111 protein-coding genes and 1 pseudogene (1 of these 112 running past the window's edge) are annotated in these 115,343 nt (G+C 30.7%); 4 read left to right on the top strand and 108 right to left on the bottom strand.

The features are described 5' to 3' along the window. The 12 genes from RDK80_RS03785 to RDK80_RS03730 all read right to left on the bottom strand — a co-directional run. On the bottom strand, positions 1 to 268 hold the 5' portion of the coding sequence (locus tag RDK80_RS03785; RefSeq protein WP_216562821.1) for a EutP/PduV family microcompartment system protein. It extends 176 nt beyond the left edge of the window; 268 of the gene's 444 nt are visible here — the first part of the coding sequence; it begins with the start codon at positions 266 to 268; its stop codon lies beyond the left edge, outside the window. Positions 269 to 284: 16 nt separating this feature from the next. Further along, positions 285 to 629, bottom strand: a complete 345-nt coding sequence (locus RDK80_RS03780) for a BMC domain-containing protein (protein WP_308523521.1) — start codon at positions 627 to 629, stop codon at positions 285 to 287. Positions 630 to 1,214: 585 nt separating this feature from the next. Further along, positions 1,215 to 2,339 carry a radical SAM protein gene (locus RDK80_RS03775; RefSeq protein WP_308523520.1) on the bottom strand — a complete coding sequence of 375 codons (1,125 nt, stop codon included), beginning with the start codon at positions 2,337 to 2,339 and terminating at the stop codon, positions 1,215 to 1,217. A gap of 190 nt (positions 2,340 to 2,529) precedes the next feature. Then, on the bottom strand, positions 2,530 to 2,814 hold the full coding sequence (locus RDK80_RS03770; RefSeq protein ID WP_216562825.1) for a hypothetical protein: 285 nt from the start codon (positions 2,812 to 2,814) through the stop codon (positions 2,530 to 2,532). Positions 2,815 to 2,978: 164 nt separating this feature from the next. Further along, the gene (locus tag RDK80_RS03765; RefSeq protein WP_216562827.1) at positions 2,979 to 3,236 is read right to left on the bottom strand and encodes a hypothetical protein; all 258 of its coding nucleotides are present in this window, start codon (positions 3,234 to 3,236) and stop codon (positions 2,979 to 2,981) included. A 28-nt stretch (positions 3,237 to 3,264) separates the two neighbouring features. Further along, positions 3,265 to 3,939, bottom strand: a complete 675-nt coding sequence (locus RDK80_RS03760) for a hypothetical protein (RefSeq protein ID WP_308523519.1) — start codon at positions 3,937 to 3,939, stop codon at positions 3,265 to 3,267. A 97-nt stretch (positions 3,940 to 4,036) separates the two neighbouring features. Further along, positions 4,037 to 4,486 carry a hypothetical protein gene (locus RDK80_RS03755; protein WP_216562831.1) on the bottom strand — a complete coding sequence of 150 codons (450 nt, stop codon included), beginning with the start codon at positions 4,484 to 4,486 and terminating at the stop codon, positions 4,037 to 4,039. A 90-nt stretch (positions 4,487 to 4,576) separates the two neighbouring features. After that, entirely contained in the window at positions 4,577 to 5,263 is a 687-nt protein-coding gene (locus tag RDK80_RS03750) for a DUF4367 domain-containing protein (RefSeq protein ID WP_308523518.1), read from the bottom strand. A 103-nt stretch (positions 5,264 to 5,366) separates the two neighbouring features. Next, a complete protein-coding gene (locus RDK80_RS03745) occupies positions 5,367 to 5,795 on the bottom strand; it encodes a sigma-70 family RNA polymerase sigma factor (protein WP_308523517.1) in 429 nt (142 codons plus the stop codon). Between the two features lie 308 nt (positions 5,796 to 6,103). Continuing rightward, a complete protein-coding gene (locus tag RDK80_RS03740) occupies positions 6,104 to 6,352 on the bottom strand; it encodes a hypothetical protein (protein ID WP_246565959.1) in 249 nt (82 codons plus the stop codon). A gap of 186 nt (positions 6,353 to 6,538) precedes the next feature. Then, positions 6,539 to 6,904 (bottom strand): Bro-N domain-containing protein, encoded by a 366-nt coding sequence (locus tag RDK80_RS03735; RefSeq protein ID WP_308523516.1) that lies wholly within the window; start codon positions 6,902 to 6,904, stop codon positions 6,539 to 6,541. A 183-nt stretch (positions 6,905 to 7,087) separates the two neighbouring features. Further along, on the bottom strand, positions 7,088 to 7,360 hold the full coding sequence (locus RDK80_RS03730; protein WP_308523515.1) for a hypothetical protein: 273 nt from the start codon (positions 7,358 to 7,360) through the stop codon (positions 7,088 to 7,090). A gap of 244 nt (positions 7,361 to 7,604) precedes the next feature. On the opposite strand from RDK80_RS03730, the gene RDK80_RS03725 reads away from it, so the two are divergent. Beyond that, positions 7,605 to 8,045, top strand: a complete 441-nt coding sequence (locus tag RDK80_RS03725) for a GNAT family N-acetyltransferase (RefSeq protein ID WP_308523514.1) — start codon at positions 7,605 to 7,607, stop codon at positions 8,043 to 8,045. Between the two features lie 311 nt (positions 8,046 to 8,356). Here the strand turns inward: RDK80_RS03725 and RDK80_RS03720 are convergent. The 7 genes and pseudogenes from RDK80_RS03720 to RDK80_RS03690 form a co-directional block, all read right to left on the bottom strand. After that, positions 8,357 to 8,875, bottom strand: a pseudogene (locus RDK80_RS03720) (type IV secretory system conjugative DNA transfer family protein); the annotation flags it as partial. Beyond that, on the bottom strand, positions 8,835 to 8,963 hold the full coding sequence (locus tag RDK80_RS03715) for a hypothetical protein (protein ID WP_308523513.1): 129 nt from the start codon (positions 8,961 to 8,963) through the stop codon (positions 8,835 to 8,837). The gene RDK80_RS03715 and the pseudogene RDK80_RS03720, both read right to left, overlap by 41 nt. A 45-nt stretch (positions 8,964 to 9,008) precedes the next feature. Beyond that, a complete protein-coding gene (locus RDK80_RS03710; RefSeq protein ID WP_374041663.1) occupies positions 9,009 to 9,560 on the bottom strand; it encodes an NUDIX domain-containing protein in 552 nt (183 codons plus the stop codon). Between the two features lie 307 nt (positions 9,561 to 9,867). Next, a complete protein-coding gene (locus tag RDK80_RS03705) occupies positions 9,868 to 10,644 on the bottom strand; it encodes an aldolase/citrate lyase family protein (protein ID WP_308523511.1) in 777 nt (258 codons plus the stop codon). Positions 10,645 to 10,743: 99 nt separating this feature from the next. After that, complete coding sequence (locus RDK80_RS03700) at positions 10,744 to 11,124, bottom strand: cupin domain-containing protein (protein ID WP_216562966.1); 381 nt, start codon at positions 11,122 to 11,124, stop codon at positions 10,744 to 10,746. Between the two features lie 121 nt (positions 11,125 to 11,245). Further along, positions 11,246 to 12,121, bottom strand: a complete 876-nt coding sequence (locus RDK80_RS03695; protein ID WP_308523510.1) for a DUF6282 family protein — start codon at positions 12,119 to 12,121, stop codon at positions 11,246 to 11,248. A 26-nt stretch (positions 12,122 to 12,147) separates the two neighbouring features. Then, a complete protein-coding gene (locus RDK80_RS03690; RefSeq protein ID WP_216562970.1) occupies positions 12,148 to 13,422 on the bottom strand; it encodes an SLC13 family permease in 1,275 nt (424 codons plus the stop codon). A gap of 392 nt (positions 13,423 to 13,814) precedes the next feature. Between RDK80_RS03690 and RDK80_RS03685 the strand changes: the two genes are divergently transcribed. Next, positions 13,815 to 14,486 carry a Crp/Fnr family transcriptional regulator gene (locus RDK80_RS03685; RefSeq protein ID WP_308523509.1) on the top strand — a complete coding sequence of 224 codons (672 nt, stop codon included), beginning with the start codon at positions 13,815 to 13,817 and terminating at the stop codon, positions 14,484 to 14,486. 209 nt (positions 14,487 to 14,695) lie between these two features. Here RDK80_RS03685 and RDK80_RS03680 read toward each other — a convergent pair whose 3' ends face one another. The 49 genes from RDK80_RS03680 to RDK80_RS03440 form a co-directional block, all read right to left on the bottom strand. Continuing rightward, positions 14,696 to 15,079, bottom strand: coding sequence for a transposase (locus RDK80_RS03680; protein ID WP_308523508.1), 384 nt, complete (start codon positions 15,077 to 15,079; stop codon positions 14,696 to 14,698). Between the two features lie 470 nt (positions 15,080 to 15,549). Then, on the bottom strand, positions 15,550 to 16,602 hold the full coding sequence (locus tag RDK80_RS03675) for an acyltransferase family protein (protein ID WP_308523507.1): 1,053 nt from the start codon (positions 16,600 to 16,602) through the stop codon (positions 15,550 to 15,552). Positions 16,603 to 17,397: 795 nt separating this feature from the next. Beyond that, complete coding sequence (locus RDK80_RS03670) at positions 17,398 to 17,817, bottom strand: hypothetical protein (RefSeq protein WP_308523506.1); 420 nt, start codon at positions 17,815 to 17,817, stop codon at positions 17,398 to 17,400. A gap of 54 nt (positions 17,818 to 17,871) precedes the next feature. Beyond that, positions 17,872 to 18,042, bottom strand: coding sequence for a hypothetical protein (locus tag RDK80_RS03665; protein WP_216521735.1), 171 nt, complete (start codon positions 18,040 to 18,042; stop codon positions 17,872 to 17,874). Positions 18,043 to 18,538: 496 nt separating this feature from the next. Continuing rightward, the gene (locus RDK80_RS03660) at positions 18,539 to 19,387 is read right to left on the bottom strand and encodes a hypothetical protein (protein WP_308523505.1); all 849 of its coding nucleotides are present in this window, start codon (positions 19,385 to 19,387) and stop codon (positions 18,539 to 18,541) included. Between the two features lie 118 nt (positions 19,388 to 19,505). Beyond that, positions 19,506 to 20,141: an HNH endonuclease gene (locus RDK80_RS03655; RefSeq protein WP_308523504.1), complete on the bottom strand. Its 636-nt coding sequence runs from the start codon at positions 20,139 to 20,141 to the stop codon at positions 19,506 to 19,508. Continuing rightward, entirely contained in the window at positions 20,131 to 20,730 is a 600-nt protein-coding gene (locus tag RDK80_RS03650) for a hypothetical protein (protein ID WP_308523503.1), read from the bottom strand. Before RDK80_RS03650 ends, RDK80_RS03655 begins: the two co-directional genes overlap by 11 nt. Continuing rightward, positions 20,723 to 22,879: an ATP-binding protein gene (locus tag RDK80_RS03645; protein WP_308523502.1), complete on the bottom strand. Its 2,157-nt coding sequence runs from the start codon at positions 22,877 to 22,879 to the stop codon at positions 20,723 to 20,725. The genes RDK80_RS03650 and RDK80_RS03645 overlap by 8 nt, the downstream gene beginning before the upstream one ends. A gap of 368 nt (positions 22,880 to 23,247) precedes the next feature. Then, entirely contained in the window at positions 23,248 to 24,789 is a 1,542-nt protein-coding gene (locus tag RDK80_RS03640; protein ID WP_308523501.1) for an Eco57I restriction-modification methylase domain-containing protein, read from the bottom strand. Further along, positions 24,782 to 25,048: a single-stranded DNA-binding protein gene (locus tag RDK80_RS03635; protein ID WP_308523500.1), complete on the bottom strand. Its 267-nt coding sequence runs from the start codon at positions 25,046 to 25,048 to the stop codon at positions 24,782 to 24,784. The genes RDK80_RS03640 and RDK80_RS03635 overlap by 8 nt, the downstream gene beginning before the upstream one ends. A gap of 253 nt (positions 25,049 to 25,301) precedes the next feature. Further along, entirely contained in the window at positions 25,302 to 26,558 is a 1,257-nt protein-coding gene (locus tag RDK80_RS03630) for a recombinase family protein (RefSeq protein WP_308523499.1), read from the bottom strand. A 121-nt stretch (positions 26,559 to 26,679) separates the two neighbouring features. Next, a complete protein-coding gene (gene rlmD, locus RDK80_RS03625; RefSeq protein WP_308523498.1) occupies positions 26,680 to 28,035 on the bottom strand; it encodes a 23S rRNA (uracil(1939)-C(5))-methyltransferase RlmD in 1,356 nt (451 codons plus the stop codon). An 83-nt stretch (positions 28,036 to 28,118) separates the two neighbouring features. Next, the gene (locus RDK80_RS03620; RefSeq protein WP_216557012.1) at positions 28,119 to 28,439 is read right to left on the bottom strand and encodes a putative heavy metal-binding protein; all 321 of its coding nucleotides are present in this window, start codon (positions 28,437 to 28,439) and stop codon (positions 28,119 to 28,121) included. Positions 28,440 to 28,460: 21 nt separating this feature from the next. Beyond that, positions 28,461 to 28,991 carry a hypothetical protein gene (locus RDK80_RS03615; RefSeq protein ID WP_256310582.1) on the bottom strand — a complete coding sequence of 177 codons (531 nt, stop codon included), beginning with the start codon at positions 28,989 to 28,991 and terminating at the stop codon, positions 28,461 to 28,463. A gap of 23 nt (positions 28,992 to 29,014) precedes the next feature. Next, entirely contained in the window at positions 29,015 to 29,848 is an 834-nt protein-coding gene (locus RDK80_RS03610; RefSeq protein ID WP_256310583.1) for a S1 RNA-binding domain-containing protein, read from the bottom strand. 114 nt (positions 29,849 to 29,962) lie between these two features. Next, positions 29,963 to 31,618, bottom strand: a complete 1,656-nt coding sequence (locus tag RDK80_RS03605; protein WP_308523497.1) for a phosphoenolpyruvate carboxykinase (ATP) — start codon at positions 31,616 to 31,618, stop codon at positions 29,963 to 29,965. Positions 31,619 to 31,776: 158 nt separating this feature from the next. Then, on the bottom strand, positions 31,777 to 32,484 hold the full coding sequence (locus RDK80_RS03600) for an ABC transporter permease (protein WP_308523496.1): 708 nt from the start codon (positions 32,482 to 32,484) through the stop codon (positions 31,777 to 31,779). 8 nt (positions 32,485 to 32,492) lie between these two features. Continuing rightward, positions 32,493 to 33,182, bottom strand: coding sequence for a hypothetical protein (locus RDK80_RS03595; protein ID WP_308523495.1), 690 nt, complete (start codon positions 33,180 to 33,182; stop codon positions 32,493 to 32,495). Next, positions 33,179 to 34,033, bottom strand: a complete 855-nt coding sequence (locus RDK80_RS03590; RefSeq protein WP_308523494.1) for an ABC transporter ATP-binding protein — start codon at positions 34,031 to 34,033, stop codon at positions 33,179 to 33,181. The genes RDK80_RS03595 and RDK80_RS03590 overlap by 4 nt, the downstream gene beginning before the upstream one ends. Next, positions 34,030 to 34,626: a TetR/AcrR family transcriptional regulator gene (locus tag RDK80_RS03585; protein ID WP_094900984.1), complete on the bottom strand. Its 597-nt coding sequence runs from the start codon at positions 34,624 to 34,626 to the stop codon at positions 34,030 to 34,032. Before RDK80_RS03585 ends, RDK80_RS03590 begins: the two co-directional genes overlap by 4 nt. 171 nt (positions 34,627 to 34,797) lie before the next feature. Beyond that, positions 34,798 to 36,981, bottom strand: a complete 2,184-nt coding sequence (locus RDK80_RS03580) for a DNA topoisomerase III (RefSeq protein ID WP_308523493.1) — start codon at positions 36,979 to 36,981, stop codon at positions 34,798 to 34,800. 16 nt (positions 36,982 to 36,997) lie between these two features. Next, positions 36,998 to 38,884, bottom strand: a complete 1,887-nt coding sequence (locus RDK80_RS03575; RefSeq protein ID WP_308523492.1) for an ABC-F family ATP-binding cassette domain-containing protein — start codon at positions 38,882 to 38,884, stop codon at positions 36,998 to 37,000. Between the two features lie 244 nt (positions 38,885 to 39,128). Beyond that, positions 39,129 to 39,758, bottom strand: coding sequence for a helix-turn-helix domain-containing protein (locus RDK80_RS03570; protein ID WP_308523491.1), 630 nt, complete (start codon positions 39,756 to 39,758; stop codon positions 39,129 to 39,131). Positions 39,759 to 40,104: 346 nt separating this feature from the next. After that, the gene (locus RDK80_RS03565) at positions 40,105 to 40,320 is read right to left on the bottom strand and encodes a hypothetical protein (protein WP_308523490.1); all 216 of its coding nucleotides are present in this window, start codon (positions 40,318 to 40,320) and stop codon (positions 40,105 to 40,107) included. Continuing rightward, positions 40,320 to 40,886 (bottom strand): DUF1062 domain-containing protein, encoded by a 567-nt coding sequence (locus RDK80_RS03560; RefSeq protein WP_308523489.1) that lies wholly within the window; start codon positions 40,884 to 40,886, stop codon positions 40,320 to 40,322. Before RDK80_RS03560 ends, RDK80_RS03565 begins: the two co-directional genes overlap by 1 nt. 224 nt (positions 40,887 to 41,110) lie before the next feature. Beyond that, positions 41,111 to 41,392 carry a CD3324 family protein gene (locus RDK80_RS03555; RefSeq protein WP_094900972.1) on the bottom strand — a complete coding sequence of 94 codons (282 nt, stop codon included), beginning with the start codon at positions 41,390 to 41,392 and terminating at the stop codon, positions 41,111 to 41,113. Positions 41,393 to 41,647: 255 nt separating this feature from the next. Next, positions 41,648 to 42,505: an AraC family transcriptional regulator gene (locus RDK80_RS03550; protein WP_308523488.1), complete on the bottom strand. Its 858-nt coding sequence runs from the start codon at positions 42,503 to 42,505 to the stop codon at positions 41,648 to 41,650. A 113-nt stretch (positions 42,506 to 42,618) separates the two neighbouring features. Continuing rightward, the gene (pfkB, locus tag RDK80_RS03545) at positions 42,619 to 43,548 is read right to left on the bottom strand and encodes a 1-phosphofructokinase (RefSeq protein ID WP_308523487.1); all 930 of its coding nucleotides are present in this window, start codon (positions 43,546 to 43,548) and stop codon (positions 42,619 to 42,621) included. A gap of 22 nt (positions 43,549 to 43,570) precedes the next feature. Beyond that, a complete protein-coding gene (gene fba, locus RDK80_RS03540; RefSeq protein WP_308523486.1) occupies positions 43,571 to 44,425 on the bottom strand; it encodes a class II fructose-1,6-bisphosphate aldolase in 855 nt (284 codons plus the stop codon). Positions 44,426 to 44,507: 82 nt separating this feature from the next. Further along, positions 44,508 to 45,500, bottom strand: a complete 993-nt coding sequence (locus tag RDK80_RS03535; RefSeq protein ID WP_308523485.1) for a BadF/BadG/BcrA/BcrD ATPase family protein — start codon at positions 45,498 to 45,500, stop codon at positions 44,508 to 44,510. A 33-nt stretch (positions 45,501 to 45,533) separates the two neighbouring features. Next, complete coding sequence (locus RDK80_RS03530) at positions 45,534 to 46,781, bottom strand: Gfo/Idh/MocA family protein (protein ID WP_256310597.1); 1,248 nt, start codon at positions 46,779 to 46,781, stop codon at positions 45,534 to 45,536. A 103-nt stretch (positions 46,782 to 46,884) separates the two neighbouring features. Beyond that, complete coding sequence (locus RDK80_RS03525; protein ID WP_308523484.1) at positions 46,885 to 48,054, bottom strand: SIS domain-containing protein; 1,170 nt, start codon at positions 48,052 to 48,054, stop codon at positions 46,885 to 46,887. Positions 48,055 to 48,130: 76 nt separating this feature from the next. Beyond that, positions 48,131 to 48,859: a GntR family transcriptional regulator gene (locus RDK80_RS03520; RefSeq protein WP_256310599.1), complete on the bottom strand. Its 729-nt coding sequence runs from the start codon at positions 48,857 to 48,859 to the stop codon at positions 48,131 to 48,133. Positions 48,860 to 48,974: 115 nt separating this feature from the next. Further along, complete coding sequence (locus RDK80_RS03515) at positions 48,975 to 49,913, bottom strand: linear amide C-N hydrolase (protein WP_308523483.1); 939 nt, start codon at positions 49,911 to 49,913, stop codon at positions 48,975 to 48,977. Between the two features lie 135 nt (positions 49,914 to 50,048). Then, complete coding sequence (locus tag RDK80_RS03510) at positions 50,049 to 51,452, bottom strand: MATE family efflux transporter (RefSeq protein ID WP_256310601.1); 1,404 nt, start codon at positions 51,450 to 51,452, stop codon at positions 50,049 to 50,051. Between the two features lie 262 nt (positions 51,453 to 51,714). Continuing rightward, complete coding sequence (locus RDK80_RS03505) at positions 51,715 to 52,812, bottom strand: hypothetical protein (protein WP_256310602.1); 1,098 nt, start codon at positions 52,810 to 52,812, stop codon at positions 51,715 to 51,717. Positions 52,813 to 52,914: 102 nt separating this feature from the next. Further along, a complete protein-coding gene (gene grdB, locus RDK80_RS03500; protein ID WP_246565644.1) occupies positions 52,915 to 54,213 on the bottom strand; it encodes a glycine reductase complex selenoprotein B in 1,299 nt (432 codons plus the stop codon). A 24-nt stretch (positions 54,214 to 54,237) separates the two neighbouring features. Continuing rightward, positions 54,238 to 55,524, bottom strand: a complete 1,287-nt coding sequence (locus RDK80_RS03495) for a glycine/sarcosine/betaine reductase component B subunit (RefSeq protein WP_308523482.1) — start codon at positions 55,522 to 55,524, stop codon at positions 54,238 to 54,240. Between the two features lie 30 nt (positions 55,525 to 55,554). Then, a complete protein-coding gene (locus RDK80_RS03490) occupies positions 55,555 to 55,938 on the bottom strand; it encodes a GrdX family protein (RefSeq protein WP_308523481.1) in 384 nt (127 codons plus the stop codon). 55 nt (positions 55,939 to 55,993) lie between these two features. After that, entirely contained in the window at positions 55,994 to 56,467 is a 474-nt protein-coding gene (grdA, locus tag RDK80_RS03485; RefSeq protein ID WP_094900466.1) for a glycine/sarcosine/betaine reductase complex selenoprotein A, read from the bottom strand. 191 nt (positions 56,468 to 56,658) lie between these two features. Next, the gene (locus tag RDK80_RS03480; RefSeq protein ID WP_094900949.1) at positions 56,659 to 57,300 is read right to left on the bottom strand and encodes a GntR family transcriptional regulator; all 642 of its coding nucleotides are present in this window, start codon (positions 57,298 to 57,300) and stop codon (positions 56,659 to 56,661) included. 153 nt (positions 57,301 to 57,453) lie between these two features. Then, positions 57,454 to 58,464: an aldo/keto reductase gene (locus RDK80_RS03475; protein ID WP_308523480.1), complete on the bottom strand. Its 1,011-nt coding sequence runs from the start codon at positions 58,462 to 58,464 to the stop codon at positions 57,454 to 57,456. Positions 58,465 to 58,476: 12 nt separating this feature from the next. Further along, positions 58,477 to 60,234 (bottom strand): pyruvate kinase, encoded by a 1,758-nt coding sequence (pyk, locus tag RDK80_RS03470; protein WP_308523479.1) that lies wholly within the window; start codon positions 60,232 to 60,234, stop codon positions 58,477 to 58,479. A 47-nt stretch (positions 60,235 to 60,281) separates the two neighbouring features. Then, positions 60,282 to 61,241, bottom strand: coding sequence for a 6-phosphofructokinase (gene pfkA / locus RDK80_RS03465; protein WP_094900944.1), 960 nt, complete (start codon positions 61,239 to 61,241; stop codon positions 60,282 to 60,284). 22 nt (positions 61,242 to 61,263) lie between these two features. Next, the gene (locus RDK80_RS03460; protein WP_094900942.1) at positions 61,264 to 61,458 is read right to left on the bottom strand and encodes a hypothetical protein; all 195 of its coding nucleotides are present in this window, start codon (positions 61,456 to 61,458) and stop codon (positions 61,264 to 61,266) included. 78 nt (positions 61,459 to 61,536) lie between these two features. Next, on the bottom strand, positions 61,537 to 65,010 hold the full coding sequence (locus tag RDK80_RS03455) for a DNA polymerase III subunit alpha (RefSeq protein ID WP_308523478.1): 3,474 nt from the start codon (positions 65,008 to 65,010) through the stop codon (positions 61,537 to 61,539). 207 nt (positions 65,011 to 65,217) lie between these two features. Then, positions 65,218 to 65,604, bottom strand: a complete 387-nt coding sequence (locus RDK80_RS03450) for a GrdX family protein (RefSeq protein WP_216557077.1) — start codon at positions 65,602 to 65,604, stop codon at positions 65,218 to 65,220. Then, positions 65,597 to 66,556, bottom strand: a complete 960-nt coding sequence (gene whiA, locus RDK80_RS03445) for a DNA-binding protein WhiA (protein ID WP_094900938.1) — start codon at positions 66,554 to 66,556, stop codon at positions 65,597 to 65,599. The genes RDK80_RS03450 and whiA overlap by 8 nt, the downstream gene beginning before the upstream one ends. A 22-nt stretch (positions 66,557 to 66,578) precedes the next feature. Continuing rightward, positions 66,579 to 66,980, bottom strand: coding sequence for an NUDIX hydrolase (locus tag RDK80_RS03440; protein ID WP_216557079.1), 402 nt, complete (start codon positions 66,978 to 66,980; stop codon positions 66,579 to 66,581). 157 nt (positions 66,981 to 67,137) lie between these two features. On the opposite strand from RDK80_RS03440, the gene RDK80_RS03435 reads away from it, so the two are divergent. Beyond that, a complete protein-coding gene (locus RDK80_RS03435; protein ID WP_308523477.1) occupies positions 67,138 to 68,163 on the top strand; it encodes a M42 family metallopeptidase in 1,026 nt (341 codons plus the stop codon). An 86-nt stretch (positions 68,164 to 68,249) separates the two neighbouring features. Here RDK80_RS03435 and RDK80_RS03430 read toward each other — a convergent pair whose 3' ends face one another. The 20 genes from RDK80_RS03430 to RDK80_RS03335 form a co-directional block, all read right to left on the bottom strand. Continuing rightward, the gene (locus RDK80_RS03430; RefSeq protein ID WP_308523476.1) at positions 68,250 to 69,860 is read right to left on the bottom strand and encodes a hypothetical protein; all 1,611 of its coding nucleotides are present in this window, start codon (positions 69,858 to 69,860) and stop codon (positions 68,250 to 68,252) included. Between the two features lie 129 nt (positions 69,861 to 69,989). After that, positions 69,990 to 70,157, bottom strand: a complete 168-nt coding sequence (locus RDK80_RS03425) for a hypothetical protein (RefSeq protein WP_256310615.1) — start codon at positions 70,155 to 70,157, stop codon at positions 69,990 to 69,992. A 29-nt stretch (positions 70,158 to 70,186) separates the two neighbouring features. Further along, positions 70,187 to 71,803 carry a hypothetical protein gene (locus RDK80_RS03420; protein WP_308523475.1) on the bottom strand — a complete coding sequence of 539 codons (1,617 nt, stop codon included), beginning with the start codon at positions 71,801 to 71,803 and terminating at the stop codon, positions 70,187 to 70,189. Positions 71,804 to 71,932: 129 nt separating this feature from the next. After that, complete coding sequence (locus RDK80_RS03415) at positions 71,933 to 72,103, bottom strand: hypothetical protein (RefSeq protein WP_256310613.1); 171 nt, start codon at positions 72,101 to 72,103, stop codon at positions 71,933 to 71,935. 28 nt (positions 72,104 to 72,131) lie between these two features. Next, positions 72,132 to 73,751, bottom strand: coding sequence for a hypothetical protein (locus RDK80_RS03410; RefSeq protein ID WP_308523474.1), 1,620 nt, complete (start codon positions 73,749 to 73,751; stop codon positions 72,132 to 72,134). Positions 73,752 to 73,872: 121 nt separating this feature from the next. After that, the gene (locus tag RDK80_RS03405; protein WP_308523473.1) at positions 73,873 to 74,046 is read right to left on the bottom strand and encodes a hypothetical protein; all 174 of its coding nucleotides are present in this window, start codon (positions 74,044 to 74,046) and stop codon (positions 73,873 to 73,875) included. 29 nt (positions 74,047 to 74,075) lie between these two features. Further along, on the bottom strand, positions 74,076 to 75,707 hold the full coding sequence (locus tag RDK80_RS03400) for a hypothetical protein (protein WP_308523472.1): 1,632 nt from the start codon (positions 75,705 to 75,707) through the stop codon (positions 74,076 to 74,078). Positions 75,708 to 75,836: 129 nt separating this feature from the next. Then, complete coding sequence (locus RDK80_RS03395) at positions 75,837 to 76,007, bottom strand: hypothetical protein (RefSeq protein WP_256310613.1); 171 nt, start codon at positions 76,005 to 76,007, stop codon at positions 75,837 to 75,839. Between the two features lie 28 nt (positions 76,008 to 76,035). After that, complete coding sequence (locus RDK80_RS03390) at positions 76,036 to 77,649, bottom strand: hypothetical protein (protein ID WP_308523471.1); 1,614 nt, start codon at positions 77,647 to 77,649, stop codon at positions 76,036 to 76,038. 135 nt (positions 77,650 to 77,784) lie between these two features. Next, complete coding sequence (locus RDK80_RS03385) at positions 77,785 to 77,967, bottom strand: hypothetical protein (RefSeq protein ID WP_308523470.1); 183 nt, start codon at positions 77,965 to 77,967, stop codon at positions 77,785 to 77,787. A gap of 29 nt (positions 77,968 to 77,996) precedes the next feature. Then, the gene (locus RDK80_RS03380; protein WP_308523469.1) at positions 77,997 to 78,212 is read right to left on the bottom strand and encodes a hypothetical protein; all 216 of its coding nucleotides are present in this window, start codon (positions 78,210 to 78,212) and stop codon (positions 77,997 to 77,999) included. Between the two features lie 3 nt (positions 78,213 to 78,215). Then, complete coding sequence (locus tag RDK80_RS03375) at positions 78,216 to 78,536, bottom strand: hypothetical protein (RefSeq protein WP_308523468.1); 321 nt, start codon at positions 78,534 to 78,536, stop codon at positions 78,216 to 78,218. Between the two features lie 372 nt (positions 78,537 to 78,908). Further along, the gene (locus RDK80_RS03370) at positions 78,909 to 79,415 is read right to left on the bottom strand and encodes a hypothetical protein (protein ID WP_308523467.1); all 507 of its coding nucleotides are present in this window, start codon (positions 79,413 to 79,415) and stop codon (positions 78,909 to 78,911) included. Beyond that, positions 79,408 to 80,298 (bottom strand): M55 family metallopeptidase, encoded by an 891-nt coding sequence (locus tag RDK80_RS03365; protein ID WP_308523466.1) that lies wholly within the window; start codon positions 80,296 to 80,298, stop codon positions 79,408 to 79,410. The genes RDK80_RS03370 and RDK80_RS03365 overlap by 8 nt, the downstream gene beginning before the upstream one ends. Continuing rightward, positions 80,291 to 81,931 (bottom strand): ABC transporter ATP-binding protein, encoded by a 1,641-nt coding sequence (locus RDK80_RS03360; RefSeq protein WP_308523465.1) that lies wholly within the window; start codon positions 81,929 to 81,931, stop codon positions 80,291 to 80,293. The genes RDK80_RS03365 and RDK80_RS03360 overlap by 8 nt, the downstream gene beginning before the upstream one ends. 12 nt (positions 81,932 to 81,943) lie before the next feature. Further along, positions 81,944 to 83,224: a radical SAM/SPASM domain-containing protein gene (locus RDK80_RS03355; protein WP_308523464.1), complete on the bottom strand. Its 1,281-nt coding sequence runs from the start codon at positions 83,222 to 83,224 to the stop codon at positions 81,944 to 81,946. A 17-nt stretch (positions 83,225 to 83,241) separates the two neighbouring features. Then, entirely contained in the window at positions 83,242 to 84,561 is a 1,320-nt protein-coding gene (locus RDK80_RS03350; RefSeq protein ID WP_308523463.1) for a radical SAM/SPASM domain-containing protein, read from the bottom strand. Continuing rightward, complete coding sequence (locus RDK80_RS03345; protein WP_308523462.1) at positions 84,558 to 85,865, bottom strand: radical SAM/SPASM domain-containing protein; 1,308 nt, start codon at positions 85,863 to 85,865, stop codon at positions 84,558 to 84,560. Before RDK80_RS03345 ends, RDK80_RS03350 begins: the two co-directional genes overlap by 4 nt. Before the next feature lie 140 nt (positions 85,866 to 86,005). Continuing rightward, the gene (locus RDK80_RS03340) at positions 86,006 to 86,191 is read right to left on the bottom strand and encodes a hypothetical protein (protein WP_308523461.1); all 186 of its coding nucleotides are present in this window, start codon (positions 86,189 to 86,191) and stop codon (positions 86,006 to 86,008) included. A 29-nt stretch (positions 86,192 to 86,220) separates the two neighbouring features. Beyond that, entirely contained in the window at positions 86,221 to 87,846 is a 1,626-nt protein-coding gene (locus RDK80_RS03335) for a hypothetical protein (RefSeq protein WP_308523460.1), read from the bottom strand. 628 nt (positions 87,847 to 88,474) lie between these two features. On the opposite strand from RDK80_RS03335, the gene RDK80_RS03330 reads away from it, so the two are divergent. Continuing rightward, a complete protein-coding gene (locus tag RDK80_RS03330) occupies positions 88,475 to 88,996 on the top strand; it encodes a hypothetical protein (protein WP_308523459.1) in 522 nt (173 codons plus the stop codon). 157 nt (positions 88,997 to 89,153) lie between these two features. Here RDK80_RS03330 and RDK80_RS03325 read toward each other — a convergent pair whose 3' ends face one another. The 20 genes from RDK80_RS03325 to ppsA form a co-directional block, all read right to left on the bottom strand. After that, positions 89,154 to 89,945: an ABC transporter permease gene (locus tag RDK80_RS03325; protein WP_256310860.1), complete on the bottom strand. Its 792-nt coding sequence runs from the start codon at positions 89,943 to 89,945 to the stop codon at positions 89,154 to 89,156. Further along, a complete protein-coding gene (locus RDK80_RS03320) occupies positions 89,946 to 90,869 on the bottom strand; it encodes an ABC transporter ATP-binding protein (RefSeq protein WP_256310861.1) in 924 nt (307 codons plus the stop codon). It abuts the gene before it with no gap. Between the two features lie 247 nt (positions 90,870 to 91,116). Beyond that, complete coding sequence (yvcK, locus tag RDK80_RS03315; protein WP_094900922.1) at positions 91,117 to 92,121, bottom strand: YvcK family protein; 1,005 nt, start codon at positions 92,119 to 92,121, stop codon at positions 91,117 to 91,119. 12 nt (positions 92,122 to 92,133) lie between these two features. Beyond that, positions 92,134 to 92,991 carry an RNase adapter RapZ gene (gene rapZ, locus RDK80_RS03310; protein WP_308523458.1) on the bottom strand — a complete coding sequence of 286 codons (858 nt, stop codon included), beginning with the start codon at positions 92,989 to 92,991 and terminating at the stop codon, positions 92,134 to 92,136. Between the two features lie 12 nt (positions 92,992 to 93,003). After that, positions 93,004 to 93,771 (bottom strand): PHP domain-containing protein, encoded by a 768-nt coding sequence (locus tag RDK80_RS03305; RefSeq protein ID WP_256310862.1) that lies wholly within the window; start codon positions 93,769 to 93,771, stop codon positions 93,004 to 93,006. Continuing rightward, positions 93,772 to 94,683: a UDP-N-acetylmuramate dehydrogenase gene (murB, locus tag RDK80_RS03300; RefSeq protein WP_374041662.1), complete on the bottom strand. Its 912-nt coding sequence runs from the start codon at positions 94,681 to 94,683 to the stop codon at positions 93,772 to 93,774. Positions 94,684 to 94,858: 175 nt separating this feature from the next. Further along, positions 94,859 to 95,554, bottom strand: coding sequence for an ABC transporter permease (locus RDK80_RS03295; RefSeq protein WP_094900918.1), 696 nt, complete (start codon positions 95,552 to 95,554; stop codon positions 94,859 to 94,861). Further along, positions 95,551 to 96,495 (bottom strand): ABC transporter ATP-binding protein, encoded by a 945-nt coding sequence (locus RDK80_RS03290; protein ID WP_308523457.1) that lies wholly within the window; start codon positions 96,493 to 96,495, stop codon positions 95,551 to 95,553. The genes RDK80_RS03295 and RDK80_RS03290 overlap by 4 nt, the downstream gene beginning before the upstream one ends. 357 nt (positions 96,496 to 96,852) lie before the next feature. Beyond that, positions 96,853 to 100,374 (bottom strand): pyruvate:ferredoxin (flavodoxin) oxidoreductase, encoded by a 3,522-nt coding sequence (nifJ, locus tag RDK80_RS03285; protein ID WP_256310864.1) that lies wholly within the window; start codon positions 100,372 to 100,374, stop codon positions 96,853 to 96,855. Positions 100,375 to 100,586: 212 nt separating this feature from the next. Beyond that, positions 100,587 to 100,778 carry a PspC domain-containing protein gene (locus RDK80_RS03280; RefSeq protein ID WP_094900912.1) on the bottom strand — a complete coding sequence of 64 codons (192 nt, stop codon included), beginning with the start codon at positions 100,776 to 100,778 and terminating at the stop codon, positions 100,587 to 100,589. After that, a complete protein-coding gene (gene uvrC, locus RDK80_RS03275; protein WP_256310865.1) occupies positions 100,775 to 102,652 on the bottom strand; it encodes an excinuclease ABC subunit UvrC in 1,878 nt (625 codons plus the stop codon). Before uvrC ends, RDK80_RS03280 begins: the two co-directional genes overlap by 4 nt. 174 nt (positions 102,653 to 102,826) lie before the next feature. Then, positions 102,827 to 104,053 carry an FprA family A-type flavoprotein gene (locus RDK80_RS03270; RefSeq protein ID WP_256310866.1) on the bottom strand — a complete coding sequence of 409 codons (1,227 nt, stop codon included), beginning with the start codon at positions 104,051 to 104,053 and terminating at the stop codon, positions 102,827 to 102,829. A 170-nt stretch (positions 104,054 to 104,223) separates the two neighbouring features. After that, positions 104,224 to 106,002, bottom strand: a complete 1,779-nt coding sequence (locus tag RDK80_RS03265) for an aminopeptidase P family protein (protein WP_256310867.1) — start codon at positions 106,000 to 106,002, stop codon at positions 104,224 to 104,226. Further along, complete coding sequence (gene eutH / locus RDK80_RS03260) at positions 105,992 to 107,074, bottom strand: ethanolamine utilization protein EutH (RefSeq protein WP_256310868.1); 1,083 nt, start codon at positions 107,072 to 107,074, stop codon at positions 105,992 to 105,994. Before eutH ends, RDK80_RS03265 begins: the two co-directional genes overlap by 11 nt. A gap of 103 nt (positions 107,075 to 107,177) precedes the next feature. Continuing rightward, positions 107,178 to 108,143 carry an ABC transporter ATP-binding protein gene (locus RDK80_RS03255; protein WP_256310869.1) on the bottom strand — a complete coding sequence of 322 codons (966 nt, stop codon included), beginning with the start codon at positions 108,141 to 108,143 and terminating at the stop codon, positions 107,178 to 107,180. Continuing rightward, on the bottom strand, positions 108,144 to 109,133 hold the full coding sequence (locus RDK80_RS03250; protein WP_256310870.1) for an ABC transporter ATP-binding protein: 990 nt from the start codon (positions 109,131 to 109,133) through the stop codon (positions 108,144 to 108,146). 16 nt (positions 109,134 to 109,149) lie between these two features. Then, the gene (locus RDK80_RS03245) at positions 109,150 to 110,049 is read right to left on the bottom strand and encodes an ABC transporter permease (RefSeq protein WP_256310871.1); all 900 of its coding nucleotides are present in this window, start codon (positions 110,047 to 110,049) and stop codon (positions 109,150 to 109,152) included. A gap of 29 nt (positions 110,050 to 110,078) precedes the next feature. Further along, positions 110,079 to 111,005 (bottom strand): nickel ABC transporter permease, encoded by a 927-nt coding sequence (gene nikB / locus RDK80_RS03240; protein WP_256310872.1) that lies wholly within the window; start codon positions 111,003 to 111,005, stop codon positions 110,079 to 110,081. 107 nt (positions 111,006 to 111,112) lie between these two features. Next, complete coding sequence (locus tag RDK80_RS03235) at positions 111,113 to 112,663, bottom strand: glutathione ABC transporter substrate-binding protein (RefSeq protein WP_216557136.1); 1,551 nt, start codon at positions 112,661 to 112,663, stop codon at positions 111,113 to 111,115. 264 nt (positions 112,664 to 112,927) lie between these two features. Beyond that, complete coding sequence (ppsA, locus tag RDK80_RS03230; protein ID WP_256310874.1) at positions 112,928 to 115,279, bottom strand: phosphoenolpyruvate synthase; 2,352 nt, start codon at positions 115,277 to 115,279, stop codon at positions 112,928 to 112,930. Positions 115,280 to 115,343 lie beyond the last annotated feature (64 nt).

Here is a 115,343-nt window from a genome sequence, read left to right as displayed (position 1 = left end):
TCGTAAAATTTTGTGCAAAATAGGGTGAAAATGTCTGGCCTGATTCCGTCACGCTACAAACGAATCCAATGATATCTGAACTAGCGGCCATCATTTGTAGAGCACTATAGAATCTTCTATGCAAGACAAACTCACCTGGTGTATCAATCATCTGAGAATAGAACTCAACCGATTGTGTTTTTTTATATTTAATGCTCTCTCCTTGAATCCTTTGGCAAAGGGTGGTTTTTCCACTTCCAACTGATCCAATTAACATAATTTTTTTCATTTTCTATACCTACCTATTATGTTCTTGTTATTTGGGGGACAGAAAACTGCATAAGTTCCCTTAAAGAAATAACAACCTGTTCCATAGCAGATTGTACAGCTGCTACATCCCCTAAGATAAATACAGACCCACTGAACCTATCAACAAAGCCTATTTTAATAGGTGCAGTCTTTTTAGCTATATCCACAGCGATGATTGCAACCTCTGGGGGGGTTATGGTTAAAATACCAATTGCATGATACTTTTCATCATTCAAGCCTAATTTTTCAAAGATTCGATCATCTGGATTTGCTATAATATGTGCTAATGTCACTTGTTTTCCCGGTACTGATTCAAATATCTTTCTTTCTAATATATTCATTAATTCCCTCTTTTCATAATAAGAGCACTACACAGATTATTTATACTATATTCTTTGCTTTATAATGCAAATATAAGTATTCCCTTTATAAACAAATTCTAGTCACTTAGAATTTGTTTTAGTTTTTTATAGGCTATCTGCTTGTGCAATTCAAGTCCGACATAACAGTGGATGTGGACACATAAAAAAAGAACAAGGTACTCTACGAATTGGAACGTAGAGTGCCTTGTTCTATATCTTTTTTTCTACATCTTACCTGTTTTTCACATCTAACCTGCTCCGTCACATTACTACCATCCCAACATACCTTGCGTGCACAAAAAAGATATCAGGCCACTATGGTATCCCCTTGGTGACAAGGTATATTTCTATAACAGCCAATTTTTCTATCGATTGGTGCCTGCTTTTGCTTTACAATTCAAGTAAATCGCAAGCAATAAAACCTTCAAAAATGTGTTGATTTTTTGAAGGTTTTATTTGATACAAATTCCATCTATTTCAGAAATTCTGACGAATATGCCCTATGGTATATCAACAAAATAATATTTAATCATTCTTCCAGAGAAGACTCCGTTTCAAAACACTCTAAATATCTATCATCTCTGGTTTATAGTCGTCAGGCAACTCTTCTTCACTTAAAAATTTAAAATTGTCATCATTTAATATTGGTATAAATACTTCGTATGGAATCCTAGAAAACTCACAAGCATAATTACTGGCACCAAACCACATACCCTCTTTGCTGCTCAAATTTAAACCTCTGGCAAATTTTGTATAGTTTGAGCAATCATGAACTACTAAATCCCAATTTTCTTCATCGGCTATTTTCATGAATTTCAGAGTTAATTCCCTACTCCAAGTCGGAGATATATAGCCATGTCTGGAAATATACATGTTTTCCCCATAATAATTGTCTATGTTATTCTCATTTAAATGTAGTTCTGCACAATTGATAAAATCGAGTTTTGTCTCAAAGATTGCTTCCTTTTTCTTAAAAAATTCTTCGAAAAACTCAGGAGTCATTGGAGTTTCGATACCTACATATTTAATATATTTTTTGGCTATTCCAATATTTTCAATAACTTTGTCTGAACACTTAGAAGCCCCCAGGTTGAAACGTATCTCGTTAAGACCGGCTTCACCCAATGCTTTCAATGTCTCTTCAGTGGCTAAAGTGCCATTTGTGTATAGATGTTGATAAATTTGAGCATCATTAAACTTCTTTATAACTGAATAGTATTTTTCAATTTCCATGAACGGCTCTAAATAAACGTAGGAAATTCCAGTGGGTTTCTGGTGGATGGAAAGAAGCAAATCAATATCCTTCTCATAAAATTTAGTGCCCCCAATTTCCCACATATCTTCTCCAATTGGAGGAATATCTTCTAATTGCCCATAATTATAACAGAACTTACACTCTATGTTACATTTGTTTGTTTTCCTAATTGCACTCAAACCAGTACCCAACAGACAAGAACGACATCCTTTTGGAAATTTGATTTCATTTCCCACAAAAAAAGTTCTATTCTCCAAAGTTTTCAAGCTTCTAATTTTCGACATTAACGTATCATTTCTATGATCAATCGTTGCCTCAATTTGCGCAAAGGTAGAGTAGATGATTTCTTCATGTTTTGTGCTAATCTCCTCTTCCTCAGCCAATTGTGAAAAAAAATCAAACCATATCAATGCATCATTTTTTGAAATTTTCATAACGTATCCTCCCCTAATTAATCCTCTTGAAGACTCAATCCAAATCTTCTTGCTATGCTTTTTAATGAAAGTCCCGTCTTCATGTGCATTATTCAGAGCAAAATGAGAATTTCCTTGTATTATACCATATTTTAGGTGAAAAATGATAGGATGATTTTTCAAGTACTATATCATTATCTTTATTGCCATCTTAGGGAATTAATGATGTGTGCATATTATCCACTGCTATCTGCTCTTCTTTTAAAACCAACAACACATTTTTAATATCATTAATATCCACTTCTGGATTACCTCGTAAATCAATGATTAGATTTGTAGAAGCTCTTGCTGTATATTTCATATATGAAACTATTATAGGTATATTGCCAATTGGTTCTATTGGCATTAAAACATGTTCTGCAGCGAAAGCTGGCATTGAGATTTGCAATAAAATTACAGTTGATAATCCAATTTTAACTAGTTTGCTCTTAGTCATAAAAAGACCCCCTTCATTTGTTCTTACTATATCAGCGAATGAAATGGGCCTTTTTATGATACTTAATTTGATTTTTTTTATTTTTTATTTATTATACTTTCAACCATCATTAATAATTCATTTTTATCATAATTTACTACATAGGTAACAACGATATTTTAGAGCTAATACACATACCAGTTCTGATAAAGTCTTTTATCTATTATATCTATAATACTAAATCCTTCAATTCTAATAGATTCCAATAACTCTTCATAAGAGTTATACAAGGCATAGATTTGTTCTCTTACATCTGTAAACGCATATTTATCGTCACTTCTACTTAAAGTATATTCCTTACCATTAAAAGTGAATTCAATTTCTAATCCCATTTTTATATCTTTCATAAAACTTTCTAATTTATAAGTTTCATCTTTAGACATACTTTTAACCTCCTGATACTATTTCAGATTAATATCCTGGACCTGGCTTGCCATTTTTCCAATCATGTCTATGAGGTACCTTTGGATGTAGTTTGGGATTACCATGATCTGTATAATGTATATCCATATCTGGTTTTCCATCTTTGCCAAAGTACCGTCTTTCTTTTAATTTACCTTTTTCATCATAATTATCATTTGAGGAATAAGGTTCTCCCTTGTCTTTCTGTTTGTGTGATTTAGTTCGACTATGATTTTTGGTTGGTTTGCCATCTTTTTTTGCCTTTTCATAATCTTTTGCTTCTGCCCTTGCTTCAAACCATTCTGCTACAGCATTGTAAATCCATGTACCCGCCTTAATTACTGCACCACCAACAATAATTACACCTGCTGCTGTTATTACTACTTCTCCTATTCCAGGAATCCACCATGTTCCTGCTACTAATGCTGCAGCACTTTGTGTATTTATCCCACCTGTTGGATTTTCTATCTCAATTGCAGTATCGAGTAATTGAATGAATTGTTCTTGTGTATAGTAAGAACCATTAATGTATATACCCTCATCAGTTACAATAACATCACTATGTTTAGCATCTCTCTGTATGATATTTAATTCAACACCATTAGCAAATGTAGTTGTACCTATGCCTAATATCATTGATAATGTAAGTATAAAGCTAATAATTTTAGTAGTCAACTTTTTCATAATATAATCTCTCCTTTTGTTTTGACTTTTTAATCTTCAAGTACCTACAACCAAAAGTCACACCCTCATATTAAACACCACCTCCCATACATAGTAGTTAATATTTCTGTTCACTACTTGTAATGGTCTTTGTTTCTTTATCTCCATTGTGTATAGCAGTTACTTTTGTAACAACTCTATATTTATATCCCTTGGATACCTTTGCAGTTTCATATATTCTTATACGATGAGAATTATCTGAATCAGAGAAGGAAGTAACCTTTGTCCATCTCCCATTTTTATATTGCTGTAATTCAGCACTTATGCTTACTTTATCTGTAATCCCCTTATAGCCATCAATTGATGCTGTTACTGTGGCATTACCTCGTGAATCAATGATTAGGTTTGTAGAAGCTCTTGCTGTATATTTCATATATGGGACTATTATAGGTATATTGCCAATTGGTTCTATTGGCGTTAAAACATGTTCTGCAGCGAAAGCTGGCATTGAAATTTGCAATAAAATTACAGTTGATAATCCAATTTTAATTAGTTTTCTCTTAGTCATAAAAAGACCCCCTTCATTTGTTCTTACTATATCAACGAATGAAAAGGGCCTTTTGTGATACTTAATTTAAAAACATTTTTATTTTTATGTTTATCTTTTATCTATTATACTCTTAACCATCTTTAATAACTCATTTTTATCATATTCTGAAATGATTGTATATGTATAATTATCATCATTCCAATAAAATTGATTAACATTTTTATTAGTAAAACAAATAATTTTCTGCTCTCCTATTAAAAGTTCTTCTACATCTATCCCCTCTGTATCAGTTATAATTGAATTTGCTGTAATTTTAGCTTGCTCAAACATTATTTCAATACCATTATCATTCTGCCAATAGATAAATTGTTCATAAGAGTTAATTTCATGCTCTATAATTTTAAAATTATCTGGGATATAGATTGGATTAATCGGTATCAATTTATCTTCATTTATATTGTCTTTATTTTTGAAAACTACTGATGTAAACTCTTCCCATATTTCTGTGATTACTTCAAAAAACTTAATTCTATATGCTTCTACACTCATTGTTGTAGCAAATACTATAGATATAAATATTAAAAATATAATTGCAACTTTCTTACTATAGTTTATAAATGATTTCATAAATGGATATCTTTTTTCTTGTTGTATAAGTTTATTCATCTTTTTTTGAAATCTCTTTGAAAATTTATGAAATAATTCTTCTTCCTTAGGCCAATTTTCAAGCATTATATTTTCTGCACTTTTAACATATTTATATAATAAATCATCATCAATTGTATATTTACTCATGAGCCTTCTCACTCCCTTCAGATAAGATTTCTTCCAACTTATTCCTGCCTCTTACTAATCTTTGCCTTACATTTTCTTCAGACAATCTCAAAATCTCGGAAATTTATTTATTGGTATATCCTTGGGAATATTTTAGTCTCAACACAGTAGAATAGTTTATAGGCAATTTTAAGATAGCTTCTTCTATTTCATTCAGTATAAATTTACTGTTATTCCTTACATCTTCTATATAAATTCCCACTTCATCGAAGGATATACTATTTTCACGTTTTCTTTTGCGATAGAAATCAATTGCTATATTCTCTACTATTACAACGATAAATCCTTTGGTTTTGTGACAATCAATTTTATCTATTTTAGATAAGTTATCGATAATTCTTAAAAATGCTTGATGAACAACATCCTCTGATAAATATTCATCTTTGAGTATCCTATTGGCAACATAAAACATTGTTTGTTTATATGTAATATAAAGTTGTTCAAATTTACTTTTATCCTCTTCTGATTCAATCATTGCTAAATAAATTAGCATAAGATTCACCTCTCATTTTTAGCCTTACTTTTTCCAATTTTCTTCTGCCATCACTAAAATTACCCTATACATCTATATTCCGTCCTAAAACAGGGGGCAAAAAACGGTGTTTTTCAGCTCATTTCTGACCGAAAATTGCTCCAAAACCACCATATGTTGTAGTCGAACTCTACTTTTTACCCTTATCACCACAATACATCATCAGAATTATACTATCCACATGCCTTGAGAATACAATAAAGATGTCGTAGGGAGATAGTATCCCCTTGGTGGAATTATATATTTCTGATTACTTGCATTATTTGCTTTTATTTTTTATTGTCTTCCCTATCAATAATAATATCTGCAATAACTCTAGTAAAATCAACAGCACTTTTTTCTGTGAGAACAGGTTTACCAGTAGTGTTTTTAATTTCCTTCCGAGCATTTCCTGCAATACTTCCACCTTTTATTGCCACTCCTCTATTTTCATCAAAGTTTTTAGGTTCAGTGGTCTTTGATAATTCTGTAGTAGTTGCTTCAGCTAGCATATTTAGTACAAGCTCCAATGTAGACATATTATCTCTTAAGTTCTCCCTTTTTAATCCTTTAAGCTTCTTATATTGTCCTGTACTTAATCCTGCCCATGCTTTTGTAATTTCATCAGTATGTATTGCATATTCAATTCCTTGTTTTACACCTCAATTATTCCATTCATCAGTTAATTCTTTACGTACTTGAATGGCTTGTAATCTTTGATTTATCTATTCTTTTTTAAGATATGTTTCCAGTGCTCTGTCAATGGTAAGTTCAGGATCAATAGTCTCATCAATTCTTTCACTACCCACCCTAGCAAGCCACATTTTAAAAGACTCTGCTTTCGGGGATGAAATTGATTGTATGATTCGCAAAAGTTCTTCTGTATCAGCAACATCCGTCATTCTTTTTTTACCATCTGCTGCTGTCATTTTCAACTGTACGATTTTATCGTACAGTTCATTTCCTTCATTTTTTAACTTAATTTTCAAATCGCTCCAATATCTTCTAGGCTCATTGCTATCTGTTAATATTGATATAACATCCACTATAGAAAAGTACCAAGTTTCATTTTCTAGGCGAGATTTATTCAAATCTACTTCTCGAAGTTTTAGCTCATAATTTTTGATTCCCCTATCAATTGTTGCGGATTGACCCATTAATATTGGACAAAAACTGACGAATACTTTCTTTTTCTTAGATTATCTATATTTTAATGTTTCTCGCTTCTTTTATTATACATAAATATTTATCCTCTAGCAATCTATGGAAAGATTCTATACGGGCATTTTTATTTGGGGTTTTAAATGGTATTCTACTATGTTTCTATCATATACATCTAGAAAAGAGGCTATATAAAAAAATCTATCTTCACCATGGATGTAACCATATTTAATATCTACTTCCCAAAGGGAATTAGAGTTTGTAATGTCTCTATTTTGAACTATTTTCCTTGGATACTTAGGTTTAACAATCCTTTGGAGTCTTAGCACATTTAATTCTTTACATAATCTATGTACCTTCTTTTTATTGAAGCCGCACCAAACCATGTATCATATCTCTCATAAGTATAATATACTCGCGTAGGATGACCCGCGCGGATATATGATACTTATGATAAATAAACCTGATCGGCTCCGCAAATAAAAAGACATAGCAATTCGCATCGGGCTTTGCTATACTGTTTGTGAGCTATATTGTACCATTCTTTTATACGAACACGAAGGAAATAGGCGTAGTTCGGTATTATTTATATTAAACAACCTTGGCTATGTTTAAGAAAGGAGGATTCTTTTGGTAGAATTAAGAACGATTAACGAAGATAATTATGAAGAGTGTTTGAATCTGAGTACATCTGTTGCCAATGCAGACTTTGTAGACCCTGTCGCGTGGTCTTTGGCCGAGGCGTGGGTGTTTTATGATGATTCGCGCCCCTTTGCAATTTATGCCGATGATGTGATGGTGGGCTATGTTTTAATGTATATTGGCGAAGAGAACCATCAAATCATAAATTTCATGATAGATAGCCGTTTTCAGAAAAGAGGCTATGGAGTGGCAGCAGCTAGGCTTTGTGTTGAATATTTGTGTAAAGAGTACAACGCAAGTAAAATTTCTTTACCAGTTGAGCCGGAAAATATAGCAGCACAAAGGTTATGGAGTAGCATAGGATTTGAAATGACAGACGATATGGAGGACGGTTATCTTTTTATGCGGTTATACATACCAAAATATTAAGTTTGCAGTTAGGTGTCGTTCCTAATAAGCATAACACAACTCCCCCCCAAACTGCCATACCCCTTCATTATCGCCACTATCCAGCCCCCTTCACAAGCAGCGAAGAAAAATGCGGAGTCGCACCAAACCATGTATCATATCTCTCATATGTATCATATACCCGCGCAGGATGACCTATATATTTTGCCACGAACATGACACATATGATACTTATGATAGATAAATTCGGTCGGCTCCACAAATCTTAATCCAGCGGAAATTTCTCGCCGGTATCGTCCCCATGCGGATTTGCCTCACGCGACAGCGCATCCATCCTCGTTTCCAGCATCAGCCGATAACCCTCCATCAGCCAATTCAATATACCGCTCTTGTTCTTCCTTTGGAGCTTTATAGAAAATATATCCTATTAGGGCTTTGTAATATAGTTTTTCTGCCTTTACCCAAAAGTCTTCTCCTGCTTTTTCACCTTCTCCCTTGGTATTGGCAATTATAGTATTTACTAGCTTCAATATGTCTTTTTCGGAGTTAATATACCCAAAAGGGTTATAATGCATAGACTTTTTAAAGTTAATAGTATTTAATACTTTGATTCTATATGGCTCGTATATTCTCTTTCCTTTTTTATCTCTTTAATAAATAATTTTCCCTTTCCCATCTCGTATTTCCCTTCCATTCATCATTAATCTTTCAGTTTTCGTTAAGATAATGTTTTCTTCATAAATTGTATCTATATATGGTTTAATATCTTTTGAATTTCCCCATCTAGCTGAACCATAATCTTCTCCCTTTCTATATTTTTTTGCATTCTTTCCTTTGAAATAAACTACTATGAAGAATCAAACCTTCATTAGGTTTTTGAAGTTTATAGACATTATTTAAGTCCTTTATAGCTAATGTAGTATCTATATTTTTAGACATAGAGCATCCGACCATCTTCCTATAGCTGAATAAGATTAAATCAAATTAAATCTTTTCTTTAATCTTTTCGATTAACGTCTTATAAAATTTAATCTGGTAAGGTACAAACTTATTCTTTCCTACATTCTCATCAATTAAAACCTTTTCTCCATCTTTCTTTATTAGAAATCCTTTTATCTTAATTGTCTCTCTTTCATCCAGCCAAAGTTCAGCAAAATGTTTAAATTTTGTTTTGACAATTCCCGAAACTTCTTCTTCCTGAAGCGTAAAGTTATCAAAGGACTTTTCACTTTTATACAAAAATATGTTTGCTATTTCCTTATCTATAAGATCTTCGCTTACTATACAGTGGGCTATTATTCCCAAGGGTATTAATTCCTGAAAGGATATATCAATTCCAATCTCTTCCGTAATCTCTCTTACACCATCTTGAACTGTTTCATTCGCCAGTAAATGCCCAGCAACAGTAGTATCCAAAAGATTAGGATAATCCTTTTTTATATTACTACGGAGTTGCAAATAGAGATAATCCGTTTCATTTTCTTTACTAATAAACCAACAGTTAAATGTCTCGTGCCAATATCCAAATCTATGTATATCTTTACGGGTAGCAACACCTATTTGATTTCATACTCATCAAAAATTTTTGATTGTTCATTTTCCATACTTCCTTCCCCCTAATGTAATTTCACTTTAATCGTCTAACATTATACCTCATCATTTTTTATGATGTCAATCAACCTATCAAAATCTTATTGAAAAAGCTTATCCTAAATAATACTGAGGTAACTTATATACATTCAATAAAAGACACCTAACCATATTGTCAGATGTCCTTTATTAAAATTATTTAAACCTATTATCTATCTTCTACAAAATTATATTCATACTGCTTAAAATACGTTTATTCAGAAATACTTTTTCTAACATTATCAATTAGATTTTTACTTTGCGCTCTAAAAAACCCAAGATCATTCATAATAGTTACAAATTTAAATCCTTGTTTAATTCTCATTGTTGCTTCTTCTTGTGAACCTGTAACGATACCAGGGACAATATTGTGTTTTTCGCAACTTTTCAATACTCTATCTATAGCTTCTGTAAATTCAGGATTTTTCATATCTCCAAAACATCCCATATCCTGGGATAAGTCAGCTGTTCCTATAAATATACAGTCGAGACCCGGTGTTGCACATATTTCATCAATATTTTCAACACCTTTTCTTGTTTCACATTGCATTATAACATAAGTATTCTCATTACATTCTCCCTTGTTATAATCTTGGTACCATCCCCAACGAGGACCACGACCTACCCCTATGCCTCTTTTTCCAAGGGGTGCAATCTTAACATTATCTATAATATATTTTGCATGTTCTGGAGTTTCAACCATGGGAATCATTAAACCATGTACACCTACATCTAACATCCGTGCCATCATTGGTCCATCGGCTGGATCATAAACACGAACTAAAGGTGCCATTTCGTATAGTTCAGATGCTCTAATCATATCCACCATAGTTTCCATATTTGTTTGTGCGTGTTCCATATCAATTAAAATGAAATCAAAATTATTAATTCCTAGGATTTCTGCATTGGTAGGTGAACCAGATGCAACAAAGGCTCCTAGAACATATCCTTTATCTTCTAGTTTTTCCTTAACTAAGTTACGCATTTTCATAAAATAGCTCCTATCTCTTTATATAGTATATTATCTAAAGTCTGCTTATTATTAATATTGCTGAGCTAATTATAAAACCAGCTCAGCAACATTGAATTATTATTTATTTTCTTCTAAATATTTGCTATAAGATTCAATGTACTCTGGTCTTATTGGATAGAAAATATCCATTTGCATACATGGAACGGGGCTATCATACACATGAATGTAGTGTTCTACTCCCTTTGGAACAGTTACCCATGAACCAGGTGTTAATCTATATGCTACTCCATCAACATAGTAGTCACATTCTCCTTCTAAAAGTAATGCAACTTGTTCATTGTCTGGATGTGAATGTGGATTTACTTCATTTCCATTTTCAACTCTGTTAAGTGTGCAGTTAATATTGTCTGCACCCATACCAAAAACTACTCTTGTTATTCCTTCTCTTACCTCTTGCCAAGGTAAATTGTTCCAATTTCCTGATTCTACTCTTGCCATTTTCATTACCTCCATTAATTAAATGTATTTTATATTAAAAATAATGAATCTACATATCTAAAGCTTGTCGCCTGTACTACTAACTAATATCTATTTAAAAATAAAAGTCTCTATATTAATATTAAAGATTAAATAGTTTAACTGGATTAACCTTTGTCATTGTATTAATTTCTTCTTCTGTAACACCAAATTCTCTTTCTAATAGATTAATATAATTAAACATACCTTCTACTGGAGAACCATTGTTAACTTGTCCTAAATCTGTATCCATAATAATACGGTCAACGCCTACAGTATCCATAATTTTTTTAAAAACAGCATCCTCAACATTTCCAATCTTTGAACCACCAACAAAAACACATACGTTTAATTCAATATAAGCACCTAAATCTGTCCATCTCTTCATATCCTCATAGGATGCACCAACATTATAATGTGGATGATTTACTAAGATTCTCTTAACTCCTAATTCCATTGCTTTTTTAACTAAGTGGTCAACTTCCCAAAGTGTACCATGACCTGTTCCTAAAACCATATCATGTTCTGCCATATATTTTAAACATTCAATAGCAGCTGGATCCATATTTCCATTTTCATCAACGTAAGAAACTGGTTCTTCATCAATCTTTGATTTTCCACCACCTACAAATCCCTTACTTTGGTGGTCATCTATGTGTTTCTTTGTTGAAACCGTTGGGAAGTATACTATTTTTGCATCCATTTGTCTTGCAGTATCTAATGCCTTTAGGTTGAAAAGTCCTATGGAGTTATTTAAGCACATACTTCCATATACCTTACATGTTCCATTTCCTAAATGCTTTTCTACCATTTTAGTTCCAAGCATACTTGGAAAGTAATGATCCTTTACTAAAAATCCTGCATATCCTGCTGCTTCAGCTTCTTTTAGCATATCTGCTGCATCTAGCTCTCTATTAGCTATAGATGGTCCGCAGTGAACGTGCATATCAATGATTCCTTCTAAAATTTTTCTATCCATAATAAATTCCTCCTTTGATTCTAGTACTATTCGTTTATTAGAATTCTATATATACCTGTATTCGCTAATATTGCAGCGATAATTGAAATAGTAATAGCAGATAAAAGTAATGTTTTAAAGACTTTGTTTTTCTCTGAAACATCAGGCTTAAAAAGTTGGTCGTAAGCTGCTAAAATCATAGCTCCACCCATGGATAAAGGACTTATAGTAGCAGTATATCCACCATTTATAATTGCACTAATTAATTCTAATGGATGGAATACATTTCCGATACTTGCATTTACCTGAGCAACTGTAGGAATTAGTGTAGGTATAGGTCCCGCAATAGCTAAAGAGAAAAATGACATTACTGAAGACGTAAATCCTAAAATAGGTGCCGCAGTCCATCTTGTAGCGATCGATGCAAATAAGTCTGCCATTAATGTTAAGCCACCTAAAATATCAACTACATTCAGTAAACATCCGATACCAACACATAGGAATATCGCCTCCCAAGGTGTACCTGCAAAGGCTGCTTTTTCATCGGCACAGTTTGCTATAAGTAATGCTAAACTAAATACGAAGGCAGTAAGTCCTGCATGGGTTTTTAATAACATGATGCTTAATATCATACAAACAAGAACTACTAAGGTAATTTTTTGCTTAGTATTAAATGGCTTTATATCTTCAAAAACATTGTTAGTTGAAGTATTATTAAGTCCATTATCCTTGATTTTCCACCCTTTATATAATACATAAATCACTATAGATACAATGGTATGCATAATCATTCCATTAAATAATATAGGGAATGTATAATCTGGATATCCAGCATTTGAAACAATAATATTGGCAGTATTACCAAATACACCTACAGGTGTCATCATACCTGCATTTGCTCCAACGATTGCAAGGATACCAATCATAACAGGGTTATATCCCATATAAGATCCAATACTCATTGTGATTAAAGGCATAACTGTATAAACCGTCAGTCCACCTGGGTCAACTATGGTTATACACAAACACACTAAGAATACCATAAGAGGATAAAACTTTGCTAAAGATGAAATCTTTTGAAACATCTTTTTAGAAAATAATTCTAATGAACCATTACTTTGGGCAATTGAGAAAAAGAAAAACATTCCTGTTAAATTTAAAAATAGTCCTGTTGGAAAACCAGCAACAATTGCACTACCTGTAACTCCTCCAAAAAATCCTAATACCATGGCTGCTGCTAGAGAGATAATACCTATATTCTTTCCAAAAGCAACACCTAATGCTATAGCTCCCACTAATACTAATAACGAGATACCTGCCATTAAGAAAATCACTCCTTATAATTTGTTCCTCAGTTTAAACTCCTCTAAAATTAAAACTAAGTCCTTAATTTTTGCTTGCACCTGGTGCTAAAAGTTTCTTAAGCCTAAAAGAAATATCATAATTTTTCTCCTCAGCCTTACTGAGACTCTTATTTGTTGGATATAATAAAGTAACTTTATAGCTAAATTATATTGAATATTAAAAATGCTATCTATATCAAATGATACACAGTGTATAAAAATCTTATTTGACGAAAAAATCTTCTGATGATATTATAGGTCTCATAAATATAAGTATTGAAATCACCTAATTATTGGTATGTTTCATAAATATACATTGCTTTAAAACTTGCATTATTCCAATTATATAATCTAATCGGGAGGTTCCAAAGATGAGATTTCCACAATATTATTTTGAAAATCATTTCAGTAAATTTGAATCACTATTACGCAGCTTGGGCGAAAAATATAATTTAAAAAAAGGATATGAGATCACATCAATTAATCCAAACTTATATCTTTATTTTACGCTTAATGGTATTTTTAAGCTATCACTTACTCATGAGGAAGGGGCTATAAAAACCATTTGTTTTCATGGTAAGAATTCTATTCTTCCATATTCCTTATGTAGACCCACTGATAATGAGTATAAAATCGAATCTGATGCTTTGGTTCTAACTGCCATAACAGATGTACTAGCTATTAGAATAATTCCGAGAGTATTCCATAAAGCAATGTTAGAAAATCCTGATTTTCATATGGCTATGACTGACTACTGCATTCGTCACTCTAATCTTTTTATGTTTGAATCAATTAATCTATCCTACAATACGGCCTTTATTAAAACCTGTAATTTTCTTTATATTTATACTAGCTATTTGCAGGGAAAAGGAATCAGACTTACTCAATCTGAAATAGGTGAAATTATCGGAGAAACACGATTAGAAGTAGCTCGTGTATTGAAAAAATTACGCACTATGGGTATTGTAAGTACATCTAGGAATGGTATTGAAGTTTTAGATATGGATAATTTAATTAATCTATGTTCTTACGGATGCAATTGATCTGCCTAGAAACTGGAAATAATGGTTTTATAATATTTGATGTTGATGATAAAAAAATCAGCACCTTTTTTGCATGAAAACCTGCTAATAAAAATCAAGTATTTTTTAGCAGGTTTTCAAATTTTTTATCTATTTAATTTTTGAACATACAAAATAGACTAAACCGATCTCTCTGTTTAACCCGTTTCATACTTATATCTGTTAAAGATTTAAACAGTATAGACTTCTTTTATTCTTGCATAGTAAATTCGTAAAAGTTTATTAAGGGCTGCTATTTTTGCCACCTTTAATGGCTTGCCTTCCGCTTCTTCTTTCATCATAAATTGATACACCAAATCTTCACTTGCTTTGTTACTCTTGATGCATTTCATAACTTCATAGCCTATTTTTCTAAGAATAGCTGGTCCTCGTTTTGATATTTTTCTTTGTGTTCCTTTAAAGTTTCCTGATTCATACAGTGGAGCATCAATTCCTGCATAAGCTACTAATGATTTCCCGTTTTTAAATCGTCTTACATCTCCAATTTCTGCTAAAATAATATTTAGAGTTCTATCTATTTCTCTGAGAACTCGCACAGATTCTAGTACTAACATTTTTGATCGATGCAGTGATTGTATCTTCTTTAATACTTCTATGTTGTAACTTGCTAAATTCTATATATTTAGTCATTCAAAAATGCACCATAGTGGCTACTAAGGTACATACAATATAATATTTTTCCTATATCTATTTTTATCTTTTCTTAAATTATTTATTTTCTTGGTGTAGAAACTATGTGATATTTGCAGTTCCATTTTATATTTATTAAAATTTTACTAATGTATACCATAGATATTAGCTCCTTCGATACTATTTTAAAGTTTCCAGACCGTAAACTTATTATATCAAAGGAGGATTTTTTGTTAGATCACTAAAGCTTTTTTGAACCATCTGCATAGCAAGTGGTTTTATTTTGACAAAAAATATTGAAGGGAATTTATTCCTTCAACATTAATTATAGAACTTTGATTTTTATTCTTTTCTTTTAAATTAAATTCATTGAATATAGATATTTCCTATGCTTCTAAGTAGCTATCTGAGATGTCTTCAATAAAATTTTATTATAAAATTTTCTAGTTGCCATGTCAAAAACATGAGAAATTACTATAGTAACCAATAAACATAATACTAAATATAGATAAGTATTATTAGAGATTATATTGCTTTTTTTAAATATCATCATAGGAATTCTTTGCAGGATATATATACTAAATACATGCTTACCAGTCCAATTTAATATAAAATTATTAAACGAAACTTTCATAGTAACTAAAATAATTAAACAAACAAATAGTAATGACTTTATTTGATAAATTATTACTTTATTATTAAATAAATATGTAAATCCAAATAAAGTTAATGATATTGTTAACGATAGTAAATAACTAGTATTATTTGCTAATACTATATTTTCTATCTTCTCTCTATAAAGAGAAAACCACATCCCTGCTGCATAGCAGAAAATTGTATTATATGAGTAAGATGGCTTAAAATTACTCACAGCCAAAACATAAATACCAGAAAGAACAGTAACACAACTTATCGCCATAAAATATTTATTCTTAAATATTTTAAAAGAAATAAATGTAAATAAATAAGTTATTAATATTACAAGTATATACCAATTACTGTTGCCGACAGATGTCCAACCTATAAATGACAAAACAATAGTTTTAATATCATATTTATATCCAAGTATAAAACGTACAATTAAAAATAATAATATAGCTATATCAAAATCAAATAATACTCTTAAAATACGTTTCTTAGGAATCTCATTGACATATTTCATTTTTTTCTTTTTTATAGACTCTAATATTCCATAACCAGAATAAAAAAGAAACATAGTTACTACTAGTTGTCCTAAAAAACTACGTATTGTTAAATATGGCATATCAAAAGGACTATTCAATTCTACATACTGAACAAAATGACTTAAAAATACAAGTAAAACAAATATTCCTTTTATTGATGTAGTATTTTCAACTGACATATAATCTAAATGATAATTACCTTTTGTTGAATATTTCATTTTATAAGCACAAATACCTAGTATAATAAATAATAAAAATATCATAAAAAAATCCTCTCATATTATTGGAACATAAGAATAAGTATTTTATCTCGTTTTCCTTTTTGCTAAATTAATTTCTTATAATTGTTTTCTATATGTAAAAATTATTTTTAATAGTTATATCACTTCTGAAGTATATAGTAATCATAGAACATTTATTACATATATTTTAAAATTTAAAAACCAAAAACTTTTTTATTTTCTTGCATATTTCTAATTCCAGTTACAACTTTAAATTTTAATTATATAACCAATCTAAAATTAATATGCTTGTTTAGTGTGAATCAGTGTAATTATAGTACCAACTAAAAAACTAGAGAACATACTATATGAATAATAAGGCATAATGATGCCTATGTCAAGGCAGTTTTAAAAAATAGCACCAACATCTATAAAAATTAAACATATACTTTCTTCTTGAAATTATTCTCATCTTCTGCGAATACAAAATGGTCATAAAACTGCTTAAATCTTAGGATTTCTATATAGTTTTCTTTTTTATAAATGCAATACTCTCAGTAGTCGCTTTCTTGCAATCAGCCTTCGCTATGCTTGACTTCTGCCGTAGAATGTTCCCAATCGAATTTCGTTACACTTATTCTCTTGGACATTCATGACATGAGACGTACATCTACTTACTTTGTAAGTAGTGTTACGGCTTCAATGTGCCTTGTTGCTGTGATTCTGATGACCATAGGGGCTGGTAGCCCCTTGGCGGAAGGGTATATTTTCAATAATTATACCTTTCAAACCTTACTTTTATAAAACAACTTTATAGATTACATAATAAAAGACGATTTAATCCTTCTTATTAAGATTCATTTTAACTTGATTTTCTTGTTCCATTAGGTATTGCGTGAATAAATCAAAACTCCCAACAAACTTATTTACACTTTCTATATGATAAAAAGTGCTTGTTTTATCATATTCGTAGATTTCATTTGTTGGAGAATATATATATATTCGTTTTCTAAACCCAAGGGCTATTCCTAACTCAATATGACTTCCTTTACCTGCTGGCAATAGAATAACAAAGAAATCCGAATTCATCACTGCTTCTTTTTCTTTTACACCGATAGTAGCTAATTTTTCAAGGGAACTAGCTTTTTCGTTTTGGGTCCAATCATATGTGTGGATATAACCTTTTAACTTTAGCTCATTAGAAATCTCTCGTACCTGTTCAATATTCTTGAAACTCGATGCTATATAAAAATTCACAGAATACCCTCCCTCTATTAAAAATAATCTACTTCCCATTATTATAACATAAAATTATTTTTCATTTTCTTTACCTAACAACTTGATTTCCATATTTTCTAAAGCTTTTATATAATCTTTCTCTACTTTAGAAACATCATCTAAATGCAAATTCTTATATTTCTTGTATTCTTCCTTTGCGTTAAGCTCAGCTGTCTTAGTACTGATCTTCCTTTTTCTACTCATAGATATATTTTTCCAAACGTAAAAATAAACTTTAGGTCGAGTAGATAAGATCGATGTAATCCTGTAAACCCAATAAAATCAATATCTACATCCTTGACATCAATAACACGCACTCAACGTGCCTTGAGATGACAATAAAGATGTCGTAAGTTGATATTATCCCCTTGGTGGCAGGGTAGATTTTCAAATGATGCAACAGTATCATTTGAAAATCAATATAAATTTAATAATACTTATAGATTTTTAATATCATTTAACAACAGTATAATATTTACAATTGTTTTCAAATTGTAACCAGCAAAGCCTTCAAAAATTTTATTTGAAGGCTTTGCTTACTACAATTCCAAATCGGATAAATTCGTTTAATATTATATATACTCTTTTAAAATAACTTAACTTTAAAATTATATATTTAGATTCTTATTTACCGTAAAGAAAAGAAATATAATAGAAATAAACACTTTGGTTTTATTAACTTAGATATATATTTTGAGAACTAAGATATAAGCATAAAGCTATTGATAATACTATTTATTTCATCATCACTAGCATATTTAGCTGATGCTACTAATCGAACTTCATAGTAAAATCTTTTAGATTCAATAAAATATCTATAACAATTGTATTTCTTTTTCTTAATGAACAAAAAACAATTGACCCTTACACAACAACTATCCGTTTTAATCATTTGCTTATTTTCCATAGTTATACTCTTGTCTAGCAATAAGCTTTCTTCCTGAAATTCATAAAATTCTAAAAGATTTGTGCTATCATGAAAATTATTTTTCTCTTCAATAAAAATAAAACAACACATATCAGATATCTGATTTTCATAAACAATTAGACTATTGTTATCTGTTAACTCTTTATTAAAGTTCCAATTATTGGGTATGTCAATTATAAATCCAAATTTTTTATTCCTTATTGTATTATATTTACTACCAAGAATCATCCTAATACTAATAGATAAGCCTAATAGTATTACTGATAATCCTCCAACAAATATCGCTCCTTTATAGAATATCATTTTATTTGTTAATTCATATATATCAGTATATAGTGATAATAAGCTAAATCCTAAAAAATTTAAAATTAACATAAACATTATTTTCTTTGATATTTCCCATAACTGCCTTGCAAATGGATGTGCTTGTTGCGAAAGCTTGTTAAAGAAGTTCATACTATTTGAAAATTCTTTTTCTATAATCCATTCAATTATTAAATCTATCACAGCAAGTAATATTATAGGAATCAAAAAAATGAACTCTACATCTACTTTAGAAATTAACATAAATAAACTCATTACCGTTGCATAAAACAATAAAATCAGTTGAATAAACTTCATAAATACCCCCATTGGTATATTTTTCAAAATATAATTGATAGTCTTTAATTTATTTCAACTCTACTCTTAATATAACTAACTATTAGAAGAATAACATTTTATAGTATAGCATGTCCATTTATTCCTTGAAGCTTGTTAGGTTTCTTTTTTGTTGTAGTTTTCTTAGTATAACATTGATTTTTTCAGCATGTGGTTTTCCATCATGCTTTTCGCACAAGCCTCTCAAATTTATCAATAAAAAATCTAATCTCCTAGACTGATATCCTAATTTTAACTGCTCATAAAATGATTTTACAAACATATCATTATTATATTCTTCAGAAATTTGGATAGAGAACAATTCGTCTCTATAAAATACATCTTTAATTTTATCCAAATCTGGACTTAAAATATCTATGTATTCATCCTTAATTAAAAAATTACTTTTAGATCTATTACAATCATAACATGCTAAAACTAAATTTTCTATTTTACCTGCAATTTCTTTTGATTCAAATGATGATTCACATATATAATGATCTATCTCAAATAAGTTAGAGCTTATGTTGGCAATAGAGTTTCCACAATAACTGCACTTATAATTATATATTTCCATAAACTTATTGTTATAGCTACCATTTTTATCTTTTACTTGGTTATATATTATTTTGGCACGCGGGTGCTCATGACATATCTTTTCATTCAATATTTTCTTCTTTACCTCTAGGTCCTCCAGTGGAGAACAATATATTGTATTTCTATAATCATTCTTCATCTATATCCCTCTGTAGCTCCTTAAATGCTAATATAATGTTATCAATATCTCTAGTAGTTAACTCATCATACTGTGAGGCACCATCTAATGAATTCATAATTTTTTCAATTAAAACTTTATCAATACCTTCATTCTCTCTTAGTTTATTAGCTATATTTCGATAAATATTGATATTGGTAATTGCATTATCCAAAGAGCTTTTTAAATTTATAGCATAGTATTCTTGAGGAGTTAAATGTGTTCCTCCTCGATATTTTGAAATAATTCCATAATCAACTTCTATATCATTCTGAGTTATAACAATAACTTCAATAAAAGGAAATACCTTTTTTAGTATCATTTTAAATTCTTCACCAGAAAATTTTCCAGTAGTAACTCTGTCATTTTCAAATAACTTTGAGTCAATCAAAATAATATTAGCCTCTTTAATTAATTTATCATTAATAAGGCTATCATAGCCATCAGAACTATTAAAAGTAATCTCATTATATTCTTTTTTAAAATCTACATGTTGATAATCTCTCATAAGATATCGCGAGATATTAGTATCTAAGTCATCATCTACATAAACTATTTTTATACTATCCATTCATTTTGCCTCCCAAAGTAAATTGAATGCTAAATCCATCATCACCTTCTATTTTAGTTATTTCTCCACCAGCCATAACTACAGTATTGTTTACAATCCACATTCCAAGCCCATGACCACGTTTCCGAGATGTTTCATGCACTTCAAGTATTTTCATAGGATTGTCTAGATATTTTTTGCTTAATCCTTTTCCATCATCCTTGTATAAAAATTCTAAAGTTCCATCTTTTATAGATGATTGGATAAAAAGGTTTAAGTGACTTTTATCATCATTCTGTTGAATACTATTTAAAATCAAATTATCAAAAATTACTCTTAAAATATCTTCTGATAAAACATGGTAAATTAAAGGCGAAAGCTCTAGTTGCATATTTATCCACGAATAATCTCGTTCCCATATATTTTTAATTTCTTCTAGTAATTCTAATATATTATGTTCTTCTGCAAAAAATTGACTTTTCTCTACCTCCGTAAGCATTGTATCCATAAATGAAATCATTTTAGAATTTACTCGTCTATTCTTATCAAGTAGCTCTGGTATATTAGAAAATGCATATTTGGTTCGTTCACTTTCATTGACAAAATCCCAAATTCCATATTGTTTCATTGCTTCTATAATGTCATCACAATTTTGAGCAATACTATTTCTATCATTATGCATTTCATGAGCAATAGAAGTTGCCTTTAGTCCAGAAGTTGCTAAAACATTTAAAATTCTAACATCATATTTATAACGTTCTTCAGTATTAGATATTTCCTTTTTAAAATCTACATTTTCCTTTTTATACTCCTTAATTTCTGAAATCAATTTATTAACTTCATCTTTTGATAGGTCTTTAATTATTGTTGGTTTCATAATTAGTTTGTCAACTAGTTTTTTATCATCTTCTTTATTAGTAGTATTTTTTTTATTAATTTTACGAATTATTGATTGACGATATCTTTCAAACTCACTTAGACCAATATCTAATATTTTCACAAATATATCATAATATATATTTTCGTCTAGCCCTTGTCGATTCGATAAATCAGATAATAAGTAATTATTTCTTTTGTCAATTTCCACTTTACCAGCTAATTGATTTTCCCTAACTCTCCAAGAACCAGTTGGATGACTTGCTGCTGCTGGGGATAATCTAGAACGCCTACCTAACCCAAGCCAGTCTTTTGTTCCATCATAAGAAGATATACTAAATGAGTTTCTATAAAGAACGATCCCGTTATCGTATCTATCTAATAGAAATTTATATTTATATAGAAACTTTTCAATATCCTTTGTTGCCGGCTCTTTAAGACTAAAGTAGAATTCAGCAGAAAAATCGCCTAATCTTTCTAATGCTGTATCTAACTCCTCTCTTGATATAGAAAGATCATGATCTCCTTCCAGCTCTTCCAAAATATCTATGGTATTATTATAGTTATAAATATTTATATCCCCAGAGTATTTCTCAGCATCTTTTTTAAACTCATCTGACAAAACATTGCATATTAAGTTTCTGTTATTAGCTGAAAATCTAAGATTTATTTTATTTGTACAATTATATCCCAATTTAGGCTCAGCAAAATATCTTTCTACAAGGATTTTTTCTTTCTCAAAATATAATGATATCTTCATTAAGTTATCATTATATGTTCTAGATAGATATCCTGCCAATCTGTCAATACTAGTTTTATTCCATTTATCTCTCAAATCTTGAATCACAATTTTCGTTCCACAAGTAGTAAATGAATCGTTCTCTTGAAGTGTACTTCTATTCCAATCTGTAATCCAAAGGACTGATTTATTCTTTAAATCTTCTTTCTGTGAATATAGTTGAATATTTGAACCTAACCGTGATAAAGCGAATCTTCCAATACCTTTTGACCCGGCTAAAACTCTTCTTTTATTATTTTTATCTAATATATCATAGTCTTTATTACTTTTACCAATATGCATCCAATGACGTTTTATATCAGCAGCATTCATGCCATTTCCATTGTCTTCAATAATAAGTTCGTCCCTATTAAATATTATATTTAACTCTGTTGCCTGTGCATCAAAAGCATTCTTTACTAACTCAAGAACAGCTGATTCTTTATTTGTAAAATTCTGGACACCAAGTAATTCTGCAATTGTACTATCCTCAATTATATATTTAAGTTCTTCCATATAGTTATCTCCTAAATTTGATTTTTAATATTAAACTAATCTTTTTAGAGAAGTATTATTACTAAGCTAAAAATTTGTACTAATCATAAATATAAATTAAAAAGAAATATTTCTACTATAATGTTCAAAATTCACAGTCATTAATATACCAGTTAAATTCTTATGAGACTGACATTCAAATTAATCCCCATTCTTTTTACATATTGGATAAATTATGATCTTCTAAAATCCCCATAAAATGACATTCTAGGATTAATTCATTTGAAATGAATTGGAATTTAGATTACCACAAATAAGTTATCCAAGTCTAGCATTGAATTTGAAGCCTGCATCATGTAAACCTTCATATGTTTCCATATCATTTCCTCCTATTGCTTTAATCTACGTTTTAAATACCTATTTCTAATATTTTGTAAAAGTTCTTTTTGTTCTTTAGGTAGATTCAAAACAATTCCATCCACATAGTCTATAATATCTGTAAAATCTCTCTTTTCTCGAAACATTGTATCTAAAATATTAACTTGCTCTTTTTCTACTGGTTGGTATGGGATATGTAAATCTTTGAACTCGTTTGGGACTAATTCTCCAACACCACCACCATAAAATCGACCATTATATTCACATAATACTAATGTTAATGAATTATAAAAGCAAAATGCAAAAGAAAATTTATCAATATTTTCAGTCAGCCTTATATTATATGCTATATCCGTTGTATGAACTTGAATATCATTTACAATAATCCTTGGAATAATATTAAATCTTTTAAAAAAACTAACATCTCCATTTTTAACTATTGGAACGTCATACCATCGTTTCCGTATGGAGCATTTATAACGTTTATTTATTTTTTCTTCCTCTCCAGATTCTAAATACTTTTTTAACTCACATGTAAAAGTATTCTCCTCCATATCATTTAAATTCAGTAATATAACTCTTTTATCATCTTCCACCAGATGATTTAGGTCTTCATTAGTAAAAATTAGTTTATCAGATATATCAGCACTCTTAGATAAAATTTTAAGATAGCCTTCTTCCATTTCTAATCCTTTAGCAAATGTTTGGTTAATAATAAAAAATTTATTAGCTCCAGTCACTATCCCTGGTGAGATATCTCCAAATTCTTTTATCTTGGGATATTGTAATGAAATTGATTTTAAGGTTTCTGTTTCAAAATCATTTAAAATGCAATTTGACCATTTTTTCAAAGGTTTGTTTCTCATAATAACACTTTCAAAAGTTGGCTGTATTTGACTTATACTCTTTAATGTTGTATATCTAATAAATGGTTTTTCATCATTTTCATTTCTTAAATACACAAGACATACATCCTGTTCTATCTGCTCAAATACTTTTTCTTCAAATGTTATAATCTCGATAGTATTAAATTTTTTTTCTAAAAAATTTCTCAATTTTTCAGCATATTGGACTTGCAAAAATTCAAAGGGTAAAACAAAAAATATAGCCCCATTCGGAGAAAGTAATTTTATGGATCCTAAAATAAAAGAAACCCATAGATTTTGAAAAAGAGAGTGTGGCAAATTAAAATAATCTAATAGTTTAAAAGAGGCATTCCATTTATCTTCATTTAAATTTTTTTTGCTAATGTATGGAGGATTGCCTATTATTAGACTATATGTTTCTTCATGCTCCATTGCATAATCAATAAAATCAGCACAAGTAATCTTTAAGTTATTGTAGTTTTTCTTCTTTAGATACTCTGTTTTTTGATTATCAATCTCAATTCCATGGATTGTACAATCTAAACTGCTTAAAGTATCAATGAATCTTCCATCACCCGCTGCTGGCTCTAATACATCGTTTATATTAAATCTATTTCTAATGAACTCAGTCATATATTCTACTAATTTGAATGGCGTATAATATGATCCCGTAGCTTTATCACTCATCGTTTTGTTTTCCAACCTTATTTTTTATTTCAGCTCTATACTTTTGTTGTCCCGATGAAGTCTTTTCAATCGCCCTAATCTGACCTTCAGTATTGTTGACATAATTAAGAAATAATGTACCAAGTAATAGCCTTTCACTTCTAGATATCCTATTCCATTCATACCCTTTAAATAAATCTCTTACAAGAAAATTTTCGCCCTGATTTAAGTTTATAGTTTCTTCTATCGCAATAGCTAAAAGTTCATTCACATTAGGCATTCCAAAACCTCCAAAAATTCTATAATCATATAAACAACGTTGTTATTATCATTATAATTGATGGTATTCTTTTTTACAATTAAAATTAATTTATTTCAAGATTATAATAATCTATAGAGACTGCTTTGAGTTTATTAATCTTCCAACAACTATCCATATTAGCCTACCATCTGTTCCATCACTATCCCTGATTCAAATTGCATATTCATTCTTTCTCGACTATTTACCGTATTATCAAATTCACGATTTTATGTTATATATCAAATCTAATCCTAATTTCATCCCCATTTTTACAACATATATCCATATACCTACCAAAAACTAAAATTCTATCAACCCACTCCCTAAACATTCCCTCATCATAGTTTCCATTTCCACAAACAACTTCCCCCAAAATCCCCTTAATCCATTCTTCATTCAATGTGGGTGAATCAGCACAACTTTCTCTCCCTTCCTCCATCCTCGTTGCACATCTCCAAACAACCCTACCCCTTTCTGTTCTTCTCCTATAGGCTGCTCCACAATATCCACATTCCAATATGTTTCCCAATAAATATTTACTATTATATCTTTTACCTTTGGATTCTATTGTTCCATCTTCTTTATAAACCACCCTTGATCTTTTATCCATCTCCTCCTGAACCTTATCAAAAACTTCATCAGATACAATAGCTGGATGACTATTACTAATATAGTAACTATCAATTTGTCCGGTATTCCTCACTTTCTTTCCTGTCATGAAATCTTCTGTATATGTCTTTTGTAGCATAGTATCACCCTTATACTTTTCATTCCTCAACATTTTTTGAATGGTAGTTGTATCCCAATGTTTATTTCCTGTAACCGTCTTAATATCCATTGATTCCAGATACCCTTTTATCTGTCCAAATGATAGACCCTTTAGATATAGCTCAAATATCTTTCTAACCACTTCAGCTTGCTCAGGTACAATTACCAATTCTCCTTCTACACATGTATATCCCATAAAGTTCTTATATTTAGTAAAGATTTCTCCTCTTTCAAATTTACGCTGAAATCCCCATTTGATATTTTCACTAGTATTTTTACTCTCATCTTGGGCAATCATGCTTCTTAGTGTTATTTCAAATTCCTTATCTACTCTAATAGAGTCCAAATTTTCATTCTCAAAATGCATATTAATTCCCCTTTCCCTCAGATATCTGATGATTTTTAGAACTTCCACAGTATCTCTAGATAGTCTACTAATGGATTTTACTAAAATATAGTCAATTTTGCCTTTAGTTGCTTTCTTTAACATCTTATCAAGTCCTATTCTTCCTTTTCTTCTTAATCCACTTTTACCAACGTCATAAAATATACCCGCAAAAATCCAATCCGGATTATCTTGTATCATATTTGTGTAATATCCTATCTGCCATTGCAAGCTGTTTCTTTGAATTTTGTTTAAGGTACTCACTCGGCAATATGCTGCAACTCTTAGCTTTTTATATTCCAAAGATTTAGGCGGTATAAATATTATCTTTTTCATAATTAATTCACCGACTCCTATATGAAATGTTCGTCTTATATTTTTATATTAAAAAAGGACATGAAAGCTCTCACTCTCACATCCTTAATTCTACCTCATTTACTTTGACATCTCTTATAATTTAGCCATTTTTATGTTGCAACAGGATTAAGGATTCCACATGCGCCGTATGAGAAAACATATCCACAGGCTGTACTTCCTCTACCTTATATCCATTCTCCACTAAATACTTAGCATCCCTTGCCATAGTAGTGGAATTGCAAGATACATAAACTATTCTTTCTGGACACATATTTACTATTGCTTCTAAGACTTCCTTTTCGCAGCCTTTTCTTGGTGGATCTAAGACTATTTTATTTCCCTTAATTCCCTTCTTCATCAATCTAGGAAATATTTCTTCTGATTTACCTACTATAAATTCTGCATTGTCTATATTATTTAATATTGCATTTTCTTTAGCGTCTTCTATAGCTTCTTTTACTATTTCTATGCCATATACTTTTTTAGCATTGGAAGCTATATATAATGAAATAGTTCCTATTCCACAGTATAAATCATATATAATATCATCTTTATCTGGATTCAAATATTCTATAGCCTTATTATATAAAACTTCCGCTTGAGTTCTATTTACCTGAAAGAAGGAATTAGGTGACAGGTAAAATTTATAATCTCCAATATAGTCTAAAAGTCTGTCCTCTCCATAAAGCTTTTTATACTCTTTTCCATATGTAATGGATGAATTTAGTTTATTAACATTTTGATAGATACTAATTACATTTTCCTTAGTTAACATATCTATCAAGTCTTTTTCATTAGGTAATCTATCACTGCCAGTAACTAAAATTACCATAGCTTTGTTGTTTTTATTAATTCTTATACCAATATGACGAAGTACTCCTTTTTTAGTTTTTTTATCATAGGCCTTAATATTATATTGGTTCATCCAAGTTCTGAGTATCTTTAATATCCTATCTCCTATTTCAGGCTGTAAAATACTACCTTCCATATCCACTATGTCGTTGCTATTAGTTTCATAGAATCCAATAACAGTTTTTCCATCCTTCTCTCCAACTGGTATTTGCACATGATTTCTATATCTAAAGGGGTTATCCATACCGATAGTGTCTTTTACCCTTACATCCAATAATCCAGCTATTTTGGCAAGATCCATCTTCACCTTATTTCTTTTCCACTCTAGTTGCTTAGAATATCTATATTCAATAAGAGGTATTCCTCCCCTCGCCTCTTTTATATCAAAATCTAATACTACTCTATCCTTTGAAGGCTCAGTAATATTAACTACTGAGCCTATGGCAAAATTCTTTTTGATTTCATCTATCCTTACAACTACTTTATCACCTATCAAACCTCCAGCGACAAAGACAGTAAAGTTATCAATCTTTAGTACTCCATTACCTTCATGAGTAAAATCAATTATTTCTCCTTCAAATCTATCTCCTATGTTGATTTCCATATTTTCCTCCACCTTGTAATTACTTACTTAGTTATACCCCCATAAAATTAAATACCCTTCAAGAAAGGGTATTTTTTAGAAAATTATTCTACAATTACTGCTGTACCTGAGGCAGTGACCATTAGCATATTTCCACCTTGACCTAATACTTCATAGTCAATATCTACTCCCACTACTGCATTTGCACCCATTTGCCTTGCTCTAGATTCCATTTCTCTAAGAGCTTCCTCACGAGCTTGTATAAGTTCTCCTTCATAGCTTCCAGATCTTCCACCAAAGAAATTAGTCAGACTGGCTGCAAAATCCTTGATAAAGTCTACTCCCGCTATTACTTCCCCAAAAACTATACCCTTATACTCTGCTATTCTTCTTCCTTCAATAGTTGGCGTTGTAGTGGTTATCATCTTATATGCCTCCTTAAAATATTATTTTACGATCTCAAATAGCTTTTCTTCTACATATTCTTTAAATGGTTTCCCTGATATATTTACCTTAGTTTCATCCATGAAATCCACCATTAATCTAAAGAAGTTAATTACTAACTTATTATCATCTATAATGTATTCATCTTGATGTCCTGGTATGAAGATTACTTCTAATTCTTCAAATTTTGTTTCTCCGCTTAATTTCTCTTTTACATCATCTAAGTTTAATGTCTTCACAGGCTTAACCATATTGTTCATATTACCTAAGTCTTCTAACATCCACATGTTATTGTTCCAAAACTTTCTCTCTTGTTTAGTCGAATTGTTTAAAAGCTCTCTATTTGATATTGCTGATAATACTTTCCTTACAGATTCTTCATTGAAATCAGGACCATATAAATATTTCATTTCTTCCTTACTTGCTACTTCTCTCATAAAAGATTCTGCTACCTTATCTCTTTCTGCAATTGATTGCCAAAAATAAAGCATCATTTCTACTGTATCAAAATTAATTTTTATTGTCTTTACCACTTAGATCGTCTCCTGTTCTTTTGCTATTTTAGTTTGATTCCATTATCTTGTATCGTAATAATACCTTCTTTGTATAATCTGCCTACTGCTCTTTTAAATCCTGATTTGCTCATATTTAATTCTTTCTTTATAACTTCTGGCGGGCTATTATCACCTAGAGGTAAAAACCCATCCTTTTCCTTTAATTTTGATAGAATTACTTTTGCATCTTGATCCATTTGAACATGAACTCTATCTCTTAGGCTTAGATCTAATTTCCCATCTTCTTTTACCTTAGCGATTCTCACTTCTATAATATCGCCTACTTCATAGGCTCCAAATAATTCTTTTTTGGGAATTAATCCATCATATTTGTCATCCACCGCCACAAAGGCTCCAATATCTCTATTGATACTATAGATTGTTCCAGTTGCTTTATCATTTTCTTTATATGGTGAATCTGTACTCAGCATATCCTTAATTTTCATAGTAGCACATATTCTATTAGATTTATCTACATAGACACCAACTAAATATTCTTTACCCTTATCTATTGAGCCAACAGTCTCACTAAAAGGTAAAAATAGGTCTTTTTCTAATCCCCAGTCTAAGAATGAACCTATTTTAGTTTGGCTAACTACCATTAAATGTCCCAGTTCTCCAACTTGCAACTTTGCTCTATTAGTTGTAGCTATAATTCTATCCTTTGAATCATTGTACACCATTACCTCTATCTCATCTCCTACATTTAAACCCTTAGGTATTTGAGATTTAGGGAGTAGTATATCATCATCTGCATCATCACTTATGTTTAAATAAGCTCCGACAGAGGTAAATCTTTTAATTATTAGTTTTTGTACTTCCCCAAGCTTAATCATAATTCACTTCCTTCGTAATTCATTCTACTCTTATTTTATCACAATAACAATATTTTATCTCAATAATTTTGGAAAATTTTAAAGGGCGAACAAAGTTCGCCCCTACTTTAATCATTACTCGTAAATTTCTTTTTCTAATTTCTCTAATTGTTCTAATGCTTCTTTAGGCAATTTATCTCTTCCGCCCTTGAAGGTTTCCATATTTAATAAGAATTCTTTTCTATAATCAATACTGCTAAGCCACATTTTTTGATATTCAACACTATTCATATCTGGTATAAAACCTTCTATTTCCATAAATTCAATATCTGAAAAATTACCTAATTGTTTAAATTCAGCTTTTTTAGTTGCAATATCTTCAAGAATTTTTAAGGTAACTTCCTTTGGAATCTTTTTATCTAAGAAATGTCCTGTATTAAATATATAACATTCAACATTTCTATTTGCAAATAATTCCTTAAATTTTTCATAGTCGTTTTCAAGAGGATAAGTCCTAAATGGATTCGCATATGGCTCAATAACTAAAGCATTCATATCTACACCGCTAGCAAGTCTTTCAGCTGTAGATCTTTTAGTTGCAAGTGTAGCTCCCATTGTTGAAGCAAGTATAGGATTATTTATTTTAATTACTGGAGGAATAACAGCATCTTTCATCAACCATGATATTGCATCTACTGGCTCATCAATTTTATTTACTCTATTTTCAGCCCATAATTTAGATTTAACAGCTCTACCATTACCATTTCTTAAATCTTCCGTTACTATTACCTTGTTTCCTTCGTCATCCAAAGTTATACCACAGTTCTGTACTGTAATCAAATATTTATTTGATGGATGGTCTGTTGGATAATCTTGAGTCTTATCAAAGTAGGAAGGTTCTAATGCAACAGATGATCCGTCTTCAGTTGATATTACATAAGCATCATCATGAAGAATTGTTATATCGTATTTTCCATCATGTTTTTCATGAGTAATTGTGGATTTTCCTGAACCTGATAAACCAAAAACACCTATTGTATATTTTTCATTCCCTGGGAAATTATATCTCTTCATACCACCATGGCATGATGCAAATCCATTTCTATTTGCTATACCCCAAGCTAATGTCAATGTTCCTTTTTTATGTTCTCCAAAATATCTCATTCCACATAATAAAGCACAATTATGCATTGGATCAAATAATGCTAATCCATTTGGATGAGTTGGTGGATAGTATTCCGGATCGGATAATATATAGATATCTCCCTCTGGTAATTTAACTGAGTCTTTGTACATTTTAATGTACTCCTCTGTTATATATTGGAAGTTTAACATCCAGCTATACATTGTATTTTCATATCCTTCTGGTATTAATAAATGTGCTTTTACCATAAAGTCTTTGTCCAGTCCTATAACTACTTGGGCATGATATAATTTCTTATATCTTGTATGAAAAGCTGCCTCTCTTGCAATGCCAGCAAATTGTCCTTCGTCTACATTATTCTCTCCAATAATGACTCTTGCACCTGCAAATCGTCCTGTTATTTCACCATCATTAAATAAAAGTATTTTGGACTCTTCGTCTAATCCTAATTCTGTTGGCCTATGTACTGGCATATCCGTAACTATGGTACCTGGTGAATCCTTAGCTAATTTATATGCCTCTGATAATGAAGAAACCTTAACTACATTGTTGCCATAAAAAGTAGATTCAATTGTAGTACGTATAGGAGAAAAGATAGGATTGTTCTTAGTTATATCTTCTCTTCTATAGTTTGCTATTGTCGCCATTTTTGTCCCCCTCATAATATATTCACTGTTAGTATTTTTCAACCCTAATTATAACAGATATAATTATATTTTGGAAGAACAATATGACATGTTTTATAATTAATTATGTTATTCTACTTTGGTCTTTTTGTTTGATTAGTGTGTTATTATGTTAAAGTCTAAACTTTTCTTGAAAACCTTTTTGTAAATAACAAAATCCATAGTAAACAAATAGATATACCTATAATAATGGAAAATATATCTGCTTGATTATAGATTGCTTCTCCAATCCAAAAACTAGGCAAAATAACAGTACCATAACGATAAGGTACTGGAATAAATGGCTTTGCAAACAGTCCCAAAAGAGTGATTGCTGAAAGCTTGCTTATGGCCAGACCTTCTACTTTGTTATTTGAAAATGCAACAATCAATATAGAAATCACAGCCCCCATCCCCATTCCTATAAAACTTGAAATAAATATCTGGGTCCATGTTAAATTCGTTAAACGAAAAATAACCATTACAATAATAGTACAGCACAGTGACCAAAGCATTGGCAGCACGATTCTTGCCAAAAGGTAGGTTTTATGTTGTGCAGGTGTAATTCTATAATATGTTCCCGTTCCTTCGTCTTTTTCATCTAACATGATAAACGCACACGCTATTGCTAACATCATAGGTGTTAAAGCAGCAAGCATTGCATCTGCTAAGGAATACCATTCTTCTATGGAAAAATATAAGTGTTTTTCTAAAATCTGATTTAAAATTGGCAATCCGAATTTAAAAACTAAACCTATTAAAAATGGAGACGGCAATAATGCCAAAAGTATTCCATCACGTCCAGCTTGTATCAGTCCCATTTTAAAAACTCTATAAAGCTGTCTCATGCCTTATCTCACCTCCTGCACCCTTTAAAGATTAAATTTATTCTTGACAGTGTTATAAGCAGAAAAAAACATAACCAAATAATGAGTACTGTTAAATTATAAAACACTTTTCCTGTTCCACTAATACAGTAATGTATCAGATTCCATAAAGATGTACTTGGAATAAGATTAAATAGTGGATTCCCCAATCTAAATGCTGTCATAAAAGCAGGTAGCATCAATATAACTTGTGCTGGAACACATATTACCATATAATGATTCACCGTTTTTGCAAAAGAAGCAAAATATAAGCCTACAAGTGTAAAAATACAAGAACCTATAAATACACTGAATGTCATCAATAATATATTTGCTGCACTATTAACCCCAAAGAATATAATTGATAATGCTGCTAAAGTAGATATTACTCCTAATGAGATTATTTTTGAACTAATATATTCTATAGGCTGTAAAGGCGAAATACTCCAGAAACTATGCAATCCTTCTTCTTTTTCTAAAAGCCAAATACCGCCGATAAAAAAGAATCCTAGCATAGCGGGATCTGAAAGTATAATAATAGACGATACTGTATGCTTATATGTTGTGGGAATTGCTTTAAGTAAAATAATATATATAAATGTGATAAATGCATATAAAAAGTAAAATCCATACTTAGCTTGGTAACAGATATCATTCTTCAAAGCTTTTAAAACTCTCACAGTAAGCACCTACCTGTTAATTCAATAAATACATCCTCCAATGACTGTTCTTTAGAATGGATTTTTGTAATATTAGAGGATTTCAGAGCATACATAAAGTCCATATCATTATAAAGCTCTGAGAGTAATACATTTTTATTTTTATCAATACCATTCTTAATGTATGAAAACTCAACAGAGGTATTTTCTTTTGACTTGCGAAGTGTTTGGGGGGAATCTAATGCCTTTATAGCTCCATCGACTATAAAAGCAACTCGATCGCAAAGCTCTTCTGCATCATGCATATTATGTGTTGTAAGGATAATGGTTTTCCCCTGTTGTTTTTGTTCCAACACAATGTCTTTTAAAATTCTTGCATTAGCTGGATCAAGTCCACTGGTCGGCTCATCCAGAAACAATAGTTTCGGATTATGCAACAAGCACCTTATGAATCCTAATCGCATTTTCATTCCCTTTGAGTAACCCCCAACTTTTTTATTTGCATCTGAAAGCAAACCCATTCTTTCCAATAGAGGGATAGGGTCTAATGATTGTTTTTTGTAGAGAGAGGAAAAGTAATTGAGGTTTTCCATAGCAGTAAACTTATTGTAAAAATTCGGAAACTCAAAATCTACGCCTATTTCCTCATAGAAATCAGATGAGTGTTTATTTACTTCTGAGCCTAAAACCTTTACACTTCCTTGATAATTAGGTAAGACACCTGTTAATATTTTTTGTAAAGTACTTTTTCCTGCACCAGATGGTCCTAAAAATCCAAATATTTCACCCTCACCAACTTCGAAACTTACATCCTTAATTATATTGACAGAAGTACCGGGATATTTTGCAAATACATTTTCAACAGCAATCATTTTGTATCCACCTCCACAATCTCGGAAATCAATCCATTTACAAGTATATGCATAACAGATTCCTTTACATTTTCATCTTCTTTTTGCAGATACAATGATGACATAAATAATACCTGACATGCTTTTGCTGCTATAGTTAAATTACACTTAAATGTAACACCCATTTTCTCAAGCTTCTCAAATACTTCAACATCTTCTAGGGTATGCATCTCTATTAAATCTGGTGGAAGCTTTCGATATAAATATGCTATTGTCATTTCATCAGTCTTTTCAATTAGTGGATAATGCTGAGCACTTTCCAGCATCCAGAAAAATATTTTCTTAGTCAAGTCAGTGGGCATTTCCGATTTGTTTTCACTTAAAAATTGTTCCATATTTTCTCTCATTTCACGTTGACAATTATTTAAAATATCCATATATAGATGTTCTTTATTAGAGTAAAAACTGTAGAAAGAACCCTTAGCAATTCCCGCTGCCTTCACTAACTCATCAACAGTTACTTTTTTTAAACCATACTCAACAAAAAGTTTCTCACCTTCTCTAAGCAAAGTTTCCTGTATGGCTTGTTTTTCACTTTCGGTAAATTTAGGCATTTTAAACCTCCTTTCTATATGACTATTTATATTTTTTTAGTCATATAAATAGTAACATGATTTTGCTAATAATACAATAACTATTTTAAATTACATGATTTATATTGATGTGATGATATAGACTCTTGAATACAAAAAAATAACAGCAGAATTTAATCTGCTGTCTTAGGTTTAAAACTTTAATTTAGATAATGCATCTGCCAAATCCGTATTCAGTGGCTCATTTTTTTCCTTCTTCTGCTGTTTCATATAATTAGCTACTTCCTTTTTAGATACATTATTCTTTTCTTTTGCCTTTCTTTCATTAAATGACGATAGTTTTTCTCTGTATCCGCATTGACAAGCAAATATTTGTGCTTCCCCTTCTCCACGCAGTTCAAATTTTTTCTTGCAATTTGGACATCTTGCGTTTGTCTCTCTGGATATATTCTTCCTATAGCCACATTCTCTATCTTGACATACATACATTTTTCCTTTTTTTCCTTTGACCTCTAGCATAAATTTTCCACATTCAGGGCATTTATTTCTAGTCATGTTATCATGTCTAAATGTTTCATCACTGTTCTTTATCTCTTTAACTACAGTTTTAGAGTATTCTTTCATTTCCTTTATAAAACTATCTTTATTTAGCTTACCTTGAGAAATAAGCCCAAGTTTTTGCTCCCATTCTGCTGTTAATGCCGGAGACTTTAATTCTTCTGGTACTAGCTCTAATAGCTGTTTGCCCTTTGATGTAATAAATATATCCTTACCATTTTTCTCAATTAAAAATGTATTAAACAACTTTTCAATTATATCTGCTCTAGTGGCTACTGTACCAATGCCACCTGTTTCTCCTATTATTTTTTTCAAGGTTTTACTTTCATCACTCATATATTTTACTGGATTTTCCATTGCTTGAAGTAAGGTTCCTTCGTTAAATGGTGCTGGTGGCTTGGTCTTTCCTGTTGTTTGCACCAATGATATTACCTTTAGTGGATCTCCTTTATTGATTACTGGAAGATTTTGATCTTCATTTTCTTCTTCATCTTCATCATAATAATTATTTGAGTATACTTCCTTCCATCCTGCTGATATTACTCTTTTCCCTTTAGCTATAAAGTTTTCATCACCTATTTTAGCCTTAATAGTTGTTTGTTCATATTCAGAGGGAGGATAAAGTACTGCTAAAAATCTTTTAACTACTAAATCATATATTTTTCTTTCATTATCATTCAGCTCTGACAATAAAACTCTTTGCTCAGTAGGTATAATTGCATGGTGATCTGTTACCTTAGAGTTATCTACAAAGGACTTATTGGATTTTATTGGTGAGTTAAGTACCTTTGATGCAAGCTTTTGATATTGTCCTATACCACAAGCCCTTATTCTATCCTTTAATGTATCTACTAAATCATCGGATATATATCTAGAGTCTGTCCTTGGATAGGTTAATATCTTATGATTTTCATATAGTCTTTGCATTATAGATAGAGTTTCCTTTGCTGAAAATCCAAATATCCTATTTGCATCTCTTTGTAAATCAGTTAAATCATATAGCGTCGGTGCGTATGATTTTTTAAGAGTTTTCTCTACTTCTATTACCTTAGCATCTTTACCTTTTAGAGATTCTAATAATTTTTCAGCCTTAGCTTTATCAAAGGTCTTTATATCCTTAGTGCTATTATCTTGCCATGTTAATTTTAAATCCTTTGTATTGGCTGCAATTCCATAATACTCCTTGGGTACAAATCTCTTAATTTCTTCCTCTCTTTGTGCTATCATGGCTAAAGTAGGAGTTTGCACCCTTCCACAGGATAATTGCGCATTATATTTTACCGTAAGGGCACGAGTTCCGTTGATACCTACTATCCAATCAGCCTCAGCCCTTGCAATAGCTGAATTGTAAAGACTCTCATAGAATTTACCATCCTTTAGATTATTAAACCCTTCCTTTATAGCTTTATCTGTAACTGATGAAATCCATAATCTTTTAATTGGTTTCTTTACATTAGCCTTTTCTATAATCCACCTAGCTACAAGCTCACCTTCCCTTCCGGCATCTGTAGCTATTATTATTTCTTTTACATCCTTCCTATGCATTTGCTCCTTAACGGCATAGAACTGCTTACTGCTCTGTCTTATGACTTCCAGTTTCATCCTTTCTGGAAGCATTGGAAGGTCTTCCATACTCCAAGTCTTATATTTTTTATTGTATTCTTCGGGATCAGCTAATGTAACTAAATGACCTAATGCCCATGTTACAATATATTTATCTCCTTCTAAAAATCCATTTCCCTTCTTATTACACTTCAATACTCTGGCAATATCCCTGCCTACAGAAGGCTTTTCTGCTAAAATTAATATCTTATTCATATAAACATCCTTTCATTTAATCCCTTTTTTGTTCTTCTATCTTTTCCACCAATTCACTTAGATAAATCCATCTTTCCATCTTTTCCTCTAATTTATTTTCTATTATTTCTTTTTCCTTGAAAAGTTCTTGAAGTTTTGTATAGTCACTAGAAGCTTCTGCCATCTTAGTTTCTATATCCAATATATCATTTTCAAGTTTTGCAATGATCTCATCTATTTCGTCCCATTCTTTTTGCTCCTTAAATGATAATTTTAAGGGTTTATTATTTTCCTTTTGTCTTTCCTTTTTTTCTGGTTTCTTTTCTACCATATTATTTTCTTTTTCCATTTTAGATACTTCTTTAAAATATTCATAATTTCCAGTATATCCTATTATTTTTCCGTTTCCTTCAAATACAAATAGTTTCTCAACTACCTTATCCAGTAAATATCTATCATGAGATACTATAATTACTGCACCAGGAAACTCATCAATGTAGTCTTCTAATACAGTCAGCGTAGTTATGTCTAAGTCATTTGTCGGCTCATCTAGAAGAAGTACATTTGGTGCTTCCATTAACACCCTAAGTAAATGTAATCTTCTCTTTTCTCCTCCCGAAAGCTTACCTATTGGTGTCCATTGAAGTTCTTTAGGAAATAAAAATCTCTCCATCATCTGAGAAGCTGATATCTTTTCTCCATCAGATGTTTCAATATATTCTCCCCCTTCTTTTATAAATTCAATGGCTCTAAGATTATTATCCATATGAATATTTTCCTGAGCAAATACTCCAATTTTCACTGTTTCCCCTATATCTACTGTTCCTTTGTCTGGATTAAGTTTACCTGAGATAATATTCATTAAAGTTGATTTGCCACTTCCATTTGGTCCTAGGATACCTACTCTATCATCCCTTAGAACAATGTAGCTAAAATTATCTATAACCTTCTTTCCCTCAAAGGACTTCTCTATATTCTCTATTTCAATTATTTTTCTGCCTAATCTTGTTCCTCCTACAGATATATCAAGCTTTTCATGAGGAGAATCTATTTCCCTATCATTTAGTTCATTGAACCGCTCTATTCTAGCCTTCTGCTTTGTAGTCCTAGCCCTTGCTCCCCTCATCATCCATGCCAATTCATTTCTAAGCAAGGATTGTCTTTTTCTTTCACTGGCGACTTCCATTTCTTCTCGCTCCAGCTTTTTCTCTAGAAAATAGTTATAATTACCTTTATATGAATAGATATTTCCTTTATTTAATTCAATTATTTGATTAACTACTCTATCTAAGAAATATCTATCATGTGTAATCATAAGGAGTGCTCCCTTTCTTCTGCTTAGATATTCTTCAAGCCAGTCTATTGTAGTATTGTCTAAATGGTTTGTAGGCTCATCTAATATAAGTAGCTCGGCAGGATTTATTAAAGCGGATGCTAAGGCTACTCTTTTTCTTTGACCACCAGATAAATTTCCTATCTTCTCATTAAAATCTGTAATTCCAAGCTGAGTTAATACTGATTTTGCTTCAGATTCCAAATCCCATGCATTTGCTTCGTCCATTTCTCCAGTTAATCTTAGAATTTCTTCATTCTTTGTATTTGGATTCATAATAGCTTCTTCATATCTTCTGACTAACTGAATATTTTTAGAGTTACCTTTGAAAACCTGCTCTACTACAGTGGCATTAAGATCGAAGTCTATATCCTGTGGAAGGTATTCAACATTTACATTATTTCCTTTAATTACTCTTCCAGTATCAGACTCCTCTATACCTGCTATAATCTTTAGAAATGTGGTTTTACCAGTGCCATTTATACCTATTAAACCTATTTTATCACCATCATTTATTCCAAAATTTATATCTTTAAATAATTGTTTTTCGCTATATGCCTTTGATAAATTCTCTATAGATATTAGATTCATAATATTACCCTTTCATTTAAGTTTTCTAACTTAATATTATAACATATATTAGACATACAAAACAAAAAACGAAGAATTAATTCTCCGTTTTTGCTCTAATACTTCTAATTTGTTTATGATAATCTATAACTAGTTCTTCTTTAATTTTTAATATTAATCCTTGTTTTTCCTTTTTCAAGCTGCTTAATCTTATTTCCTAATCTTTTTAGATCTTAACCGCTTTAATAATTAATAATTCAACTACTTAATTAAATCGTTTTATTGTCAACCTATAACCCCAATTAGCTAGAGCACATAATGCCAATACAAGAATACCTCTTAAGGCCATTTCAAGCCATAATTTATTTATAATTAACCCTATTAAATGAAATGATAAAAATATACTCCCTATATAAAGTATGATAAATAGAGTTAGACATAAATTTTTCTTTTTCTTCTCTCTGTCTATATACTTTAATACTTTTATATAGCCGAAAAAATACCATAGGATCCCTATGAAGAACAAGAACATCACGAAGATATTTAACCATAAACCTCCAATCCTGGGAATTTTATAGAAGAAAGTATCCACAATCAAAAGACCAGCATAAAAGATAATCCAAAGAATCGTACCAATGGTCAAATTCTTATTGCTCTTGACTACATTTGTGCTATCTTCTAAATGTTTAATCATACCGGCATCTCCTTTCAGTAGTTCGTCTAAACTAACTTTATAAAGGTCATTTAAAATAATGACACTAACAATATCGGGATAGCTTTTTTCATTCTCCCAATTAGATATTGTTTGTCTTGAAACATGTATTTCATTTGCAACTGTTTCTTGAGTAAGTCCTGCTTTTGAACGAGCAGCTTTTAACTTCTTACCTATCTCCATTTGAATTTCCTCCTTACACCATTATTGTTTCATAATCTTGGGAATCCGTCTATCAAAATGCTTTTCCATTAGCTGTTTTTAGACTGTCAAAATTCTTTGACATATCTTAGAATCAAGCTTTTTCAGGTGTTACATTTCATGAAAGTTAATACAGTGTAAGTTAAAAATAGAGCGGTTTCACAGTTATTCTAATCATAAAATGTTACTGTTCACACTAAAAATATCACCAATACCATGCATAATCATTTCAAATGATGCTGCTGCATTCCATATATTGATCTACTAAATCACCTTCTAATTTACATTATACTTCATGGTGATAAATATTGGTAACACTTATACCATATTACAGTAATTTATCATTTCTATTACATCCATTATATTTTTTTATCAAAGGCAAATTTCCATAATATTCTTCTTTCTGACTATACTTTCTTTCTAATTCTATATCTATTATTTCACTATCATGAAAATAGCTAGTCCAGAGAAAATGTTTAATATACTTATTATTAGGGCAATTAATCTCGTCATTAATAATTACTCCATAGGCTGAGTTAAACACTATATCCCTATAAATTCTCCTTTAATTAATATTTCTATCATACCTTCAAAATAATTATATACTATCTCTATAGTTCCATCCTTCTCCAATGATTTAACTTTGCTTCTTGATATATGTAATATATTAGCGACTAATTTATCTATCCGAATTTTTAATTTCTGAGAATTACATACTGTAATATAATCTCCCTGTTTAAACTCCATATCATCTCCAATAATATAATAATCTACACTTTCCCAATCAATATCTGCTTTGTTCTTTAAAAATAATTGCTTATTCTTTCCACAGTCTAAAGCAAACTGTAAATCATTCATTAAAAATTTGTTATACTCAATCTTAGAAATGTCAGTCACTTTTATTCGTTCATAAATACTTAAATTATAAGTATGCTTACATTTTTCACATTGATAAATCAACCATATATCTAAATATTTTCCATTGGCATTTACTCTAAACTTCCTTGTATTTATATATGTTGCTTTACATCCACATCCAGAACAATTACGAATGATTTTATATGAATCCTTTTGTATAATCTTATATTCAATTTTTCTTAAATAGCCCATTTTGCACTCCTTTGTTTATGAGAGATATTCAAAAGGCTATTACATTATATTGTTTATTTGCAATAGCCTTAACTATGCAAAATAAAAAGGTGTACCCATACTTTTTCCTCCTTAAATTTTGTTCTATTTCCAAAATCTATTTTAATTCCTTTTATGCTACGTTTCTACCTTAAACTCTTTTCATAAAAAAGAATAAGCCAATACACTTAAAGTGCATTGACTTATTATTCTCTAATTGTTTTTTTCATTTTAAGGATAATACGCTGTATACTCTTTTCAGATAAAAAGTATTTCTTAGCTAATTCCATAATTTTATGTCCTTGCTGATAATCAGCATATATTTGTTGATTTCGTGCATCTAATTCCCTACGAATATTGGTTCTCTCTCCCCATTCTCGTCTATTATTATCTTTTCTAGGAATGTATATATATTCTCCATCAACGTAATTATGAATTAATTCAATAATTTCTGCTGGCAGAATATCTTCTGCTCTCTTATAGCTCATTTTGCCCTCCTAAAATAATATTCTTTTAGGAATAGCAATGGCTATATGGCAAATTAAATTTTTCAATTAAATTGCAATAGCCAATGCTATGCAAAAATAACATATCTTCTCATAAAGCAATCCCCCTTCTCAAATTAGTATACTTTATGTGAACTTAAGATGCAACTATCTACACTTTCATCTAATATAACTAAAATAAAAAAACGGCAAGCTTTTACTCTTACCGTCCTCCCATTTTCAATTTACTTATCTGTGTTAATTATGTTTTTTTATAACAGGTATCCATACCTCAAACTTTGCATCTTGTGGATCTGGTGATAGATATACTTCAATATCAGGTCCATTGGCATATTCATAGCCTGATGTAGGAAGCCATTCAGTTACAATTCTTTTTTCAAGTTCTTGTATAGAGTATGGCATAGTACCTTCTCCATAAAAAATTGCCCAAGTTAATGCAGGAACAATATATTCTTCAAATTCTTTATCAATAGGCTTATCACTTGCAACGGCAATATAATACTTCCAATTTTCTTCTTCGTTACATGCACTTACTCCAAGTACACCCATGGGCTCAGAATTCATCATGGAAACAAGCTTTTCCACAGTTCCGTTCTCTGCTACCCTTTGCCACATTTGTGGAACAATCTCAAAGTTTTTCTCAATCTCCTTATATAAAGGTTGTGCTACTCCAATGATTCTAAAACTATCTCTCTGTTCAATTCTATAGTTCATCTCCACATCTCCCTTAATTGTTATTTTGAAGCTAATTGGAGGGAATGCTTTGATCAATGCACCTTTTACTCTTGTCTGCGATGGTGTAATTCCATGTACGCTTTGAAAAGCACGGTTAAATGCTGTAGGAGAATTATATCCATATCTTAAAGCAATATCAATGACTTTCTCATTGCTATTTTGCAAATCAACAGCTGCCATTGTCATACGTCTACGACGAATATATTCTGCAAGAGGTACATTTGCTATATAGGAAAACATTCTTTGAAAATGAAATGTAGAACAACAAGCAATCTTTGCAATCTGTTCATAATTAATCTCATCTTCTAAATGTTCTTCAATGTAACTTATGGCGCTATTTAATCGTTCTATCCATTCCATCCTCTTCTCTCCTTTACAATCAAGTATAATATAAGTAAACTATTTTTTCCTCTCTATTAATGCACAAATAAGAGAGCTAGAAAAAACTTCACTTTGATAATCTTCATCTGATTTTACGTTAATTTTTCTATCAATATTTTCTCCATTATTCTATCTACATTATTTTTATTCACTTTACCAGTTTCACTTTCCATTGCATTTGCAGTACCGCAAGCTGCTCCAATTTTTAGCATGGTTTCAAGATCATAGTTTCTGTTTATAGCTACAGCAAATCCAGCAATCATAGAATCTCCTGAACCTATAGGATTTAATGCTCTAATATTAGGTATTATGACTTTATATACATCATCATTATGAGCTGCCATAGCCCCCTCTTCCCCTAATGATACAACTACTATTTCAATATCTTTTCTTGATAAATCTTTAACTGCTCTAATTAATTGCTCATTAGAATCAATCTTTATACCTGTTAAATCCTCCAGCTCTTTTTTATTAGGCTTTACTAAATAGGGCCCCGCATCAATACCAAATCTTAAAGCCTCTCCGCTAGTATCTAATATAAATTTTTTATCCTTTTTCTTTGCAAGATTAATCATATCTCTATATATTTCTAATGGCACACCATAGGGTATACTTCCTGAGGCACAAATAATATCTACTTTTTCTAATAATTCTTCATATAATTTTAGAAACTCGGAAATCTCGTCTTCTGATATAGATGGTCCTCTTTCTAATATTTCCATCTGGCTTCCATCACTGGAAATAACAGCTAAACAAGACCTGGTTTCTTCATCAATTTTTATAAACCTATGTGAAATATCTATATTATTCAAGCCTTTATCTATATAATCTCCACTGCTTCCCCCTAAGAATCCAGTTGCTATTACCGGCTCATCTAGAGTCTTTATTACCTTTGTCACATTCAAACCCTTTCCGCCAATTGTATATTGATAATTATCTGTTCTAAAAATCTTCCCTTTTTCAATCCTATCTATATTGTATCTTCTATCAATGGAAGGATTTAAAGTAATTGTTAATATCACATATATTCCTCCTATCAACTGCTTACACTCTATTTTCACTCCCACAAATCCTAATTTTATCCATAACTACCTTTTTTGCAGCACTTTTAGCGGGAGTTAAGTAATCTCGCGGATCGTTAGCAGTTGGATTTTGATTGAAATATCTCTTAATTTCTTCGGCAAAGGATATTTTAATTTCAGTAGCTATATTTACCTTACATATACCATTTTTAACCGCCTCAATTATATCTCCATCTCCTACTCCTGACGCTCCGTGAAGCACCAAGGGAATATCTATTATTTCATTAATTCTTTCTAATCTATCAAAATCTAATTTAGGCTCTAACTTATATACTCCGTGGGCAGTACCTATAGCCACAGCTAGAGAATCTATAGCAGTCTTATCTGCAAATTCTAAAGCCATATTAGGATCTGTAAGCAAAGCATCTTTATCATCTATAATTCTATTATCCTCCTGTCCTCCAACTCTTCCTAATTCAGCCTCCACAGTAACCCCTTGCTTATGAGCGAATTCTACTATTCTTCTTGTAATATGAATATTTCTTTCAAAGCTTTCCATGGATGCATCTATCATAACAGATTTATATCCTGCATTGATGCATTTTTTTATGAAATCCTCATCTGAACAATGGTCTAAATGTAGTACCACGGGAATATTCGTCTTTTTAGCCCCTGCTTTAAGTATTGACACCAGATATTCCAATCCGGCATAATTCACAGTTCCAGGAGTAGTCGCTATTATTACAGGTGATTTTAACTCCGTGGCTCCTTCTAATACAGCCTGTATAGTCTCTAAATTATGTATATTAAATGCTGGTACAGCATATTTATTTCTCTTTGCATCCAATAAGATTTCTTTAGTTGATATAATATCCATTGCTTCTTCCATCCTTTTAATAAGATTAATGACCTATTTTTTTACTTTAATAATGATAAAATCACAAAATATCGATTATACATCAATATCTTATTCTCCATTTTACTTCTTCTTCCAATAGAGTTTCAACAATTTTAAGATTGTCTTCCCGTGTGAAAATTTTATAAGCATATAATGCAGCACCAGCTACAGGTGTTAATATTGGGTTTATCAATTCTATATTTATATTCAAGTTATCTAAATATGATTTTAATGGCTCTAAGATATATCTTCCTGAATTGAAAACTCCTCCTGAATAGGATACCAATACCTTTTCTTCTGATAAGAAATCCAGTTTTTCTATTAAAGCTTTAATTGTAAGATAATGTTCATAGGCTGATTGGGAAAATGCATCTATTGCAAATTTATCTCCTACCTCAGCAGCTTCATGTAGTATTATAGCTAGTTCTGCAATCTTATCCCTTTTCATCTCATATGTAGTATAGATTAAATCTATTAAATCAAAATCATTTTGGATATTAAGTTTAGACTTAAATATATCATATAATTGTGTTTGTTCCAGTCTGCCATCAGCTTCCTTTGAGAATATCTCTATAGCCTTTTTTCCCAGCCAATATGCAGAACCCTCATCACCGCAGAAATATCCCCATCCTCCAGCTCTATGCAATTTACCGTTTTTATTCATACCAAATCCTATTGCACCAGTACCCGCTACTATATTTATGCCTAGTTTACAGGCTAATGACCCTGCCCATGCTGCTACAGCGTCATTAGCACATTCAAAAGAATTCTGCTTAAAAATATCATTTATAATTAAATCCATTTTTTCTACATCATCCAATATTTCTCCATAGCCCGGTATTCCTATAAACGAATAATCAATTTGTGATATTGTAGTATCTGCTTTCCTACATACTTCATTTACACCGTCAATTATAATTTCCTTAAAATTTTGTAAAGATGTCTGTTTATAATGACAAGTGGCCTTGGTAGTATGTCCCAAAATCTTTCCATTTTCATCTATAATTATAAATTCTGTGCTAGTTCCACCACCATCTATACCTAGAAATATCAAGAAAACTCCCCCTATCATCATAAATCTTGTCTATTAAAAATTGTTATAGTAATCTTTCATATCAACTACAGTTTTGTTTAATCTTGACTCCTCTGCTGCAAACGCCATTATATGACTCTCAACAGAAATCTTAGCAGAGGTTAGAGCTTTACCTTTATTTGATTTAATCAATGATAGAAAATCCCCCATTATACCTGTATCTCCACCTCCATGACCTCCAGCTACTATCTGTGGGTTGATAACTCTTTTTTCATTAGATGCAAATAGCTGCACTTCAATTTCGTTCATACTGTCATCACCACGAATTACACCTTTAGTACCCATTATTTTTATAGTTCTATGGACTTTATTGGTAAATGCTGATAAGTTAAAATTTACTGTCACTCCATTTTCAAATTCAAGTATAGTAGATTGATGATCCATAACATTATTGTCACATTCAAAAACACATCTGCCATAAGGGCCTTCCTCCAAAGCTTTATCAATTGATTCCACAGTTTGAGTCTCTGTAATTACAGTTGTAGGCCATCCTCCTATATTTTTATAATATAGTTTTTTTGCTGAATAAGGACATTCATTTTCAATTTTACAGCTAAGACATCTACTCCCAGCCTCTTTAGGTTTTCTTTCTGATTTAAAATAGCTTAACTCACCAAATGAAGTAATTCTTGTACAATTACTTCCAACTAACCACAATAAAATGTCTAAGTCATGGCAGGATTTTTGTAATATTAAGGGGCTGGATAGCTCCGAATTCCTCCAGTTTCCTCTTACAAAGCTATGAGCAAAATGGAAGTATCCAATATTTTCATTATGTTGAATAGTCATTATATCCCCTATTTCTCCTTCTTCTATAATTGCTTTTAAGGTAGAATAAAAGGGGGTATATCGCAGTACATGACATATCATAAATACTTTGTTATTTTTTTCTGCCAATCTTCCTAACTCAATACATTCTGTCGGATTATTAGACATAGGCTTTTCCAATAAAATATGATAACCCTTTCTTAATGCCTGTGATGCAGGCTGAAAATGAGTGTTATCAGGAGTTGCAATGATTACAGCATCACAAAATTTATCCTTTGCCAGCAGCTCTTCCCATGTTTTAAATTCATTCTCAGGAAGTATATTATGTTTCTCACAAAACTCCTTTCGTTTCAAATCATTAGGCTCTGCAACAGCTATGAATTCAATGTTTTGTGGATATTTCAACCCATAATTTCCATAAACATCCTTCCCACGTTGTCCAGCTCCTATTAAAGCAACTCTTATTCTATCCATATTGACCCTCCTCAAATATATTACAATTAACAATTAAGGAAGCGATCTGCAGTCGCTAAAAAGACCCCAAAGCCTGATCCTAACAAATGTTAATTGTTAATCGTTAATTATATTCATAGATATTTACACCCTTAACAACTCTATTAACTAATCCACTTGGACTAGGGTTATCAGGTTCTATCTTTGTTTTGATTGAAACCTTCAGAGCCAGTACCTGAGCAAATAATGCATACAGTAATGCTGCAAACCCATTATCATTAATATTGCTTTTTTCCTTACTTAAATAAATATAATGATCTGATAATTCCTCAACCTCTTTTAGATAATTGTTTGAAATCGCAATGACTTTATGATCTCCTAAATCATGATATATTTCATTCAATAGATCTAAATCATATTTTCTTGAATATTCATCAAGTGATAAAAAGATAAATACTAAGGTCTTATCATTTAAAATTGATTTAGGACCATGTCTAAATCCTAAAATCGTTTCACTAAATGATGTTATTTGACCTCTAGTCAGCTCTAAAAGCTTCAGAGAACTTTCCTTCGATAAGCCATAAAAACTTCCAGACCCTAGATATACTACTCTTTCAAAATCATAATCTATTAATTTATTCAGCTTACTAAATTGATTTTTTAGAACATCATCACCTATTTCTACCATTTCCATGACCTGTTTCTTTTTTTCCTCGAAAGCTTTAATATTAAAAGTCAATAACGCTGCAAGAGTCATACAAGAAAAACTGCTAGTCATTGCAAATCCCTTATCATTAGATTCTTCAGGCATCATGAGCAGTAGTACATTTTCTTTATTCTGAGCTATTTCAGCTAATTTTCCATCTTTGTTACAGGTAATGAAAACATGGCTGACATCATCTATTAATTTATTAGCTAAATCATATATTGCAATACTTTCAGGACTATTTCCAGATCTTGCAAAGGAGACCATTAAGGTAGGAATATTCTTCTTGAAATAGGTCTCTGGATTAACTACAATATCAGTACTGGGTATTGATTCAAAAATATAAGTTTTGCCTTTATTCAATTGAGACGAAACAATATCACCTATATAAGCAGAAGTACCTGCCCCTGTAAAAATAACTCTAATATTTTCCTTAATTAAATTTTCGGTAATGAATTTATCAATCTTTTCTCTCTGAAACTCAACAATCTTTAATGTCTCTAACCAAAGTTCTGGCTGCCTAAATATCTCTGTAGCTGTATTAATTCCCTTTAATTCTTTCCAATCATGGACGCTAGATCCAAACATTTTATCACCTTCCTAATCTTTTTTAATAGCGATATTGTAGTGTCATCATGTTGTCATTACCACTACTTTTAAAAATTTATTTTTCTAGCAATATAGAATATTTAAATTTATCTCCTCTTGCAATGCTTCTTGTATATTCAACTATATTTTCATTATCATAGGTTATCCTCTCTATCATCATACTAGGTAATCCAGAAGTATATCTAAGCAGTTCTGCTTCATCTGTTCTAGTAAGAACCGATCGAAAGACCTCTTCTGCTGATGTGATGGATATGTTATACATCTTTGCAAATATATCATACATAGGATTTTCTTCCAATAGTTCTTGAGTCAAGCCTAAAAATTTAGCATAAGGTACATAGCTGGTTTCTAACATCATTGGCTCATTATCTGCAAGTCTAAGTCTAGTGAATATATATATTTTTTCACCAATATTTAGATTCATTTTTTTACTTAGTTTCTCATTGCAACTAATAATCTGGAAATCTAGAACTTTAGATGATGGAATCTTACCAATTTTTTTCATCTCTTCTGTAAAACTATAAAACTTTAATAAATTTTGTTTAAACATCTTAGGTGAAACAAAAGTACCTTTACCATGAAGCTTGTAAATATAACCTTCTTTTTCTAACTCCTGAATAGCTTGTCTAACTGTAGAACGACTTATATCATAAATATCACATAGCTCTCTTTCAGATGGCAATTGATCATTTTCTCTAAGATTACCTTCTTCAATCATATTTATAATAATATCCATGAGCTGAAAATATAAGGGCATTTTATTTTGTTTATCTATAATTTTCATATATATATTACCACCCTATTTATAATAGTGGTTCGTACCACCTAAATTTAGTCTATATTATTTTGTAAAAATTGTCAATTACATAAATTATATATTACAGATTTCCCAATCTTTGCTATTTTAACTTTTCTACGATAAAATCTGTATCTAAAAAAAACGCTTGTCTTTTATCCTTATCTTCTATGTCTTCAAATCCTAACTGATAAACCGTTGGATTAGTGTTAGATTTTACAGTTAGTAGTTTATGTTTTGAATCATAGGAACAAATATATCTAGTATAAGTAGTATAATTATACTTTTCGTTTCTAACAAATCCATTTGGCATAGTCATTGCAGCCATTATATTATAAGAATATGCAAGTGCCTCTTTCGAACTATTGGGCTTAATATTCATTTTAGTTAGATAAAAGGCTTTAATAAATCTAGAAATAGGGTCATAACCTCCTGGCAAATTTTTAGCAGAGTTAAAATCTGCAAGATTATCTAAATCTAAAATTTGCTTCAGTCTTCTAACATGAGATTCAAAGCCTGGCGAATTGGTCATTACATCATATGGATTTTCATAATATATCAATTCTCCTTTTCTAGGTTCAATAATAATGCACCTTTTAGTAGAATCAGCAAACATAAAATGAAAATCTGGTGATATTACATTTTCCCCCATATGATCTTTAGTAGACATATGAATATTTGCTAAATCCTCAATTAATTCCTTTACAGATTTGTAGTTTGTAAGGGCATATGTCAAGTAATTCAGACTAGAAATATTAATCTTTTCTGATTTACTTTGATTAGCATAAAGATTGAATCCTGAAAAAGCATTGGTAATTCCCATTAATCCATGCTCATTTATACCGTCTTTCAATGGATCTCGATTTTCAAAACATATACCTAATGTCTTATATTTTGAATACAAAGGCTTTCCCATTAAATCATTACAAAACTCATACTTTTTTGGCAAATAGATTACATTGTAATTTAAAGGAACTTCATAATCCATTGTCCTACCCATAACACAACCATCTTCATAATTTATTTTTATACCTGTACACATATTATCCCTCTTTTATTATAATGTAAGTGAACTATTTCTTCCTCTATATTAACACGCAAATAAAAGAATTATTACAAAATTATCAATAACCTAATTACAAAAACGGAGAATTAATTCTCCGCTCTTATCATTATTTTATTCAACTATTCCAAGAGTTCCTTCACCTTGGCATTCATCATCTAATTTTATTACTCTTTTTTGCCACCCATTTCCTCTATATATCCAGTAACCATATAAGCAAACAATAAGGTTACTAAAGCTCATAGAGAACCATATACCTGAAGATCCCCAGTTTGTAAGATGTTTAAATATCAATATCATTGGAAGTCTCACAAACCAAAGTCTGCCTACTTCCATGGCCATGGAATATTTAGTATTTCCAGAACCTTGGAATAATCCTTGTAATACGCTAAATATTCCCATTAACGGCATAGATAATGATATATAAAATAAATAGGTCAAACTTAGTTCTATAACAGAAGGATCATCCTTTGACTGCATAAAGAAGTTAATAATGGGGTTATCAAATACTATTAACAGTATACATCCCACAGATCCTATGATGATAGTAAGTTTCAAAGCCTTGTGAAATGCTTCCTTTACTCTATCTATCTGATTTGCACCCATATTTTGCCCCACTATTGCAGTCAGTGCAGATCCTAATCCCATAGCTGGCTGCATTACTAATGAGGTTATTCTGTTAACCATAGCATATGCTGCTATAGTAGCTGTTCCATAGGAACCAATAAATCCATTTAGTACTATAAAGCCTAAGGATGCTCCTGATTGCCCAATTGTAGAAGGTAAACCTACTGTAACTATTTCTTTAATTATTTCTCCATTAAATTTAAATCCTCTAAAGTTTGGTCTAATTTTATTCTTCTCACTAAATAACATCATAAATCCAACTACAGCTAAAATGGCTCTAGATATTAATGTAGCCCATGCTGCTCCTGCTATACCCATATCAAAAGTAAAAATAAATATAGGGTCTAAGATTACATTTATAATTGCAGAAATACCACTAAGTACAGTAGGAGTTATTGTATCTCCCTGTGCATTCATCATGGAGTTGATATTAAAGAATAGAAACATAAAAGGCATATCTAGAAATGTAATTCTCAAGTAAATATTTCCTAGTTCAGCTAAATCACCAGTAGCACCCATTAATCTGATAATTGTTGGGCTTATGATATATCCCATAATTGTAAACACTATTGAAGACAATAATGTAACTGCCATTAGTTGGGTAGAATATTCTTTTGCTTCTTTTATTTTGTCTCCACCTATTAGCTGGGATAAAAGTGAAGTACCTGCTATAGATAAGCCAATTCCTAATGATATAAATAAGAAGTTTACTGGCCATACAAAAGCTGTAGCCGCAAAATGAACTGAAGATATCATGCTCACATATAATCCATCTACTAAATTGTATAATGTCTGGATAAGACTATTAATCATAATTGGTATAGAAAGTGTAATAAGTACTTTATATATACTTCCCTTTAATATCATTTCTGTTTTATTTTGTTTATTCATATTCTACCACCTTATTATATATTTCGGGTCACTAAACATAAATCTATTATATCATTTTATATGAAAAAGAGAAGTAGTAAAATTAAAATATGCAAAAATAATATAAGTTAGACGTCATCTGTCTAACTTATATTACCATGTGTCATAAAATTTTAAATACCTGAAACTTATAAAATATCTTACTAAAATATTTTAAGAGGAAGGAATCCTTATGGGGAAAGGATTTCCTTGTGAATCTATTGAGTACTCAAATTGAGTTTGCTCACTTAATTAATTGTTGTTTATAAGCTACCCTTATCCTTATAGTTTTCACTAACATGAATCCTAATAGGATAATACCTACATAGCCGTTTATTACATATATTATATTTACTAATCTATCAAATGGAACTTTTAAACCAATAAATACACCGATTGCAGCCAATACTACTGTTAGCATTCTAAATTTATTGGTCTTTTCTTCTGAAAATCTGGCAACAACTTGCCATAAAAGTGGAACTGCTGTTGTATATATACCAGCTACCACTATAAATGAAAATATTATAGCTAATGTTGAATTTATATTTCCAGCTAATATTAGTGATGGTACCATTGAGCCAGCTAATTGTTCAATATTTGCAAGGATACCTAGAGTAATGATTGTCAATGCCACACTAAATCCTACAGCACCAAAGGTCACTCCAAGAGCAGATTCTTTTCTGCTCTTGCTAGATGCACCCATGGATGTCATAAATCCAGCCAGCCATAGCATACAAAATCCTACATACGAAGCCGCCGCATAAAACCAATTAGAGGATGCCTTCAATAAATTGAGTTGTGGTATTATTTCATTTGCTGAAGCTAATCCCTGTGGATTTTTTACTATAGCAGATATTCCTAGAATAATTGTTAGGAAAATTATAGCTGGTCCTATTTTCCCTATTACATCTACTATCTTTCCTAAGCCAAATATTACTGTTCCTGCTGCTAATATTCCCATCATTATTCCTCCAACAAATGTTGGAAGTCCATATTGCTGATTTACAGTTGCACCTGCTCCTCCTATCATAACTATAAATGACATATAGATAAAAGCAATAGAAAAATAATCATAAAAACTTCCAATTATATTCCCACAATAATATTTATATACATCACTTCCCTTAGGAAACTTATGTTTTTGACCTACAGTTACAAAATCAATACCCACATAAAGGAATAATAAAAACACTACTACTACTCCTAATATTCCTAGATAACCATAGGAACTAAAATATTGTAGTACCTCTTGCCCTGTTGCAAATCCTGAGCCTATTAAAAATGCAATAAATGCACCTGCGTACGTCATAACTCTTCCCCAGCTTATTTGCTGTTTTTCCATAATTACCATCTCCTATCATTGTTAATAGTAACTTACTTGGTTTATCTTAGGAAAAAGGGGCTAAATACAGCCCCTTTATTAATTTAATAATGGAAATTCTCATCAAAACTGAGTTACTTCAGTTATTTCTGTACTTAGTGCTTTTAGAGCCCTTTCAACCATTTTCTTTCTTAATTTGTATTCTTCTTCCTTTGGAAGATTTGGATTTCCAACTGGATAAGGAATTGCAATGGTTGGAACAATTCTGTTAGCTCCGACCGATTCAGAGATTGTAGTTATAGTAGACATATGAACTATTGGTATACCATATCTTTCGATTTCTTTTACCATTGTTGCACCGCAACGTGTACAGGTGCCTCAGGTTGATGTTAGTATAACTCCATCTACTCCTGCTTCTTTTAACTCTTTTCCTATTTCAGTACCAAATTTTATAGCATTTCCAACAGATGTTCCTGTACCTGTAGTAGTATAGAAATACTGAAACACATTACCTATAATGCCTTCTTTTTGATATTCTTTTAGCATATCAAGTGGTGCTACTCTATCTGGAATCTCATTAGCATATACAGGATCAAATCCACCATGAATTGTACAATATTCTCCAGTTAATGCATCTCTTCCACTTACATCATATTTGCCCCATTTTTGAGCACTAGCTGATTGAATTCTATCTGGATTACCGTGTGGAACCATACCGCCACTAGTTACTAGAGCAATTGTTGCCTTACTTAAATCTTTAATAGCTGATGCTGGTTCTACCTTATCAAATACTGGCATTGGTAATTCTGTTTCAAAAGGTTCACTATTTAAACGAGCTAGCAGCATCTCTACTGCTCTTTGAGAACCTCTTTTATCTGAGAAAACAGTAAGTCTCTTACCTTGGGAGATATATCCTTCTTCCTCTGGAAGACCTATTTCTTCATTTTTCATTAATTTAGTTGTTAATTTAGCCATTACAGGTAGTGCACTACGCATACCAGCAGCTGAATCTGTTACATTTACTACTAAAGCCTTAGATCTACACACATCTAGACCTGGATTTTCTATATACATACCTGTAACTACAGGAATTCCTAACTCATCTATTACAGCATTAGCAACTCCAGCACAAGCCATTCCATATCTCCCTGCATTAAAGGCCGGTCCTGCCACAACCATATCTGGATTTTGTTCTTTTATTACTTTCATTATATATTCTAATGCTTCTTCTTTATTTTCATTAAAGTAGTTATCACCACAAATTAATGTTCCAATCACTTCTCCTTCTTCTCCAAGAAGACTATTAAATCCTAATGCTGGTCCAATATTTTCGTTCTTAAAAATCGGCGCCATTCCGGCCTTTTCTTCTCCACCTATTTGACCAAAGAATTGATTAACATAATATAATACCTTGAATTTCATATTTCCTCCTCCTTTCCAAGCTAATTAATATAATTTAACCGTGCAGTTGTGATATCCAATTTCTGAAGTTGCTCCTATTACTGCATTTAACTCACATTTCAAGCTTCCATCAGCCTCCAAACATCCTTCCCATCCTCCGGCTAAAGTTGCTATTGCCTTGTCACTTCCGATTACCTTATCTGCTGGTGGCAATGTAACTACATGGCTAACATTTCCTGTAGATACTACTGCTACTGCTTCTTTTGCTGTATCTGCTAATGGTTGACTCATTCCATCCCAGCCTGAGCATTCATCAGTTATTAGTACTGTCTTTATACCTACATCTTCTAATCTCTTACAAATCATTAATAAGTCAGAGTCTGGATTACCATAGCCTTCTTCAGATATAATAACTCCATCTGCTCCTAAGCTCTTACATAATTTTGCTGTGTAATCACAGGTTCTAAATTTACCTTCAAGTGTAGTCAATTCTGGTGTAAGTATTACACCTAGGAAGTTTATAGTTTTTCCATGCTGTGCATATAAATCAAGGATTGCTGAATTATTTTGATGTTGATAAGTAGTTATCTTATCACATGCTGCAACACAGTTACCACTAATTACTGCTCCATCTAATTCCTCGTTTGGATGTAGAAGGGTTGGTAATATCAATTGACTATTCACACCATAGATATATCCATCATGTAATAATCCTTGAGAGATAAGCATTTCTACATAAGCTACCTTTGGTAGGTCTGAATATTTTTTGGCTTCTTCAGCATGGCTTCCCATTTCATATACTAATACCTCATCTGGTTCTACATTTCTTCCAGCTTCTCCTACAAACTCAGCAGCTTTTAATCCTGCCAATCTAACAGTTGTTTCATGAACATGTGGAGCTAATCCTTCCACAGGTATAATATCAACTACTAGGTTGAAAGTCTGTGAAAATGAAGTCCACTTTGCTCCTTCACCCCACATATCAATTACCCCCTCTTGGAACCCTACAATATCACCAACTGTTACTATAGCTGCACCATAAAGTACATTTACTTTTCCATCACCTAATTGAGCCATTTTTGTAGATACTCCTGGGAAACCATTTCCATCTCCCTCGATTTTCACTCTAGGCTCAATAACGTCTTTTACTGGAATAATTCTTACCTTTTCTCCAGGTCTCGCCACATCAAGCTTAACATCTTTAATTCTGTCATCTTCTTTAAGCTTATTGATCAATTCCTCTTTGTTTACTGTTAGAACTCCATTTTTTACAGTTGTTTCATTTCCTAACTGGATGTCTTTAATATGGATTCTTCTAAGTTCAAGTTTCAAGGAAAGTCACCTCCATTTTATTTGTAATTTTTAATTATAAATCCTTTTAAATTCTTCTAATGATGACTTTAAAAGTTCACTGTCAATTAAAGCATAATCTTCACCATTTACCATATCTGGTTTCCTGATGTTCATATGTTTTTTATAGTTTTCTATGCTGTTTTCAATGGTTTCTATATAAATATCATTTATTTTTTGTGACTTCTCACCAATTATGATTGAACGATATGGAGAGAAAAACATTCTACTACTTGCTCCTAGAGGATGATTAATAAGTTCGAAACCTGTATGAACTAAATCTCTGACTTTAAATAACACATCTTCAAAGCTACCTTCAATAAATATTACTTCTTCATAATTGTTTTTTACAGTCGGATTATTAGTCACAATTTGATAATTTATCTTATTTGTCATAAGTTTCCCTCCTCTCATATCATCATAGAAATCTTATTATTTTCTAGATCCATTGTTAAAATTTTGTAAATTCATCTCTCATAGCTTTAACTTCTTCAATAATTGAATCAACATCTAGAACCATTTCCATCATACCAATTTGCTCATCATATACATCAGCATCTACTGATTCTTTGAATTCTGGTTCTACTGCATGATATACTTTAAGTCCCAACGGAACTCCTGCTAATGGACCTGCGAAAGTTGGGTCTCCTGCTGTAACTGTCTCAGCTGCTAATCCTGCTGATTCAGCTTCTGCACCACCGATTAATACGATCATATTTTCTGCACCGTATTTTTCAGTTAAATCTTTAACCCTTTTTTGATTCTCTAAGTCCATTGCACCTGCAGCCGTTCAGACAAAACATTCTGTTGCTGAAAATACTACTTCTGCAGGAGTGGTCTTTATACATTCTTCCATAGCTGGTCCTGGTATACCATCTCTGTCTCCAATAATGATAACTTTTGAGTTTTCATTAAAAATTGACATTTTTTCCACTTCCTTTCTTTGTTAGTTCAGTTTGTTAAATGTTTTTCATTTGTTTCTTAAATACATTCTATATGTTTTTGTCTTGTATTTCAAGTGTATTTTAATAAAATTATTAAAAAAGTTTCAAAAACATTAAAAGCCCTAATTTCAGATGACTCAAATCATCTAAAATTAGGGCTTTTAAAAATTTTCTATAACATTTCTTTTTTTATCTTAAGAACAAATTCATCTATATGTTCTCTCGCATATTTTTCTGCTTTGTCGGAATCCTTCTCCTTTATTCCCTCCAATACCTTTCCTAAAGTATGACTAAAAAGATCAATACTATCAAAATACTGCTCACAATAATGCCATAATCTTTCTGTATGATAATGCAAGGATGTCAATATGTCCTGTAACCATGGATTGCCACAGGATGAGAATATAATATTATGAAATCGCTCATCATCATTAATAGCATTTTGATAATCTTTGCTTATATCATAATTCTTAAGCCTAGATATTATTTCTTCCAACTCAATAAGTTTGTCATCACTTATTCTTTCAACAGCAAGTCTAGCCGCAAATGGATCTAACTCTCTTGTAACTTCAAAGATATATTTCATCTGCTTAAAATCAATAGGAGTAACTTGGGCACCGAATCTAGGAACAATATTTAGAAGTTTATCTCCATGTAATAGCTGAAATACCCTTCTAATAGGTGTTCTACTAATATTAAATTCCTCCGCTACATCTACCTCATTTAAAACTTGACCTGGTTCATACTCAAGATGTATAATTCTATTTTTTAATATTTCATATATATTATCTGTGTCTAATTTACTATCACTCATAGTCATACTCCTTACTTAAAGTTATTATTAAGTATTATTATATTTGTTATAGACAAAATAAGCAAATAAAAAAAATTAATAACTAAAAAGAGGGCTATTTGCCCTCTTTTTAGTTATTAATTAAGTCATACTATAGCAATAAGCATACTGTTCCTATCCTAACTTCTTCACTACATTTTTAAGCATCTTTCTTATTGGAAGATTATAAGGACATCTACCTTCACAAAGCCCACACTCTACACAATGTACTGCTCTTCTTTCCATTGCATCATATCTTGACTTCGCCCATTCTTTCAAATTATATCTAGTATAATAGCCTTCCATTAAAAATTGTACTGGTATATCTATATTTTGAGGGCAAGGCAAACAATATCCACATCTCCTACAAAACTGAGAACCTAATGAATTTGCTTCTTCAAATAATTTTTTCTCTTCTTCATCTGTTAATTTCCTTTTATCAATACCTACTAGTGCATTGGAACTTACTTGTTCTAATGTATCCATTCCAGGAATAGCAACAGATATATTAGGATTGTCCACTATAAATCTAAGGGACAATTCTCCATTGGTAATGGCACCTCCTGCCAATGGTTTCATAACTATTACTCCAATATTCATTTCCTTAGCTTTTTTAAATACTTCCTCCGCCTGACGTTCAACAGGATTATATGGACATTGTATAGTTGCAAATTCTCCTGTTTCTATAGCCTTATCTAAAATTTCTGGACTATGAGATGTTATACCTATCTCTTTTATTATACCTTTTTCCTTTGCTTCTTTTAGAGCCTTAAGGGCTCCATTTTCACTCAAAATAAAATCTAATTCTTCAAGACTCCTAACATTATGAAACTGATATAAATCTATATAATTAGTTCTAAGATCTTTTAAACTAATACTTAATTCTTGAAGCATTCCATCATAATCTCTTTTCATGGACTTTGTAGCTAGGACAAATTTATCTCTACCCACTTTTTCTAATGCTTCACCTATTAAACCTTCAGATTCATTATATCCCCTTGCGGTATCTATAAAATTTATACCTCTATTGCATGATTCTTCAATAAGTTTAACTGCCATTTCATTGTCTACTCTTTGTATTGGAATTCCTCCAAATCCAATTACAGATACTTCAAGATTAGTTCTTCCTAGTATTCTTCTTTCCACTACGGTACCTCCTTATAGAACCCTTGCTTCACCTTTATATATAAGACCTGTTGTACTGTCTACTGTAATTATTTCCCCGTCTTCTAATATAGTTGTGGCATCATGTGCACCTACTATAGTTGGTTTATTAAGATTCAATCCTACAATAGCAGCATGAGATGTAAGTCCTCCTTGTTCTGTTATAATAGCTGAAGCCTTTTCCATAAATTTTACCATTTCTCTATCAGTATCTTTACTAACTATAACATCCCCATCTCTAAATTTTTTCATCAGCTCTTCCCCATTATTTGCAATACAAACTCTACCTAATGTGGAATCTTTACCAATTCCCATTCCCTTCAATAGTACCTTACCTATGGTGTGTACCTTTATAAGATTAGTAGATCCAGAAGTACCTACAGGAATTCCTGCTGTTATAACAACTAAATCTCCTTCTTTTATATATCCTTTATCTACTGCTGATTGAATAGATAATTCTATTACATCATCTGTGGAATTGCTATAAGGTGATAGCACTGGGTAAACACCCCATACTAAAGATAATCTCCTCATAACAGATTCTGTGGTTGTTGCAGCTATTATAGGTGATTTTGGTCTAAATTTAGATATAGCTTTAGATGTATAACCTGATGACGTTGCTGTAATTATGGCAGATGCGCCTAAATCCATAGCTGTAGTACAGGTAGCCTTTCCTATAGCATTAGTTGTAGACACTTCCGTTATAGCAACCTTGGATTTTAATATCTCACCATAATCTAATGACTCCTCAGTTCTTATGGCAATATTATACATGGTCTTTACTGATTCAATAGGGTATTTGCCAGCTGCTGTTTCTCCAGATAACATAATAGCACTACTTCCATCAAGAATAGCATTTGCAACATCTGTTACTTCAGCTCTTGTAGGTCTTGGATTTCTCATCATGGAATCTAACATTTGAGTAGCCGTAATTACAGGTTTTCCTACTAGATTCGATTTCTTAATCAGTTCTTTTTGTACAAGAGGCATCTCTTCTGTTTGTATCTCTACACCCAAATCACCCCTAGCCACCATTATTCCATCAGATGCAGCAAGTATTTCATCAATATTATCTACACCTTCTTGGTTCTCTATCTTTGAAATTATTTCTATAAAATCCGCATTATTCTCTTCTAATATCTTTCTTATTTCTATAACATCAGATGCCTTTCTAACAAAGGAAGCAGCAATGAAATCAATTCCATTTTCAATACCAAATAATATATCATCTATATCCTTTTTAGTAATTGCCGGTAAATTGATTTTCACATTAGGTACATTTACACCTTTATGATTCTTTAATGTACCATTATTTAATGCTATACATTTTATATCCGTACCATCTATTATCTCTAATACTTTCAGTTCCACTAATCCATCATCTATTAAAATTCTGCTTTCTTTCTCGATATCATTAGGCAGTCCTACATAAGAAACAGACACAATACTTTTATCTCCTACTATATCTCTAGTAGTTAAAGTAAATATGTCTCCTTCTTCTATTTCTATAGTCCCTTCCTTAAAATCTCCTAGTCTTATTTCTGGTCCCTTTGTATCTAGCATGATCCCTATAGGCATATTCAGTTCTTCTCTAACTTTTTTTATGTTATCTATTCTTCTTTTATGTTCTTCGTGGCTCCCATGGGAAAAGTTAAGTCTACATACATTTAACCCATTTACAAATAACTCTTTAAGAACATTTTCAGACTCTGATGCTGGCCCTATAGTGCATACTATCTTTGTTTTTTTCATCTATTCTTCCTCCCTTAACCTAGTCTTTTATGTTTTAGTTTTAAATATTATATGGATAATATCTTTGCAGTATTATACATTTCAGTGTCAAATTCTTTCTTTATTTCCAAGGCCTCATTAATATCTATATCTATTATCTGATTACATTTGATACCCAACGCTCTCCCTGTTTTTCCTTCCTTTAGCAAATCTATTGCCTTAATCCCCATTTTACTAGCTACAATCCTATCATAGGAGGTAGGACTTCCACCTCTTTGAATATATCCTAGAATTGTAACTCGAGTATCTATTCCTGTTTTCTCTTCAATGGACTTAGATACATCATAGGCATTACCTACTCCTTCTGCTAGGACAATTATATGATGTAATTTCCCTCTATTTTTACCTTGAATTGCCTTTTTGCATACTTCATCTATATTAAACTCTACCTCTGGTACTATTATACTTTCAGCCCCACCTGCAAGACCTGCATATAATGCAATATCACCACAGTGTCTGCCCATTACTTCAATAACATTAGCCCTTCCATGGGATGTAGAGGTATCTCTAATTTTAGATATGGCATCTACTACAGTTTCTACAGCTGTAAAAAAGCCAATGGTGAAATCTGAAAATCCACAATCATTATCAATCGTACACGGTATACCAATAGTTGGTATACCTGCATTTGATAGTTCTTTAGCACCTTTAAGAGTTCCATCTCCACCTAATACTACCAGTCCATCTATACCAAATACTTTCAACACATTTAATGCCTTTTTAAAGCCTTCCTTAGTCTTAAATTCATCAGACCTAGCAGATCTAAGCATAGTTCCACCCCTATGTATTATATCTGCAACAGATGAGAGATTCATGTCATCTATATCACCATTTATCAAACCACTATATCCTTGTCTTATTCCCATCACTCTGAAATCATTAAATATTCCTGCTCTAACTACAGCTCTTATAGCAGCATTCATACCTGGGGCATCTCCGCCACTAGTTAATACTCCTATAGTCTTCATAAAATTCCCCCTTATTTAAAAACTAAATTATTCCCAATTCTATCATGGCTTCTTGAATATCTTCTGCCTCAAACTCTGGAGCTAATATTTCATAAAGTTCTTCCTCTCCTTCTTGAGCAAAGTATTTTATTTTCACAAGAAAACCTTCTGCCTTAAGTTTTCGTTCTACTTCATGTGCATTATTTAATCCTGTAGCCATATAAACAGCCGTCCACATATAAAAGCACTCCTTTATAAAATTCACAATTCACAGTTTATACCCAGTGGGCACTTACGCAGTTCACAATTAAAAAACTTAAGAAATTTTTACTGATTCTTCACCGAGTAATTTTTTCAGCTCGATTATTACGTTCTGTTCTCCTATATCAATCCATAGTGTTCTGTCTGCTACAACAGTTTTCTTCTCTTTTTCTAAATATAAATATACTGGTGTATCTCCACTATATTTTTTTAGAGTATCCTTAATTCTATTAAAAGTGTCAGTTGAGCTATTTGAAGATATCTTTAAGTATATCTTCCCCTTTTTATACATATTTAGCTCAGAAATTCTCTCAACTATTATTTTAGGTTCTTCTACTTCAGAAGTGCTAACTTTACCCTCTATAACAACTAATCCGTCTTCTTTTAAAAGTTTATTATATCTTTCAAAAGTAGTTGGAAATACTATACACTCAATGGTTCCATATAGATCTTCTAGTGTAATAAATGCCATCATATTATTGTTTTTAGTTATCATATTCTTCTTTTCAATAATTATACCACCAATGACGACCCTTTCTCCATCCCTTAGTCCATCTAAATCTCCACCCATTTCTTCTTCACTGTTTCTTAAATCAAAAGTAGTCATAGTAGAAACCCTTTCAATTTCAGATTTATAAGGTTCTAAAGGATGTCCTGATATATATATGCCTACCATTTCCTTTTCCATTGTAAGCAACATATTCTGTGGAAATTCTTTTAAATCAGGCAGATGATCTTTTGAAATATTTTCATCTATTGTATCAAATATTGAAAATTGTCCCTCTATATTTCTCTTTCTATCAGCGTGAATTCCATCTATTGTTTTTTCAAATATAGATAGTAATTGTGCTCTATTTGCTCCTAAACTGTCCATTGCCCCGCATTTAATTAGGGATTCAACTGCCCTTTTATTCATTACAGATGAATCTACCTTTTCTATCCTTTCAATAAAATCTGTAAATCCTTTAAATCTTCCTGATTCTCTAGCTTTGACGACCGCCTTTATAAAGTTCTCACCTACATTTTTTACTGCTGAAAGCCCAAATCTAATTTTACCTTCTGAAACAGTAAATTTACTATAGGATTCATTTACATCAGGAGATAGGATTTCTATTCCAAGCCTTTTACATTCTTGTATATAAAGGGACACGGAATTTGTACTACCCATAACCGAAGATATAAGTGCTGCCATAAATTCTACAGGGTAATAGTATTTAAGCCAAGCAGTTCTGTAAGCTACTATTGCATATGCAGCAGAATGGCTTTTATTAAAAGCATAGTTAGCAAAATCTATCATTAAATCATAAATCTTTGATGCGGTTTTTTCATCTACTCCGTTTCTTATGGCTCCAGATAAGGCAACATCTCCGTTTTCATCGACTTGACCATAGATGAAATTTCTTCTTTCTTCTTCCATTACATCCATTTTCTTTTTGCCCATAGCACGCCTTACTAAATCGGCTCTACCCATGGAATATCCACCAATATCCCTAACTATTTGCATTACCTGTTCTTGATATACTATACAACCATAGGTAACATCTAGAATATGCTCTAGTTTTGGATGAAGATATTCTATTTTTGATGAATCATGCTTACATGCAACAAATGTAGGTATCTGATTCATCGGTCCAGGTCTAAAAAGAGAGTTGGCAGCTATAAGGTTTTCAAACATATTAGGTTTTAACTCTTTTAAAAAGGCTCTCATGCCCGGAGACTCAAACTGAAATATGCCTAATGTCTCAGCCTTAGCAAACATTTCAAGTACCAACGAATCTTCATAATTTATTTCATTAAAATCAATTTTTACTTTATGATTTGCTTCTATTAGATTAACTGCATCTCTTATTACAGTTAAAGTTCTTAGCCCTAAAAAATCCATCTTTAATAGTCCTAATTCTTCTAATTCAATCATATTGAACTGTGTAGTTATTGCTTCTCCATTTCTCAATAAAGGTACATAATTTGTCACAGGTTCCTTGGATATAACTACTCCCGCTGCATGAGTAGATGTATGTCTAGGCAATCCTTCTACGGCTTTTGCTAGATCTATAAGGTTTTCGACTTCTTCATCATCATAATAAGTATCTCTTAAAACCTTATTTACTTCCAAGGCTTTAGATATGGTCATTCCTATTTCCATAGGTATCTGCTTTGCTATATAATCCACTTGTCCATAGGGCATGTTTATAGCTCTACCTACATCTCTTATGGCACCACGAGCTGCCATAGTACCAAAGGTAACTATTTGTGCCACATGATCTATTCCGTACTTATCAACTACATATTGGATAACTTCTTCACGTCTTTCATAGCAGAAGTCTATATCTATATCTGGCATAGATATTCTCTCAGGATTTAAAAATCTTTCAAATATTAGTCCATACTGTAAGGGATCTATATCTATAATGCCTAAAGCATATGATACAATACTACCGGCAGCAGAACCCCTACCTGGACCTACCATAATGCCATTATCTTTAGCAAATTTAATAAAATCCCATACTATAAGAAAATAATCAGTATATCCCATTTGAATAATAGTATTAAACTCATAATCAAATCGTTCTTCTATTTCCTCAGTTATTTCCTTATATCTTTCCTTCAATCCCTCTACAGTAAGATGCCTTAGATACTCCTCATTAGTGAATCCATCTGGCACCTTATATTCTGGTAAATGCAATGTATCAAAGTCTAGTTCTACATTACATCTATGGCTAATCTTTACAGTATTTTCTAAAGCCTCTAAATGATTACTGAAAATATTTTTCATTTCTTCTGGAGATTTAAGATAAAATTCATTTGTAGGGAATTTCATTCTATCTTCTTCATCTACTGTTCTAGCCGTTTGAATACATAGTAACACATCATGAACTACTGCGTCTTCCTTTTTTAGATAATGGACATCATTGGTAGCTACTAAAGGTATATCTGTTTCTTGAGATATCCTTATTAATTCTCTATTAACCATTCTTTGCTCTTCAAGTCCATAATCTTGAAGTTCTATGAAAAAATTATTTTCTCCAAATATATCCTTATATGTTAAAGCAATTTCCTTTGCTTTTTCTACATTATTATTGAGTATATGCTGTGATATTTCCCCACCTAAGCATGCAGATAGTGCTATGATTCCTTTACTATATTTCCTAAGAATACTATGATCTACCCTTGGTTTATAATAAAAACCATTCACATATCCCTCAGACACTATTTTCATCAAGTTTTGATATCCTTCATTAGTTTCTGCAAGAAGTACTAAATGATATTGATTTTTATCCTTTGGTTCTTTATCTGTATATTTATCCATCGCTATATAGACTTCAGAGCCTAAGATTGGTTTAATACCTTTCTTCTTAGCCTCTTTATAAAATTGAATAACACCGAACATAGAGCCGTGGTCAGTTATAGCAATGGACTCCATACCTAGTTCCTTTACTCTAGCCATTAAATTTTTTATTTTAATAGATCCATCTAACAGACTATATTCTGTATGGACGTGTAAGTGAACAAACTTATTTTCATAACTCATAAAATATCCCTCTCTATTGTCTATCTCATAGATATATTCTATCATAAAACAAAAGATTTCCCTATATATAAGGAAATCTTTTTTTATGACCTAACACAGCGAACGATAGTGAGTTGATGTAGGTCAAACGCAACGAGCACCAAATCTATAGGAGCATAGCGAGTAAATAGATTTGATGTTGCGAGACTGCGTAAAATGACCTATGAACTATCTATGTCCTAGCTTATCAATTACATTTTCTATTAAGGATAAATCTATGACTCTAAAATCATCTAATACTCTTTCAGTCCACTCTGGAGTAGGTTTATTTGACTGAAATTTCTTTGCTGTCTCTATACTTTCTTCAACTATTAATATGCCTTGTTGGTCTAGACTTCCTTTTTCCTTGGAAATCATAATAGTTTTATAAGGTGTTTCATTCGGTTTTATACTGCCTGATAATGGATGAGTAAGTAATTGATGCCCCTCATGGATTTTATCTCTTAAAAATTCTAGGATTTGTATGTAATTACAATCCTCTTTATAAAGCATCTCCATTTTATCCTTATATTTTTCATATACATATGGGTTATTTGTTACTATTATACTAGACATTTCTTCTATCTCCTCTCAATCTATCTGCAAGTTCTTCTATTTTTTTAAATCTATGATTTACTCCTGACTTTCCAACTGACGGATTAAGCATCATACCAAGTTCCTTTAAGCTTGCGTCGCTATATTCCAATCTAAGCTCTGCTACCTCTCTCAAATTATCAGGTAATCTTTCTAAACCAATGGTATTTTCAATATATTTAATATTTTCCACCTGTCTCATAGAAGCATCTATAGTTTTACTTAAATTTGCAGTTTCACAGTTTACTATTCTATTAATATTATTTCTTACATTTTTTAAAACTCGGATATCTTCAAGTTTTAAGAGTGCCTGATGCGCTCCTATAATATTTAATAGATCTACTATTTGCTCACCTTCTTTGATATATACTACATAATTTTCCTTCCTAGTTACTATTTTTGAATTTAATCCAAAGGAATTGATTACATTAGATAAGTCTACAGCATGTTCTTCGTTGCTCGTTACAAATTCTAAATGATAGGTTTTTTCTGGATTGCTAATAGAACCTCCGCCTAGAAAAGCTCCTCTAATATAAGCGCGCTTACAGCATCTATTTTTTATTAGTTCCTCTGGAATCATGAAATTGGGATTAAAAAAACTTGATTCTCCTCTAATAAATCCTACATCCTCTAATATCTTTTTTGATATATCCTTATTATTAATCACTATTAAGTAATTATTATTTTTTTTAAGTTGTTTATTTCTTCTGACCATAACTTCTACATCAGTATCGTAGATAGTTTTTAATAATGAAAATATCCTTCTAGCAATAGCTGCATTTTCAGTAGTGAATTTTAAGTTTATCTTCTTCATTCCTGATATTTGTATAGTTCCATTCATCCTAACAAGAGCTGCAAGTTCTGCTATAGAGCAACAACTATCAGCTAAAGGTATTCTTGACAATTCATTTTTAGTCGTTGCCGAAAATGACATCAAATCACCCCATTATCTCTATTTACAACATCTTTAATCCTTTGATAATCATATCTTTTTCATCCTGATATCTTACTAAATCTCTAGCCTTATCTATATGAACAAATAAAGCATCAATAAACCCTTCTTTTTTTTGAGGAGTACAATCCATACTGTTGGTTTTCATTAGATACCAATGAACGGTTTTATAAACCATTTCATCTTCCTTTAGATTTTTATATTTATAATGGACCATGCCTATATATCTAACTACCTCAGCCTTTACGCCAGATTCTTCTAATACTTCTCTTAAGGCAGCATCCTTTATACTCTCATTTTTTTCTACTCTACCTTTAGGTAATACCCAATCTCCATTAAATTTCTTTAATAGCAATATGGTATTGCCAAATATCACAACACCTCCAGAACTTACTTCTTCAATCATTGAAACCAACTCCCAATATATTAATTAGATTATTCCCTAAAAACATACTAATTTAATTATACTATATTATTCCTAGATTTGCTAAATGATTTTGACTTATAATTATAATGTCAATATAATATATACATAGATATATTAAAAAAGGGGGCATTATAATATGAAATATATAGTTAAAAATTTAGAAGAATTACTAAAAATTCCAAGTCCTACTGGAAACACAGAAAAAGCTGTATCATTTGTAGAAGAAAAATTCAAAGAACTGGGAATAGTAACAAAACGAACTACAAAAGGTGCTTTAATTGCCACTATACAAGGAAAGAACAAGGATAAAGAAGTAACATTATCTGGTCATGTGGATACTTTAGGCGGTATGGTAAAGGAAATAAAAGGAAATGGAAGACTTAAGATTACTCAATTAGGTGGCTATGTATGGAACACCATAGAGGGTGAACATGTAACTGTTGAAACCTTAGATGGAAAAACTTATACTGGCACTATAATGACCACTAAGGCTTCATCTCATGTCCATGGTGAAGGAACTAAAACCATAGAAAGAAATTCTGATAATATGGAAATAAGAATAGATGAAAAGGTTTTTTCTAAGGAGGATACTCTAAAGCTTGGCATAAATGTAGGAGATTTTGTATACTTTGACCCAAGAGTAGCCGTCACTGAATCAGGTTTTATAAAATCAAGACATCTAGATGATAAGGCTGGAGTTATATCTATACTTGGTATAGCTAAGCATTTAGTGGATAATAATATCACACCTAATTATACAACTAATTTCTTTATATCTACTTATGAGGAAGTTGGTCATGGTGCATCTGCTTCTATACCAGAAAAAACCTTTGAATTTATAGCAATAGACATGGCAGCTCCTGGAGAAGGTCAGACATCAGATGAATTCTCAGTTACAATTTGTGCTAAGGATAGCACTGGCCCATATGACCTTGAGCTTAGAAAGAGACTTATTGATTTAGCTAAAGAAGAAGAGATAAACTATAAAATAGATATCTATCCATTCTATGGGTCTGATGGTTCAGCAGCTCTTAGAGCAGGATATGATTTTAAAGTTGGTTTAATCGGCCCTGGAGTTGATGCTTCTCATAGTTTTGAAAGAACTCATATTGAAGCAATTGAAAATACAATAAAACTTGGAATAGCTTATTTAGCTAAATAAGCATAAGTAAAAAACAAACCCTAAATTAATTGGGGTTTGTTTTTTTGCTATGGTATAAGATTTATATAACTTTAATAATTTTCATATCAAAGTATCAATTCGATAGCTTTAATATTCTCTTTAAGATACTCTATCCAATCAACCTTAAGTTCTTCATAGCTTTTACCAAAATACTCTTCATAAGTCAATGTACTAAAATCTTCAACCATTAGATATAAAAGATTTTCTAATCCATATTCCTCGATTAAATAAGCTGTAAAACTAAAGTTAGCGTGATAATTAATATAATTTCCTCTGCCCATAGGCCATGAAGGGTTACTTGACTCTCCTAAAATAGAAACTGTATCTTTTATTGAAGGTTCAAAATAAACTTCTGAATGTTTTAAACCAGTAGAGAAGTATATATGGCATACCTTGATTCGTTCACTTTTATTTTTCATAATTTTCATGGGATTACTTATATCTATATTGTTAGCATGAAATATAGTATTAACATTATTTATTAGATTTTCATATTCAGTAAATTTTCCAGATATTGACTTATTTCTAATGATGTTATCATGCATACTTTCTAATCTAAGTTTAAAGCTGCCTGAATATGCAACATCCAAATAATTTACTATACCCTCATCTAACCATAGAGGTTTATCTATCTTTATATTATTCTTTAAAAAAGAATCTACTATTAATATATGTCCGTATTCATGTGCCTGGATATTTAGATCTGTAAGTTGTATTCTCCCGTTCCCTACTTCTGTACCATTTATCTCTAAATTATTATTAAAATAATAATGTATCTTAGGAACATTCTCTATTGCGTCACTATAGTCGTTATAAAAATTAGGTGCATCTTTCTGTAATCCCCCTCTTATGCTTTTTACATTTACATCCATCATCAGTATAAAATCTTCTATCTTTTTAGCAGTATCATATTGTTTATCTATAGTCTGTATATCTATGGTAAATCCATTAATATCTTCCTTTGTATTTAAAGTTAAAAATGTATTTGGCTTTAGTTTATTTACTTCCATCCTGTTCATTAGGCCCTCTATACTTCTTTGATAAGATAAATCTATATTTTTGTCCTTACCCCATTCTTCAATATCTGATATGTATACTTGATTTCTCAATAATTCCTCTTTCTTCCCCTTTTTTATTAGATACTCAACTAAATCAATTGATGCAGCTTGCACATTTTCTACTTCATCCTTAGATGCAAATGGTTCAAAAAATCTTGCTCCAAATAATGAGAACTCATGAGTTTCATAGTACTTGGAGAATTCTATTTCCTTTGTATCCACTTCAAATATCTTTACATAAAGTCCTTCTGAAATCCAATTATCGTATATATCATAGGATTTTTTTATAAGTTCTTTTTTAAATTCCTTTGTATCTATAAAGCTACTATTGCATTTAATACTATCTTCTATCTTAGGCATAATATATTTCTCGTCTATATCTATTCCCATATTATTTATTGGTGAAAACCCGTTGATTTTTTGTAAGTCTTCTAATATGGTATTATATATATTTTCCTTTTCCTTCACTGCATTATATATCTTTATGCTAATGTTATCATTTTCATAGGTTGTAAAATATTCTCCTTTAGTTTCTATTAAGCTTACTTCTTCAACACATCCATTAGTGAATAATATAAAAACAAATATTAACAGAATCAATGATGCCTTTTTTCTCATATTATATAACCCCTTAAAATTTAATATTATGACTATATAAAATGAACAAAAGGTTATAACTTAACCTTTTGTTCATTTTACAATTACAGCCTTTAATCTACATTATTTCGATTTTCTAGAATTTCTTTTCTAATCACAAAATTTAGTTGCACCTGATGCATATACTCCTGGCATAAACTTACATGCACAACTATCTGTCAACATAGGAGGTTCTCCCATTGGTTGATACTCGTTATTTTTCCCTTCTTCCCCTATTTCTCCATCTTTATTCCATAGTACATCATTCAAAGATTTCATCCTTGCACCCCCTTTCTGAAATTTTTATATCAAAGTATCAATTCGATAGCTTTAATATTCTCTTTCAGATACTTTATCCAATGAACCTTAAGTTCTTCATAGCTTTTACCAAAGTATTCTTCATAGGTCAGTGTAGTGAAATCTTCAACCATTAGATATAAAAGTTTTTCTAATCCATATTCCTGTATTAAATAATTTGTAAAGCTTTGATTGGCTCGATAATTAATATGATTTCCCGCCCCCATAGGCCATGCATTTTGAGAACTTATATCAAATCCAACTACATCTATTAGTATATCTTTTGGCATGATAAATTTTCCAAACTTTACCCCCATCGTGCTTATTATTGTAGTTGCATTTATTCTTCCATCCTTATCTTTCATTACTTTATTTAGATTATTTACTTCTATATTGTTTTCCTTAAGCACTTTAAACATAATTTCAATAAATTCTTTTGCTTCTTCATCTAATTTATTATCATTCTCTTTAGCATATAAAATTGTTTTAAGCATATCTTCTGTTATAAATTCAGCTGAATCTGTATATGCAACATCTAAGTAATTTGCTAGGCCTTCATTTAGCCACAAAAGTGGTCTTATCGAATTGTTATTCTTCTTAGATTTGAAATAATTTCCTATTAATATGTGATTATGTTCATGTATTTGTGCTAATAAACTTTTAAGAACTATATCTTTTTCAGTTTCTGCCGAATTAATCAATGCATCTATATCAAAATAATAGTGTATCTTAGGCATATTTTCTATTACATGGCTATAATCTCTATAAAAATTAGGTGCATCTCTTTTTATTCCTTCTCTAATTCGTACTATATCTGTATCAAATTTTAATATGGCATCTTCAATTTTCTTTGCAGCATCATATTGCTCATCCATAGTATTTATATCTATGGTAAATCCATTGATTTCTTCCCTTGTATTTAAAGTTAAATATATATTTGGTTTTAGTTTATTTACTTCCATTCTATTCATTAGACTATCTATACTTTGTTGGTAGGATACGTCTATATTCTTTTCCTCTGCCCATTCCTCTATATCTGATATATATATTTGATTCTTTAATAATTCTTCTTTCTTACCATTTTTTATCAGATACTCTACTAAATCTATTGATGCAGCTTGCACATTTTCTGCTTCCTCTTTAGATATAAATGGTTCAAAGAATCTCACTCCAAATAATGAAAATTCATGGTTTTTATAATAGTTAGAGAACTCTATGCCCTTTTTGTTTACATCGAATATCTTTCCGTAAAGTCCTTCTGATATCCAATTATCATAGATACCATAGGATCTTTTTATAAGCTCCTTTTTAAATTCTTTTGTCTCTACGAAACTACTATTACATTTAATACTATCTTCTACTTTGGGTATAACGTGCTTTTCGTCTATATCTATTTCTATATTATGTATTGGAGAAAATCTATTAATCTTTTGTAAACTTTCTAAAATAGTATTATAGATATTTTCATTGTCTTTTACTGTATTAGATATTTTTATACTAATGTTGTCATTTGAATAGATGGTAACATAATCCTTTGTTGTTTCTATCAAGCTTACTTCTTGACTGCATCCATTAGTGAATAATGCGAAAACAAGCATTAACGATACTAATGATATTTTTTTATTCATCTTATTTTCTCCTTAACATAGGTTTTCAAATAAACGATTACTTTTTTTAACAATATTCATTCAAGGACTAATTTCAAATGAATAAAGGTAAGTTTAACACCTTTATTCATTTAATAACCAGATTCTTAATCACAAAATTTTCGTCATGAAAAATGCCGTCATCGGGCTAGCACTATACAGACATTTACAATTATCAGTTATCATAGGAGGTTCTCCCATTGGTTGATACTCGTTATTTTTCCCTTTTTCCTCTCCTATTTCTCCATCTTTATTCCATAGTATATCATTCAATGATTTCATCCTTGCCCCCCCTTCTGCAACTTTTATATCAAAGTATCAATTCGATAGCTTTAATATTCTCCTTAAGATACTCTATCCAATCAACCTTAAGTTCTTCATAGCTTTTTCCAAAGTACTCTTCATAGGTCAGTGTACTGAAATCTTCAACCATTAGGTATAAAAGCTTTTCTAGTCCATATTCATTTATTAAATAGTTAGTGAAAATTTGATTTAAATGATAATCAATATAATTTCCTTCATCCATCGGCCTTAATGTTTGATTGGTATTGTATCCATCTTTAACGAAAACTGTACCTACAACAAGTATTTCCGATCCTTTATCTTTTATAAGTTTTATTGCATCTATAAGTACTATATTAACAATTTTTATTCTCTCATCTTTATCTTTTATTATCTTATCTATCTCATTTAAATCTATATCATTTATTTCAAGAACCTCGATAACCTTATCATAATCATAATATATTTCTTTTACTGTGTCGTCTTTTCTTGCCTCTAACAAATCACTTACTATCTCTTTTGCAATAAGTCCAGAATATGCCATATCCAAATAGTTCACTATACCTTCATTTAGCCATTTGGGCATATTATCTATTGGTATATTATTCTTTAAAAGAGAGTCTGTAACTAATATATGACCGAATTCATGTGCTTGAGCGCTTAAGCTTTTAAGTTCAATCATTCCTTTTCCTGAAAATGCACCTCCTTGTGTCTTTGTGTTATTATCAAAATAATAGTGTATCTTAGGAACATTTTCTATTACAGTACTATAGTCATTATAGAAATTAGGAGCGTCTTTTTTTATTCCTTCTTTTATGCCTTTTATACTTGTATCCATCTTAAGTATAAAATCTTCCAGTTCTTCAGCAGTATCATATTGTTCGTCCATAGTTCTTGGTTCTATGATAAATCCATTAACGCTTTCCTTTGTATTTATAGTTAAATATATATTTGGTTTTAGTTTATTCACTTCCATCCTGTTCATTAGACTCTCTATACTTCTTTGATAGGATAAATCTATATTCTTATCATTTGCCCATTCTTCTATATCTGATATGTATACTTGATTTTTCAGTAATTCTTCTTTTTTACCATTTTTTATCAGATACTCTACCAAATCAACTGATGCAGATTTAATATTTTCTATTTCATTCTTTGATGAAAATGGTTCAAAAAATCTCGCTCCAAAAAGTGAGAAATCTTGAGCTTCATAGTATTTAGAAAACTCTAGGAATTCCATATCTGCCTCAAATATCTTTGCATAAAGTCCTTCTGAAATCCAATTATCATATATATCATAGGATTTTTTTATAAGTTCTTTTTTGAACTCCTCTGTATTTATAAAGTTACTATTACATTTAATATTTCCTTCTACTTTAGGTATAACATGCTTTTCATCTATATCTATATCTATTTCTATATTATGTATTGGTGAAAATTCATTGATTCTTTGTAAATCTTCTAGTACAGTGCTATAGGCATTTTCTTTGTCCTTCACTGTATTAGATATCTTTACACTGATATTATCATTTGAATACATTGTGAAATACTCTTCTTTAGTTTCTACTAAGCTTACCTCTTTAGCACATCCAATGATTGATAATGTTACAACAAGTATTAGCAAAATAAATATTATCTTTTTTCTCATATTATATAACCCCTTGAAAATTAATATTATGACTATATAAAATGAACAAAAGATTAGATTTCAATCTTTTTGTTCATTTTATTTTAGTTTTTAAGTTACATCATTTTAGTTTCCTTATTTATTAAATACAGCCCCCTGCATATACTCCAGACTCAAAGAGACCACAACCAACATACTGGCATGCACAATTATCTGTCAACATAGGAGGTTCTCCCATTGGTTGATACTCGTTATTTTTCCCTTCTTCTCCTATTTCTCCATCTTTATTCCATAGTACATCATTCAATGATTTCATCCTTACACCCCCTTTCTGAAATTTTTATATTAAAGTATCAATTCGATAGCTTTAATATTCTCTTTCAGATACTCTATCCAATCAACCTTAAGTTCTTCATAGCTTTTTCCAAAGTACTCTTCATAGGTCAGTGTACTGAAATCTTCAACCATTAGGTATAAAAGCTTTTCTAACCCGTATTCCTCAATTAAGTAAGTTGTAAAGCTAAAATTAGCGTGATAATTAATATAATTCCCTTTGCCCATAGGCCATGATTTTTGTTTAGGATTGCTTGGCTCTCCTGAAATAAAAACAGTATCTTTTATCGATGATTCAGAACCCGTAACTTCTGCATGTTTTAAAACAGAAGAGAACCATATATGGCATATTTTAATTCGTTCACTTTTATTTGTCATAATTTCCGTGGTATTACTTAAATCCATATTATTAGCCTGAAATATAGTATTAATATTATTTATTAGATTTTCTTCATGTTCAGTAAGTTTTTCTTCAGACCTTAAATCATTACTATAGATATTAGCATAAATACCTTCTATCTTAAATTTATAACTGTCTGAATATATAAAATCGAAATAATTTGCTATACCTTCATCTAGCCATCTAGGTTTATTTACTACTATGTTATTATTTAAAAAAGAATCCATTATTAATATATGACTGAATTCATGTGCTTGAGCAATTAGGTCTCTGAGATTTACTATTCCTTTTTCTGTTACTGCTCCTCCATCTGCCTCTAATCTATTATCAAAATAATAATGTATCTTAGGAACACTTTCTATCGCATCACTATATTCATTATAAAAATTAGGTGCATCTTTCTTTATTCCCTCTCTTATATTTTTTATATTTACATCCATCATCACTATAAACTCTTCTATCTTTTTAGCAGTATCATATTGTTCATCTATAGTCTGTATATCTATAATAAATCCATTAATATCTTCCTTTGTATTTATAGTTAAATATATATTTGGCTTTAATTTATTTACTTCCATCCTGTTCATTAGGCCCTCTATACTTCTTTGATAAGATAAATCTATATTTTTGTCCTTACCCCATTCTTCAATATCTGATATGTATACTTGATTTCTCAATAATTCCTCTTTCTTCCCCTTTTTTATTAGATACTCAACTAAATCAATTGATGCAGCTTGCACATTTTCTACTTCATCCTTAGATGCAAATGGTTCAAAAAATCTTGCTCCAAATAATGAGAACTCATGAGTTTCATAGTACTTGGAGAATTCTATTTCCTTTGTATCCACTTCAAATATCTTTACATAAAGTCCTTCTGAAATCCAATTATCATATATTCCATAGGATTTTTTTATAAGTTCTTTTTTAAATTCTTCTGTATCTATAAAGCTACTATTACATTTGATACTATCTTCTACTTTAGGTATAACGTGTTTCTCATCTATATCTATTTCTATCTTTTCTATTGGTGAAAATTCGTTGATTTTTTGTAAACTTTCTAAAATAGTATTATAGATATTTTCATTGTCTTTCACTGTATTAGATATTTTTATACTAATGTTGTCATTTGAATAGATGGTAACATAATCCTTTGTTGTTTCTATCAAGCTTACTTCTTGACTGCATCCATTAGTGAATAATGCGAAAACAAGCATTAACGATACTAATGATATTTTTTTATTCATCTTATTTTCTCCTTAACATAGGTTTTCAAATAAACGATTACTTTTTTTAACAATATTCATTCAAGGACTAATTTCAAATGAATAAAGGTAAGTTTAACACCTTTATTCATTTAATAACCAGATTCTTAATCACAAAATTTTCGTCATGAAAAATGCCGTCATCGGGCTAGCACTATACAGACATTTACAATTATCAGTTATCATAGGAGGTTCTCCCATTGGTTGATACTCGTTATTTTTCCCTTTTTCCTCTCCTATTTCTCCATCTTTATTCCATAGTATATCATTCAATGATTTCATCCTTGCCCCCCTTTCTGCAACTTTTATATCAAAGTATCAATTCGATAGCTTTAATATTCTCTTTAAGATACTCTATCCAATCAACCTTAAGTTCTTCATAGCTTTTACCAAAATACTCCTCATAGGTCAATGTACTGAAATCTTCAACCATTAGATATAAAAGTTTTTCTAATCCATAATCATGTATTAAGCTATTTGTAAAACTTTGATTGTCATGATAGTCAATATAATTACCCTTACCCATTGGCCATAGTTTTTGGTCAATTCTTTCTTGACCTTTTAAAAAAACTGCTCCTTTTTGAAAAGCTCCTGAGTCCTCAAGCTTCGATAAATCTGTCATCACTGTAGTTGCTATTGTAGACACCTTTATTTTTTCATTCTTATTCTCAGTTAGATTATTTAACTCTATATTGTTAGCCATAAAAATCTTATACCATTTATCGGCTAATATCTTTTCTTCCTCATTCAACTTATCTTCATTTTCTTTTGCATCTAATATTAAACGAAGCGTACCTTCTATTGCAGACTTAAACGACTCTGAATAAGCAATACTTAAATAATTTGCCATACCTTCATCTAGCCATATAGGTTTATTTACTACTATGTTGTTATTTAAAAAAGAATCTACTATTAATATATGACTATATTCATGTGCTTGGGCTGATAAATTTTTAAGAACTATTCTGCCTTGTCCCATTTCTGCGAAATCAATATCTGCATTTATATCAAAATGATAATGTATCTTAGGAACATTTTCTATTGCAACACTATAGTCATTGTAAAAATTAGGTGCATCTTTTTTTATTCCTTCTTTTATATTTTTTACATTTGCATCCATCATAAGTATAAAATCCTCAACAATTTTAGCAGTTTTATACCGTTCATCCATAGCTAATACATCTATGATAAATCCATTGATTTCTTCCTTTGTATTTAAAGTTAAATATATATTTGGTTTTAGTTTATTGACTTCCATCCTGTTCATTAGACTATTTATACTTCTTTGATAAGATAAGTCTATATTCTTGTCCTTTGCCCATTCTTTAATATCAGCTATTTCTACTTGATTCTTCAATAATTCCTCTTTTTTACCCTTTTTTATTAGATGCTCCACTAAATCAACTGATGCAGACTTAATGTTTTCTATCTCATCCTTCGATGAAAATGGTTCAAAGAATCTTGCTCCATATAATGAAAACTCATTATTTGAATAATATGCAATAAAGTCCACTTCCTTTTTCTCTAGATCATATATCTTTGAATATAGTCCTTCTGATATCCAATTGTCGTATATATCATAGGATCTTTTTATAAGCTCTTTTTTAAATTCCTCTGTATTTATAAAGCTACTATTACATTTAATACTACCTTCTATTTTAGGTATAACATGCTTTTCATCTATATCTATTTCTATCTTATGTATTGGTGAAAATCCATTGATTCTTTGTAAATCTTCTAGTACAGTGCTATAGGCATTTTCTTTGTCCTTCACTGTATTAGATATCTTTACACTGATATTGTCATTTGAATACATTGTGAAATATTCTCCTTTATTTGCTACTAGACTTATCTCTTTAGCACATCCATTTGTGAATAATATAAGAATAAGTATTAATGATACCAATGATATTTTTTTATTCATCTTATTTTCTCCTTAACATAGTCTTTCAAATAAATGATTACTCTTTTTTAATAATATTCATTCACTGACTAGTTTCAAATGAATAAAGGTGTAAATACACCTTTATTCATTTAATAACTATGATTAGTTTCTTAGCTAGAAGCAGTTTACTTGGAGTCCAAAAGACTTGTTAAAAGTACATTCTCCAATACCATATTTACATCCACAGTTATCTGTCAACATAGGAGGTTCTCCCATTGGTTGATACTCGTTATTTTTCCCTTTTTCTTCTCCTATTTCTCCATCTTTATTCCATAATACATCATTCAATGATTTCATCCTTGCACCCCCTTTCTGAAATTTTTATATCAAAGTATCAATTTGATAGCTTTAATATTCTTTTTCAGATACTCTATCCAATCAACCTTAAGTTCTTCATAGCTTTTACCAAAGTATTCTTCATAGATCAATGTATTAAAATCTTCAACCATTAGATATAAAAGTTTTTCTAACCCATATTCCTGTATTAAATAATTTGCAAAACTTTGATTAGTACGATAATTAACATAATTTCCCTTTCCCATAGGTCATGCATTTTGAGAACTTATACTAAATCCAACTACATCTATTGGTATACCTTCTGGCATCACGAATTTTGAAAAATTTATTCCCATTGTACCTAATATTGTGGATACCTTCATTCTTCCTTCCTTATCTCTCATTACTTTATTTAGATTACTTAAATCTATATTATTTTCCTCAAGAATTTTAATCATATTATCAAAAAAGACTTTTTCTTCTTCGATTAATTTATCCTCATCTTTTTTTGCCTCTAATACTTCACTGAGCATTTCCTCTATTATAAATTTAGATGAATCTGTGTATGAAATATCCAAATAATTTGCCATACCTTCATCTAGCCATATAGGTTTATTTATTACTATGTTGTTATTTAAAAAAGAATCTACTATTAATATATGACTATATATCATGTGCTTGGGCTAGTAAACTTTTAAGAGCTATTTTCCCTTGTTATATTTCTGCAAGATTAATCTTTTCATTTATATTAAAATAATAGTGTATCTTAGGGACATTTTCTATTACATCACTATAGTCATTATAAAAATTAGGTGCGTCTTTCTTTATTCCTTCTCGAATTCGTTCTATATTTATATCAAATCTTAATATATTATCTTCAATTTTCTTTGCAGTATCATATGGTTCATCTATAGTCTGTATATCTATGATAAATCCATTAATACTTTCCTTTGTATTTATAGTTAAATATATATTTGGTTTTTCAGTAATTCTTCTTTTTTCCCCCTTTTTATTAAATACTCCACTAAATTTATTGATGCTGATTTTATATTATCTACTTCTAGTTTCTCTATATTATATATCTTTGCATATAGTCCTTCTGATATCCAATTATCATATATTCCATAGGATTTTTTTATAAGTTCCTTTTTAAACTCTTCTGTCTCTGCTAAATCGCTATTACATTTAATACTATCTTCCACTATAGGGATAACGTATTTCTCATCTATATCTATTTCTATCTTATCTATTGGTGAAAATCCGTTGATTTTTTGTAAATTTTCTAAAATAGTATTATAGATATTTTCATTGTCTTTTACTTTATTGAATATTTTTATGCTGATATTCTCATCTGTATATGTTGTAAAATGTTCTCCTATAGTTTCTACTAAGTTTATTTTATTACTACATCCATTGCTGAATAATGTAATTATAACCACTAGTAAGATTATCAAGATTTTTTTATTCATCCTTATCTCCTTCACATAAACTAAGAAAACACTTTAATATCTCATATAGGTCCATATGACTTAACTCATCAATATTTTTATTTAATAATTTTTTAATATGTTCATCCTTTATTACAGCTAATGATTCAGGCTTATACTTGAATATATTTTGATACATAATCTCCATATCTCTTTTTATAATATAATTCAAAGGTATATGTAAATTAGGCAAATAATTAAAAAAATCAATAGTATCTTTAAAAGAGGTCTTTATACATAGCATTAATTCTTTTATCATATTTAAAACATGTTGGTTAAAAAAAATCTTTACTTCTGAGCCATCAAATCTTAGTACATCTGGCTTACTATTGACTGCATTTATTACATCATTTTTTAATCTTTCATAAATTAAAATATCATCTTCTCCATTTATATCATGGTATATACAATTATAATTTAAGTAGTTAATTACTTCACACTCAGTACTTATCAGTGAAACAGGAATATTATGGTAGGACAGTAGATTAACTATCATTTCTATTTCTCCTACTTCTTTTCCTCCTAGTAGTAATTCATCAATTTCCGACCTAAATGTATGAGGGAATCTGCATTTATCGCTTTTTTTACCATGAAATCCTATTAAGAATGCCATATTGTATTTGATATTAAAATCGATGTTTTTAATCTTTTCAACTATATTTATATCTCTATTTAACTCTTTGACTGAGTCTGGTAAAATTCCATCGTTATGACTATAACATAAATATATATTAATACTACTAGGTATGGAATCTACTATTGTTGAAATTTCCTTATACAATAGCTTTTCATTAGTCTCCTCATCACATAAATCTTCAATTCCTATAATTGCTTCTAAATCCACTATTATCAATATATTATCCATTACTCACCTCTAATTTTTCATCTATAAATTTATGATATCTGTCAAAAAAGTTAGAACGGTATCCTCCGTGTTCAATCATTATAACGGTTTTATCTCTTAAGTATTTGTTTAATATATAGTCAAATTTCGCCTCAAACTTATGGTCTAAATTTGCAAGAGGTTCATCTAAAATATATATAGATGCATCTTTAGTCAAACATCTTATTAACTCTATTTTCTTTTTTTGACCACCAGATAATTCATAGTTTTCATCTATAAAAGTGTCTATACCTGATTCCAGCTTCTCTATATAGTCAAATAAATCAAAATCCATCAATATCTCATTTAGATTATAACTAGTATCATTAATTTCATATAAAATATTATCTTTTATTGATAAAGGATAGATGACTGGTTTTTGACTGGAAATACTTATATTTCTCATAATATCTTTGGATTTATAGTCACTATACTTCTTATCATTAATTAAATAACTACCTTCCGTCAAAGGATACTGTAATGATATTAATTTTATTAGACTTGATTTACCGCTTCCATTCTCACCTTCAATCAATATATGTTCTCCCTTATTCAAATGCAAATCAATATTTTCTAATATACATGACTCACCTATTTTAAATTCAGCTTTTTCTATTTCTAATTTATTAATAAAATTAAGTGATAATTTGTTTTTTTCATCATGTTCAAATATTTGGTTTTTCTCTATTATTTCAAATACTCTGTCCAAGCTTAAATGATATCTTTGTATAGATGGTATAATACCAGTTATATTTATAATACTCATTAGTACCTTTTGAATATAGAATGATAAAAACATAAAAATCTCAGGGTTAAGTTGTTTTTTAAATACCAATGCTCCAGCTAATGCATAAAATAAAAATATATTTGCCTTTATTACAAGCTCCATTAGATATTGTAAATTTATTTTACTTTTATTTAATTCATCAACATTTAAAATCTTTTTATCAATACAATTATCAAAATCATCGGTAATAAAGCTTTTAATTTTTTCATTAGAAGCAATTTCATATATTCCATTAGTGACTTTTTTTACAATACCTAAAACTAAATCTGAATAATAGTAGTCTATTTTATTAAATGCCTTTATTTTCTTTGCATAATACATATTAATAAATATTATAGGAATCACTAATAAAACAGTATAAAGAAATAGAATATTTTGCCTAATTAATATAAACAACATGGATATTAAAATTATAATCTCTGATAAATAATTAAATAAACAATTTAAATAGTCTACGGGTGTATTATAATCATTTAAAAACACATTGTTCAATTTAGCAGAATTATAGTCACTACTATATTGAAAATGACTAAAATAACTATAAAATATTGTTTTTTTAACATTATTGTTTATTCTAACAATTAATTTTGCAGATAGAGTATCTAGCAAATAATTAATAACACGAAATATTAAATAATATATTAGAAAGAACAGAAGGTATCTTTTAAATAAAGATATTTTGTTTTGAATGATTGAGGTTACAATAATGCTTATAAAATACGCCTCTATTAAAGCTATTATATTTATAAAAATATTTGTTATTTTAATTATTAAATATCTGTTTTTGTATTTATCTAATAAGGTTAAGCTTTTTCTTATATATAACAAATTCATTTTCTCCTATATAACTTTTTCTAATATTCTTTTTATATAATCACAATTTGGAGCATGTATAGTCTTATTCACCTCATATTTTTCATAAGCACATCCCCCACCACATAATAAAGACAATTTACAATCATTACATTCCTCAATAGATAAAATACTTCTATTTAGGATATCACTTTCTTTATTGATCGATATACCTTCTAAGTATGAGTAATATCCTATTGCTTCCTCATCTCTTCCTACTGTCATCATACAAGAATATACCTTTCCATAGGGATCAAACACCCTTGAAGTTGTTTCGGAATTACAATAATTAGTTCTTAGCTCTATTGGTTTTCTTTCTCCTAGAGCCCTAAAAATATTACAGCGATTAAAATTAGCATTTATCCTAAAAACCTTTGAAAGAATCTTATAATTATCTTTTAACCAAATAAATATATATTCTTTATCTATTTCTTTTATTTGTGTAATAACATCAAAACTAAATGCTATCGCATCTTTAAATTCTGAAAATTTGCTTTCAAAAAAACTGATCAAGGCTTGTACATATTGTAAATTTTCCCTGCATATGTTCATCCTTATATAAATTCTATGATTTTTTTGCAGCATAATATCTATATTATCAACAATCTTATCAAATGTACTGCCACCGCATATTCTATGTCTAATTCTATCATGATATTCTTTATCGCCATCTAAAGTAATTTGGAAACTTAAATTTTCCTTATTATCAAACATTTCAACGAATTCATCTAAGTAGTATCCATTGGTTATTATTGTAATTGGATAGTTATCGAATTGTTTTAATATATAAGGTATGATGCTCTTAGTTCTAGGTAATAAAGGTTCCCCTCCGTAAATTGAAATATCATGAATATTTTTATATGAAGCTTTTATAATATCTATTTGTTCTTCTGTTATTACCTCCATATTCTCATGTAATGAATGATTTTCATAACAGTAAGAACATCTAAAATTACACTCATAAGTTGGTACAATACCTATTGAATAAGGACTTGCTTGCCAATTTTTTAATATTTGTTTTATAACATCCATTTTTACTGTTTCCTCTTTATGTTTGTTATCTATTATATATCCCCTCTCTAGCAAACTATCAAAAAAGCTTTTTTCATATTCATTGTTTGGTTCTATATCGTCTAACAAATACCACTTATGGAATATTTCCTTTTCTTGAAAATCTATTTGGTCTATGAGTCCATTAATCGTATTAATTATGATATATGAATCCAATGTTGTACTGTAAGTACATACACAATTATCAATTATTTTCATATCAAATTCTCCAATTCTTATTTATTATTTATAATTTCCTCTTTTATTAATTGATCTAAAACATCTTCCAAAGATTCTTTATAATTTTCTTCCTTCCATCTACCACAATAAGTTGCATCTAGCTTTCCACTATCATTTAAAGCTTTTGCAACACATCCACCTTTGCAAAAATATTTATATTCACAATCACTGCATTTATTCATAGTACGTATATCCCTATTATTAAGTTCTTTAATATTTTCCTTATTTATCGTTATCTCTGGTTTATACGTCCCTACCTTAAATTTAGAATTATTTGATCCTAGGCAAACTACAACATCCCCTGTCGGTAAAAAGGTATACGAAGGTTTACTACAAGCTTCACAAGACTTATACGGCTCTATCTTGTCTCGTTGTTTAATCATATTATACATAGTAGATATATTGTAATTAATAAAGTTTTGACCGATATATTGAGTTCTATTATCTGAGTCTAAAATATTTTTAAATGTATGTTTTACAGTATTTAAATAACTATTATCCTCATCATTATAATCAGTCTTAGTTATATCTAAGGTAAAACCTACAGAAAATTTATTTTCTAGCCAACCATACTTCTCTAATTTATCAAAAAAACTTATATATTCGGCACTGTCTTCTGGATGATATACTGCGTTAATATCGACTTCAATATCATTCCTAAGTAAAAATTCTAGTCCTTCCCATATATTGTCATAATATTTATCTTTTATAGCTTTCCTGTGTTTTAAATGCAAACTTTTTTCTCCGTCTACAGAGAGTATTACCTTTTCAATATTATTTTTGTTGTTCTCAATTATTAATTTATATGTCATTATATTAGCACCATTTGTAGTAAATGATATTTTAGAATTTGAGAAATTCTCAAATACTCCATCTATAAGTTCTAAATTATTATCTAGGAAAGGTTCTCCTCCCATAAGGTTTATTGTATCTATGACTGTATTTGTACCAAAATAACTATCATGAACATTATAAAACTCCTTTATCTTTAAAAGATCATCTACTTTTAATTTATCCTTTATGATTTTATATTTATTTTGATAACAATAAGTACACTTATAATTACAATCAAACCCAGTTATGAGAACTATATTAACTAATTGTTTACTATCTAAAGAATCTTCTTTAATTTCTTTTAGTGCTATATTATCTTTATTTCTTAAATAGCTTTTATATTCTTCTAGTAATTGGTTATATTCTATCTTGCCCATAACAGTATAATCCAAGGTCACTAAATCTAGTATAATGTACCTTCCATAATTATAATGAACAATTTTTTCATTATCTGTGCTTATATTAAAATCCTTTAATTTCATAGTATCACTTCCTCAAGTATGTTATAGCCTAATGCTTTAATATATTGGTCAAATTTTCTCATAAAAGAACCACACTCTCCTCTGTAATTGTTACTATCTATATTACTATTTGAATTTCCGCAGCCCCCTCCGCACAACAAAGCAAATCTACAAATTTTACATGATTCAATTGTTGATATGTTCCTATTTATTAAACTGTCCTCAAAATATTGGAATTCGGGATAATACTTACCAATTCTTGCATTTTTATTGCCAACTGATACTAAACAAGAGTAAATATCTCCTTTACCATCTACTAGTCTGGCACTTGTTTCTGCTGAACAATTATTGAATTTCAACTCAATTGGTCGTCCATCCATTATTGATTGTTGAAAATTTATTCCGGAGTTATTTATTGTATTATCTGAATGTTCTTTTACAGAATACAATATAGGTTCTAAAAAGTTTTTACTTTTATCATCTAGTTGGAATATAGGCTGTAGTTCAAAATTTAATGTTCCTTTATTTTGATACTTATTCTTTAATCTATCTCTAAGCTCTAAGCACTCCTGATAATTGTTATTAGTTATATTCATCCTTATTTTTATTGGTATTTCATTTTCTATTGCTAAATCAATATTAGAAATCAGCTTACTAAATGTTCCTGTTTTGCTATCTTTTAGATAGCGAAAACTATCATGAGTTTTTCTATCTCCATCTAAAGTAATTTGTATCCATTCTATTCTAATTTTTTTCAATATATCAATATACTTATCTATGTTGTATCCATTTGTTATTATCCGATATTTCTTGTTTGGATATTTTTTTACTATGTATTTAATAATCTCCATATTTTTTTCTAATAAAGGTTCTCCTCCATATAAAAGGATACTCTCTATATTAGGAAATAGGTCTTCAATTCTATCAATCATCTCCTCTGTCATTAAAGTATTTTCATCCTTGTTAACATTTGACTCAAAGCAATAACTACAACCAAAATTACAATCGTATGTCAATACCAAGCCTATATCCTTAATATTATTTTTAGACTTTTCATAATCTTTTTTAAGGTTTTCAATCTGCGATTCTTTATATCTTTTCTCTTCCTCTATATTACTCATAATATACCTACGTTCTACTAAAGCATTATATAACTCCTTTTCATATTGATTATTAAACTGATATTTATTAGATTGCTTCCAATCCTTTATTACATTCAAATCCCTGTTAGACAGTATATCTGAAAGTCCATTTAACAGATTTATTAGAATATATTCATCATTTCTATCTGTCTTTATAATTGTAGAATGGTCTATAAAATGCATAACAATTCCTCCATTTTAAAAGGTTAAAATCTATAACCGTAAATATATAAAATGAATAAAAGGCTGATTCTTATCCTCTTATTCATTTTATAATTACAGTTTTTAATTTACACTATTTTGATTTCCTAAAAGTTATTTCCCTAACACCATCTATCTCCTTTTGAAAATCCCCCTCCACCTATAGGACTGTCTTGATATCCATATTGACATCCACAATTATCTGTCAACATAGGAGGTTGTCCCATTAAAACATATTCATTATTTTTACCTTTTTCTTCCCCTATTTCTCCATCCTTGTTCCATAGTATGTCATTCAATGATTTCATTCTTGCACCCCCTTTCTGCAGCTTTTATATCAAAGTATCAATTCGATAGCTTTAATATTCTCTTTAAGATACTCTATCCAATCAACCTTAAGCTCTTCATAGCTTTTTTGAAAGTATTCTTCATAGGTTAATGTACTGAAATCTTCAACCTTCAGATATAAAAGTTTTTCCACTCCATATTCTTCTATTAAATAATTTACAAAACTAAAGTTAGCATAATAATTAATATAGTTTCCTCTATCCATTGGCCATAGCTTTTGGTCAGGTCTACTTTCACCTCCTGAAACATAAACTGTATCCTCAATTAATCCTTCAGCCGTTATAGATTTAGAAAATTTTATTCCCATCGAGCCTAATATTGTTGATATCTTTATTCTTTCATCTTTATTTTCCATAATTTTATCAGGATTACTCAAATTTATATTATTTCTCTCAAAAATTTCAATCTGACTATTAACAAGTTTTTTTGATTCCTCATTAAATTTATGCTCATTTGCCTTTACATTAGATATTATATGGTGTCTTCTTTTTATTTCTAATATAAATGAATCCGAATATACAATATCCAAATAATTTGCTATGCCTTCATCTAACCATTTAGGGTTATCAATCTTTATGTCATTTTGCAAGAAAGGATCAGCCATTAATATATGGTTGAATTCATGTGCTTGAGTCTGCAAATCTCTGAGCCTTATTTTTCCTTGCCCTGGCTCTGCACGATTTGTTTGTTCGTTCATATTAAAATAATAATATATCTTAGGAACATTCTCTATTACATCACTATAGTCATTATAAAAATTAGGTGCATCTTCCTTTATTCCTTCCTTTATATTTTTTATGTTTATATCCATCATCAATATAAATTCTTCAATCTTTTCAGCAGTATCATATTGTTCATCCATGGTCTGTATATCTATGATAAATCCATTAATATTTTCTTTTGTATTTATAGTTAAAAAAATATTTGGCTTTATTTTATTTACTTCCATTCTATTCATTAAACTCTCTATACTTCTTTGATAGGAGAAGTCTATATTCTTATCTTTAGCCCATTCTTCAACATCTGATATATCTATCTGATTTTTCAGTAATTCCTCTTTTTTACCCTTTTTTATTAAATACTCTACTAAATCTATAGATGCAGCTTGTACATTTTCTATTTCTTTTTTTGATGAAAATGGTTCAAAGAATCTTGCTCCAAATAATGAGAATTCATTGTTTAAATAATATGTAGTAAAGTCCACTTCCTTTTCCTCTATATCATATATCTTTGCATATAATCCTTCTGATATCCAATTGTCGTATATATCATAGGATTTTTTTATAAGTTCTTTTTTAAATTCTTTTGTCTCTACAAAATTGCTATTGCATTTAATGATATCTTCTATTTTAGGTATAATATATTTCTCGTCTATATCTATTTCTATATTATGTATTGGTGAAAATTCATCTATCTTTTGTAAATCCTCTAAAACGATGCTGTAGATATCTTCATTGTCTTTTACTGTATTGGATATTTTTATACTGATATTTTCATTTGTATACATTGTGAAATACTCTTCTTTGGTTTCTACTAAGCTTACCTCTTTAACACATCCAATAATTGGTAATATCACAACAAGTATTAGCAAAATAAATATTATCTTTTTTCTCATATTCAGCTCTCCTTTATCAGTCCATAAAATCATATAAAGATAATATCATCATTTATAGATTTCTAAATATCCCCAATCTATACACAGTCCTATTCCTAAAGTCTACACCAATTATTCATATTAATTTCTTTCTAATGTTTAAAAAGTTAGACATTATTAATTTTAGCTTGTCCTTAATCCAAATACATTATCTCTCATAAGAGTTTTAAAGTAATAAATTATCTTGATTCATTTGAGCTAAGATAATTTATTGCTTTACCTTTAAATTGACATTATATTTCATATTTTTCAAAATTTTTACTAAAATCAGTATAACATCCACTGAAAAAACTGTCAATCCATTGATTTGACTAACTTTTAGACATATTCAGACATGATTCGACATATTCCAATATATCTTGTTATTCTTATATAAACAATTATATACCAGCTTGATTGACACTATTTCTTTTACAAAAGAATGATACACTTTGTGAATCTAGATGTCACTATTATTTATCTTATCTCTTATTACTAATTTCAGTATACTATATGATATAATATTGCCATAATTACCCAGTGTCATCTGGCACTTATAAATGACTATTTTATTCTTCTAAGGGAAATATATATTTAGAGAGGTGATATTATGACTGTAAATGAAAAATTTATTATAAATTTACAAGGAAAGTCTTTTGTAACCTATGAAGGGCTTCTTGATTTAGCTCATCAAAGAAATCTTATATCTATAGAGGTTGAGATAATTCAGATACCTACTAAGGAAAATAATATGACTGCCATATGTAAAGCTGTAGCTACTACTGATAAGGAAAGATTCCAGGATATAGGAGATGCTTCTCCTAATTCTGTTAATTCAGCTTTGGTTCCACATTTAATTAGAATGGCTTCTACTCGTGCAAAAGCTCGTGTTCTTAGAGATCTAACCAATGTTGGGATGACTGCGATAGAGGAGTTATCTATTGAAGATTCTATTGTGACTGATGGTGAAGAGGGCTATTCAACTTATCAAGAAGAGCCTCCAACTCCTAGACAGGTAGAAACTATAAAAAAATTAGCTGGAGAGTTAAACTATCAAGTAAATTACGATACCTTAACTAAGAAAAGTGCTGGAAATATAATATCTAGATTAATAGAAGAAAAGAAAAAATAAGCAAATTTACTTCTAGTGCTACATTTAAGAAAAACTTAAATATTGATAAAACAAATAATTCCTTGGATATATAATTCTTATCCAAGGAATTTCTATAATAACAATCTTATACTATCTTACTATCAGTATAGTTTATAGGTTTATAATCCTTCTTGCTCTAATATTGACCTAACAAACCTTTCCTTTTAGCCAATTTAACACATTTATTAAATACTAATAAACCTATACTAAAATATAAAATAGAATTGCCTACCATAATTCCATAATCATATATTGAGAAATCAACAAGTGAATATCCTTTCCTCATAGATAACATAACCTTATCTGCTGCAGGTCTAAAAGGCAGTAAATTGTATATGATTTTATTTTCTGGACTTACCATAACTAAAGCTATTAAAAAATATTGAACTATATTTAGCAAAGATTGAATCTTTTTAAAAATAAGTGCTAAGCCTCCAAAAATCAACCCTATACCTAATATACTAAATATACCTATAAATATAGGAAATAAAATTGAAAATATCTTTATCTCAAGTTGATAATTGGTTGTCACCATAATAATAAATAATAGAACAATAGAAATTATCAAGTTTACTAACAAATCAGAAAGACTCCTTGCAGTCACTATAGTTGAAAGCTTTATACCTGACATATTTAGCTGCTCTAATGTCCCCCTATTAGCATCATGTATTATGCCATAAGCAGCACCTGAATAAGCCATCAACATAATTGTCCATAAAAAATATCCTACTATAAATCCTTCTAAGCTACTCCCCATATCTATAGGGGAAATGCCAAAATTTATACCAAAACTTTTAACTCCTAGAAACATTGCCATAAAGAGTACATAAAAGATTATAATGTCTGAGATTGTATTAAACTTATACCTGCTCAATTCCTTTAGTGTTTTTTCCATAGATACTTTAAATAGATAAAAGTACTTAGTCAATTAACTCACCTTCCCATCTGTGAGACTTAAATATACTCTCTCAAAATTGATATCCTTTTGCTTTATCTCTTTTATAAGGATGTTTATATTTTTTAATTCTTCTATGATTTTATATATATCTTGAAAATCCAATATATCTATTTCTATTTTGGATCCATTATTTATAAAATAAAAACCATAATCTAATCTCATTAATAAATTCCTGTTTTCTTCAGAGAGACTTTCTGCAAGCACAATTTCATAAGTCATTGTTTTAAACATATTTAATAAATTTTCCATATTATCTTTTGCAACTATTTTCCCCTTATTTAAAACAACTACATAATCACATATATCCTGAACTAAATTCATATCGTGAGTACTAAGCAAAATAGTTTTATCTAAGTCAGATGTTATATCCATTAAAATATTCTTAATATCTGAATGACTTTGGACATCTAGACCAAGAGTGGGCTCATCTAGCAAAATAACATCCGTATTGCAGATTAACGTCATAGCTATAGCAACCTTTTGCTGCATACCTCTCGATAAGTTGTTTACCATAACATCTCTTTTATCTGTCAAATTAAATCTATCTAATATCATATCTATGTCTTTTTCTAGTCTTTTTCCTCCCAATCCTCTTATACCTGCAAAGTAACGTAAGTTCTCTCTTGGGGTTAGTCTCCAGTAGAGATTTCTAGTACCTTCAAATACGGCTGAAATTCGATTTGTAGACTTCTTGTTGTCTTTCCCACATATCTTAATATCGCCCTTATCAGGAATTATTAAATTGCAAATGCTTTTAATAGTTGTAGTTTTCCCCGAGCCATTTGGCCCAAGTATTCCACATATACTTCCTTTTTCAACTCTAAAAGAAATATCATCCACTGCCTTAACCGTTTCATAATGCTTTGTCAGATTAATAACTTCCACAGCCTCCATCCCATCATCCCTCCGATTCCATTGTTAATAGATTAATTATATAATTTCTTTTGCTGTTAAATCTCTATATACCTCTTCCTCTATTCCCATATAGTATATATGAAAATATAGAATATTTCTACAACCTCAATTAATATTTTGGGTCATGTTTTATATATGACTAAAGTCATATATAAAATAAATGGTTATATATAGTTTTATTTTTCCATAATCTATTCTTACTAAAAGAAAAAAATAAGCATTTTGCTTATTTTTCTTTTTTAGCTATTTCCATTAATAGTTTACTAAGTTTAATATTATCATGCCTAATATAATCTTTTCTAATATTTATTAAGTTCTCACCTATTAATTTTATATTTCTAGATTTTAATATCTTTTCATCATTTGATCCCATCAATACTGGCTTAGAACCATCCATTATATATTTCTCAAGAGTATCTATAGGGATTTCTTCTTTATTTGCTATTACATAGTCTAAGAAATCTAATGTACTGTGCTTTAGTATTGCATTTACATGGTCTAATACATCATATCCATCTGTCTCTCCAGGTTGAGTCATTACATTGGTAATATATACTTTTGGAGCTTTAGCATTATATATAGTATCTACTATATGGTTCACCAAAAGATTAGGTATGACACTGGTATATAAACTTCCCGGTCCAAGGACTATTAAATCTGCATTATTAATTGCTTCCACAGATTCATCTAAGGGGTAAGATATCTTAGGCTCGGTATAGATATAGTCTATTCTGCTGCCAGCCCTCATTGCATCAAGTGGGATATGGGATTCTCCCTTTAATATATCACCATTTTCTAGAACGGCGCAAAGCTTCACGTCTTCTAAAGTCATAGGAAGTACCTTTCCAGTTACAGCCAATACATTACTTGTCTCCTTTATTGCCTTCTCAAAACTACCATATATTTCATTCATAGCTGCTATAAATAAATTGCCAAAATTTTGACCCTTTAGTATCCCATCAGTAAATCTATACTGTAAAAGTTTCTCCATAGTAGGCTCCGTATTAGCCAGAGCCAATAAACAAGAACGAATGTCCCCTGGAGGAAGCATTCCTAGATCCTCTCTAAGTATACCTGATCCTCCACCATCATCTGCCACAGTAACTATAGCTGTAATATTAGATGTAAGTTTTTTAAGTCCTCTCAATAAAATGGAAAGTCCTGTACCACCACCTATGACTACAAATTTAGGTTCCATGGATAATTCTTTCTCTACTTTAAAACTTCTCATAAATATTCCCCTTTATCTTAATCTATAGTCTCTATGGCTTACTGCTACCCTATGACCATTTGTTTCCAATATGTCAGCTATTTCATTAGCTATTGCCACAGATCTATGGACACCTCCTGTACATCCTATGCCTACAATCAATTGAGTTTTTCCCTCTCTTGTATAATGAGGAATCAAGAATTCCAACATATCTATAACCTTAGATATAAATATATTGGTTTGAGGCCATTTAAATACATAATCTCTTACATTTTCATCTTCTCCTGTATATTCTCTTAGCTCTTGAATATAGAAAGGATTTGGAATAAATCGTACATCAAATATCAAATCACCATCTAATAATGTCCCATGCTTGAAACCGAAGGAAATTACCGAAAGAGATATATTTCTTGATCCTTTTCCTTCTAGAAATATATTTGACATCTCTTCTTTTAGCATGCTTAAAGTCAAATTAGATGTATCTATTATATAATCTGCTCTTCCCTTCACATTCTCTAAAAGTTCTCTTTCCTTTTTAATACCTTCAATTATACTTCCTTCTGGGTTTAATGGATGAGGCCGCCTTAACTCCTTATATCTCTTTACCAATACATTATCAGCTGCATCTAAGAAAAGAATTTTATGTGTCATTCCACCATCATTTAGTTCTTGTAATCCTTTGAAGAGATGTTCAAAGAATTCACCAGAACGAATATCAACTACTACAGCTACCTTATCTATATCTTTTCTAGATTTGTAACATAATTCCGCAAATTTCGCCAAAAGGGCAGGAGGTAGATTATCCATACAATAATAATTCATATCCTCCATTACCTTCATTGCTTGAGATTTACCAGCTCCTGACATACCAGTAATCAATAAAAATTCCATAAAAACACCTCATTAGTTTATCTCAATATTTTTTATTCTGTCTAGAGGCAGATTTGCCTCTTTTGCTTTTCTTATTCCATTTTCAACATTTCCAACATCCTCTGGTCTATGGGCATCACTATTTACCATATAAATGACATCCATATCTAATAAAAGTTTAATGCTTTCTACAGATAATTGGCTATGTTTTGCACTTATCTCCAGAGCCGTACCATATTTGTTAGCCTCCCTAGCTAATTCTACAATATCAACTACTGCCTTAGATCCTGGATGAGAAATCATATTTATAGGATATTTCCCTAAGGCTTTTATATATGCTCTGGTATTTAATTCCTTGGCTTTTTCCTTACCTATATGAAAAATTTTAGATATTGGATTTAATACATATAATCCTATACCATCCTTTAAAGTTTTTGGAGTAGCACCATAGTGATATCCCATAATTAAGAAGTCAATATATTTAAGGAGTTTTTCATCTACATCGAGAGTTCCATCTAACCCCACTAAATTGGACTCTATCCCAAGTAAAATCTTTAATCCCTTAGGTATAAATTCTTCATTTAATCTATCTATTTCACTTTTCATAAGAGGAATTCTTTTTTTCCTAACACCATAAAGATAATGTCCAGGTCCATGCTCAGTGATTGCAATTTCACTAAGTCCCTTAGCTAAAGCGGCTTCTGCATTATCTCTAATGGTACCTATTGCATGTTTACCTTCTTTTCTAAAACCACTACTATAAATAGTGTGAGTATGATAATCACCTATTAGCTTTATCATCTAATCCTCTCCTAATAGCTTTATCTCCCTTTCAAGTTCTACGTTAAATTTATCTCTTACTACTTTTTGTATGACAGAAATCAACTGTAATACATCCTTGCAAGTTGCATTATCAATGTTAACGACAAATCCACAATGTTTCTCTGAAACTTGGGCTCCACCATGTCTTAGCCCACGAAGTCCTGCATCTTCTATTAATTTTCCAGCAAAATATCCTTCTGGTCTCTTAAATGTACTACCTCCACTCGGTAGTTCAAGAGGTTGTTTTGATGTTCTTTTATATGTTAAATCTTTCATTATTTCTTCAATAGCTGAGTATTCTCCAGTTTCTAAACCTAACTCTACACCAAGTATAATCAAACCTTCATCCCATACTCTACTATTTCTATATCTAAAATTCATCTCTTCATTTGTATATTCCCTAATTTCATTATTTTTATCCAATGCTCTAACTGTCGTCACTACATCTTTCATTTCCCCACCATAGGCACCTGCATTCATTGTAATTGCTCCTCCTATGGTACCAGGTATACCAGATGCAAACTCAAAGCTTTTTAGACTATGCTTTAAAGCTACCTTGCTAGTAGTGGATAATAGTGCTCCAGCTTGACAGTAAATTGTAGTTCCATCTACTGTTATTTTATTAAATCCTTCATTTATTTTAATTACAACACCTCGTATACCACCATCTCTAACAAGTAAATTGCTGCCATTACCCATGATTAAAAAATCTATATTATTTTCTCTTGAGAATTTAATTGCTTCTATTAGTTCCTCTTCATTAGATGGAATAATCATTACATCTGCTGGTCCACCAATTTTAAATGTAGTATGATTTCTCATTGGCTCATCTAATAATATTTTTCCAAAAGATTTATTTTCAAACATTTTCTGCATTTCTTCTTTTTTCAAACAAACCACTCCTTATGTAATCTCCATATCTTTATTATTGTATCAAATTTCCTATAGTATTACTAATTTATTTTATATTCATCATAATATAATATTCTTATATGCTGCTCTTTATGTGCAAAGAAAAAGTAGAGCTTAAGCTCTACCTAGTTAATTCATCTAAAATATTTTATATCTACATGTTTTCTAATATAGAATATGCCTTAAATTTATTTTTAATTATCAGTGATAATAAACCGATACCACACAATAAAATCAACTGATATACTAGTATAAAAGCCCATGATATAGATCCAGTATATAATTTCCCTAGAACTGGTGCAATTACAGGCATAGCTATAAAATAATTAAATAGATTTGCTGACTTTACGGTTTTGCTCTTTAAAGAAATTAAAACTCCTAGAAAAGTAGTAAAAAAACATGCTATTAATGAATTAATAAATATAAAATATATAGCTTTGAAAGAATAGAAGTTTAAAACTAAATTTTTATATTCTATAAAATTCATTATTATAAATAATATGTAGCTTATTCCAAAAATTATAGCTATAATACTTAAAGTTACAATAACTATATATATTACCTTCCCTAAAAAAATATATGCCAATGGTACTGGTGAGAGCAAAAGTGTTTCTATTGTTTTTCGTTCCTTTTCTCCGGCAAAAGAATCTGCTGTTAACCCTGATGGAATAATACTGGCTATAATCTGAAAGACAAATCCCATTATATACCAACTTCTATTCAATATACTTTCTTTTGCAGATATAGGTATAATAATCCCTATAACAGCAATAAGCATTATATAATATGATATAAATTCTTTTGATTTTAATAATTCTTTTATTTCTTTTTCCATAATAGCTCTTATCATATTGCATTTTCCTCTCTATGGCTATCTACATAAAGTTTATTCAAATCAAATATTTCATGTTCTACATTTACAATATTAAAGTTATATTCCATAAAGATTTTTAGAATGCTATTTATATCATTTAAACTATCAATCTCCATCTTTATAGAATTCATATCAAACTCTATATTATCAACCTTATTCTTTTTTAATTCCTCTTCTATTTGTTCTTTAAATTGAAATAAATCTTGAATAGTATTTATTACAATTCCTATAGATTCTTTATTCCTTGATAAGCTATTAATATTATCACTATATACAATTTTTCCTTTTTTAATTATAGTAATGTATTCGCATAGTTTCTTCACTTCTTCTAAGTCATGGCTACATAAAACCACAGAGATTTTTTTGATTTTAACTAGTTCCTCAATAAGTTCATGAAATTCACTTTTACTTATAGGATCTAATCCATTAGAAGCCTCATCTAATAGAAGCAATTTGGGTTCATTGATAATTGCCCTAATTATTCCTGCCTTCTTTTTTATCCCTGTGGAACAATCTTTAATAAGCTTATTTTTAAACTCTGAAATTTGAAACATCTTAAGATAACTATCTATTCTATTCTTTAATTCTTTCTTCTCTATATTATAAAGCCTTCCATAAAATATTAAATTATCATAAATACTTAATCTATCATACATGGACATATTTTCAGATAAAATACCTATGTTTTTTCTAAGCTCATACCCATCATCAGTTGGATTTAATCCCAATACCTCTACTTCTCCCTTATCTTGCTTATATGTTCCCCCTATAATCCTTATTAATGTTGTTTTCCCAGCTCCATTATGACCTAATAATCCATGTATACATCCTTCATTAAAATCAACGCTAATATCATCAAGAGCTATGTTATTCCCAAAGCTTTTCTGTACATTTTTAACCTGTACTATTTTATTCATCTATCCTTTTCTTTCCTTTCTTTTTATTATAATATCCATAACCCTTAGTTATAATTGCTATAGCTAAAAATATTGCAAAGTATCCCCATTGACTCATTAACCTTCCCCCTATTCTTATATCTCTTTATTTAAATTTTTAGTCCATCCAAATACCTATTGAAATTCTTCTTTTGAAATATATCTCCTATTGAATTCCTATATTGTCCTATTGTATATTAAAGCCATTATATCCTTACTAAATGCCATAGTCAACTTATTGATTTCACTGGTTTTTCGACATATTTCGACATATCTTAATATAATATATAAAATAAAAAGGTTATCGTCGTCACGATAACCTTTTTATTTTATATATTATTACTCAGCCATTTTCTTGTATTGATCATATCTTGCCTTAGCATCTGCCTCAGCTGCTTGGAATAATTCATCTGCTATCTCTGGGAATGTTCTTCTTAATGAAGTATATCTCACCTCAGAGTTGATGAAGTCCATAAATGGTTCTGTTGGCTCTTTGGAGTCAAGAACAAATGGATTCTTTCCTTCTTCCTTAAGTCTTGGGTCGAATCTAAATAGATGCCAGTATCCTGTATCTACAGCTTTCTTTTCTTGCTTGATTGTCTTACCCATTCCAACTCTAATACCGTGGTTAATACATGGTGCATAAGCTATAACTATAGATGGTCCATCATAGGATTCTGCTTCTTTAAGTGCTTTAATAAGTTGATTCATATTAGCACCCATAGCTACTTGAGCTACATAAACATATCCATAGGAAGTCATCATAAGCCCTAAGTTTTTCTTAGTTACTTTTTTACCAGAAGCTGCAAACTTAGCAACTGCTGCAGTTGGTGTCGCTTTAGATGATTGACCGCCTGTATTTGAATATACTTCAGTATCCATAACTAATATGTTTACATCTTCTCCTGATGCTAGAACATGGTCTAGTCCACCAAATCCAATGTCATAAGCCCAACCATCTCCACCAAATATCCACATGGATCTCTTAATTAGATAGTCTTTAAGTTCTTCAATTTCAGCAAGAATTTCTTTTCCTCTTGCACTTGCTACATCTTTGTTTAATCTTGGTAAAATCATTCCTGTAGCTGCTTTTGAAGCCTTAGCATCCTTCATACCTTCTATCCAAGCATTAAAGTATCCATTTAATTCTTCATCTATATTTAATTCAATAAATTCTTTCATTAATCTTTCAATCTTATCTCTCATTTGTTTAACAGCTACTGCCATACCATAGCCATACTCAGCATTATCTTCAAATAATGAATTTGCCCATGATGGTCCTCTGCCGTCTTGACCTTTACAATATGGCATAGATGGTGCAGATCCACCCCAGATTGATGAACAACCTGTAGCATTGGCAATCATCATTCTATCTCCAAACAATTGAGTGATTAGTTTTACATATGGAGTTTCTCCACATCCAGCACATGCTCCTGAGAATTGAAGATGTGGCTCTTGGAATTGAGATCCCTTAATACTATATTCGTCCATTACATCTGTTTTAGCCTTAATTGTCATAGCATATTCCCAATTTTTAGTTTCAACTTCATATTCTTCTTCAAATGGAGTCATAACTAAAGCTTTTTGTTTAGCTGGACATACATCAGCACAATTTCCACATCCTGTACAGTCTAGCGGACTGATTTGAATCTTAAATCTTAAGTCTTCTAAGCCTTTTCCTGTAGCCTTTAGTGTCGTAAAGGTTTCTGGAGCATTTTTCTCTTCTTCTCCATCTAACAAGAATGGTCTAATAACTGCATGTGGACAAACAAATGAACATTGGTTGCATTGGATACAATTTTCTGGTATCCATTTTGGTACATCTACTGCAATACCACGTTTTTCATAAGCAGATGTTCCATGTGGGAAGGATCCATCTTCTCTACCAACAAAAGTACTTACAGGTAGATCGTCACCTTCTTGTCTGTTCATTGGTGTCAATACCTTTTCAATGAACTCTGGTACATCTTTACCTTCTACCTTTCCAGCTTCTGCATCTTTCCATGATGCTGGAACATCTATCTTAACTAAAGCATCAATGCCTTTATCTACTGCTTCATAGTTCATTCTAACGATTTCTTCACCTTTATTGCCATATTCATCAACTATAGATTTTTTTAAGTGAGCAACTGCTTCATCTAATGGTAATACCTCTGATAGCTTGAAGAAAGCTGATTGCATTATCATATTGATTCTTCCGCCTAATCCTATTTCCACTGCCATCTTAGTAGCATCTATTGTATAGAAGTTGATATTATGTTCTGCAATATATTTCTTCATTGATGGTGGAAGGTGTTTGTCTAATTCCTCTGGACTCCAAGTACAGTTTAGAAGGAAAGTTCCTCCATCTTTTAATCCTCTAAGTAAATCATATTGATATACATAGGATTGTTTCGAACAAGAAACAAAATCTGCATCAGTAATTAAATAAGTTGATTTAATTGGTTTATGTCCGAATCTTAAGTGAGAAATAGTAACTCCACCTGATTTTTTACTATCATATGCAAAATATCCTTGAGCATACATATCAGTATCGTCACCAATGATTTTTATAGCAGATTTATTAGCTCCAACTGTTCCATCAGAACCAAAGCCCCAGAATTTACATTTAATTGTTCCTTCTGGCTCGGTCTTTATAACTTCATTAATATCTAATGATAGGTTAGTTACATCATCTACTATACCAATAGTAAATCTATCTTTTGGTTGATCAGCTTTTAAATTTTCATATACAGCTAATATTTGTGATGGAGTAGTATCTTTTGAACCAAGTCCATATCTTCCACCAACTATAACCGGTCTTATATCTGAATCATAGAATATATTTTTAACATCTAAATGTAGTGGTTCAGCAACAGCGCCTTTTTCTTTAGTTCTGTCTAATACTGCTACTTTCTTTACAGTTTTTGGTAACACATCGAAGAAGTATTTTGGTGCAAAAGGTCTGTATAGGTGAACTTTTATAACTCCTACTTTTTCCCCTTTTGCTATTAAGTAATCAATAGTTTCTTCTATAGTTTCGGTAACTGAACCCATAGCAACTATTACTCTTTCAGCTTCTGGATGTCCATAGTAATTGAAAGGTTTATAATCTCTACCTGTAATTTTGTTTATTTCGTTCATATATTCTACTACTACATCTATTATCTTTTCATAGTATGGATTAGCAGCTTCTGCAGCTTGGAAATAAATATCTGGATTTTGTGCCGTTCCTTTTGTATATGGTCTTTCTGGATTCAATGCTCTTTGTCTAAACTCATTAAGGGCATCATAATCAACTAATTTCTCTAAATCTGCATAATCCATTACTTCAATTTTTTGTATTTCATGAGATGTTCTAAATCCATCGAAGAAATGTAAGAAAGGAACTCTTCCTTTTATAGCAGAAAGATGTGCAACACCTGCTAAATCCATTGTTTCTTGAACAGAGCCTGAAGCAAGTAAAGCAAATCCTGTTTGTCTAGCTGCCATAACGTCTTGGTGATCTCCAAAGATACTAAGGGCATGTCCAGCTATAGCTCTTGCTGTAACGTGGAATACTGCTGGTAACAGTTCTCCTGCCATTTTATACATATTTGGAATCATAAGTAATAAGCCTTGTGAAGCCGTGAAAGTAGTAGTTAATGCTCCTGCTGATAGGGAACCGTGTACTGCCCCTGCTGCTCCCGCCTCAGATTGCATTTCTGTAACTAATACTTCTTGTCCAAATATATTTTTTCTGTCATTGGCAGACCATTCATCTACTAATTCTGCCATTGTTGAAGATGGTGTGATTGGATAGATTGCAGCTACATCAGTAAAAGCATAAGCAACATGAGAGGCAGCAGTATTTCCATCCATGGTCTTCATTATTTTTGCCATATATAAACCTCCTTTTTATTATAAAAACTATTATAGTTTGTAGATATTTTAACATTCTGTCAATTGAAACATTAGTAATTTATGACAGTGTGTTCCTATTCAAGTATATGAAATATTGGAACGAAAGTCAATCTCTGAAAGGCCCAATTTTAATAACAGATTATTTGCATTATTCTGTTATTTGCTTTGTTTCATCTAATACATCTTCAATATTAAAAGCTTCTTTTTGGAATAATCATGCAAGCTATAATATATGCTATTATTCCTGGAAAAGCTACAGTAAAAAGAGATAATAATACCCAGGCAAGTCTTACTAAAGTAGAGTCAATATCAAAATATTCTGCAATTCCGCCACATACTCCACATATTTTTTTATCAGTATCAGATAAAAATAATTGTTTCATCTTTTTTCCTCCTTTTCTTTATTAAAATGATTATATAATTCTTCTGCTACTGCTCTATTCATACCCTTTACTTCTACTAATTCTTCCAGAGATGCTTTTTTTATTTTATCAATACTTTCAAAATGCTTTAGAAGTTCGACCTTTCTTTTTTCTCCTATACCTTTTATATCATCTAATTCAGACTTAAACATTTTTTTAGTTCTAAGTGATCTATGATAAGATATAGCAAAGCGATGGGCCTCCTCTTGAATTTTATATATTAATCTAAACCCTAGAGAATCTTCTTCTAATCGAATCTCTTTATTATTATATATTATGCCTCTAGTTTTGTGAAAATCATCTTTTACAAGACCACACACAGGAATATTTATATTTAAATCTTTTAATACTCGAATTGCCACATTGACTTGACCCTTACCACCATCCATCATTATTAAATCTGGAAAAATTGAAAATCCTTTTACCTCTATTTTATTCTCTGTCATCAACTTTCTCTCTTCAATGCCCCTAGTAAATCTTCTCAACAATATCTCTTCCATACTGCCATAATCATCTGATCCAGTTATGGTTCTGATTCTAAATCTTCTATAATCTGACTTCTTAGGCTCTCCCTTTTCAAATACTACCATTGAACCTACTGATTCTACTCCACTAATATTTGATATATCAAAGGCTTCAATTCTATTTAATTCACTAGAAATGCCAATAATATTTTGTAACTCTTCTAAGGCTTTTTGATTTTCCCTAGCCTTCTTTAAAAACCTATCGCCATATTGATTTAACATGTCTAAGGCATTTTTTCTCACCATCTCCATTAAATCTACTTTGTCTCCACGTTTTGGTATTAATATATTTACCTTAGCACCTTTCTTTTCACTTAGCCATTTACTTATAATCTCTATATCAACAATATCCTCTTCAATTATTATCTCTTTTGGTACATAGGCTGCCCCTATATAGAACTGTTTAATAAATGAGCTTAGTATTTCCTTTCTATCTTCTTCAAAAGTATCTTCTAATATAAAATGTTCTCTACCTACTATCTTCCCGTCTCTAATAAAAAAGATTTGAATACATACTTCTTCAATACCTCTCGCCATTCCAATTACATCTTGGTCTACCACATTTGTTGTTGATACAATCTTTTGTTTCTCATGAAGTAGGTTTAAAGAATTTATTTGATCTCTATATTTTGCTGCTCCCTCAAAGTCTAGAGCTTTAGCAGCTTCCTTCATTTTGTTTTCTATTATATCTACTAGCTTATCCTCTTTCCCATTCAAAAATAAAAGTACTTCATTTACCATATCCATATATTTTTTTTCATCCACGTTGCCTTGGCAAGGTCCTAAACATCTTCCTATATAAAAATTTAAACAAGGCCTTGTTTTTCCTATATCTTTATCTAGATTGCGGTTACATGTTCTAAGAGGATATAAATTCCTTATAATCTCTATTGCATCATTTACTGCATATACGCTAGGATAAGGTCCAAAATATTTAGCTCCATCTTTTGATATATGCCTAGTTTTCATAACTCTAGGATATTTTTCATTAACAGTTACCTTGATATATGGATACTGCTTATCATCCCTTAATAGAATATTATATTTAGGTTTATGTTTTTTTATCAAATTAGCTTCAAGGATTAAAGCTTCTATTTCATTATCTACTATTATATATTCAAATTCAGAGATATTCTTAACCATAGCGTTAACTTTAGGCGGATTATTTTTTCCTGATTGAAAATACTGCCTTACTCTCTTCTTGAGAGATATTGCTTTTCCCACGTAAATTATCTCATCATTCTTATCCTTCATTATATAAACACCTGGTTTATCAGGTAACTTTTTTAATTCTTCTTCTATGTTGAACATTTGATCACCCTTCAGGCTTTCGCCAATTTTAAATTTTGAATGTTAAACTTTAAATTAAAGCCTATATTTATATTATAGCAAATTAATTAGCTTTTAGTTGTTAAAATTATCGCATTTATATATAAAAGGCGATACTAATATTTTTTAGTATCGCATTCTATTAACCATTCACTTTTAACTATTCACTGCATTCCTCACTTCTTTTACTAAGTCTCTAATTCTTGTTTCAATTAATTGTAAATCTTCGTCTCTTGGACTTCCTTTAAACTCGACTGGCTCTATGAAATCCCACTTCATACAATATTTATTCATAATCTCATCAAGTTCTTTTTGAGCTCCACCTGACCAACCATAGGAACCAAATCTAAAAGCTTTTCTTCCAAATACTTTTTTCTTTCCTAATTCTTCTAATACTGCAGCCATTGGTGGGAACATTTTATATTCATAGGTTGGCATAGCAAGTATTATTCCTGTAGAATTCCATGCTGATGCTAATACTGTGCCCCAAGAGACTTCTGGAACTCTATGAACATTAAACTTTATATTTTCTTCCTCTAATACTTTCACAACATAATTTACTGCTTTTTCTGTCATTCCATACATTGATCCCCATATAAGAGTTATTTCTTCTTTTGCAGGTCCCTTCTGATAGGAAGCATATCTAATATAGTCTTCTATAATCTTATTAGGATTCTCTCTCCATACTATTCCATGACCTGGTGCAATAATCTTGATAGGTAAGGCAGAACATTTATCAATAGCTTTTTTAACCGGCATAGAAAATGCTGCTACAATATTTGCATAATATCTAACAGCCTCATTCTCATAGAAATCAATATCATCAGATTTTAACATATCATCATAATTGGATTCTGTAGCATTACCAAATGATCCAAAAGCATCACAGGAAAACAAAGTACCTGTCAAAGTATCAAAGGTTGCTATTGTATCTGGCCAATGTACATTAGGGATCTCTACAAATTTTAAAATATGGCCATTACCCAAATCTAAGGTATCATCATCTGTTACAACAGTAACATTTTCAGTATGTCCATAGAAAGCATCTAATAACTCAGCTGACTTTTTACTACAAACAACTTTAAAATTAGGATTTATTTTCTTAAAATCTTCAATCCATCCTGAATGATCTGGCTCCATATGATTTATTATAAGATATTCTATTGACTTAGGGTCTATATTTAGCTTATCTAAAAGAGCAAATAATGATTCAGGAACTCCATCCCAACCACAAACTCCATCTATAATTGCAGTTTTTTCCCCTTTAATTATATAAGAATTTAATGCAACTCCATTTGGTATTTCCCATAATCCTTCAAATAATATATTTTCCACATTTACTGAAAGTAAATAGGTATCATCACTAACTTTTGTCACGTTCATTCTCATTTCCCCCTAATTCTAATATGTATTAATAACTCCAATTAATATTTAAAAAACAGAATTCCTTTACTTCCTATACCCATATTTTACCTATTCAAAACCATGAATAGAATAAGTATAACCTTTGGTGCCTGGCACCGAAAGTTATACTTATTCTAATTCATCATAACTTATATACTTCTAGTTTCCTCTCTCAACCAAGCTTTTTCTTCTTCATTTAAATAAGGAGAAAGTTTATCAAACACCTCTTTGTGATATTCATTCACCCAACTTCTTTCCTCTTCAGATAATAGATTTACATCTATCGCTTCTATATCTATTGGAACAAATGATAATATTTCAAACTTCATAAACTGACCTGAATCAGTTTTTATATCTTCCTGTACTACAACTATATTTTCTATTCTTATTCCATGACTTCCTGCTTTATATACACCTGGTTCTATACTTGCGATCATACCCTTTTCCAGTACAACTGTATTTGCTACCATAGCTATTCTATGAGGACCTTCATGTACTCCTAACAAATATCCTATACCATGACCAGTACCACATTTATAGTCAATACCTTCCTGCCATAATGGATATCTAGCCAATACATCAAGACTATGTCCTGTTGCACCATAAAGGAATCTTGCATTCCCTAAATTAATATGCCCTTTTAGAGTTAAAGTGAAATCTCTTTTTTCTTCTGCAGTTATAGGCCCCATAACTACTGTTCTAGTAATATCAGTAGTTCCATCCAGATACTGTCCACCAGAGTCAACTAAATATAGACCTTCTTTTTTAATTTCTGCATTAGAATCTTCACTAGCAGAATAGTGCATCATGGCTGCATTTGCCTTGTATGCTGAAATAGTATTAAAACTTGGTTCAATAAATCCTTCTTGTTCTTTTCTAAACTCTAGTAATCTTTCCTGTGCTGACATTTCAGTAATAGGTATTTTGCCTATATTTTTATCTAGCCAATACAAAAACCTAACTAATGCAACTCCATCTTTTATATAAGCATTTCTTTGATTTTCAATCTCAATAGAATTTTTAGTTCCCTTTAGTTTTGTGGTAATATCCATACCATCTATTATTTTACATTCAGATGGTATGGCTTTGTATATCCATCTGTTAACTCTATTCTTATCTACATATACTCTCGAATTCTTATCTATTTCTTCTACATAATGGACTACTTCTTCATATCTAGCAATTTCAACTCCATTCTCATTTAAGAAAGATTCTACCTCAAAATTTATCTTTTCCTTATCTACAAACAAATAAGACTTATCCATTGAAATTAAAGCATATGAGATTACAACAGGATTATTTATTACATCCTTCCCCCTTATATTGTAAGTCCAAGCTATATCATCTAGACTTGCTATAAGGAAATAGTCTGCATTGTGCTTTTTCATCTCACATCTTATTTCTTCAATTTTCTCTTTACCAGTTTTACCTGTATATTTTAATTGGTGTATAAATACTTTCCCATTAGGTAACTTAGGCCTATCCTCCCAAATCTCACCTATTAAGTCATATTCATCAACAAATTTAATATCTTTTTCCTTAAATTCTTTTTCCAAGTTTTCAACTGAGGATTGTGGAAATACTTTACCATCAAATCCAAGAACATCTCCATCCTTTAGATTATCTTTCAGCCATTCTGTATAAGTCGGAAATCCAGGTATTGCTATTTTAAATAATTTATATTCACTACCCTCTAATTCCCTTTCTGCTTGAATAAAATATCTGCCATCTGTCCAAAGAATTGCTTCTTCTTGGGTAATGACTACAGTACCAGCTGAACCTGTAAATCCTGATATCCATACTCTTCCCTTATAGTGGTCAGCCACATATTCAGATTGATGGGGATCTGCAGTGTTTACGATATAGGCATCAATACCTCTATCTTTCATTAAATCTCTTAATTTCTTTACTCTTTCATTAATTTTCATACTCACCCCTCCTAGGTTTTTCTAGTTTTAATAATAGCACAGCTACTAAAATAGCAGAAATACCTGCTGCTAACTTAGATATTATAAATGGATTAACTGTCTCTGGTGAAACTGATGAAATATAACCTAGTTGACCTCCAAAGGTGAATGCACCAGATACAGCAAATGCTGCATTTAATATCTTTCCTTTTTCATTCATTTTATCATAAATTCCCAACATTGGAATGCAATTAGCTAAAGAACTAAAGATTCCAAGTATAGAATATTCATCAAGTTCAAATTTTTTTCCTATTTTAGACAAGTACTTATGTAATATTCTAGATATAACGTGGAACATAGGATAGGCTCCTGACAATATAATACCTATCTTTACCACCAATATAGCTCCCTCTTCAATTGGAATCATACCTTTGATCAATTCAATTCTAAACATGAAATTTACAATAGATAAAATCAATCCAAATGTACTGACGATTATAATAATCTTACCTAATATATTAAATATTTTAATAATACTTTTCTGAGCCTTTAATAGCCCAAATACTATTATTATGGAGAATACTACTACCGGAATCAAGCTAAAAATAATATCTACTGCCTTTAGTCCCATCATTAACCCGCCTACAATCATCCCCAATGGTATAGTCATGATTCCAGCCAAAACTCCCTTGGCAAAATAATAAAAGTCATCTTTAGATATTAACCCTACAGCTACTGGTATAGTAAAAGATATAATTGTTCCGAGCATAGATGAAAGTATAAGTCCGTTAAACTCTCCAACAACTCTTGATGCCGCTATACCAATACTAGTAGTATATCCTCCCAAATCCGGAGCTAATAAACTGCCTATAAATACAGAAGGGTCCGTATTTATAACTCTTGCCAGTGGATAAAGTATTGGTGTAAGACTCTTTGCTACAATAGGAGATATACTATAAATCCCAATAATAGTTAAAGCAAGTCCCCCCAAGGCTTTAAATCCTTCATCAAATTTCTCTCCTAATCCAAACCTATTATTTAATATCTTGTCAATTCCTGCAAGAATTGAAAAAACAACCATTATATTAAGCATTTTCCACCTCAACTATATAATATTCTTATTATACTATACTTATATATTTTAGAAAAGAAAAAAGGCAGATAATCTGCCTTTAGCTTTTTTCTTTGATATCTAACTATTTTAATCCATTTATTTCTCTAATATGATGGCACGCCACAAAATGACCTGGCATTATTTCTTCTATTACTGGATTGTCAACATGACAGTTGTCTTTTGCATAAATACATCTTTGTGCAAATCTACATCCTGGCTTTGGATTTATAGGAGAAGTGATTTCACCTTTTAATAAAACTCTCTCTCTCTTATACTTTAAACTTGGTACTGGAATAGCTGAAAGTAACGCCTTTGTATAAGGATGCAATGGATTCATAAATAATTCCTTAGAATCAGCCTTTTCAACTAGTTGACCAAGATACATTACAAGTATATCATTTGAAATATGTTTAACAACAGATAAGTCATGAGTGATAAACATATAAGTTAAATCCATTTCTTTTTGTAAATCTTGCATTAGATTTAATACTTGCGCCTGAATAGATACGTCAAGAGCTGATACTGGCTCATCGCAGACAATAAATCCCGGATTAAGCGCTAAGGCACGAGCAATACCAATTCTTTGTCTTCTACCTCCATCAAGTTCATGAGGATAAGTATTTACAAGTCTTTCAGCTAGACCTACAGTATCCATCAATTCAGACACTTTTTTATCTATTGCTTTTTTATTTCTTATGGTTTTATGAATTATCAATGGTTCCTTAATAATTTCACTAACAGTCATCCTAGGATTTAGAGATGAAAATGGGTCCTGGAAAATAATTTGCATTTTCTTTCTTAATTCTCTAAACTGTGATTTTGTGACCTTTGTAATATTTTGTCCTTCGTAAAATAATTCACCGTCTGTTGATTCTAATAGATGAAGTATCACCCTACCTAAAGTTGATTTTCCACAGCCTGATTCCCCTACAACTCCAAGAGTCTCTCCTTTGTTAATGTCAAAAGTAACACCATCCACTGCATGAAGTAGTCCTTTAGGGGTATTAAAGTGTTTTTTTAGGTTTCGAACTTGTAAAATTGGTTCCATCTATATTTCCCCCTTTGGTTTTACTTGTCCAGTATAAATTAAGCATTTTACCTTGTGACCAGGAGACACTTCTATATCTTCTGGATGATTAGCTGCACAAGCATCTGTTGCATGTGGACATCTTGGATGAAATTTGCAGCCTGAAGGTAAATCAGTAGGATCTGGCATTAATCCTCTTATTGGTTTTAATCTATCTACTTCTTCATCAAGACTTGGAATAGAACCAAATAATCCTACAGTATATGGATGTTTTGGGTTTTCAAAAAGATCTTCAATATCTGAGTACTCTACTATTTCTCCTGCATACATTATAGCCACTTTGTCACAAACTTCTGCCACAACACCTAAATCATGAGTAATCAAAAGCATAGCCGTATTAAATTCATTTTTCAAATTATTCATAAGGTCTAGAACCTGAGCCTGTATAGTAACGTCAAGAGCTGTAGTAGGTTCATCAGCTATTAAAAGTCCCGGATTACATGCTAATGCTATAGCAATAACCACTCTTTGCTTCATACCACCTGAGAATTGATGTGGATAGTCATTAGCTCTAGCTCCAGGTATACCAACTAATTCAAGCATTTTCTTAGCTTTTTCGTCTGCTTCTTTAGTAGATAAATCCTCATGTATTTCAATAACTTCCGCTATTTGTTCTCCTACTGTCATTACAGGGTTTAAAGCAGTCATAGGGTCTTGAAATATCATAGATACTTTATTCCCTCTTATCATTCTCATCTCTTCCTCTGAAAGCTTTAGTATATTTTCACCTTCTAAAAATATTTCCCCGTCAATAATCTTTCCAGGAGGATTGGGAACTAACCTTAGAATTCCTAAAGCAGTTGTTGTTTTTCCTGCTCCTGTTTCTCCAACAAGACCTAAAGTTTCACCTTTGTTTAAATCTATATTAATACCATTTACAGCTTTAACAGTACCTTCTTCTGTTATATAATGAATGTGTAAATTTTTAATATTTAAGAATTCCTTGCTCATTTAAGTCCCTCCTCCCTTATTGTTTTAGTCTAGGATCTAGAGCATCCCTTAAACCATCACCAAGTAAATTTAACGAAAGTATAGTAATCATAATAGCTATTCCCGGAAATGTAGTAACATGCCATGCCTCTCTAATGAATTGTCTGCCTGATGAAAGCATCGCACCCCATTCAGGAGCTGGCTTTTGAATACCTAATCCTATAAAGCTTAAACCTGCTGTTGATAATATAGCACCAGCAACTCCTAAAGTACCTTGTACAATTATAGGTGCCATAGAGTTTGGTAATATATGTTTTAATATAATTCTAGTATCTTTAGCCCCAATTGCTTTAGCAGCCTCAATAAATTCTTGATCCTTAATGGAAAGTACCGAAGCCCTTACAATACGTGCATAACTAGGTATAGATGATATACCTACTGCAATCATTAGATTTAGCATACTTGTACCAAGAGCAGACACTATAGCAATAGCAAGTAATATACTTGGAATCGCTAAGAAAATATCCATTGCTCTCATTATGACATTATCAAGCTTTCCACCATAAAATCCAGCAATTGCTCCTAAAGTACCTCCTATTATAATAGCAATACCTACTGCTATTATACCTACCTTTAAAGATACTCTAGCACCATGTATCATTCTAGCAAATATATCTCTACCTAGTTCATCAGTGCCCAAGATATGTTCTTTACTTGGCCCTTGAAGTCTTATTGAAGTGTTCATTTTTATAGCTACTTCTTCATAGTCAGCAATTATATCTGCAAATAAAGCTAATAATATTAAAATAACGATTATAGTTAAGCCTAACATAGCCATTTTATTTTTTCTTAATCTTCTCCATACTTCTGACCATTGACTTCTTTTCCTTTTATTCACTTTAGAGTCGTTTCCATTACTTTTAACACTACTATCCATTTATTTTACCTCCTTGCCTAAGTACTTAACTATTTATATTGTGATTTTATTCTTGGATCTATAAATGCATATAGCATGTCAACTAAAAGGTTAACAACACTAAAAGTTACAGATATAAATACAACGGATGCTAAAACTGTAGGGCTATCTTTTTGTTTAATAGCATCAACCATTAATCTTCCTAATCCTGGCCATGAGAATACAGATTCAGTAAGTACAGCACCACCTAGCAATCCTCCAAACTGTAGACCTATTACTGTAACTACAGGTATTAAAGCGTTCTTTAGAGCATGTTTATTTATTACCTTTTTCTCTGCTACACCTTTTGATCTAGCAGTTCTTATATAATCTTGTCTAATTACCTCAAGCATAGATGATCTAGTCATACGAGTAATAATTGCAGCAGATCCAACTCCTAATGAAAATGCAGGTAAGATCAAATGTAATAAAGTATCAGAACCGCTTGATGGTAAAACTCTAAGTTTTACAGAAAATACTAGTATCAGCATTAAACCTAGCCAGAATACGGGCATGGAAACTCCGATTAAAGCTCCAATCATAGATATACTATCTAGCGCTGAATATTGTTTAGTCGCTGAAATAATCCCTACTGGTATTCCTATTATAACTGCGATAATCATTGCAGCTACAGTAAGCTTCAAAGTAGCTGGGAATCTTGCAAATACCTCATCAAAAACAGGTTTTTTAGTTGAATAGGATCTCCCAAAATCTCCTGTTAACGCCTTTGTAATAAATCTAAAATATTGAACTATAAATGAATCATTTAAACCCATCTCTTCTCTTAGGGCTTCCACCTGTTCAGGTTGTGCACTTTCACCGAGTATAAGCTTCGCTGGATCTCCTGGTGTAAAGTACATAATTGTAAAAACCAAAAACGTAACTCCTAGCATTACTGGAATTAAAAGTAATAATCTACGAATAATATATTTATGCACATTTCTCCCTCCTTATCTAATAGGTATACACTATCATTGTTTCTAGTTACTACACTAAAGAATTAGAAGCGAGACATGATTGTCCCGCTTCATCATAAATTTACATTTTATTCTTCGACAGTTGCACCTTCGATAGTTACATTATATAATGAGTGATGTCCAGCAGGATGTAATTTAAAACCTTTTATCGCTCTATGCTGACCAGCATTTTGATTTTTGAAGAATAAGAATAATTGAGGAGCATCCTGTACAATTAATTCTTGAGCTTCTTTATAAGCTTCTAATCTCTTTTCTTGATCTACTTCAGTTTTACCAATATCTAATAATTTATCTACTTCTGGATTGCTATAGAAAAATCTATTTCCAGCATCTCCATGTTGTGAACTATGATATAGTGCATAAAGACCATAGTCTGCATCACCAGTTACTGCAGTCCATCCAAGGATATACATATCATGTTCTCCAGCCGCTGTTCTATCTAGATAAGCACCCCATTCAACTTGTTCTATCTTAGCCTCTATACCTACTTCTTTAAGCTTAGCTTGAACTATTTCAGCTATTCTAACTCTTTCAGGCTTATCATTTGTCCAGATAGTAGTCTGGAATCCATTCTCATATCCAGCTTCTTTTAATAATTCTTTTGCTTTTTCTGGATCATATTTATAACCTTCTATATTATTATTTGCTCCAAATACTAAGTCTGTTAAAGGTGATTTAGCTGGTTCTCCTGCACCTTCAAGTACTGTAGCTATTATTTCATCTACATCTACTGCATAGTTAATAGCTTGTCTAACTCTAATGTCATCGAAGGGAGCCTTCTTAGTATTGAATCCTAAGTATTCATTTGAAAATGATGGTCCTTCAATTAATTCTAATGAACTATTATCAGTAACTATTCTCTTATCAATTGGCTCAATATCATAAGCTATATCGATTTCTCCAGTTTCAAGACCTGTAGTTCTGTTTGTTCCTTCAGTAATATTTCTAAACACAACATTCTTAACCTTTGCAGGGCCTTGGAAATATTCATCAAATCTTTCAAGAGCAATCTTATCTCCTGATTGCCAGTCCACAAATTTGAAAGGTCCAGTTCCTACCGGTTTTTGTCCATAATCAGCTCCAGCATCTGTAACAGCTTTTTCATTTAATATTGAAGAAGCAGTGTGAGTAAGATGGGATAAAAGTGGAGCAAATGGCTCAGAAGTAATTATCTGAACTGTATAGTCGTCAATAACCTTTACCTCACTAACAGGTCCAATTATATGAGCAACAGATGGTGAATTTATCATTCTTTCAAATGTAAACTTAACATCTGACGCTTTAAACTCTTCTCCATTATGGAACTTAACACCTTGAGCAAGTTTAAATTCCCAAGTTAATTCATCTATGCTTGTCCATGATTCTGCTAAAGCTGGAACTAATTCCATGTCTTCATTAGCAAATATTAAAGTGTTATAAATTTGCTTTATAACTCTTGATGATGGCTGATCATTACTTGCATGTGGATCTAATGTCTTAGCATCTGCACCTTGGGCAACTACCAAGGTATCAGCTGGGTTCTTTCTAGCAATTTCTTTATTCCCATCACAAGCTGTTAAAACAAGTGATAAAATAAGAGTAACGATTACTAGTGATAAGACTTTTTTGTTTTTAAACATTGAATCACTCCTTATTTTTTGTTTCTTAAATCGTATTAATAGTATCTTCACATTAATAAATTTACCAACATTATCCATTGTTGTATGTATTCTAAAAATTCTAAAAATACGATTTTTCGGCTTTGTTCGACAATTTCCGACAAAATAGATTATACTATACCTCCATAGATTTGACAACTAGAAAAAAATATAAATTAAGGCACTGGTCTATACCAGTGCCTTGTACTATAGATTTTCTCTATAGTATATAAACTTCTTATAAAATTAGATTTCTCTTAATTTTTTTAATATCATTTTTTGTTCTACTGAAGCAACTAATCTTCTTGTATAAGCCACCGTATCTGGATTAACACTCATACTATCAATTCCTTCTTCAACAAGGAATTGTGCAAACTCTGGATATTGACTAGGTCCTTGACCACAAATAGAAATTGTTTTTCCATATTTATGTGCTGCCTTTATAAGAATTGATATAGCTCTCTTAACAGCTTCGTTTCTTTCATCAAAATATCCCATATTATTCAATATACCTGAATCTCTATCTGCTCCCATTACAAGTTGAGTAAGATCATTGCTTCCTATACTAAATCCATCTACCATTTGAGCGAACTCTTCAGCTTCAAATACTACTGATGGTACTTCTGCCATTATCCAAATCTTAAAGTTCTTGTCTTGAACTAATCCTTCCTCCGCCATTATTTCTTTTACCTTCTTTAATTCCCATGTAGTTCTTACAAAAGGTAACATTGCATATACATTTGTTAGTCCAAATTCTTCTCTAACTTTTTTCAATGCCTTACACTCTAATCTAAATCCTTCTTCATATTCTGGAGAAATATATCTAGATACTCCTCTCCAACCGATCATTGGATTTGCTTCTATTGGCTCTACTTCATCTCCACCCTTTAGACCTCTAAATTCATTTGTTCTAAAGTCTGACATTCTTACAACTACTGGTCTTGGATAGATTTCTCCAGCTACCATTTGAATTCCTTCAGCCATCTTATCTATTAATAATTGTCCTTGACCCGTTTTTACTAAATACATTGGATGTGCACCAATCATATTTGTAAATATGAACTCTGTTCTCATTAGACCAATACCATCTAGAGGCAAGTTTTTATATCTTCCTATTAATGAAGGTTCTCCAAGATTCATATATATCTTTGTAGCTGTTATTGGAGCTAACCCTGCTAATATTTCTTCACTTATTCCTACAGCTCCTCCCTCAGCTTTCTTTTCTTCCTTCTTCTCTAATACCGTACCTTCATAAACTACCCCTCTACTTGCATCAACGGTTACTTCCAATCCTTCTGGTAAAATTTCACTAGCATTTTTTGCTCCTACTATACAAGGTATACCAAGTTCTCTAGATACTATAGCAGCATGACAAGTTCTACCTCCATCATCTGTAACTACTGCTGCGGCCTTTCTCATAGCTGGAACCATATCAGGATTTGTCATTACTGTAACTAAAATATCACCATCTTCTACTCTTCCAATTTCAGATATATCTTTAATATTTCTAACATTTCCTCTACCAATTCCAGGGGATGCAGGCAAGCCCCTCACAAGCATTTTTAATTCTTTTTGTTCTTTTACTTCGCTCACACTAACATCTCCTTTTAAAGTAGTTATTGGTCTTGATTGTAATATATATAGTTTTTTAGTATCTCTATCAAATCCCCATTCTATATCCTGATGCGCTCCATACATTTCCTCTATCTTAATTCCATAATTTACTAAAATCATTATTTCTTCATCTGATAGGCATTGATCATTTACTTTATCTTGACCTAGATAGTCTGCAATTTTGATTTCCTCTGTACCTACTCCATCTTTCCTCTTTACTACCATAATATTTTTTTCTGCAATGTGCTTCTCTTCGATTTCTTTTGATTTCTTATTCACTAAATACTCATCTGGTGTTACTGTTCCAGATACTACTGCTTCACCTAACCCCCAGCTTGCATTTATCATTATTTCATTAGTGTCACTATTTACAGGATTGGCAGTAAACATAACTCCTGATTTTTCACTGTTGACCATTTTTTGAATTACAACTGATAAGGATACATCAAAATGCTCGAAATCTTGTTTTACTCTGTAATATATAGCTCTAGCCGTCCAAAGAGATGCCCAGCATTTTCTAACATACTTAATTAGTTCTTCATCTCCACTTATGTGCAAATAAGTATCCTGTTGTCCAGCAAAAGATGCCTCTGGTAAATCTTCTGCAGTAGCTGAAGATCTTACAGCTACTTCTGGAGTAGTTAAATTGACTTTATCACTAAACTCTCTATAAGCGCCTATTATTTCCATCCTTAAATCTTCTGGTATTTTCCCACAATTTATTCTATCTTGAATAGCACGACTCACATTTTGAAGCATATCAGAATTTTCTTCATCTAATCCTCTGATTAATTCTTTTATTACTTCATCTAACTCAGCATAGTTAATAAAGTGGGTATAAGCTCCTGCTGTTATACAAAATCCTGGTGGTACATCCAACCCTTTTTGAGTCAATTCTCCTAGGTTTGCACCTTTACCTCCTACAACAGGAATATCATTTTTATTAATTTCATTAAACCATTTAATGTATTTATATTCAGTCATTATAATATCCTCCTATTTGCTTTTATATTATATATTATAGCATATATATTTAAATGTGCCATAC

The organism is uncultured Tissierella sp. (genome assembly GCF_902479755.1).
GTDB classification, from domain to species: domain Bacteria; phylum Bacillota; class Clostridia; order Tissierellales; family Tissierellaceae; genus Tissierella; species Tissierella carlieri.
This window is presented reverse-complemented; position numbering and strand designations above follow the sequence as displayed.

Excerpts from the sequence above, each read along its gene's own strand:
- RDK80_RS03780 (WP_308523521.1), bottom strand. The coding sequence starts at position 629 with ATGAATATATTAGAAAGAAAGATATTTGAATCAGTACCGGGAAAACAA.
- RDK80_RS03775 (WP_308523520.1), bottom strand. The coding sequence starts at position 2,339 with ATGAAAATTTCAAAAAATGATGCATTGATATGGTTTGATTTTTTTTCA.
- RDK80_RS03770 (WP_216562825.1), bottom strand. The coding sequence starts at position 2,814 with ATGACTAAGAGCAAACTAGTTAAAATTGGATTATCAACTGTAATTTTA.
- RDK80_RS03765 (WP_216562827.1), bottom strand. The coding sequence starts at position 3,236 with ATGTCTAAAGATGAAACTTATAAATTAGAAAGTTTTATGAAAGATATA.
- RDK80_RS03760 (WP_308523519.1), bottom strand. The coding sequence starts at position 3,939 with ATGAAAAAGTTGACTACTAAAATTATTAGCTTTATACTTACATTATCA.
- RDK80_RS03755 (WP_216562831.1), bottom strand. The coding sequence starts at position 4,486 with ATGACTAAGAGAAAACTAATTAAAATTGGATTATCAACTGTAATTTTA.
- RDK80_RS03750 (WP_308523518.1), bottom strand. The coding sequence starts at position 5,263 with ATGAGTAAATATACAATTGATGATGATTTATTATATAAATATGTTAAA.
- RDK80_RS03745 (WP_308523517.1), bottom strand. The coding sequence starts at position 5,795 with ATGCTAATTTATTTAGCAATGATTGAATCAGAAGAGGATAAAAGTAAA.
- RDK80_RS03740 (WP_246565959.1), bottom strand. The coding sequence starts at position 6,352 with ATGTCTACATTGGAGCTTGTACTAAATATGCTAGCTGAAGCAACTACT.
- RDK80_RS03730 (WP_308523515.1), bottom strand. The coding sequence starts at position 7,360 with ATGGTTTGGTGCGGCTTCAATAAAAAGAAGGTACATAGATTATGTAAA.
- RDK80_RS03715 (WP_308523513.1), bottom strand. The coding sequence starts at position 8,963 with ATGTCTAAAAATATAGATACTACATTAGCTATAAAGGACTTAAATAAT.
- RDK80_RS03705 (WP_308523511.1), bottom strand. The coding sequence starts at position 10,644 with ATGAAAATGCGTAACTTAGTTAAGGAAAAACTAGAAGATAAAGGATAT.
- RDK80_RS03700 (WP_216562966.1), bottom strand. The coding sequence starts at position 11,124 with ATGGCAAGAGTAGAATCAGGAAATTGGAACAATTTACCTTGGCAAGAG.
- RDK80_RS03695 (WP_308523510.1), bottom strand. The coding sequence starts at position 12,121 with ATGGATAGAAAAATTTTAGAAGGAATCATTGATATGCACGTTCACTGC.
- RDK80_RS03690 (WP_216562970.1), bottom strand. The coding sequence starts at position 13,422 with ATGGCAGGTATCTCGTTATTAGTATTAGTGGGAGCTATAGCATTAGGT.
- RDK80_RS03685 (WP_308523509.1), top strand. The coding sequence starts at position 13,815 with ATGAGATTTCCACAATATTATTTTGAAAATCATTTCAGTAAATTTGAA.
- RDK80_RS03680 (WP_308523508.1), bottom strand. The coding sequence starts at position 15,079 with ATGTTAGTACTAGAATCTGTGCGAGTTCTCAGAGAAATAGATAGAACT.
- RDK80_RS03675 (WP_308523507.1), bottom strand. The coding sequence starts at position 16,602 with ATGATATTTTTATTATTTATTATACTAGGTATTTGTGCTTATAAAATG.
- RDK80_RS03665 (WP_216521735.1), bottom strand. The coding sequence starts at position 18,042 with ATGAGTAGAAAAAGGAAGATCAGTACTAAGACAGCTGAGCTTAACGCA.
- RDK80_RS03660 (WP_308523505.1), bottom strand. The coding sequence starts at position 19,387 with ATGAAGTTTATTCAACTGATTTTATTGTTTTATGCAACGGTAATGAGT.
- RDK80_RS03655 (WP_308523504.1), bottom strand. The coding sequence starts at position 20,141 with ATGAAGAATGATTATAGAAATACAATATATTGTTCTCCACTGGAGGAC.
- RDK80_RS03650 (WP_308523503.1), bottom strand. The coding sequence starts at position 20,730 with ATGGATAGTATAAAAATAGTTTATGTAGATGATGACTTAGATACTAAT.
- RDK80_RS03645 (WP_308523502.1), bottom strand. The coding sequence starts at position 22,879 with ATGGAAGAACTTAAATATATAATTGAGGATAGTACAATTGCAGAATTA.
- RDK80_RS03640 (WP_308523501.1), bottom strand. The coding sequence starts at position 24,789 with ATGAGTGATAAAGCTACGGGATCATATTATACGCCATTCAAATTAGTA.
- RDK80_RS03635 (WP_308523500.1), bottom strand. The coding sequence starts at position 25,048 with ATGCCTAATGTGAATGAACTTTTAGCTATTGCGATAGAAGAAACTATA.
- RDK80_RS03630 (WP_308523499.1), bottom strand. The coding sequence starts at position 26,558 with ATGAAAAAGATAATATTTATACCGCCTAAATCTTTGGAATATAAAAAG.
- rlmD (WP_308523498.1), bottom strand. The coding sequence starts at position 28,035 with ATGGAAATCAACATAGGAGATAGATTTGAAGGAGAAATAATTGATTTT.
- RDK80_RS03620 (WP_216557012.1), bottom strand. The coding sequence starts at position 28,439 with ATGATAACCACTACAACGCCAACTATTGAAGGAAGAAGAATAGCAGAG.
- RDK80_RS03610 (WP_256310583.1), bottom strand. The coding sequence starts at position 29,848 with ATGATTAAGCTTGGGGAAGTACAAAAACTAATAATTAAAAGATTTACC.
- RDK80_RS03605 (WP_308523497.1), bottom strand. The coding sequence starts at position 31,618 with ATGGCGACAATAGCAAACTATAGAAGAGAAGATATAACTAAGAACAAT.
- RDK80_RS03600 (WP_308523496.1), bottom strand. The coding sequence starts at position 32,484 with ATGAGACAGCTTTATAGAGTTTTTAAAATGGGACTGATACAAGCTGGA.
- RDK80_RS03590 (WP_308523494.1), bottom strand. The coding sequence starts at position 34,033 with ATGATTGCTGTTGAAAATGTATTTGCAAAATATCCCGGTACTTCTGTC.
- RDK80_RS03585 (WP_094900984.1), bottom strand. The coding sequence starts at position 34,626 with ATGCCTAAATTTACCGAAAGTGAAAAACAAGCCATACAGGAAACTTTG.
- RDK80_RS03580 (WP_308523493.1), bottom strand. The coding sequence starts at position 36,981 with ATGAATAAGATATTAATTTTAGCAGAAAAGCCTTCTGTAGGCAGGGAT.
- RDK80_RS03575 (WP_308523492.1), bottom strand. The coding sequence starts at position 38,884 with ATGAATCTAATATCTATAGAGAATTTATCAAAGGCATATAGCGAAAAA.
- RDK80_RS03570 (WP_308523491.1), bottom strand. The coding sequence starts at position 39,758 with ATGGAGATAGGTAAGAAGTTAAAAGCTGCTCGTTCAAAAGCAGGACTT.
- RDK80_RS03560 (WP_308523489.1), bottom strand. The coding sequence starts at position 40,886 with ATGGGCTATTTAAGAAAAATTGAATATAAGATTATACAAAAGGATTCA.
- RDK80_RS03555 (WP_094900972.1), bottom strand. The coding sequence starts at position 41,392 with ATGAGCTATAAGAGAGCAGAAGATATTCTGCCAGCAGAAATTATTGAA.
- RDK80_RS03550 (WP_308523488.1), bottom strand. The coding sequence starts at position 42,505 with ATGGAATGGATAGAACGATTAAATAGCGCCATAAGTTACATTGAAGAA.
- fba (WP_308523486.1), bottom strand. The coding sequence starts at position 44,425 with ATGGATATTATATCAACTAAAGAAATCTTATTGGATGCAAAGAGAAAT.
- RDK80_RS03530 (WP_256310597.1), bottom strand. The coding sequence starts at position 46,781 with ATGGATAGAATAAGAGTTGCTTTAATAGGAGCTGGACAACGTGGGAAG.
- RDK80_RS03525 (WP_308523484.1), bottom strand. The coding sequence starts at position 48,054 with ATGTTTGGATCTAGCGTCCATGATTGGAAAGAATTAAAGGGAATTAAT.
- RDK80_RS03520 (WP_256310599.1), bottom strand. The coding sequence starts at position 48,859 with ATGAAAATTATAGATAAACAAAATAAAATGCCCTTATATTTTCAGCTC.
- RDK80_RS03515 (WP_308523483.1), bottom strand. The coding sequence starts at position 49,913 with ATGTGTACAGGTATAAAAATAAATTATGAAGATGGTTGTGTTATGGGT.
- RDK80_RS03510 (WP_256310601.1), bottom strand. The coding sequence starts at position 51,452 with ATGAATAAACAAAATAAAACAGAAATGATATTAAAGGGAAGTATATAT.
- RDK80_RS03505 (WP_256310602.1), bottom strand. The coding sequence starts at position 52,812 with ATGGAAAAACAGCAAATAAGCTGGGGAAGAGTTATGACGTACGCAGGT.
- RDK80_RS03490 (WP_308523481.1), bottom strand. The coding sequence starts at position 55,938 with ATGACAAATAAGATAAATTATCAAATTGTGACTAATAATCCGACTGTA.
- RDK80_RS03480 (WP_094900949.1), bottom strand. The coding sequence starts at position 57,300 with ATGAGTGATAGTAAATTAGACACAGATAATATATATGAAATATTAAAA.
- pyk (WP_308523479.1), bottom strand. The coding sequence starts at position 60,234 with ATGAAAAAAACAAAGATAGTATGCACTATAGGGCCAGCATCAGAGTCT.
- pfkA (WP_094900944.1), bottom strand. The coding sequence starts at position 61,241 with ATGAAGACTATAGGAGTATTAACTAGTGGCGGAGATGCCCCAGGTATG.
- RDK80_RS03460 (WP_094900942.1), bottom strand. The coding sequence starts at position 61,458 with ATGTGGACGGCTGTTTATATGGCTACAGGATTAAATAATGCACATGAA.
- RDK80_RS03455 (WP_308523478.1), bottom strand. The coding sequence starts at position 65,010 with ATGAGTTATGAAAATAAGTTTGTTCACTTACACGTCCATACAGAATAT.
- RDK80_RS03450 (WP_216557077.1), bottom strand. The coding sequence starts at position 65,604 with ATGTCTAGTATAATAGTAACAAATAACCCATATGTATATGAAAAATAT.
- whiA (WP_094900938.1), bottom strand. The coding sequence starts at position 66,556 with ATGTCATTTTCGGCAACGACTAAAAATGAATTGTCAAGAATACCTTTA.
- RDK80_RS03440 (WP_216557079.1), bottom strand. The coding sequence starts at position 66,980 with ATGATTGAAGAAGTAAGTTCTGGAGGTGTTGTGATATTTGGCAATACC.
- RDK80_RS03435 (WP_308523477.1), top strand. The coding sequence starts at position 67,138 with ATGAAATATATAGTTAAAAATTTAGAAGAATTACTAAAAATTCCAAGT.
- RDK80_RS03430 (WP_308523476.1), bottom strand. The coding sequence starts at position 69,860 with ATGAGAAAAAAGGCATCATTGATTCTGTTAATATTTGTTTTTATATTA.
- RDK80_RS03425 (WP_256310615.1), bottom strand. The coding sequence starts at position 70,157 with ATGAAATCTTTGAATGATGTACTATGGAATAAAGATGGAGAAATAGGG.
- RDK80_RS03420 (WP_308523475.1), bottom strand. The coding sequence starts at position 71,803 with ATGAATAAAAAAATATCATTAGTATCGTTAATGCTTGTTTTCGCATTA.
- RDK80_RS03415 (WP_256310613.1), bottom strand. The coding sequence starts at position 72,103 with ATGAAATCATTGAATGATATACTATGGAATAAAGATGGAGAAATAGGA.
- RDK80_RS03410 (WP_308523474.1), bottom strand. The coding sequence starts at position 73,751 with ATGAGAAAAAAGATAATATTTATTTTGCTAATACTTGTTGTAACATTA.
- RDK80_RS03405 (WP_308523473.1), bottom strand. The coding sequence starts at position 74,046 with ATGAAATCATTGAATGATGTACTATGGAATAAAGATGGAGAAATAGGA.
- RDK80_RS03400 (WP_308523472.1), bottom strand. The coding sequence starts at position 75,707 with ATGAATAAAAAAATATCATTAGTATCGTTAATGCTTGTTTTCGCATTA.
- RDK80_RS03395 (WP_256310613.1), bottom strand. The coding sequence starts at position 76,007 with ATGAAATCATTGAATGATATACTATGGAATAAAGATGGAGAAATAGGA.
- RDK80_RS03390 (WP_308523471.1), bottom strand. The coding sequence starts at position 77,649 with ATGAATAAAAAAATATCATTGGTATCATTAATACTTATTCTTATATTA.
- RDK80_RS03385 (WP_308523470.1), bottom strand. The coding sequence starts at position 77,967 with ATGAAATCATTGAATGATGTATTATGGAATAAAGATGGAGAAATAGGA.
- RDK80_RS03380 (WP_308523469.1), bottom strand. The coding sequence starts at position 78,212 with ATGGGAAAGGGAAATTATGTTAATTATCGTACTAATCAAAGTTTTGCA.
- RDK80_RS03375 (WP_308523468.1), bottom strand. The coding sequence starts at position 78,536 with ATGGCAAATTATTTGGATATTTCATACACAGATTCATCTAAATTTATA.
- RDK80_RS03370 (WP_308523467.1), bottom strand. The coding sequence starts at position 79,415 with ATGAATAAAAAAATCTTGATAATCTTACTAGTGGTTATAATTACATTA.
- RDK80_RS03365 (WP_308523466.1), bottom strand. The coding sequence starts at position 80,298 with ATGGATAATATATTGATAATAGTGGATTTAGAAGCAATTATAGGAATT.
- RDK80_RS03355 (WP_308523464.1), bottom strand. The coding sequence starts at position 83,224 with ATGAAAATAATTGATAATTGTGTATGTACTTACAGTACAACATTGGAT.
- RDK80_RS03350 (WP_308523463.1), bottom strand. The coding sequence starts at position 84,561 with ATGAAATTAAAGGATTTTAATATAAGCACAGATAATGAAAAAATTGTT.
- RDK80_RS03345 (WP_308523462.1), bottom strand. The coding sequence starts at position 85,865 with ATGCATTTTATAGACCATTCTACAATTATAAAGACAGATAGAAATGAT.
- RDK80_RS03340 (WP_308523461.1), bottom strand. The coding sequence starts at position 86,191 with ATGAAATCATTGAATGACATACTATGGAACAAGGATGGAGAAATAGGG.
- RDK80_RS03335 (WP_308523460.1), bottom strand. The coding sequence starts at position 87,846 with ATGAGAAAAAAGATAATATTTATTTTGCTAATACTTGTTGTGATATTA.
- RDK80_RS03330 (WP_308523459.1), top strand. The coding sequence starts at position 88,475 with ATGACTGTAAATGAAAAATTTATTATAAATTTACAAGGAAAGTCTTTT.
- RDK80_RS03320 (WP_256310861.1), bottom strand. The coding sequence starts at position 90,869 with ATGGAGGCTGTGGAAGTTATTAATCTGACAAAGCATTATGAAACGGTT.
- yvcK (WP_094900922.1), bottom strand. The coding sequence starts at position 92,121 with ATGAGAAGTTTTAAAGTAGAGAAAGAATTATCCATGGAACCTAAATTT.
- rapZ (WP_308523458.1), bottom strand. The coding sequence starts at position 92,991 with ATGGAATTTTTATTGATTACTGGTATGTCAGGAGCTGGTAAATCTCAA.
- RDK80_RS03305 (WP_256310862.1), bottom strand. The coding sequence starts at position 93,771 with ATGATAAAGCTAATAGGTGATTATCATACTCACACTATTTATAGTAGT.
- RDK80_RS03295 (WP_094900918.1), bottom strand. The coding sequence starts at position 95,554 with ATGATAAGAGCTATTATGGAAAAAGAAATAAAAGAATTATTAAAATCA.
- RDK80_RS03290 (WP_308523457.1), bottom strand. The coding sequence starts at position 96,495 with ATGAATAAAATAGTACAGGTTAAAAATGTACAGAAAAGCTTTGGGAAT.
- nifJ (WP_256310864.1), bottom strand. The coding sequence starts at position 100,374 with ATGGCAAAAATAATGAAGACCATGGATGGAAATACTGCTGCCTCTCAT.
- RDK80_RS03280 (WP_094900912.1), bottom strand. The coding sequence starts at position 100,778 with ATGAAACAATTATTTTTATCTGATACTGATAAAAAAATATGTGGAGTA.
- uvrC (WP_256310865.1), bottom strand. The coding sequence starts at position 102,652 with ATGTTCAACATAGAAGAAGAATTAAAAAAGTTACCTGATAAACCAGGT.
- RDK80_RS03270 (WP_256310866.1), bottom strand. The coding sequence starts at position 104,053 with ATGAACGTGACAAAAGTTAGTGATGATACCTATTTACTTTCAGTAAAT.
- RDK80_RS03265 (WP_256310867.1), bottom strand. The coding sequence starts at position 106,002 with ATGAAAATTAATGAAAGAGTAAAGAAATTAAGAGATTTAATGAAAGAT.
- eutH (WP_256310868.1), bottom strand. The coding sequence starts at position 107,074 with ATGCTTAATATAATGGTTGTTTTTTCAATTCTTGCAGGAATTGACAAG.
- RDK80_RS03255 (WP_256310869.1), bottom strand. The coding sequence starts at position 108,143 with ATGGAACCAATTTTACAAGTTCGAAACCTAAAAAAACACTTTAATACC.
- RDK80_RS03250 (WP_256310870.1), bottom strand. The coding sequence starts at position 109,133 with ATGAGCAAGGAATTCTTAAATATTAAAAATTTACACATTCATTATATA.
- RDK80_RS03245 (WP_256310871.1), bottom strand. The coding sequence starts at position 110,049 with ATGGATAGTAGTGTTAAAAGTAATGGAAACGACTCTAAAGTGAATAAA.
- RDK80_RS03235 (WP_216557136.1), bottom strand. The coding sequence starts at position 112,663 with ATGTTTAAAAACAAAAAAGTCTTATCACTAGTAATCGTTACTCTTATT.
- ppsA (WP_256310874.1), bottom strand. The coding sequence starts at position 115,279 with ATGACTGAATATAAATACATTAAATGGTTTAATGAAATTAATAAAAAT.